103 protein-coding genes and 2 pseudogenes (2 of these 105 cut by a window edge) are annotated in these 114,283 nt (G+C 62.4%); 50 read left to right on the forward strand and 55 right to left on the reverse strand.

The genetic code is table 11. The annotated features are described in order from the left end of the window. From BUC08_RS13160 to BUC08_RS13170, 3 genes are all read left to right on the forward strand, one after another. Positions 1-486, forward strand: partial view of an invasion associated locus B family protein gene (locus tag BUC08_RS13160; protein WP_224554634.1) — the 3' portion only. The gene continues 21 nt to the left of window position 1, outside the view; 486 of the gene's 507 nt are visible here — the last part of the coding sequence; the start codon falls outside the window, past its left edge; its stop codon occupies positions 484-486. Between the two features lie 86 nt (positions 487-572). Then, positions 573-1,751 carry a dual-specificity RNA methyltransferase RlmN gene (gene rlmN / locus BUC08_RS13165; RefSeq protein ID WP_037922801.1) on the forward strand — a complete coding sequence of 393 codons (1,179 nt, stop codon included), beginning with the start codon at positions 573-575 and terminating at the stop codon, positions 1,749-1,751. Between the two features lie 125 nt (positions 1,752-1,876). Next, on the forward strand, positions 1,877-2,089 hold the full coding sequence (locus BUC08_RS13170) for a hypothetical protein (protein ID WP_037922812.1): 213 nt from the start codon (positions 1,877-1,879) through the stop codon (positions 2,087-2,089). Between the two features lie 21 nt (positions 2,090-2,110). Here BUC08_RS13170 and BUC08_RS13175 read toward each other — a convergent pair whose 3' ends face one another. The 3 genes from BUC08_RS13175 to BUC08_RS13185 are packed head-to-tail and all read right to left on the reverse strand — an operon-like array spanning position 2,111 to position 3,727. Further along, positions 2,111-2,467, reverse strand: coding sequence for a hypothetical protein (locus BUC08_RS13175; RefSeq protein WP_037922815.1), 357 nt, complete (start codon positions 2,465-2,467; stop codon positions 2,111-2,113). A 3-nt stretch (positions 2,468-2,470) separates the two neighbouring features. Beyond that, a complete protein-coding gene (locus BUC08_RS13180; protein ID WP_037922818.1) occupies positions 2,471-2,824 on the reverse strand; it encodes an ElaB/YgaM/YqjD family protein in 354 nt (117 codons plus the stop codon). Between the two features lie 60 nt (positions 2,825-2,884). Then, on the reverse strand, positions 2,885-3,727 hold the full coding sequence (locus BUC08_RS13185; RefSeq protein WP_037922820.1) for an LOG family protein: 843 nt from the start codon (positions 3,725-3,727) through the stop codon (positions 2,885-2,887). A gap of 152 nt (positions 3,728-3,879) precedes the next feature. Here BUC08_RS13185 and dapD point away from each other — a divergent pair, with 152 nt between their 5' ends. The 3 genes from dapD (at position 3,880) to BUC08_RS13200 (ending at position 5,428) form a co-directional block, all read left to right on the forward strand. Next, positions 3,880-4,707: a 2,3,4,5-tetrahydropyridine-2,6-dicarboxylate N-succinyltransferase gene (gene dapD, locus BUC08_RS13190; RefSeq protein ID WP_037922822.1), complete on the forward strand. Its 828-nt coding sequence runs from the start codon at positions 3,880-3,882 to the stop codon at positions 4,705-4,707. A 59-nt stretch (positions 4,708-4,766) separates the two neighbouring features. Beyond that, the gene (locus tag BUC08_RS13195; protein ID WP_037922824.1) at positions 4,767-5,021 is read left to right on the forward strand and encodes a GlsB/YeaQ/YmgE family stress response membrane protein; all 255 of its coding nucleotides are present in this window, start codon (positions 4,767-4,769) and stop codon (positions 5,019-5,021) included. Positions 5,022-5,083: 62 nt separating this feature from the next. Further along, complete coding sequence (locus BUC08_RS13200; protein ID WP_037922826.1) at positions 5,084-5,428, forward strand: hypothetical protein; 345 nt, start codon at positions 5,084-5,086, stop codon at positions 5,426-5,428. Here BUC08_RS13200 and BUC08_RS13205 read toward each other — a convergent pair. From BUC08_RS13205 to BUC08_RS13215, 3 genes are all read right to left on the reverse strand, one after another. Further along, positions 5,425-6,477, reverse strand: coding sequence for a transporter substrate-binding domain-containing protein (locus BUC08_RS13205; RefSeq protein ID WP_037922828.1), 1,053 nt, complete (start codon positions 6,475-6,477; stop codon positions 5,425-5,427). The genes BUC08_RS13200 and BUC08_RS13205 overlap by 4 nt on opposite strands. A 66-nt stretch (positions 6,478-6,543) precedes the next feature. Further along, the gene (locus tag BUC08_RS13210; RefSeq protein WP_037922830.1) at positions 6,544-7,638 is read right to left on the reverse strand and encodes a Hint domain-containing protein; all 1,095 of its coding nucleotides are present in this window, start codon (positions 7,636-7,638) and stop codon (positions 6,544-6,546) included. A 3-nt stretch (positions 7,639-7,641) separates the two neighbouring features. After that, positions 7,642-9,237 (reverse strand): Hint domain-containing protein, encoded by a 1,596-nt coding sequence (locus tag BUC08_RS13215; RefSeq protein ID WP_051693992.1) that lies wholly within the window; start codon positions 9,235-9,237, stop codon positions 7,642-7,644. Positions 9,238-9,503: 266 nt separating this feature from the next. On the opposite strand from BUC08_RS13215, the gene dapE reads away from it, so the two are divergent. From dapE to BUC08_RS13245, 6 genes are all read left to right on the forward strand, one after another. Then, positions 9,504-10,649: a succinyl-diaminopimelate desuccinylase gene (dapE, locus tag BUC08_RS13220; protein ID WP_037922833.1), complete on the forward strand. Its 1,146-nt coding sequence runs from the start codon at positions 9,504-9,506 to the stop codon at positions 10,647-10,649. Beyond that, positions 10,646-11,068 carry a GNAT family N-acetyltransferase gene (locus BUC08_RS13225; protein WP_037922835.1) on the forward strand — a complete coding sequence of 141 codons (423 nt, stop codon included), beginning with the start codon at positions 10,646-10,648 and terminating at the stop codon, positions 11,066-11,068. The genes dapE and BUC08_RS13225 overlap by 4 nt, the downstream gene beginning before the upstream one ends. Further along, entirely contained in the window at positions 11,065-11,652 is a 588-nt protein-coding gene (locus tag BUC08_RS13230) for a TIGR04282 family arsenosugar biosynthesis glycosyltransferase (protein ID WP_143186741.1), read from the forward strand. The genes BUC08_RS13225 and BUC08_RS13230 overlap by 4 nt, the downstream gene beginning before the upstream one ends. Positions 11,653-11,690: 38 nt before the next feature. Continuing rightward, positions 11,691-13,946, forward strand: coding sequence for a ribonuclease R (gene rnr / locus BUC08_RS13235; RefSeq protein WP_037922847.1), 2,256 nt, complete (start codon positions 11,691-11,693; stop codon positions 13,944-13,946). Between the two features lie 47 nt (positions 13,947-13,993). Next, a complete protein-coding gene (locus BUC08_RS13240) occupies positions 13,994-14,698 on the forward strand; it encodes a helix-turn-helix transcriptional regulator (protein ID WP_037922850.1) in 705 nt (234 codons plus the stop codon). Between the two features lie 75 nt (positions 14,699-14,773). Further along, entirely contained in the window at positions 14,774-16,060 is a 1,287-nt protein-coding gene (locus BUC08_RS13245; protein WP_037922853.1) for a lytic murein transglycosylase, read from the forward strand. 53 nt (positions 16,061-16,113) lie between these two features. On the opposite strand, the pseudogene BUC08_RS24930 reads toward BUC08_RS13245, so the two are convergent. The 4 genes and pseudogenes from BUC08_RS24930 to BUC08_RS13265 form a co-directional block, all read right to left on the reverse strand. Continuing rightward, a pseudogene (locus tag BUC08_RS24930) lies at positions 16,114-16,992 on the reverse strand (ABC transporter permease); the annotation flags it as partial. Between the two features lie 12 nt (positions 16,993-17,004). Beyond that, positions 17,005-18,672: an ABC transporter permease gene (locus BUC08_RS24935; protein ID WP_037922862.1), complete on the reverse strand. Its 1,668-nt coding sequence runs from the start codon at positions 18,670-18,672 to the stop codon at positions 17,005-17,007. Positions 18,673-18,753: 81 nt separating this feature from the next. Beyond that, positions 18,754-19,848, reverse strand: coding sequence for an extracellular solute-binding protein (locus BUC08_RS13260; protein WP_037922864.1), 1,095 nt, complete (start codon positions 19,846-19,848; stop codon positions 18,754-18,756). A gap of 113 nt (positions 19,849-19,961) precedes the next feature. After that, positions 19,962-21,062 (reverse strand): ABC transporter ATP-binding protein, encoded by a 1,101-nt coding sequence (locus tag BUC08_RS13265; RefSeq protein ID WP_037922867.1) that lies wholly within the window; start codon positions 21,060-21,062, stop codon positions 19,962-19,964. Positions 21,063-21,332: 270 nt separating this feature from the next. Between BUC08_RS13265 and BUC08_RS13270 the strand changes: the two genes are divergently transcribed. After that, a complete protein-coding gene (locus BUC08_RS13270) occupies positions 21,333-22,511 on the forward strand; it encodes a M24 family metallopeptidase (protein WP_037922869.1) in 1,179 nt (392 codons plus the stop codon). Then, complete coding sequence (argE, locus tag BUC08_RS13275; protein ID WP_037922871.1) at positions 22,508-23,650, forward strand: acetylornithine deacetylase; 1,143 nt, start codon at positions 22,508-22,510, stop codon at positions 23,648-23,650. Before BUC08_RS13270 ends, argE begins: the two co-directional genes overlap by 4 nt. A 4-nt stretch (positions 23,651-23,654) precedes the next feature. On the opposite strand, the gene BUC08_RS13280 is transcribed toward argE, so the two are convergent. Together BUC08_RS13280 and BUC08_RS13285 are read right to left on the reverse strand one after the other, a co-directional pair. Continuing rightward, positions 23,655-25,052: an aspartate aminotransferase family protein gene (locus BUC08_RS13280; RefSeq protein ID WP_037922873.1), complete on the reverse strand. Its 1,398-nt coding sequence runs from the start codon at positions 25,050-25,052 to the stop codon at positions 23,655-23,657. Positions 25,053-25,132: 80 nt separating this feature from the next. Then, positions 25,133-25,846, reverse strand: coding sequence for a GntR family transcriptional regulator (locus tag BUC08_RS13285; RefSeq protein WP_081855320.1), 714 nt, complete (start codon positions 25,844-25,846; stop codon positions 25,133-25,135). Positions 25,847-25,992: 146 nt separating this feature from the next. Here BUC08_RS13285 and BUC08_RS13290 point away from each other — a divergent pair, with 146 nt between their 5' ends. The 6 genes from BUC08_RS13290 to BUC08_RS13315 all read left to right on the forward strand — a co-directional run bounded on the left by BUC08_RS13290 (position 25,993) and on the right by BUC08_RS13315 (position 32,701). After that, positions 25,993-27,078, forward strand: a complete 1,086-nt coding sequence (locus BUC08_RS13290) for a polyamine ABC transporter substrate-binding protein (RefSeq protein WP_037922875.1) — start codon at positions 25,993-25,995, stop codon at positions 27,076-27,078. A gap of 69 nt (positions 27,079-27,147) precedes the next feature. Further along, positions 27,148-28,272 carry an ABC transporter ATP-binding protein gene (locus BUC08_RS13295; protein WP_028955492.1) on the forward strand — a complete coding sequence of 375 codons (1,125 nt, stop codon included), beginning with the start codon at positions 27,148-27,150 and terminating at the stop codon, positions 28,270-28,272. Continuing rightward, positions 28,269-29,144 (forward strand): ABC transporter permease subunit, encoded by an 876-nt coding sequence (locus BUC08_RS13300; protein WP_037922877.1) that lies wholly within the window; start codon positions 28,269-28,271, stop codon positions 29,142-29,144. Before BUC08_RS13295 ends, BUC08_RS13300 begins: the two co-directional genes overlap by 4 nt. Further along, positions 29,141-29,959, forward strand: a complete 819-nt coding sequence (locus BUC08_RS13305) for an ABC transporter permease subunit (RefSeq protein ID WP_037922879.1) — start codon at positions 29,141-29,143, stop codon at positions 29,957-29,959. Before BUC08_RS13300 ends, BUC08_RS13305 begins: the two co-directional genes overlap by 4 nt. Further along, positions 29,956-31,269 carry an NAD(P)/FAD-dependent oxidoreductase gene (locus BUC08_RS13310; RefSeq protein ID WP_037922881.1) on the forward strand — a complete coding sequence of 438 codons (1,314 nt, stop codon included), beginning with the start codon at positions 29,956-29,958 and terminating at the stop codon, positions 31,267-31,269. Before BUC08_RS13305 ends, BUC08_RS13310 begins: the two co-directional genes overlap by 4 nt. Before the next feature lie 106 nt (positions 31,270-31,375). After that, complete coding sequence (locus tag BUC08_RS13315; protein WP_037922884.1) at positions 31,376-32,701, forward strand: UDP-glucose dehydrogenase family protein; 1,326 nt, start codon at positions 31,376-31,378, stop codon at positions 32,699-32,701. Here BUC08_RS13315 and BUC08_RS13320 read toward each other — a convergent pair. Both BUC08_RS13320 and BUC08_RS24620 read right to left on the reverse strand, forming a co-directional pair. Next, positions 32,698-33,390, reverse strand: coding sequence for a flagellar hook capping FlgD N-terminal domain-containing protein (locus BUC08_RS13320; protein WP_037922887.1), 693 nt, complete (start codon positions 33,388-33,390; stop codon positions 32,698-32,700). The two genes, BUC08_RS13315 and BUC08_RS13320, sit on opposite strands and share 4 nt — an antisense overlap. Positions 33,391-33,401: 11 nt before the next feature. Then, entirely contained in the window at positions 33,402-33,893 is a 492-nt protein-coding gene (locus BUC08_RS24620; RefSeq protein WP_162179361.1) for a flagellar hook-length control protein FliK, read from the reverse strand. A gap of 1,299 nt (positions 33,894-35,192) precedes the next feature. Between BUC08_RS24620 and BUC08_RS13330 the strand changes: the two genes are divergently transcribed. The 3 genes from BUC08_RS13330 (at position 35,193) to BUC08_RS24795 (ending at position 36,207) form a co-directional block, all read left to right on the forward strand. Further along, a complete protein-coding gene (locus tag BUC08_RS13330) occupies positions 35,193-35,483 on the forward strand; it encodes a rod-binding protein (RefSeq protein ID WP_037922892.1) in 291 nt (96 codons plus the stop codon). Next, positions 35,473-35,832, forward strand: a complete 360-nt coding sequence (locus BUC08_RS13335; protein WP_037922895.1) for a flagellar biosynthesis protein FlgN — start codon at positions 35,473-35,475, stop codon at positions 35,830-35,832. Before BUC08_RS13330 ends, BUC08_RS13335 begins: the two co-directional genes overlap by 11 nt. A 240-nt stretch (positions 35,833-36,072) precedes the next feature. Further along, complete coding sequence (locus BUC08_RS24795) at positions 36,073-36,207, forward strand: hypothetical protein (RefSeq protein WP_229938915.1); 135 nt, start codon at positions 36,073-36,075, stop codon at positions 36,205-36,207. Here the strand turns inward: BUC08_RS24795 and BUC08_RS13345 are convergent. Together BUC08_RS13345 and BUC08_RS13350 are read right to left on the reverse strand one after the other, a co-directional pair. Then, positions 36,144-37,433, reverse strand: a pseudogene (locus BUC08_RS13345) (flagellar hook protein FlgE); the annotation flags it as partial. The gene BUC08_RS24795 and the pseudogene BUC08_RS13345 overlap by 64 nt on opposite strands. A gap of 105 nt (positions 37,434-37,538) precedes the next feature. Then, a complete protein-coding gene (locus tag BUC08_RS13350; protein ID WP_037922897.1) occupies positions 37,539-38,345 on the reverse strand; it encodes a flagellar motor protein MotB in 807 nt (268 codons plus the stop codon). Positions 38,346-38,499: 154 nt separating this feature from the next. On the opposite strand from BUC08_RS13350, the gene BUC08_RS13355 reads away from it, so the two are divergent. After that, the gene (locus BUC08_RS13355) at positions 38,500-39,720 is read left to right on the forward strand and encodes an MFS transporter (RefSeq protein WP_037923440.1); all 1,221 of its coding nucleotides are present in this window, start codon (positions 38,500-38,502) and stop codon (positions 39,718-39,720) included. On the opposite strand, the gene trhO is transcribed toward BUC08_RS13355, so the two are convergent. After that, a complete protein-coding gene (gene trhO, locus BUC08_RS13360; RefSeq protein ID WP_037923442.1) occupies positions 39,717-40,646 on the reverse strand; it encodes an oxygen-dependent tRNA uridine(34) hydroxylase TrhO in 930 nt (309 codons plus the stop codon). The two genes, BUC08_RS13355 and trhO, sit on opposite strands and share 4 nt — an antisense overlap. A gap of 176 nt (positions 40,647-40,822) precedes the next feature. Here trhO and BUC08_RS13365 point away from each other — a divergent pair, with 176 nt between their 5' ends. From BUC08_RS13365 to pncB, 3 genes are all read left to right on the forward strand, one after another. Next, positions 40,823-41,299, forward strand: a complete 477-nt coding sequence (locus tag BUC08_RS13365; protein ID WP_037922899.1) for a YciE/YciF ferroxidase family protein — start codon at positions 40,823-40,825, stop codon at positions 41,297-41,299. A gap of 136 nt (positions 41,300-41,435) precedes the next feature. Beyond that, positions 41,436-42,044 (forward strand): bifunctional nicotinamidase/pyrazinamidase, encoded by a 609-nt coding sequence (pncA, locus tag BUC08_RS13370; RefSeq protein ID WP_037922902.1) that lies wholly within the window; start codon positions 41,436-41,438, stop codon positions 42,042-42,044. A gap of 69 nt (positions 42,045-42,113) precedes the next feature. Then, positions 42,114-43,406: a nicotinate phosphoribosyltransferase gene (pncB, locus tag BUC08_RS13375; RefSeq protein ID WP_037922905.1), complete on the forward strand. Its 1,293-nt coding sequence runs from the start codon at positions 42,114-42,116 to the stop codon at positions 43,404-43,406. Here pncB and BUC08_RS13380 read toward each other — a convergent pair. Together BUC08_RS13380 and arfB are read right to left on the reverse strand one after the other, a co-directional pair. Further along, positions 43,403-44,293, reverse strand: coding sequence for a DMT family transporter (locus BUC08_RS13380; protein ID WP_037922908.1), 891 nt, complete (start codon positions 44,291-44,293; stop codon positions 43,403-43,405). The genes pncB and BUC08_RS13380 overlap by 4 nt on opposite strands. 61 nt (positions 44,294-44,354) lie before the next feature. Beyond that, on the reverse strand, positions 44,355-44,774 hold the full coding sequence (gene arfB / locus BUC08_RS13385) for an alternative ribosome rescue aminoacyl-tRNA hydrolase ArfB (RefSeq protein WP_037922911.1): 420 nt from the start codon (positions 44,772-44,774) through the stop codon (positions 44,355-44,357). 72 nt (positions 44,775-44,846) lie between these two features. On the opposite strand from arfB, the gene BUC08_RS13390 reads away from it, so the two are divergent. After that, positions 44,847-45,233 carry a SpoIIAA family protein gene (locus tag BUC08_RS13390; protein ID WP_037922913.1) on the forward strand — a complete coding sequence of 129 codons (387 nt, stop codon included), beginning with the start codon at positions 44,847-44,849 and terminating at the stop codon, positions 45,231-45,233. A 246-nt stretch (positions 45,234-45,479) separates the two neighbouring features. Here BUC08_RS13390 and BUC08_RS13395 read toward each other — a convergent pair whose 3' ends face one another. The 5 genes from BUC08_RS13395 to BUC08_RS13415 form a co-directional block, all read right to left on the reverse strand. Next, on the reverse strand, positions 45,480-46,091 hold the full coding sequence (locus BUC08_RS13395) for a queuosine precursor transporter (protein WP_037922915.1): 612 nt from the start codon (positions 46,089-46,091) through the stop codon (positions 45,480-45,482). Positions 46,092-46,182: 91 nt separating this feature from the next. Next, positions 46,183-47,019, reverse strand: a complete 837-nt coding sequence (locus BUC08_RS13400; RefSeq protein ID WP_051693994.1) for an esterase-like activity of phytase family protein — start codon at positions 47,017-47,019, stop codon at positions 46,183-46,185. After that, complete coding sequence (mepA, locus tag BUC08_RS13405) at positions 46,992-47,909, reverse strand: penicillin-insensitive murein endopeptidase (protein WP_037922916.1); 918 nt, start codon at positions 47,907-47,909, stop codon at positions 46,992-46,994. The genes BUC08_RS13400 and mepA overlap by 28 nt, the downstream gene beginning before the upstream one ends. Beyond that, complete coding sequence (locus BUC08_RS13410; RefSeq protein WP_037922918.1) at positions 47,909-49,279, reverse strand: MFS transporter; 1,371 nt, start codon at positions 49,277-49,279, stop codon at positions 47,909-47,911. The genes mepA and BUC08_RS13410 overlap by 1 nt, the downstream gene beginning before the upstream one ends. Before the next feature lie 66 nt (positions 49,280-49,345). Next, on the reverse strand, positions 49,346-49,903 hold the full coding sequence (locus BUC08_RS13415; protein ID WP_037922920.1) for an acyl-CoA thioesterase: 558 nt from the start codon (positions 49,901-49,903) through the stop codon (positions 49,346-49,348). Positions 49,904-50,027: 124 nt separating this feature from the next. Here BUC08_RS13415 and BUC08_RS13420 point away from each other — a divergent pair, with 124 nt between their 5' ends. Together BUC08_RS13420 and recQ are read left to right on the forward strand one after the other, a co-directional pair. After that, positions 50,028-50,318, forward strand: a complete 291-nt coding sequence (locus tag BUC08_RS13420; protein ID WP_037922922.1) for a YggT family protein — start codon at positions 50,028-50,030, stop codon at positions 50,316-50,318. A gap of 122 nt (positions 50,319-50,440) precedes the next feature. Next, positions 50,441-52,483 carry a DNA helicase RecQ gene (recQ, locus tag BUC08_RS13425; protein WP_037922924.1) on the forward strand — a complete coding sequence of 681 codons (2,043 nt, stop codon included), beginning with the start codon at positions 50,441-50,443 and terminating at the stop codon, positions 52,481-52,483. On the opposite strand, the gene BUC08_RS13430 is transcribed toward recQ, so the two are convergent. After that, on the reverse strand, positions 52,480-53,088 hold the full coding sequence (locus BUC08_RS13430) for a glutathione S-transferase family protein (protein ID WP_037922926.1): 609 nt from the start codon (positions 53,086-53,088) through the stop codon (positions 52,480-52,482). The two genes, recQ and BUC08_RS13430, sit on opposite strands and share 4 nt — an antisense overlap. A gap of 148 nt (positions 53,089-53,236) precedes the next feature. Here BUC08_RS13430 and yaaA point away from each other — a divergent pair, with 148 nt between their 5' ends. Further along, on the forward strand, positions 53,237-54,010 hold the full coding sequence (gene yaaA / locus BUC08_RS13435) for a peroxide stress protein YaaA (RefSeq protein WP_037922928.1): 774 nt from the start codon (positions 53,237-53,239) through the stop codon (positions 54,008-54,010). Here yaaA and BUC08_RS13440 read toward each other — a convergent pair. Next, positions 53,995-56,196, reverse strand: a complete 2,202-nt coding sequence (locus BUC08_RS13440) for a response regulator (protein ID WP_037923448.1) — start codon at positions 56,194-56,196, stop codon at positions 53,995-53,997. The genes yaaA and BUC08_RS13440 overlap by 16 nt on opposite strands. A 256-nt stretch (positions 56,197-56,452) precedes the next feature. On the opposite strand from BUC08_RS13440, the gene BUC08_RS13445 reads away from it, so the two are divergent. Next, positions 56,453-61,867 carry an alpha-2-macroglobulin family protein gene (locus tag BUC08_RS13445; RefSeq protein ID WP_037922930.1) on the forward strand — a complete coding sequence of 1,805 codons (5,415 nt, stop codon included), beginning with the start codon at positions 56,453-56,455 and terminating at the stop codon, positions 61,865-61,867. Further along, the gene (pbpC, locus tag BUC08_RS13450) at positions 61,864-63,873 is read left to right on the forward strand and encodes a penicillin-binding protein 1C (protein WP_037922933.1); all 2,010 of its coding nucleotides are present in this window, start codon (positions 61,864-61,866) and stop codon (positions 63,871-63,873) included. Before BUC08_RS13445 ends, pbpC begins: the two co-directional genes overlap by 4 nt. Positions 63,874-63,930: 57 nt before the next feature. On the opposite strand, the gene BUC08_RS13455 is transcribed toward pbpC, so the two are convergent. Genes BUC08_RS13455 through BUC08_RS13470 form a run of 4 tightly spaced genes read right to left on the reverse strand, consistent with a single transcriptional unit; the run spans position 63,931 to position 70,620 of the window. Next, complete coding sequence (locus BUC08_RS13455; RefSeq protein ID WP_037922935.1) at positions 63,931-65,976, reverse strand: membrane protein; 2,046 nt, start codon at positions 65,974-65,976, stop codon at positions 63,931-63,933. Then, the gene (locus tag BUC08_RS13460; protein WP_037922938.1) at positions 65,973-68,735 is read right to left on the reverse strand and encodes a DUF4159 domain-containing protein; all 2,763 of its coding nucleotides are present in this window, start codon (positions 68,733-68,735) and stop codon (positions 65,973-65,975) included. Before BUC08_RS13460 ends, BUC08_RS13455 begins: the two co-directional genes overlap by 4 nt. Next, entirely contained in the window at positions 68,732-69,619 is an 888-nt protein-coding gene (locus tag BUC08_RS13465) for a DUF58 domain-containing protein (protein ID WP_037922939.1), read from the reverse strand. The genes BUC08_RS13460 and BUC08_RS13465 overlap by 4 nt, the downstream gene beginning before the upstream one ends. Then, a complete protein-coding gene (locus BUC08_RS13470) occupies positions 69,616-70,620 on the reverse strand; it encodes an AAA family ATPase (protein WP_037922942.1) in 1,005 nt (334 codons plus the stop codon). The genes BUC08_RS13465 and BUC08_RS13470 overlap by 4 nt, the downstream gene beginning before the upstream one ends. Positions 70,621-70,711: 91 nt before the next feature. On the opposite strand from BUC08_RS13470, the gene BUC08_RS13475 reads away from it, so the two are divergent. The 3 genes from BUC08_RS13475 (at position 70,712) to BUC08_RS13485 (ending at position 72,432) form a co-directional block, all read left to right on the forward strand. After that, on the forward strand, positions 70,712-71,287 hold the full coding sequence (locus BUC08_RS13475; protein WP_037922944.1) for a DUF1285 domain-containing protein: 576 nt from the start codon (positions 70,712-70,714) through the stop codon (positions 71,285-71,287). A gap of 52 nt (positions 71,288-71,339) precedes the next feature. Next, positions 71,340-72,098 carry a hydroxypyruvate isomerase family protein gene (locus BUC08_RS13480; RefSeq protein ID WP_037922947.1) on the forward strand — a complete coding sequence of 253 codons (759 nt, stop codon included), beginning with the start codon at positions 71,340-71,342 and terminating at the stop codon, positions 72,096-72,098. Positions 72,099-72,204: 106 nt separating this feature from the next. Then, positions 72,205-72,432: a DUF2798 domain-containing protein gene (locus tag BUC08_RS13485; RefSeq protein WP_037922950.1), complete on the forward strand. Its 228-nt coding sequence runs from the start codon at positions 72,205-72,207 to the stop codon at positions 72,430-72,432. On the opposite strand, the gene polA is transcribed toward BUC08_RS13485, so the two are convergent. The 4 genes from polA to BUC08_RS13505 form a co-directional block, all read right to left on the reverse strand. Beyond that, positions 72,429-75,227 (reverse strand): DNA polymerase I, encoded by a 2,799-nt coding sequence (polA, locus tag BUC08_RS13490; protein WP_037922952.1) that lies wholly within the window; start codon positions 75,225-75,227, stop codon positions 72,429-72,431. The genes BUC08_RS13485 and polA overlap by 4 nt on opposite strands. 81 nt (positions 75,228-75,308) lie before the next feature. Then, positions 75,309-76,004 carry a TIGR02117 family protein gene (locus tag BUC08_RS13495; RefSeq protein ID WP_412458487.1) on the reverse strand — a complete coding sequence of 232 codons (696 nt, stop codon included), beginning with the start codon at positions 76,002-76,004 and terminating at the stop codon, positions 75,309-75,311. Next, entirely contained in the window at positions 75,971-76,150 is a 180-nt protein-coding gene (locus tag BUC08_RS13500; RefSeq protein ID WP_037922955.1) for a zinc-finger domain-containing protein, read from the reverse strand. Before BUC08_RS13500 ends, BUC08_RS13495 begins: the two co-directional genes overlap by 34 nt. Positions 76,151-76,216: 66 nt before the next feature. Beyond that, on the reverse strand, positions 76,217-76,681 hold the full coding sequence (locus BUC08_RS13505; RefSeq protein ID WP_037922957.1) for a DUF1203 domain-containing protein: 465 nt from the start codon (positions 76,679-76,681) through the stop codon (positions 76,217-76,219). A 172-nt stretch (positions 76,682-76,853) separates the two neighbouring features. Here BUC08_RS13505 and gpmI point away from each other — a divergent pair, with 172 nt between their 5' ends. Genes gpmI through BUC08_RS13520 form a run of 3 tightly spaced genes read left to right on the forward strand, consistent with a single transcriptional unit; the run spans position 76,854 to position 80,833 of the window. After that, complete coding sequence (gpmI, locus tag BUC08_RS13510) at positions 76,854-78,365, forward strand: 2,3-bisphosphoglycerate-independent phosphoglycerate mutase (RefSeq protein ID WP_037922959.1); 1,512 nt, start codon at positions 76,854-76,856, stop codon at positions 78,363-78,365. Continuing rightward, complete coding sequence (locus tag BUC08_RS13515; protein WP_037922960.1) at positions 78,362-79,492, forward strand: murein hydrolase activator EnvC family protein; 1,131 nt, start codon at positions 78,362-78,364, stop codon at positions 79,490-79,492. The genes gpmI and BUC08_RS13515 overlap by 4 nt, the downstream gene beginning before the upstream one ends. Before the next feature lie 6 nt (positions 79,493-79,498). Continuing rightward, entirely contained in the window at positions 79,499-80,833 is a 1,335-nt protein-coding gene (locus BUC08_RS13520; protein ID WP_037922961.1) for a S41 family peptidase, read from the forward strand. Positions 80,834-80,981: 148 nt separating this feature from the next. On the opposite strand, the gene BUC08_RS13525 is transcribed toward BUC08_RS13520, so the two are convergent. From BUC08_RS13525 to ilvD, 4 genes are all read right to left on the reverse strand, one after another. Then, on the reverse strand, positions 80,982-81,353 hold the full coding sequence (locus BUC08_RS13525; protein ID WP_037922963.1) for a hypothetical protein: 372 nt from the start codon (positions 81,351-81,353) through the stop codon (positions 80,982-80,984). Positions 81,354-81,368: 15 nt separating this feature from the next. Next, positions 81,369-82,127, reverse strand: coding sequence for a DUF6478 family protein (locus BUC08_RS13530; RefSeq protein WP_037923454.1), 759 nt, complete (start codon positions 82,125-82,127; stop codon positions 81,369-81,371). Positions 82,128-82,245: 118 nt separating this feature from the next. Beyond that, the gene (locus tag BUC08_RS13535; protein ID WP_051693999.1) at positions 82,246-82,842 is read right to left on the reverse strand and encodes a hypothetical protein; all 597 of its coding nucleotides are present in this window, start codon (positions 82,840-82,842) and stop codon (positions 82,246-82,248) included. Then, entirely contained in the window at positions 82,823-84,586 is a 1,764-nt protein-coding gene (gene ilvD / locus BUC08_RS13540) for a dihydroxy-acid dehydratase (RefSeq protein WP_037922964.1), read from the reverse strand. Before ilvD ends, BUC08_RS13535 begins: the two co-directional genes overlap by 20 nt. 187 nt (positions 84,587-84,773) lie before the next feature. On the opposite strand from ilvD, the gene BUC08_RS13545 reads away from it, so the two are divergent. From BUC08_RS13545 to BUC08_RS13565, 5 genes are all read left to right on the forward strand, one after another. Then, on the forward strand, positions 84,774-87,872 hold the full coding sequence (locus BUC08_RS13545) for an ABC transporter transmembrane domain-containing protein (RefSeq protein WP_051694001.1): 3,099 nt from the start codon (positions 84,774-84,776) through the stop codon (positions 87,870-87,872). Further along, positions 87,869-88,774 (forward strand): CPBP family intramembrane glutamic endopeptidase, encoded by a 906-nt coding sequence (locus BUC08_RS13550; protein WP_037922965.1) that lies wholly within the window; start codon positions 87,869-87,871, stop codon positions 88,772-88,774. Before BUC08_RS13545 ends, BUC08_RS13550 begins: the two co-directional genes overlap by 4 nt. A 60-nt stretch (positions 88,775-88,834) precedes the next feature. Next, on the forward strand, positions 88,835-89,794 hold the full coding sequence (accD, locus tag BUC08_RS13555; protein ID WP_037922966.1) for an acetyl-CoA carboxylase, carboxyltransferase subunit beta: 960 nt from the start codon (positions 88,835-88,837) through the stop codon (positions 89,792-89,794). Beyond that, entirely contained in the window at positions 89,791-91,065 is a 1,275-nt protein-coding gene (locus tag BUC08_RS13560; protein WP_037922967.1) for a bifunctional folylpolyglutamate synthase/dihydrofolate synthase, read from the forward strand. Before accD ends, BUC08_RS13560 begins: the two co-directional genes overlap by 4 nt. Before the next feature lie 150 nt (positions 91,066-91,215). Continuing rightward, positions 91,216-91,740 (forward strand): hypothetical protein, encoded by a 525-nt coding sequence (locus BUC08_RS13565; RefSeq protein WP_143186745.1) that lies wholly within the window; start codon positions 91,216-91,218, stop codon positions 91,738-91,740. On the opposite strand, the gene zapE is transcribed toward BUC08_RS13565, so the two are convergent. After that, positions 91,725-92,792, reverse strand: coding sequence for a cell division protein ZapE (zapE, locus tag BUC08_RS13570; protein ID WP_037922973.1), 1,068 nt, complete (start codon positions 92,790-92,792; stop codon positions 91,725-91,727). The genes BUC08_RS13565 and zapE overlap by 16 nt on opposite strands. 148 nt (positions 92,793-92,940) lie before the next feature. On the opposite strand from zapE, the gene BUC08_RS13575 reads away from it, so the two are divergent. Next, positions 92,941-94,191 carry an MFS transporter gene (locus BUC08_RS13575; RefSeq protein WP_037922976.1) on the forward strand — a complete coding sequence of 417 codons (1,251 nt, stop codon included), beginning with the start codon at positions 92,941-92,943 and terminating at the stop codon, positions 94,189-94,191. Here BUC08_RS13575 and BUC08_RS13580 read toward each other — a convergent pair. The 8 genes from BUC08_RS13580 to mbfA all read right to left on the reverse strand — a co-directional run bounded on the left by BUC08_RS13580 (position 94,188) and on the right by mbfA (position 101,443). Further along, on the reverse strand, positions 94,188-95,111 hold the full coding sequence (locus tag BUC08_RS13580; RefSeq protein ID WP_037922978.1) for an alpha/beta fold hydrolase: 924 nt from the start codon (positions 95,109-95,111) through the stop codon (positions 94,188-94,190). The two genes, BUC08_RS13575 and BUC08_RS13580, sit on opposite strands and share 4 nt — an antisense overlap. Then, a complete protein-coding gene (locus BUC08_RS13585) occupies positions 95,108-96,028 on the reverse strand; it encodes an ornithine cyclodeaminase family protein (protein ID WP_037922980.1) in 921 nt (306 codons plus the stop codon). Before BUC08_RS13585 ends, BUC08_RS13580 begins: the two co-directional genes overlap by 4 nt. Continuing rightward, positions 96,025-96,645 (reverse strand): HAD family hydrolase, encoded by a 621-nt coding sequence (locus tag BUC08_RS13590; RefSeq protein WP_037922983.1) that lies wholly within the window; start codon positions 96,643-96,645, stop codon positions 96,025-96,027. The genes BUC08_RS13585 and BUC08_RS13590 overlap by 4 nt, the downstream gene beginning before the upstream one ends. A 47-nt stretch (positions 96,646-96,692) precedes the next feature. Continuing rightward, positions 96,693-97,142 (reverse strand): YaiI/YqxD family protein, encoded by a 450-nt coding sequence (locus BUC08_RS13595; protein ID WP_037922985.1) that lies wholly within the window; start codon positions 97,140-97,142, stop codon positions 96,693-96,695. Beyond that, positions 97,139-98,563 carry a Si-specific NAD(P)(+) transhydrogenase gene (sthA, locus tag BUC08_RS13600; protein ID WP_037922996.1) on the reverse strand — a complete coding sequence of 475 codons (1,425 nt, stop codon included), beginning with the start codon at positions 98,561-98,563 and terminating at the stop codon, positions 97,139-97,141. The genes BUC08_RS13595 and sthA overlap by 4 nt, the downstream gene beginning before the upstream one ends. An 8-nt stretch (positions 98,564-98,571) precedes the next feature. Next, a complete protein-coding gene (fghA, locus tag BUC08_RS13605) occupies positions 98,572-99,405 on the reverse strand; it encodes an S-formylglutathione hydrolase (protein WP_037922999.1) in 834 nt (277 codons plus the stop codon). Positions 99,406-99,504: 99 nt separating this feature from the next. Continuing rightward, positions 99,505-100,434 (reverse strand): AEC family transporter, encoded by a 930-nt coding sequence (locus tag BUC08_RS13610; RefSeq protein ID WP_037923002.1) that lies wholly within the window; start codon positions 100,432-100,434, stop codon positions 99,505-99,507. Between the two features lie 34 nt (positions 100,435-100,468). Beyond that, the gene (gene mbfA / locus BUC08_RS13615) at positions 100,469-101,443 is read right to left on the reverse strand and encodes an iron exporter MbfA (protein WP_037923003.1); all 975 of its coding nucleotides are present in this window, start codon (positions 101,441-101,443) and stop codon (positions 100,469-100,471) included. Between the two features lie 144 nt (positions 101,444-101,587). Here mbfA and BUC08_RS13620 point away from each other — a divergent pair, with 144 nt between their 5' ends. Then, a complete protein-coding gene (locus tag BUC08_RS13620) occupies positions 101,588-102,205 on the forward strand; it encodes a TetR/AcrR family transcriptional regulator (RefSeq protein ID WP_037923004.1) in 618 nt (205 codons plus the stop codon). Positions 102,206-102,385: 180 nt separating this feature from the next. Continuing rightward, positions 102,386-102,805 carry a hypothetical protein gene (locus BUC08_RS13625; protein WP_051694003.1) on the forward strand — a complete coding sequence of 140 codons (420 nt, stop codon included), beginning with the start codon at positions 102,386-102,388 and terminating at the stop codon, positions 102,803-102,805. An 82-nt stretch (positions 102,806-102,887) separates the two neighbouring features. On the opposite strand, the gene paaK is transcribed toward BUC08_RS13625, so the two are convergent. Together paaK and paaI are read right to left on the reverse strand one after the other, a co-directional pair. Continuing rightward, complete coding sequence (gene paaK, locus BUC08_RS13630) at positions 102,888-104,189, reverse strand: phenylacetate--CoA ligase PaaK (protein ID WP_037923005.1); 1,302 nt, start codon at positions 104,187-104,189, stop codon at positions 102,888-102,890. Next, entirely contained in the window at positions 104,186-104,626 is a 441-nt protein-coding gene (paaI, locus tag BUC08_RS13635; protein ID WP_037923006.1) for a hydroxyphenylacetyl-CoA thioesterase PaaI, read from the reverse strand. Before paaI ends, paaK begins: the two co-directional genes overlap by 4 nt. A 113-nt stretch (positions 104,627-104,739) precedes the next feature. Here paaI and BUC08_RS13640 point away from each other — a divergent pair, with 113 nt between their 5' ends. Beyond that, positions 104,740-105,087, forward strand: coding sequence for a DUF2794 domain-containing protein (locus tag BUC08_RS13640; RefSeq protein ID WP_028955428.1), 348 nt, complete (start codon positions 104,740-104,742; stop codon positions 105,085-105,087). 72 nt (positions 105,088-105,159) lie between these two features. On the opposite strand, the gene BUC08_RS13645 is transcribed toward BUC08_RS13640, so the two are convergent. From BUC08_RS13645 to BUC08_RS13655, 3 genes are all read right to left on the reverse strand, one after another. Further along, entirely contained in the window at positions 105,160-105,939 is a 780-nt protein-coding gene (locus BUC08_RS13645) for a C40 family peptidase (protein ID WP_037923007.1), read from the reverse strand. Further along, the gene (locus BUC08_RS13650) at positions 105,936-107,327 is read right to left on the reverse strand and encodes a leucyl aminopeptidase family protein (protein WP_051694005.1); all 1,392 of its coding nucleotides are present in this window, start codon (positions 107,325-107,327) and stop codon (positions 105,936-105,938) included. The genes BUC08_RS13645 and BUC08_RS13650 overlap by 4 nt, the downstream gene beginning before the upstream one ends. 69 nt (positions 107,328-107,396) lie before the next feature. Next, positions 107,397-107,777: a hypothetical protein gene (locus tag BUC08_RS13655; protein ID WP_037923009.1), complete on the reverse strand. Its 381-nt coding sequence runs from the start codon at positions 107,775-107,777 to the stop codon at positions 107,397-107,399. A 175-nt stretch (positions 107,778-107,952) separates the two neighbouring features. Here BUC08_RS13655 and BUC08_RS13660 point away from each other — a divergent pair, with 175 nt between their 5' ends. Continuing rightward, on the forward strand, positions 107,953-108,612 hold the full coding sequence (locus BUC08_RS13660; protein ID WP_037923010.1) for a carbonic anhydrase: 660 nt from the start codon (positions 107,953-107,955) through the stop codon (positions 108,610-108,612). A gap of 623 nt (positions 108,613-109,235) precedes the next feature. On the opposite strand, the gene BUC08_RS13665 is transcribed toward BUC08_RS13660, so the two are convergent. The 3 genes from BUC08_RS13665 to BUC08_RS13675 all read right to left on the reverse strand — a co-directional run bounded on the left by BUC08_RS13665 (position 109,236) and on the right by BUC08_RS13675 (position 113,264). Beyond that, on the reverse strand, positions 109,236-110,885 hold the full coding sequence (locus tag BUC08_RS13665; RefSeq protein ID WP_037923011.1) for a DUF4139 domain-containing protein: 1,650 nt from the start codon (positions 110,883-110,885) through the stop codon (positions 109,236-109,238). Positions 110,886-110,992: 107 nt separating this feature from the next. Then, positions 110,993-112,015, reverse strand: a complete 1,023-nt coding sequence (locus tag BUC08_RS13670) for an aspartate-semialdehyde dehydrogenase (RefSeq protein WP_028955422.1) — start codon at positions 112,013-112,015, stop codon at positions 110,993-110,995. Positions 112,016-112,091: 76 nt separating this feature from the next. After that, a complete protein-coding gene (locus tag BUC08_RS13675; protein ID WP_037923013.1) occupies positions 112,092-113,264 on the reverse strand; it encodes an MFS transporter in 1,173 nt (390 codons plus the stop codon). 107 nt (positions 113,265-113,371) lie between these two features. On the opposite strand from BUC08_RS13675, the gene BUC08_RS13680 reads away from it, so the two are divergent. Beyond that, on the forward strand, positions 113,372-114,283 hold the 5' portion of the coding sequence (locus tag BUC08_RS13680) for a DUF3095 domain-containing protein (RefSeq protein ID WP_051694007.1). It continues 228 nt past the right edge of the window; only the first 912 of its 1,140 coding nucleotides appear in the window; its start codon is at positions 113,372-113,374; its stop codon lies off the right edge, out of view.

The raw sequence follows: 114,283 nt of genomic DNA on the forward strand, positions 1-114,283 counted from the left end.
CTGACCGTGAATACTGCCGCTGCACAAGACCAAAGCACCAACCGCGTCGCCGCGAAAACCGATTGGAGCGTTTTTGTAGAAGACAATCCGACCGAATGCTGGAGCGTGTCGACGCCAAAGGAAACCGTGAACACCCGTGACGGACGTGTCGTGGCCGCAACCCGCAGCCAGATCCTGTTCATGGTGTTCTACCGTCCCAGCGCCGAAGCCAAGGGGCAGGTTGCCTTTACCGGCGGATATCCCTTTGCCAGCGGCAGCACGGTCAACCTGAACATCAGCGGCACCGAATTCGAACTGTTCACCGACGGTGAATGGGCCTGGCCTGCAACCGCCGCCGACGATACCAAGATCGTGACCGCGATGAAACGCGGTGCCGATGCGATTGTCACCGGCGTGTCCGGCCGGGGCACACAGACCAAAGATACATTCTCGCTGCTGGGCTTTACCGCAGCCGTTGAAGAAGCCGAAAGCCGCTGCGGCGGTTGACCGCGTCCGGTTTGCGGGGCGAATCCTTTTGATCCTGCCCCGCATTCCTATATAGAGGCGCATCACCCGAACCCCGGAGTTGCCCGATGTCAGCCGATGCGCCGATCACCCAAGACGTTATGACGATCCCCCGCAAGCTGCCGGAGGGGCCTCAAAACCTTGTCGGTATGACACGGGACGCCATGCGTGACGCGCTGATTGCAATGGGCACGCCGGAAAAGCAGGCCAAGATGCGCGTCGGGCAGATCTGGCAGTGGATTTACCAATGGGGCGTGCGCGACTTTGACGCGATGACGAACCTCAGCAAAGCGTTCCGCGCCGAACTGGCCGACGCGTTTGTGATCGAAATTCCTGAAGTCGTGTCCAAACAGGTCAGCACCGACGGCACCCGCAAATGGCTGGTGCGGATCGCGGGCGGGCACGAGGTCGAGGTTGTCTATATCCCCGAAGAGGGGCGCGGCACGCTGTGCATCTCGTCCCAGGTCGGTTGCACGCTGACCTGTTCGTTCTGCCACACCGGCACGCAAAAGCTGGTGCGCAACCTGACGGCGGGTGAGATCATCGGGCAGGTGATGATGGCGCGCGATGATCTGGACGAATGGCCCGAACATGGCAAACGCACCGAGGACGCGCGTTTGTTGTCGAACATTGTCCTGATGGGTATGGGCGAGCCGCTGTACAACTTTGAAAACGTGCGCGACGCGATGAAAATCGCCATGGACCCCGAGGGCATCCAGCTGTCGCGCCGTCGCATCACGCTGTCGACATCCGGCGTTGTCCCCGAAATTGCCCGCACCGCCGAAGAAATCGGCTGTCAGCTGGCCGTGTCGTTCCACGCCACCACCGACGAGGTGCGCAACAAGCTGGTGCCGATCAACAAGCGCTGGAACATCGCCGAGCTTCTGGACGCCCTGCGCACCTATCCCAAGGTCAGCAATTCCGAACGAATCACCTTTGAATACGTGATGCTGGACGGAGTGAACGACAGCGACGAAGATGCGCACCGCCTGGTCGAGCTGATCAAGGGCATCCCGGCCAAGATCAACCTGATCCCGTTCAACGAATGGCCCGGTGCGCCGTACAAGCGGTCATCGAACAACCGCATCCGCGCCTTCTCCGAGATCGTATACAAGGCCGGCTATGCCAGCCCCGTCCGCAAACCACGTGGCGAGGACATCATGGCCGCCTGCGGTCAGTTGAAATCAGCCACCGAGCGCGCGCGCAAGTCGCGCCGCGAAATTGCGGCGGAAACCGGTCTGACTTAAACCTGCGGGTGAATTTGTGTCTTGATGCGACACAGTTGCCCCCAAGATTTCCTGATTGTGTACTATTTGTGCCGTCAATCATTTGCACCTTGTTCTTGCAAACAGGCATGAACAGGAGATTTGATATGTCGGTAATTGTGAAAACAGACCCTACCGTAGTGGCTCAGGTCGTTGATCTGATCACGCGTGAGCGCACCAAGGCGTTGTCCGTGCGGGAGTGGCAACATCGCATCGCAGGTTACGGGTATTGCGTGCGCGACACCCAGTACGGCCAGATCGTCGAAACCCTGCCGCACCACGTTCCTGTCTGCACGCTTCCCGTTGATCTGGCGGCGTAGTCCGCCAATCATTTCCCGATTTCAGCGGCGACGACCGGCAGCCATGCCCTGTGCAATTCCCTGCGCAAAGGCAGCCGCCACAGGTGCCATGACACTGGCCCCAGACACACCCGCCTGAACGCCCGGGGTCGCGGCCAAGGTTGCCTCGGACACCGGCACACGCGGTCTGCGGGCGGCGAACATCAGGATTAGGCCGACGCCGACAAAGGCACAGCCGATGATGGCGCAGGCGGTGATCGGATCGGTGACTGTCAGCAGCAGCATAAAGCCCGAGGCGCACAGGAAACCAAGGCCGATCAGGGCCATTAAACCACCCAAACCGCCCAACGCATAACGCTGGACGGCCTTGTGGATGCGGTATCGCAGTCCCAAAAACATGATTTACGACCGGCGCGAGGTCATCAGGCCCACAAGAAAGCCGACACCGGCGGCGATGCCAACGGCCATGACGGGCTGTTTGCGCACGGCTTCTTCGGCCTGACCATAATACTCTTCGGCCAGTTGCTGCACGTGATCGCCGGTTTCGGCTGCACGCACGCGGGCATAGGTTGCCTGCTCAGAAGCCGTGTTTTTCAGATCAGACACGGTTTGACGCACGCGCGCCGATGCCTCTTCTTTTTTCTGGGCGGTCAATTGACCCAGCAGCGTGGTCAGCTGTGCGACATCCGATTTGATCAGCTCAAGCTGAGCGGAAACGTCTGACGAATCTTTGTCTTTGGTTGCGATGTTAGCCATTTTGGCCTCCTGAATTCCAATTTCATGAGTACAACGCAGCCGCCCGTCAGCAGGTTCCACTCACCGTCCGGGAATTGAATCGCGGGCCTTGGTGGTGGACCAGTTGTCGATGACCTCGATTGCCTCATCCGCGGTTTCGACAAAGCGGAACAGGTCCAGATCCTCGGCCGAGATCGTGCCGGCGTCGGCCAGCGCGTCCCAGTTGATGATCTTTTCCCAGAACGCCCGCCCGAACAGCAGGAACGGCACGCGCTCCATGCGCCCGGTCTGGATCAGGGTCAGCGCCTCGAACATCTCGTCCAGCGTGCCAAAGCCGCCGGGAAACACGCAGATCGCGCGGGCGCGCATCAGGAAGTGCATCTTGCGGATGGCAAAATAGTGAAAGTTGAAACACAGCTCGGGCGTGACGTATTTATTCGGCGCCTGCTCGTGTGGCAGCACGATGTTCAGCCCGATCGATTTGCCGCCCGCTTCCATTGCGCCACGGTTGCCTGCTTCCATCACGCCGGGGCCACCGCCGGTGACGATGACGTTTTCCTGACCGTCACTGTCCATGGACTTTAACGTCATCTGGTGTGCGAACTCTTGCGCGACATCATAGAAATGCGACAGATCGGCCAGAGTTTGGGTGCGCGCGGTGTCTTTCCGGGCAGGCGACGGGATACGTGCGCCGCCGAACAGGACGATGGTGGATTTGACACCCTGTTCATCCAGCATCAGCGCGGGCTTCATCAGTTCAAGCTGTAAACGCACCGGGCGCAGCTCTTCGCGGCACATGAAATCGTCATCGGTAAAGGCCAGATGATAGGCGGACGAACGGGTTTGCGGTGTATCGGGTACTTCTTTCGCCTTGGAACGGTCGGCGCCTGCGTGGCGCAGCGGGTGGCGGGTGGCTTCGGTCATGAATGTCTCCGGTCTGGGGTTGGGGGCAACATGCATGGGTTTGCCAGCATTGGCCACGCGATATTGAGCGCCAAAGCGTCGCCCGCGTGCATTGCGCGAGAGGGCAGCAGACGGTAAACGGGCTGAAATGCCCTAACACTGGAATTAAAGCCATGTCCAACGCCCAACTTGAATCCGCCATCGAAGCCGCATGGGAAGAACGCGACAGCATCACCCCTGCAACCACCGGCGAAACCCGCGAGGCCATCGAGGATACGCTGAACGCCCTGGACAGCGGCAAGCTGCGCGTCGCCGAAAAACAGGCCGACGGATCGTGGCACGTGAACCAGTGGGCCAAAAAAGCGGTTCTTCTGGGCTTTCGCATCAAGGACATGGAACAGCAGGACGGCGGCATCCAAGGCAGCGGCTGGTGGGACAAGGTTGACAGCAAGTTCAAAGGCTGGGGCGACAACCAGTGGCGCTCTGCCGGTTTCCGCGCCGTGCCGAACTGTGTCGTCCGCAAATCCGCATACATCGCGCCCGGCGTGGTGCTGATGCCGTCCTTCGTGAACCTTGGCGCCTATGTGGACGAGGGCACCATGGTTGACACATGGGCAACGGTCGGCAGCTGTGCGCAGATCGGCAAGAACGTCCACCTGTCGGGCGGTGTCGGCATCGGTGGCGTCCTGGAGCCCATGCAGGCGGGTCCGACCATCATCGAGGACAACTGCTTTATCGGGGCGCGGTCCGAGGTCGTCGAAGGCTGTATCGTGCGCGAAGGCTCGGTTCTGGGCATGGGCGTGTTCATCGGCCAGTCGACCAAGATCGTGGACCGCGAAACCGGTGAAGTCACCTATGGCGAAGTGCCTGCGGGTTCGGTCGTTGTCGCAGGCACGCTGCCGTCCAAGAACAACGTCAGCCTGTATTGCGCCGTGATCGTGAAAAAGGTCGATGCGAAAACACGCTCGAAAACTTCGATCAACGAGCTGTTGCGCGACTGAGGGAACCAAATCAACCCGGTGCCCGTTGTCTTTCCAACATAACACATTGGAGAGACATCATGACAGGTCTGGGTTGGTTCGCCGCCATTATCGTAGGTGCCCTTGCGGGTTGGATTGCAGAAAAGATCATGCGTTCCGACATGGGGCTGTTGGCAAACATCGGTCTGGGGATCGTGGGTGCCATCGTTGCCAACTTTCTTCTGGTGGCCATTGTTGGTGCCACGCTGGGCGGTTGGATCGGTCAGCTGATCGTGGGCGTCATCGGTGCCTGCTTGCTGATCTGGGTCGCACGGTTGATCCGCGGCCGCGCCTGAACCCTTTTCAGGACGACAAGAACACGATAGGGCTGCCGCAACTTCATGCGGCGGCCTTTTTCATGTCTGATACCAAAAAACCCAAGAAACCCTCGCGCCAGCAGGTCTATACCCTGTTGGTTCAGATCGGTCGCAAAAAGGGCGACGGTTTGCCCGACAAGGCAACCGGTGCAGCGTTGATGTGTTTTGCCAGCGGCGTGGACGAGGCCGAGGCGGTGCGTGAAACCGTGGCGATCCTGAAACAGGCCGACACCGCACCGCTGGACGTAACCGGATACGGTACGCTGGCCGAACGTGAAGAGGACGGCCAGGAGATTGACGACGAAGAGCGCGCGCTGATGCAGCAGGCGCTGGATGACAACGCGGTGATCGTGGCGCAGGTCACGCCCTTCTACGACAAGCTTTAGGGGTTCTCGCCAAACCACTCGCGGTAGATATCGGCATAGGTGCCGTCTTCGCGCAGGCTCAGCAGGACCTGGTTGATCTCTTCGCGCAGTGCGCTGTTGGTGGGCAGGGCGATGCCGTAATTTTCGCCTTTGAACACCGACCCCGTCAGCTCGGCCAGTCCGGCCCCCGATGTGTTGACATAATAGGCCAGCACGGGCGCATCAAAGACCACCGCATCCAGCTGGTTGGTTTCGAACTTCTCGATCAGGGCCGCCAGATCGGGCGAACCTTCGGAACGCAGTTCGCGTGCGTCCATGAACACCTGTGCCGTGCTGCCTTCGATGGTGCCGACGCGTTTGCCGTATAGGTCGTTGATCGAACTGACCGATCCGTTGATCGCCTCGACTGTCATGGCGGCGGTGATGTGGGCCACGAAAAAGGACACGATGAACAGGGATGAAATCACCAGCAGCACGCCAAAGATGCGGCCAAAGATGCTGCGCGGCATCCGCTCTTCAAAGCCGCCGTTGACCACCAGATTCAGCGCCCACCAGAACGAGGGGAAAATCGCCTGACGCAGCGGCTTGTTGAAATAGTCCTGCGCACGTTTTTCAAAATGCCACATCAGCATGCCGCCCGCCAGCAGCAGGGCAAAAGCACCAAGAACCGCCAGCAACAGATCCCATGACAGAATCGCGGACCACATGGACGCGCCTCCGCCCGCCTGGGGGTGCACCATGATTTGCAGGCCCGAGGCAAAGATCGGCTGGGAAAAGTCCATCTCAAGCTCGCGCCCGGCGGTGATCGAGATGTTGGCAATCGCCACATCGGCAGTGCCGTCTTTCACACTGTCCAGCATGTCGGCAAAGCTGTCGTGGCGCACTACCTGATAGGGGCGGCCCAGTTTGGCCGCAATCTCCTGCCACAACTGAAGGGAAAAACCGGTGTCCTTGCCGTCCACGACCATCGAGAATGGTGGTCGCGTGACGGTTGCAATCGTCAGATCCTGCGCCGCCGCCTCGGACAAGAGGCAGCAGGCGAACAGGATTGCTAGAAAATTACGGATCATTCCCCAACCCCGCCGTTTTTGTGCGGGGTAAAGCAACAAGGTTGACCTCGCAAGGGCGCGGTGGCGTCAAGCGGCGCGTTGATCGGTCAAAGTGATCGCTTCGAACCATTTCAGCACCGTATAGGCCGGTTTTCCGTGCTCTGGCAGCGTGGCACGTTCCAGATTACGCAGGGCACTGTTTTCCAGAAGGTCCGCTTTGCGGCGCAACCGGCCGATGTACAGGCTTTCGGCCCACGTGCCCGCTGTCAGCAGGGTTTCGTGCCCCGGCAGCAGAAGTTGGGTATAGGTGATCACCGGACCCGCGGGTGCCGGATGCGCGGCGTGGCCGTTCATCAGGTGGCGCGCAGGAACCAGAACCGCCTCTTGGTTGAACAGATATTCCACATCTGACCCGCTGAGCATCAACCGCTGGTCGGGGGCGACCACGATATCCTGTTGCAGGTCGAAATAGGGGGCGCGCAACCGTACAGGAGAGAAACTGCCACGTGCGGGCACGGTACGGTCGATCCGGTGCAGCACGGGCACCACGCCCGATTTCTCGGTCATCACGGTATCGCCGCGTTGCAATTCGCCAACGGGGCGGTAGCCATGCGGCGTCGCCGCCATGACCGACGGGTCCAGCGAAGGCATCGGGCCAATGGGTTCGACCTGGGTCGATACAGCGGCAAAAATCACGTCCTGCGCCAGCACGCGGTCGTTCTGACCCAGGATCAGCTCTCGCAGGTCCGAGACCAGAAACGGTCTGGGGTCCTTGATCGGTACGGCCAGCACTTCGCCCTGTTCGGGTTCTTCGATCGACAGCCGCGCCCAGTTGGTTGCGGTGTCCCAGGCATAGGTCACGCGCAGCACATCGGTTCGCGCAAAAGTCTTGCGGCGGATCGCGCCATGCACGACCGTGCCGTCGTGGCTGTGCACCATCGAGATGCCGCCACCGGGAATCGCCTGAAACGTCAGGCTGCGCGGCCACGGGTGCCCTGCGGAAAAGCCGAACAGTTCCTGCGGGCGGCCATCCGGGGACATCCGCGTTTCCACCATCAGGCTGCCGCGCGTCAGCAACGCGCCGTCGGTCGTGTCGCATTGGGGTGCGTCGTGGTGATCAAGTCCCAACCCGTTGGCGCAAAAGCGGCCCTCGCGGGTGTCGAGCAGTGCAATCCAAGCCATTCTTCAGGCCACCTTTTGTGCGCGGCGCCACAGGTCCGCTTCGAAATGTTTCAGGGTCCGGCGCGCGGCGGGCGAATAACCCTCTCCGGTTGACGGGTCGAGTTCGGGGAACAGCGCGCAAATCTCGTCGAGAATGTCTTTTTCGAAACTCTTCTCGGTCTGCGGTCCCGGCAGGAAGGATTCCGTGGCCAGCCCTTCCGAAAACACCACCTGATGCTTGTCGAACATCAGATGGACATAAGTGACCTCGCCGCCCGCACGGGCGCGAACGGATCGGTCGTTTACAAGATCCTTGGCGGCGACCAGCACCTCGGCCTCGCCGAACAGCAGTTCGGCCAGACTGTCACGGATCAGGATGCGATGCTCGGGCGAGACCAGCAGCTCGCGGTGGTCGCCAAAGGTATTGGCGCGCACGCAGATCGGTGCGAACTTTCCCGCCGCCGCCACGGTGCGCCGACCGATCCAGCGCAGCGGCTGGGGCCCGTCGTCCTGGGTCATCACCAGATCACCTGCCACCAGCTCTTCCACCCGCGCCTCGCCCGTGGGGGTTGCGATCATCGTGCCGGCAACGAAACAGGGGATCGAGCTGACGTTGACGTATCCGACATCGGTGTTGTCGCCGTTGCTGACCTTGTAGGTAAAATTGAAATCTTCCGCGTCGCCATCGCCGATCAGCGTCAGCGTGCCGTCGGCGTTCAGCTGCACCTGTTGGCCGGTCGGCAGCGTGATGGTTTGCCCCGCGACCACGGCCACGTTGTTGATATGGGTGATGGTCAGCGTGCCGCTGCCGTTGTTCACGTCGTTTGCCAGAACATCGACAACCTTGCTGCCGTCTGGTGCCACATGGGCGTCGTCCGTGTTGGCCACCAGCTGTGTCTGCACCGAATCCGCCGCGATCAGCAGGTTTGAATCGTAGTTGGAATCGGACACGTCCGCGATGCCGATCCGGATCGAGTTTATCGCACCCGAGATCACCGGGATCGTCAGGGTCATGGTGATGGTCAGACCGTCCATCTCGGTGTTGTAGGTGTCGTTGGCGTTGTCCAGATACATGTTGAAATTGTTGGTCTGGTTGACGTTGCCGGGGTCGGTGTCGCCATCGCCAATCGTCATTTCAACAAACTGGCCATTGATCCAGACGCCCACAAAGTCCTGATAGACCGAGTTCTGGAATTCGGGATATTCCTCGGACGAGAATACGAACTGCATCGTCATCACGTCGCCGGTGGGGATGAAATCGACGTCAAGCCACGCGGCGTCATAGGTTTTGGTGCCTGCGGCGTCATTGAAATCACGGTTGTTGTTCACGCCCGATGTGTTGGTCGAGGTGTTTGTCGACGTGTTCGTGTTCGTGCCGCCCCACCAGCTTCCCGAGGTGTAATCCTCTGCGTTGCCGGTCGACAGAATGACGCCTGTGTCGCTGGGCGTGGCGCCCGGCGAGACACTATCGCCATTGGTATAGATCCCAGCGGAATCACGGTCCCCATGATAGGTCGCGCCTATGACCTGAACCCCATCCCCAAAAATGGTGTTTGCCATATCCGTAGCGTCAGTGCCTTCGCGCACCGTCTGGATGGGAAGTTCTCTTGCTGTTGCCATGTCTGCCTCTTGCCCTTGGACGAGACAGATCGATCAACAGCGCACAGTTGTCCTGTGCCCTTTACACCATGCGTTTTTTGCATGTCTGTGCCATACGTTGATGGCGGTACTGCTGAATGCCCTGCCTCGGGTCATGTTATTGCGGCAAGCCTAGCATGTATTTTTGGAGTTTGTTAACAAAAACTCCATGTTAAGAGCGCGGTTTCATGCCGATTTCGCCACAATCCTGTGATGGCCGCGCAGAACAATTGAGCCAAGGAAACCAAATGCCGCCAATTGATCCCGCCCGCCTGACCGCCGATCTGGTCAAATGCGCCTCTGTCACGCCTGCCGATGAGGGGGCGCTGGACGTGCTGTCCGATGCGCTAAGCCAGGCAGGCTTTGCCGTGTCCTGGGCGGATCGCGGCGGCATTCGCAACCTGTTTGCCCGCTGGGGTGCCAAGGGCCACGCGCGCACCTTTGGGTTTAACGGCCACACCGACGTGGTGCCGGTGGGTGACACCAATGCATGGACCCATCCGCCGTTTTCCGCCGAAGTCGTCGATGGCGTGATGTACGGGCGCGGCACCACGGACATGAAATCGGGCGTCGCCGCCTTTGCCGCCGCGGCCATCGACTTTGTGCAGGACACACCGCCGGATGGCGCGGTGATTCTGGCGATCACCGGAGACGAGGAAGCCGACGCCGAGGACGGGACCACGGCGATCCTTGACTATATGGACGCCAACGGCGAGGCGATGGCGATGTGCCTGGTGGGTGAACCGACCTGCCCCGAGATCATGGGCGACATGATGAAGATCGGCCGACGCGGGTCGATGACCGCCTGGTTTGAAGTGACCGGCAAACAGGGTCATTCCGCCTATCCCCACCGCGCGCTGAACCCGCTGCCCGCGATGGTGCGGCTGATGGACCGGCTGGCCAGCCATACTCTGGACGAGGGCACCGAGCATTTCGACGCCTCGACGCTGGCCGTGGTCACCGTGGACACCGGCAACCCCGCCACCAACGTGATTCCCGCGACTTGCTCGGCCTGCGTGAACATCCGGTTCAACGACACCCATTCAGGCGACAGCCTCAGCCAGTGGCTGCAAGAGAATGTGGATCAGGTTATCAAAGAATTCGGCGTGAAAATCGACATGCGCATCAAGGTTTCGGGCGACGCCTTCCTGACACCACCCGGTGAGTTGTCGACGCTGATCAGCACGGCGGTCGAGGCGGAAACCGGGGTCAAGCCGGTCCTGTCCACCACCGGCGGCACTTCGGACGCGCGCTTTGTCAAGAATCACTGCCCGGTGGTCGAGTTTGGCCTTGTCGGACAGTCGATGCACCAGGTGGACGAACACGTGCGCATCGAACATATACACCAGCTCAAGGCAATTTATGCTCGCATCCTGCGCGACTATTTCGCATGACGGTCCAGATTGCCACGACCCGTGATATCGACGCCTGCCTGGCCTTGCGGCGCACCGTGTTCATCGAAGAACAACAGGTGCCCGAGGCGGACGAGATCGACGATCTGGACGAGGACGCGCTGCACATCCTTGCCACCGATGCGGGCCGTCCGGTCGGTTCGGCGCGGATCATCCTGTTGGACGACACGGCCAAGATTGGCCGCGTCTGCGTGCTGAAGGACCAGCGCGGCACCGGTCTGGGTGCGGCGCTGATCCGCGCGGCGCTGGACGCGGCGCGGGACCATGCGGGCGTGACGCGGGCCAAGCTGGGATCGCAGGAATATGCGATTCCTTTCTATGAAAAGCTGGGCTTTGTCGCCTATGGACCTGTCTACCTGGACGCAGGCATTCGCCACCGCGACATGGAACTGACCCTGTGAAACCGACTCTGGTGGTCATGGTCAAAGAGCCGCGTGCGGGGCGGGTGAAAACCCGGCTGGGCCGCGACATCGGCATGACCGCCGCCGCATGGTGGTTCCGCCATCAGGTCCGCCGCCTGCTGCGCACCATCGACGACCCGCGCTGGACCACGGTTCTGGCCGTCGCCCCCGACCGTGCAGGAATGGCCAGCCGCGTCTGGCCCGCGCATCTGCCGCGCTGGCCGCAGGGGCAGGGTGATCTGGGCGACCGGATGGCGCGGATGATGGCACGGGCGGGCGGGCCGGTCTGTGTGATCGGGGCCGATGTGCCGGGCATCACCCGCGCCCACATCGCGCAGGCGTTCAAGGCGCTGGGCAATCACGACGCTGTCTTTGGCCCTGCCCACGATGGCGGCTATTGGCTGATCGGCCTGCGCCGCGCGCACCCCTTGCCGCGTGGGCTGTTTCACGGCGTCCGCTGGTCCACCGAACACGCGCTGGCCGACACCCGCGCCACCCTGTCCGGCCTGCGCATTGCCAAAGTTGCCAGCCTGCACGACGTGGACACCGCTGCCGATCTGCCGCATGCGGGACATGATAAATAGCCCATGACGCTGCCCCATGCCCGTGCTACCTCGGGGATATGAGCCGTATACCTTCAAAACCCGAAATCCTCGACTGGATTGCCGCCAATCCGACCCTGACCGCCAAGCGTGACATCGCCAAGGCCTTCGGGATCAAAGGCGCGGCCCGGATCGACCTGAAACGCCTGCTGCGCGAACTGGAAGACGAAGGTCATCTGGAAAAGCGCAAAAAGACCTATCAGGATCCCGACCGCCTGCCGCCCGTCAGCATCTTGCAGGTGCTGGCCCCGGACAGCAACGGCGACCTGTTCGCGCGGCCGCTTGAATGGCACGGCACAGGGGTGGAGCCCGTGGTGCTGATGATCACCCGCGCGTCCGATCCGGCGCTGGGCGAAGGTGACCGTATCCTGGCGCGGCTGACCGTGGTGACGGCCGAGGATCACAATTACGAGGCGCGGATGATCCGGCGGGTTGGCAGCAACCCCAAAAAGATCCTAGGCGTGTTCCGCAAGACAGCCGAAGGCGGGCGTATCCTGCCGGTGGACAAGGGCGCCGACAAGGAATGGCAGGTGCCGTCTGATGCCACCGGCGGTGCCAAGGACGGCGAGCTGGTCGAGGCCGAACTGGCCGGACCCGCCCGCATGGGCCTGCCGCGGGCGCGCGTTGTCGAGCGGTTGGGTGACCCCTCCGCGCCGAAAGCCGTATCGCTGATCGCCATTCGCCAGCACGGCATTCCTGACGATTTCCCCGACGAGGTGATCGCCGAGGCCGACGCGATGAAGCCGATGGGCCTGAAAGGGCGCGAGGACCTGCGCGACATGCCGCTGGTCACCATCGACCCCTGGGATGCGCGTGACCACGACGACGCCTGCTATGCCCATGCGGACGATGACCCCACGAACGAAGGCGGCCATATCATCTGGGTCGCGATTGCCGACGTGGCGGCCTATGTCACCCCCGGTTCGGCGCTGGACCGTGAGGCGCGCAAGCGCGGCAACTCGACCTATTTCCCCGACCGCGTGGTGCCGATGCTGCCCGACCGGCTGTCCGGCGACCTGTGCAGCCTGCACGAGGGCGTGCCGCGTGCCTGTATCGCCGTACGGATGCAGATCGACGCGCAGGGCGAAAAGCTGAGCCACAAGTTCGTGCGCGGCCTGATGCGGTCGCCCGCGTCGCTGAACTATGAAGAAGTGCAGGCGGCCATTGACGGCAACCCCAATGACCGCTGTGGTCCCTTGTTAGAGCCTGTTTTGCAGCCCCTTTATGACGCCTATGCCGCGCTGGTCAAAGCGCGCCACCTGCGTCAGCCGCTGGAACTGGACCTGCCCGAACGTCAGATCGTGCTGGAAGACGACGGCACTGTCAGCTCTGTCAACTTCAAGGAACGGCTGGACGCGCACCGTCTGATCGAGGAATTCATGGTGCTGGCCAACGTCGCCGCTGCCGAAACCCTGATCGCCAAGAAACAACCGCTGCTGTTCCGCGTGCACGAAGAGCCCAGCCCAGAAAAGCTGAACGCGCTGCGTGAAATCGCGCTCGAGGCCGGATTTCCGCTGGCCAAGGGGCAGGTGTTGAAAACCGCGCATCTGAACAACCTGCTGAACGCCGCTGCGGGGTCCGAGGATGCCGAGTTGATCAACATCTCGACCCTGCGATCAATGATGCAGGCCTATTACGGGCCGCAGAACTTTGGCCACTTTGGTCTGGCCTTGCGCAACTATGCGCACTTCACCTCGCCCATTCGCCGCTATGCCGACCTGATCGTGCACCGCGCGCTGGTCACGGCGCATGGCTGGGGCAAGGACGGGCTGAAGCCCGAAGACGTCGAGCGGCTGGAAGAGACCGGACAACATATTTCCGACACGGAACGGCGGTCGATGGTCGCAGAGCGAGACACGACCGACCGCTACCTGGCCTCTTATCTGTCAGAACGGGTGGGCGACGAATTCACCGGACGGATCAGCGGCGTGGCCAAGTTCGGCGCGTTCGTAAAACTGGATGACAGCGGTGCCGACGGGTTGGTGCCGATCCGCACGCTGGGGCGCGAGTTTTTCCATTTTGACCGCGAGGCAGGCACGCTGATGGGGGCGGACACCGGCCTCACGATCGGCGTCGGCCAGCGGGTGACCGCACGGCTGACCGAAGCCACGCCGGTCACGGGGGGCGTGGCGCTGGAACTGTTGACGATTGACGGGGAAAAGATGCCCCAGGGCGGCAGCCGGTCACCGGCAGGCCGCGCACCACGACGCAAGGCCGCCAAGGGCAAACGCAAAACCGACAAAATCAAACGCAAGGTCAGCCGGAAACGCAGCTAGCGACGCGCTCCTGTCAAAAACTGACAGGACGTGTGCTATAACGGGGCATGAGTCGCACCCATCGCCTGTTCCAATTGATGCAACACCTGCGTCGCCTGCCACCGCCGGTCACGGCGCAGCAGTTGGCGGATGACATGGACGTATCGCTGCGCACGGTCTACCGCGACATAGAGGCACTGCGCGGCTTGGGTGCGGTGATCGACGGCGAGGCGGGCTTTGGCTTTACCCTCATCGAGGACGCGACCCTGCCGCCGCTGGGGTTCGAGGATGACGAGCTGGAGGCGCTGGTTCTGGGGCTGCGCGATGTTGCCGTGATCGGTGATCCGGCGCTGTCCAAGGCGGCGGAATCAGCGCTGGTCAAGATTCAGGCCCGCGTCCCGCCGCGTCAGGCGCACCGGCTGAAACATGCGATCCTGGACGCCCGCCGGTTTCACCGCCCTGCCTCACCGACGATTGACGTGGGAAAATTGCGCGCCGCCACCTGGGAAGAGGTCTGTGTGCGCTTTTCCTATTCAGACGCGCAGTCCCAGCTAACCGAACGCACCGTACGCCCGCTGGGTATCGTTTATTTCGATCACAACAACATGCTGCTGGCATGGTGCCTGTTGCGGCAGGATTTCCGGACCTTTCGGCTGGACCGGATGACCGATCTGGAACGCACCGACATCAGCTTTCGCCCGCATCGGGTGTCGTTGCTGCGTCAGCATCTTGAGCGGATCAGGGCCGATCAGGAACGCCAAATCGAGCCCTGACCGCTTTCGGCAGCCGGGTTTTGCCGCTAACCTGCGGCCAATCACGCGGACCACACCAGCGAGAATCGAGGCACTATGCGGTATCTTTCCCTGACAGCAGCAGCGGCGCTGGGCGTCGGATTCGGCGGCATTGTGTTGGCTGAAACATCGATCCGGCCCGTCCTGCGTCCGCAACCGGCAGCTTCGGCCAATGACACCACCGTGGGCGAAACCCCTGTCACAGAGACTGAAACGCTGTCGAACGCGGGCTTTCAGGACTGGATCAAAGGATTCTATCCGCGCGCCATGGCCAAAGGCATCCGGCAGAGCACGCTGGACGCTGCTTTTGCCGACGTCACCTTTGACGCGGACGTGGTGCGGCGCGACCGCAACCAGTCGGAGTTTACCAAGACGATCTGGGACTATCTGGACACGGCCGTATCGGACACCCGTATCGCCAACGGTCAGGAGGCAATGCGCACGCACGGCGCCACGTTGGACAGGATCGAGGCCAAATACGGCGTCGATAAATACGTGGTGACCGCGATCTGGGGTCTGGAGAGCGCCTATGGCGGGTTTCGCGGATCGAACAACACGGTGCAAAGCCTTGCCTCGCTGGCCTATGACACGCGGCGGTCGGCGTTCTTTGAAGAACAGCTGATGGCGGCGCTGACGATTCTGGAGAATGGCGACGTGGCCGCCGCGCGCATGAACGGCAGCTGGGCGGGGGCGATGGGGCATACCCAGTTCATGCCCACATCGTTTCTGGCCCATGCGGTGGACTTCACCGGCGACGGCAAGCGTGACATCTGGTCCGACGATCCCACGGATGCGCTGGCATCAACGGCGGCCTATTTGAAACACCACGGCTGGCAGACAGGCATGCCCTGGGGCGTCGAGGTGACGCTGCCCGAGGGGTTTGATTACACGCAAGCCAACCGCGAGATCACCAAGCTGCCTTCGGTCTGGGCGGCCATGGGGGTGACGGGCGTTGGCGGGCCGGTGCCGGACCATGGGTCGGCGGCGGTTCTGCTGCCTGCGGGGGCCGAAGGGGCCGCTTTCCTGGTGTTTGATAATTTCGAGGTCATAGAGGCCTATAACACCGCCGATGCCTATGTGATCGGCGTGGGTTATCTGGCTGATCGCATCCGTGGTGGTGCTGCGCTTCGTGCCGGTTGGCCGCGCGGGGATCGGGTGCTGACCTTTGACGAGCGGATTGAATTGCAGGAACGGCTGACGGCCCAAGGCTTTGATACACAAAAGATCGACGCCAAGATCGGCCCGCTGACGGTGGATGCGGTGCGGCGGTATCAGCTGTCGAAAGGGATTGTGCCGGATGGCTATGCGTCGCTGCGCTTGCTTGAGCGTTTGCGCGGCGGGTAGGGGCAGGACCGGGGCCCTGTCGCGGACCCCGGAATATCTTCAGCCAAAAGAAATCAGCTTTCGACGATACCGCGCAGACGTTCCGAGCGGCGGCGCAGCAGTTCGACCACGGTCAGCAGGATGATCGAAATTCCGACCAGAAGCGTGGCGACCGCAAGGATCGTCGGGCTGATCTGTTCGCGCAGGCCGGTGAACATCTGCCATGGCAGCGTCTTCTGACCAGCGGAGCCGACAAAGAGAACCACGACAACCTCGTCAAAGGATGTGATAAAGGCAAACAGGCCGCCCGAGATCACGCCGGGCAGGATCAGCGGCATTTGCACGCGGAAGAATGTGGTGACGGGATTGGCGCCCATGTTCGCCGCCGCACGGGTCAGCGAGCGGTCGAAACCCACCAGCGTGGCGGTGACCGTGATGATCACGAAAGGAATGCCAAGAACCGCGTGGGCCAGGATGACCTTGACGTAGCCGACAAAGTTCTTGTCCAGCCCCAGCGTTGTTTCCAGCCAGTTGCCCAGTGTCGAGTAGAAGAAGAACATGCCCGTGGCCGAGATGATCAGCGGGACGATCATCGGCGAGATCAGGATCGCCATGATGGTGCCTTTGAACGGCACGTGGGATTGCGACAGGCCGATGGCCGCCAGCGTGCCCAGCGACACCGAAATCAACGTCGCAAAGGGCGCGATGATCAGCGAGTTCTTCAGGCTGCGCTGCCATTCGTTGTTGGTGAAAAAGTCCTGATAATGCTTCAGCGAATAACCGTCAGGGTCCAGCCGCAGCATTTCCGGCGTGAAGGTAAAGAAGTTCTCGGCGTTAAAGCTGAGCGGCATCACCACGATGATCGGCGTGATCAGAAAGATAAAGATCAGTGCACAGATGACACGGAAGGAATAGTACCAGATCCGTTGCGGCGTCGTTGCATAAGGAGGCAGGCCCATAATCAGTTATCCCAGTTTCACGTTGTCGATGCCGACGATCCGGTCGTAGCACCAGTAAAGGAGAAGAACGACGGCCAGCAGGATCGACCCCAGCGCGGCCGCGAGGCCCCAGTTCAGCGAGGACGAAATGTGGTAGGCGATCCGGTTCGAGATGAACACGCCCTTGGTGCCGCCGACGATTTCGGGGGTGATGTAGTAGCCGATGGACAGGATGAACACGAGGATCGACCCCGCGCCGATGCCCGGAATGGATTGCGGGAAGTACACCCGCCAGAAGGCCGTCCAGTTCGTCGCACCCAGTGATTTGGCCGCCCGCAGGTAGCTGGGGGGCACGGTCTGCATCACGGAATACATCGGCAGGATCATGAACGGCAGCAGGATGTGCGTCATGGCGACAATCGTGCCGAACTGGTTGTTGATCATGATCAGCCGGTTGGCGTCGTCCACCAGCCCCAGCCAGACCAGCACATCGTTGATCACACCCTGCTGTTGCAGCATGACCTTCCAGGCCGATGTCCGCACCAGAAGCGAGGTCCAGAACGGCAGCAACACAAGGATCATCAGCAGGTTGGCCTTGGAAGCGGGCAGGTTGGCCAGAAGCCAGGCCACCGGATAGCCCAACAGGATGCACGAGCAGGTGATGATCATCGACATGATCAGCGTGCGCCCGAACAGTTTCAGCAGGATTTGCTTGTCCTCGGGCTGCCATGCGTAACCTTCGGGGGTTTTCTGCGCGTCGACAGCGTTCAGGAAATAACCTGCGGTGTATTTTGACGAATGCGTCTGGATGGTTTCCCACGGCAGGATCGTGCCCCATTCGGGGTCGATGTCGGCCAGCACTTCGGAATAGGGCGGAATGTCGAAACTGACGGCCTGCGCCTGCGTCAGCAGCTCGGCGCGGGTGCCCGACAGGCCGGACAGGTCGGCGGTTTTCAGTTCCTGCAACAACGCCAGCGGCACCAGCTCCCAAGGATCGCGGGTGGCGGGATCGCGTTCTTCCTGAGTGGCCTCGTAGACCGCCCATTCGGTATAGCTGCGCGTGGTCAGCGGCAGGATGTCAGCCATCAACGCGCTGGGGGCGAATTCCATGTCGCCCGAGGCGCCGGAATCGTTCAGCCGGCCAACACGGCCACGCATGGCCGACAACAGGCCCGCGTTTGCCTCGTCATTTCCTGCGTTCATCAGGGCGTACCATGTCTCGCCATCCTTGAAGGCGGGCACGGCGCTTTCCAGGGCCTTTGTGGCATCCTTGGCCAGATCGTCGATCTTGCGGCCCGACTGGCGGAACAGCGAGGAAATCCCTGATTCTTCGTAGTTCAGGCGCGACCCAAGGCGTGTGTGACGCTTGGCTTCGTTGGCGACGAACAGGTCGTAGTACATCGCCTCATAGACGCCCTCGGCGGGCAGTTCGCCCGAGGTTGCGTCCCAGCTTGCCAGCCGCTGGACCGTGTCGGGCAGGGTATTGGCGACGATGTCGTTTTCGACCGACCGGAACAGCATCGATCCGATGGGGATGATAAATGTCACGAGAACAAAGATCAGCAACGGCGCAATCAGCAGCAGTGCGCGGCCTTTCTGGCGGCGCAAAGCGCGCGCGAGGCTGCGTTTCAGCGGTGTGCCGTCAGCGGCCATGACCGGTCCGTTTTCGGCATTTTGATTTAGTGCGTTGCTCATCATCAGTCTCGCTTTGGAGGGTGGTGAGGGGTGGTGGGGGCCGGATGTGGCCCCCACCGAAGTTATGCGGTCAAGCGGGGCTTATTGAGCCAGCCACGCTTGGAATTTTGCGTCGATATCGTCGCGGTAATCAGCCCAGAACGTGTAGTTGTACAGGAAGGTGTTCGCGGCGTTCGCGGGATCGGTCGGCATGTGCTGTTTCATGTCCTCGGGAACTTTCGGTGCGGAAGACGCACGTGCGGGACCGTAGGAGATGTACTTGGCCTGATCCGCCAGACGTTGTGTGTCTGTTGCGAATTTCAGGAAGTCTTTGACACGGGCCAGTTTGTCGTCCGGCAGGCCGGCGGGAATGATCCAGCCGTCAAGGTCGAACACCTGGGCGTCCCACATCATGCCAACGGGCTGGTCCTGCTCTTCGATGACCGAATACAGACGACCGTTGTAGGTCGAACCCATGAAGATTTCGCCATCGGCCAGCAGCTGGGGCGTGTCGGCACCAGCCGACCACCAGACAACGCTGTCTTTGATGGTGTCGAGTTTCGCCAGAGCCTGGTCCTGACCTTCGCCGGTTGCCAGCACGTCATAGACTTCGTCCTTGGCGACGCCGTCACACAGCAATGCCCATTCCATGTTGTTGATCGGGCGCTTTTCCAGCGCGCGTTTGCCGGGATATTTTTCCAGGTCGAACACGTCGCAGATGCTGCTGGGTGCATCGACACCTTCGGGCACCATGTCTGTGCGGTAGCCGAATGTTGTCGAATAAACGATCTGCGGGATATAGCAGTCGGACACGATCAGATCACCGAAGTCATCCGAAGCCGAGGAACCGTCATCGCCGGGGGCCAGCAGTTCGTCGGGATCGTATTCCATCGCCAGACCTTCGTCGCACAGGCGGATGGCGTCAGCGGCCACAACGTCGACCAGATCCCAGGTGATGTTGCCGGCTTCGTTCATGGCACGCAGTTTGGCGACCGCTTCGTTCGAGCTTTCGTCCCAAACGACGGTCACTTCGGGGTGCATCTCAACATAGGGCTCGACATATGCCTTGAGCTGGCTGTTCTGGTATGCGCCGCCCCAGGAAACGATGGTCATTTCGTTGGACATTTCTTGCGCAAAAGCAACTGTAGCAGCGGCTGTAAGTGCAGAAGACGCAAGCAGCGTTTTCATCAATTTCATTGATAGTTCTCCCGTTTGTATGCCCACTTGGGTTGGGAGGCCATGATTGGGCTTGATCACAGCCTCATAACAGGCGCGTCCCAAAGGAGGAGGCGCCAGCCGTGTCCTGAACGTCAGGCGTCCAGGGCGCGGCAATCTTCGGGCAACCAGCCGATTTCGATCTGGGTGCCGGGTGTCAGACGCTCCTGGTCCGGCGCGTTCCGGGTCTTGATGACAAAATCATCGGAACCGGCCACGCGCAGACGGGTGCGGAAAATGTCGCCCATATAGATGAACTCAAGCACTTCGGCCTTCAGCGTTTTTGCGCCGGGCTTCAGACGCTCCTTGTTCATTTCGACCCGCTCGGGGCGAATGGAAACGCGGGTGCGTTCGCCAACCTTGCTCACGTTCACCGGAACCGCGTCGATCAGATCGCCGCCGTCCAGTTGCACAATGGCGGTGCCGTTGGTGATTTCCTTGACCTCGCCCATCAGCGTGTTGTTCTCGCCGATGAACTGCGCGACAAAGCTGTTTTCGGGCTTTTTATACAGTTGGTCGGGCGGGGCCAGTTGTTGAATGCGGCCGTTTTCAAAGACGGCGACGCGGTCGGACATGGTCAATGCTTCGGTCTGGTCGTGGGTCACGTAGACCACGGTGATGCCCAGATCATGCGCCAGCTTGGTGATTTCGAACTGCAATGTTTCGCGCAGCTGTTTGTCCAGCGCGCCCAGCGGTTCGTCCATCAGGACCAGCTCGGGTTCGAACACCAGCGCCCGCGCAAGGGCGATCCGCTGTTGCTGGCCACCCGACAATTGCGTGGGGCGGCGTCCGGCGAAATCGTTCATCTGCACCATGCCAAGGGCGCGGTGGATTTTCTCTTCACGCTCGGATTTGCCGATCTTGCGGACTTCCAGCGGGAAGGCCAGGTTCTCGGCCACCGTCATATGCGGGAACAACGCATAGTTCTGGAACACCATGCCGATGCCGCGCTTGTGCGGAGGAATGTTGTTGATCGATGTCCCGCCGAGACGAATGTCGCCATGTGTTGCGGTTTCAAATCCTGCCAGCATCATCAGGCAAGTTGTCTTGCCCGAACCGGATGGGCCGAGCATTGTCAAAAACTCGCCGCGTGGCATGGAAAGGTTCAAGTCTTTGACGACGAGGTTCACGCCGTCATAGCTTTTTTGCACGCGTTCGAATTCAACGAACGCCGCATCGGTCGATGTGTTAGCCAAATCAGGCTCCCTGAATTTATGACGACGGTGAACCCGCCTTGTTGGTTCTAAGTAAAACGACCACGGTCCAGTATTGCAACCGGATTGCTGAAAAACAGTTGGTTGTGCCCTCAATGCAGGCGTTTTTTTCGTTAAATCCCGGATATCAGGACAATAGCCTGCCTAACGCGACCTGTGCGATGCCGTCTGCGACATCGGGAATCGCCCGTCACTGATATGTGTTGCGTCCTGAGGCGGCACGACGCAAGTTTCTGAAAACGGAGCACGCCCATGATCATAAAAAACTTGCCTTTCACATCCGAGGAATACGACCGGCGCATCGCTCTTGTGCGCGGTGCGATGGATGCTGCGGGCATCGACACGCTGTTTGTCACGGACCCCAGCAACCAGGCGTGGCTGACCGGATATGACGGATGGTCATTTTATGTGCATCAGGGCGTGATCTTGCGCGGCGACGGCGATCCGATCTGGTGGGGTCGGCGGCAGGACAGCGCGGGTGCGCGGCGCACGGTCTGGATGGATGATGATCACGTGCGCGGATATGACGACCATTTCGTTCAATCCACCGAACGCCACCCGATGCAGGAACTGTCAGGTATCCTGCAAGAACTGGGCGCGAAACGCATCGGCGTCGAGATGGACAACTACTACTTTTCCGCCAAGGCCTTTGCCGTGATGGAAACCTGCCTGCCCGAGGCGGAATTCGTGGATGCCACGGCGATGGTGAACTGGAAACGTGCTGTGAAATCCGAGCCAGAGCTTGAATACATGCGCAACGCCGCCCGGATTTCGGAAAAGATCATCGATGGCCTGCTGGAACGGGTCGAACCCGGTGTGCCGAAAAACGAAGTCGTGGCCGAAATCTACCGCGACGCGGTGCGCGGGGTTGATGGCGCGTGGGGCGACTATCCTGCGATTGTGCCCTTGTTGCCCTCGGGATCGGACGCCGCCGCGCCGCACCTGACATGGGATGGCCGTCCGTTTGAAACAGGCGAGGCGACATTCTTTGAAATTTCGGGCTGCTACCGCCGTTATCACGCCCCTTTCTGCCGCTCGCTGTTTCTGGGCACGCCGCCCGATTTCCTGAAACGGGCCGAGGCGGCGCTGGTCGAGGGGCTTGAGGCGGGATTGGACGCCGCCCGCGCGGGCAACCGTGCTTGTGACATCGCAAACGCACTGGCCGCTCCGCTGGAAGCGGCCGGGATCGAACGCGGTGAACGCTGTGGCTATCCCATCGGTCTGAGCTATCCGCCGGACTGGGGCGAACGCACGATTTCTCTGCGGGTCAATGACGAAACGGTGCTGGAGCCGAACATGACCTTCCACTTTATGCCCGGCCTGTGGATGGCGGATTGGGGGCTTGAGATCACCGAAAGCATCCGCATCACCGAAAACGGGGCGGCAGAGTGTTTCTGCAACCGCCCCCGCAAGATGTTCGTCAAACCATGACATTGCGCCAGACGGTCGAGTTTCTGGATCAGTTGATCGCGATGCCCACCGTGTCGGCGGACAGCAACATGGCGATGATCGCCGAGCTGGCCAACCGTCTGGAAGACGCGGGCGCGCGCACCGATGTGCTGTTGTCGCCGTGCGGTGCCAAGGCGAACCTGTGGGCCAGCATCGGTCCCGATGCGCCGGGCGGGCTGATGCTGAGCGGGCATACGGATGTTGTGCCGGTCGCGGATCAGGACTGGTCATCCGACCCCTTCGAGATGCGCGAGGGAGATGGCCGCCTGTATGGACGCGGCACCTGTGACATGAAGGGGTTCATCGCTGCCGCCGTGGTGATGGCGGGCAAGGTGACGCCGAAAAAGCCGGTGCATTTTGCCTTTACCTATGACGAGGAGGTCGGCTGTCTGGGGGCGCGCGCCCTGGTGCCTGAGTTGCAGGCGCGCGGGTTGCAGCCCGCTATGGCGGTGATCGGGGAACCCACGGGTATGCGGGTGATCGAGGGCCACAAGGGCTGTTGCGAATACACCACCCACTTTACCGGCCTTGAAGGACACGGCAGCGATCCGGGGCGCGGTGTGAACGCTGCCGAATATGCTGTGCGCTATGTCAATCGCCTGCTGGAACTGCGCGCCGACCTGATGATGCGCGCGCCTGTGACGAGCCGGTTCGAACCGCCATGGACCACGATCAACATCGGTCGTGTGTCGGGTGGCGTGGCGCACAACGTGATCGCGGGCAAGGCCGAGGTCGATTGGGAAATGCGCCCTGTTGTACAAGATGACGCCCGTTTCGTACAACAAAGCATCGCGGCCTTTGTCGAGGACGAGATGCTGCCGATGATGCGCGCGATCTATCCGCAGGCCGACATTCGCACCGAAACGATTGGCGAGGTCGCGGGGTTGGAGCCGATGGAAGTGAACACCGCCCGCGATCTGCTGGCCAGCCTTCTGGGCACCAACAGCGCCGAACTGGTCCCTTTCGGAACCGAGGCGGGGTTGTTTCAGGAAATGGGGATGGATGTGGTGGTCTGCGGACCCGGACATATTGCCCAGGCCCACAAGCCGGATGAGTTTGTCGAGATCGACCAGATGAAAGCCTGTCTGGCGATGTTGGAACCGCTGATGAGCGGCGCCTGACCCCTTACGACGCGGCTTTGAACAGCCCTTGCTCTTTCATCAGCGCATGGGATTCGTCCAGCGCGGTGCGGGCACGTTTGCCCATTTCGGTGATCTCTTCGGGCGTGATGATCAGCGGCGGCGAGATGACCATGCGGTCGTAGACGTGACGCATGATCAGGTTGTTCGCAAAGGAACGCTCGCGCGTCATGAAACCGGCGGTGCCTGCGTCGGCTGCAAACTTGGCGCGGCTCTCTTTGTCCGGTGTCAGCGCCAGAGAGGCCATCATGCCGACAATCTTGGTTTCGCCCACCATCGGATGATCGCCCAGGCTATGCCACATCTCGGCCAGCGCGGGGGCGGCGACATTGCGGACGTGGTCCAGGATGTTTTCGTCCTCCATGATCCGCAGGTTTTCCAGTGCGACCGCGCTGGCGACGGGGTGACCGGAATAGGTGTAGCCGTGGTTGAACTCGCAGGCGTTGATCACCTCCGCCACCTCGTCCGAGACGATCGAGCCGCCGATGGGTTGGTATCCCGACGACAGACCCTTGGCGATGGTCATGATGTCCGGCTTGATCCCGACGGTGGTTGACCCGAACCATTCGCTGGTGCGGCCAAAGCCACAGATGACCTCGTCGGCGATCAGCAGGATCTCGTATTTGTCACAAATGCGCTGGATTTCGGGCCAGTAGGTTGACGGCGGCACGATTACCCCGCCGGCACCTTGGATCGGTTCCGCGATAAAGGCGGCAACACGGTCCTCACCCAGTTCCAGAATCGCCTGTTCCAGTTCCTGCGCACGCTGAAGTCCGAATTCCTCGGGCGTGGATGTGCCGCCTTCGGTCCACCAGTTCGGCTGGTTGATGTGGTGAATGTCCGGGATCGGCAGGCCGCCCTGTTCGTGCATCGGGGTCATGCCGCCCAGGCTGCCCGACCCGACGGACGACCCGTGGTAGGCGTTCTTGCGGCTGATGATGATGGATTTGGTCGGCTTGCCCTTTTGCGCCCAATAGGTTCGGACCAGCCGAATGTTGGTGTCATTCGCCTCGGACCCTGAGCCGGCAAAGAACACATGGTTCAGATGCGCAGGCGCCAGTTCGGCGATCTTGGCGGCCAGTGCGATGACCGGTGCGTGCGATGTCATGAAGAAGGTGTTGTAGAACGGCAGCTCGCGCATTTGCCGTGCCGCCACATCCGCCAGTTCGCCACGGCCATAGCCGATGTTGACGCACCACAAGCCGGCCATGCCGTCCAGAATATGGTTGCCTTCGCTGTCGGTCAGGTAAACGCCATCCGCACGGGTGATGATCCGTGCACCCTTGGCCGCCAGATCGTTGTTGGTGGTAAAGGGGTGCATGTGGTGTGCAGCGTCCAGCGCCTGCAACTCGGCAGTGGGCAAGTGGTTGGTGATGGCAGCCATGACGGTGTCCTTTTCATCAGAAATGAAGTTGGGCGCAGAATATGATCAAATTTCTGACTGTCAATCAGGCTGAACCCGAATCACCTTGCGGCCGCATCCTCGGACAGGGCGGCGCGCACCTGGATCATCCCCTGAAGAATGTCTTCGGCAGTGGCGGCGCGTGCGGCCTCGGCATTGCCCTGTTTCAAGGCGTCGAGAAGCTCGGCATGTTTGTCCGGCAGGTTCGAGGTGCCGAACCGACCACAGACGACGCGCAGGGAGGGGCCAAATCGCAGCCAAAGCGCACCCGCGGATTGTGCCAGAATCGGGGCTTGGGCGATGGCGTACAAGGTCGTGTGAAAGGCGTGGTTCAGACGCAAATAACCACTGATATCACCCGCTGCGATGGCGTTGTTCAGGTTGTCATCGATCTGTGTCAGTTGGGCGATATGACCGTCGGAAATATGCGATGTTGCACGAAATGCCAGCTCGGGTTCCAAATTTAGTCGCATGAATTCAAGCTGTTCCAGCGTGTGCAGGTCCAGAACCGGCACAGAGGCGCGGCGGTTGCCCTGCATCTCGAGGGCACCCTCGGCCGTCAGCTTCCGGATGGCTTCGCGCACCGGGGTCATGCCCGCGTTCAGCATCGTCGTCAGCCCCTGAATCGTGATCGGCTGGCCGGGGGCCAGATCACCAAACAAAACGGCGTCGCGCATCTTGGTATAGACAGCCTGATGCGCAGGCGTTTTGGGCAGCAGGGATTGCCGGTCGGTCGACGTCGCGGACGCCTCTTTTTTCAGCGATGCATTCATCATGGGCATATCTTCCGAGCACCTCCATGGGGAACCGCTTGCGCGGGTCCACCTGCCGTGAAACCATAAATCATCTTGCCGCAAAGGGCAAAACTTGATCAAATTAAGCCAAGCCGGGATCAACCCGGTCTGATGAACGGGAGAATACCATGACCAAGACGATGCTTAGCACAGTCGCGGCACTGGCGGTAATTGCGTCCTCGGCAATGGCCGAAGAAGTGCGCGTTTACAACTGGTCCGACTATATCGACGAGAGTTTGCTGACCAAATTCGAGGAAGAAACAGGCATTGACCTGATCTATGACGTTTTTGACAGCAACGAAGTGTTGGAAACCAAGATGCTGGCCGGCTCGTCCGGCTATGATGTCGTTGTGCCGTCGGGCACGTTCCTACAGCGTCAGATCAGCGCCGGTGCTTTCCAGAAACTGGATAAATCCAAGCTGCCCAATCTGGAAAACATGTGGGACGTGATCAATGACCGCGTCGGCAAATACGACCCCGGCAACGAATATGCGATCAACTACATGTGGGGCACCACCGGTATCGGTGTGAACGTCGACAAGGTCAAGGAAGTGCTGGGCGAAGATGCGCCTGTCGATTCGCTGGCGTTGATTTTTGACCCTGCCAACATGGAAAAACTGTCAGCCTGTGGCGTTCATTTCCTGGATGCTCCGGCGGAAATCATTCCCGCCGCGCTGAATTACATTGGTGAAAACCCTGACGCACAAGACGCCGAAACCATCGAGAAGGCCGAGCCGGTCCTGACCGCCATCGCGCCCTATGTGCAGAAATTCCACAGCTCGGAATACATCAACGCGCTGGCCAACGGTGACATCTGCGTGGCTGTCGGCTGGTCGGGTGACATTCTGCAGGCCCGCGACCGTGCCGCCGAAGCCGATAACGGTGTGACCATCGAATATCACGCACCGAAAGAGGGGGCGCTGATGTGGTTCGACAACATGGCGATTCCGGTCGACGCGCCGAACCCTGACGGGGCGCACAAGTTCCTGAACTTTATCATGGATGCGCAGAACATGGCGGCGGCGTCGAACTATGTCTATTACGCCAACGGCAACCTCGCCAGCCAGGAGTTCCTGGTCGAGGACGTGATCGGCGATACGGCGATCTATCCTGATGCCGAGACGCTGGAAAACCTTTATACCACCTCGCCTTATGATGCGAAAACACAGCGTGTCGTGACGCGCCTGTGGACCAAGGTCAAATCGGGCACCTGAGGTCCCGATCCGGCGCGCGGCCATTAGGGTCGCGCGTCATTTCCCCTGTGATTTCTGTGAGGAAATAATTTGGCACAGACCGTTTTCGCCCCTTGGGATGACCCTCAGCAAAAGCCATTGATCCAGTTCGTGGGTGTCACCAAACGCTTTGGCGACTTTGTGGCCATTGATGACCTGACGCAGGATATCTACGAACGGGAATTTTTCGCGCTTCTTGGGCCTTCGGGCTGTGGCAAGACGACGATGATGCGGATGCTGGCGGGGTTCGAGGCGCCGACCGAGGGTTCGATCCTGTTGTCGGGGCAGGACATCGCAGGGGTGCCGCCGAACAAGCGTGCCGTGAACATGATGTTTCAATCCTACGCGCTGTTTCCGCACCTGACGGTCTGGGACAACATCGCATTTGGCCTGCGCCGGTCCGACATGCCCAAGGACGCCATCGCCGCCCGCGTCGAGGAAATGCTGAAGCTGACGCGCCTGTCCAAGTTCGGCCGTCGCAAGCCGCACCAGATTTCCGGCGGTCAGCGTCAGCGTGTGGCTTTGGCCCGGTCGCTGGCCAAGGCGCCGAAACTGTTGTTGCTGGATGAGCCGCTGGGCGCACTGGACAAAAAGCTGCGGCAGGACACGCAGTTCGAGCTGATGGACATTCAGGAAACCACCGGCACCACATTCGTCATCGTGACCCACGACCAGGAAGAGGCGATGACCGTCGCCAGCCGCGTCGCGGTGATGGACGAGGGGCGCATCATTCAGGTGGCGACGCCCGAAAAGATCTATGAGGCACCAAACAGTGTCTACGTGGCGGATTTCATCGGTGACGTGAACATTCTGGAAGGCACGGCCAAGGCCAACGGCCCCGAAAGCTATGCCATCGACTGGGGCGGTGCGGAACCTGCGACCGCCACCAGTGCCCGTCCGTTCAGCGATGGGCAAAAGGCACATCTGGCGATCCGCCCCGAGAAAATCGCGATCAGCGCCGAACGCCCTGCCGATGCGGCAAACGCGGTTCAGGGCAAGGTTCTGGACATCGCCTATCTGGGCAACCTCAGCACCTATCACGTCGAATTGCCCACCGGCCAGGTGATCAAGGCGCAGTCGGCCAACACACGCCGCGTGTCGCGCCGGGCCTACACTTGGGAAGATCCCGTCTGGCTAAGCTGGAGCGCCACCGCCGGCGTGTTGCTTGAATCGTGAGGCGCGCTGTCCTCATAGCGGTGCCGTACCTGTGGCTGCTGGCGCTGTTCCTGGTGCCCTTTGCCATCGTGTTCAAAGTGTCCCTGTCCGACACGGCGCTGGCGATCCCGCCCTATACGCCGACCCTGAAGGACGGTTTCAGCGCCCTGATTTCCGGTCTGGATTTCGAAAACTTCGTCTTTCTGACGCAGGATGACCTGTATTGGAAAGCTTACGTCAGTTCGCTGCAAATCGCCTTCGTTTCCACCATCGTGACGCTGCTGGTGGGCTATCCCATGGCCTACGGCATGGCGCGTGCGCCCGAAGAATGGCGTCCAACGCTGATGATGCTGGTGATCCTGCCATTCTGGACCTCGTTCCTGATCCGCGTTTACGCATGGGTCGGTATCCTCAGCACCGAAGGATTCCTGAACCAGTTCCTGCTGTGGACCGGCATAATCGACACGCCGCTGACCATCCTGAACACCAATTGGGCGGTCTATATCGGGATCGTCTACACCTATCTGCCCTTCATGATCCTGCCGATTTATGCGGCGCTTGAACGGCTGGACGAAAGCCTGATCGAGGCCGCCGAGGATCTGGGTTGTTCGCGGATGCAGGCGTTTTGGCTGGTGACGATCCCCCTGTCGCGCAACGGCATCGTTGCGGGGTGTTTCCTGGTGTTCATCCCCGCGCTGGGCGAATTTGTGATCCCGTCATTGCTGGGCGGTTCTGGTACGCTGATGATCGGTAAGGTTCTGTTCGAGGAATTCTTTGCCAACCGGGATTGGCCCGTGGCCAGCGCCGTGGCGGTGATCTTGCTGCTGATCCTGATCATTCCGATCATCCTGTTCCAGCGCAACGAACAGCGTCAGCAGGAGGCAGAACAATGAACCGTCTCAGCCCGTTCAACGTGGTCAGCCTGACGTTTGGCTTTGCCTTCCTCTACCTGCCGATGCTGATCCTTGTGATCTTCAGCTTCAACTCGTCCAAGCTGGTGACGGTCTGGGCCGGGTTCTCTACGAAATGGTACGGCACGCTGTTCCAGAACGAAGCGTTCCTGGATGCCGCGTGGGTCACGCTGAAGGTGGCCGTGATGTCATCCACCTTTGCCACTGTGCTGGGCACGATGGCCGCCTATGTACTGGTGCGCGGCGGGCGGTTCATGGGGCGCACGCTGTTTTCCGGCATGATCTATGCGCCGCTGGTGATGCCCGAAGTGATCACCGGCCTGTCGCTGCTGCTTTTGTTCATCGGCATTGGTCTGGATCGTGGCGTGATGACGATTGTTCTGGCACACACCACCTTTTCCATGTGCTACGTGTCAGTGGTGGTGTCGTCGCGTCTGGCGACCTTTGACCGGTCGCTGGAAGAGGCGGCGCTGGATCTGGGTGCCTCGCAGTTTGACGCTTTCCGGTTGGTGACGCTGCCAATCATCGCACCGGCGGTGATCTCGGGTTGGTTGCTGGCCTTTACGCTCAGCCTTGACGATCTGGTGATTGCCTCCTTTGCCACCGGTCCGTCGGCCACCACGCTGCCGATGAAGATTTGGTCGTCGGTGCGTCTGGGCGTCTCGCCCGAAATCAACGCGCTGTCGTCGATCCTGATCGGGATCGTGTCGGTGGGGGTGATTACCGCATCGCTGATGTCGAAACGCCATGCGGTGCGGGTGCGCCGTGAAGAGCAGGCCGCGCAGCGCACTGCATGAAACACATATATGCAGACTATGCCTATGGCAGCGGCCCGCGCGACGGGTGTTGGTGGGATGAAACCTGTGACTTGCCCGGTTTCCCCAAGTTAGAGACTGATATTGCCTGCGACGTCGCGATTGTCGGTGGCGGCTTCACCGGCCTGTCGGCGGCACTGCATCTGGCGCAGGCGGGTGTCGATGTTGTGGTGGTCGAGGCGGAATATGTCGGCTGGGGTGCATCGGGGCGCAACGGCGGTTTTTGTTGTCTGGGCGGTGCAAGGATTGACGATGCGGGGCTGGACCACCGCTTTGACCGGGTGGGACGGTTGCAATATCGCAAGGCGGAACGCGACGCGATTGCGCTGGTCGAACAGATCACCCAGGCGCACGGCATCGACGTGGATCGCCATTCGCAGGGCGAAACCGAACTGGCCCACCGGCCCAAGGATATGGACGCCCTGCGCCGCGCTGCCGATGCGGTGGCGGAAAACCACGGGGTTGATTGCCAGGTCATCGCGCGGGAGGGTCTGCCCGCGCATGGGCTGTCCGGGCCGTTCCACGGTGCGCTGACCATCCCCATCGGTTTTGCCCTGAACCCGCGCAAATACATCGCTGGCCTTGCCGCCGCTGCGCGGGATGCGGGCGCGCGTATCTTTGGCAAAACCCCGGTACAGAGCCTGAACAAGGGCCAGAAATGGACCCTGGATGCTGGCCGGAAGATCACGGCCGATCAGGTGGTGATTGCCACCAACGGCTATTCCTCGGACGATCTGCCCGACTGGCTGGCAGGGCGCTATATGCCCAGCCAGTCCAACGTGATCGTGACCCGCCCGCTGACCGAACAAGAGCAGGCAGAAGCCGGATGGACCAGCGATCAGGCCTGTTACGACACCCGCAACCTGCTGCACTATTTCCGCAAGATGCCGGACGGGCGGTTCCTGTTCGGGATGCGGGGCGGGCTGACGTCAAACCCCGCCGCCGAGGCGCGCGCGCGCCGTCGCGTGCGCCAGGATTTTGACGCGATGTTCCCCGCCTGGCGACATGTGGAACACGCGCATGGCTGGTCGGGGATGGTGTGTATTGCCCGCGATATGCTGCCTTTTGTCGGTGCGGTGCCAAACCAGCCGGGGCTGTTTGCCAGCCTGTGTTACCACGGCAATGGTGTGGCGATGGGCACCTATGCGGGCAAGCTGATCGCGGGACAGATCACCGGACAAGCCGAGGTTCCGGTCGCCATGGCGCAGCCCCTGTCGCGCTTTCCGCTGGGTCGGTACCGGCGGGCGGTGATGCCTGCCGCCTATGCGGGGTTCATGCTGGCCGACCTGTGATGCAACTGCGTCTTTCGCGGTGAAATCCGACCGTTCCGTGATGCCAGCGTTGACAGGATGGCCCTGAACTTACATCTCAGTCACAAGAAAGCGCAGAGGGACCAGCATGAAAATAGCAATGATCGGAACCGGCTATGTCGGGCTGGTGTCGGGTGTGTGCTTCTCGGACTTTGGGCACGATGTGGTTTGCGTCGACAAGGACCCCAAGAAAGTCGAGATGCTGGAACGCGGCGAAGTTCCGATCTATGAGCCCGGTCTGGACGATCTGATGGCCAAGAACGTGGCGGCAGGGCGCCTGTCGTTCACCGGCGATCTGAAAGCCGCGGTGGACGGTGCCGAGGCTGTGTTCATCGCGGTCGGCACGCCCACGCGTCGCGGCGATGGCCACGCCGATCTGACCTATGTCATGGCCGCCGCCGCCGAGATTGCCGATGCGCTGACCGGGTACGCCGTGGTTGTGACCAAATCGACCGTGCCGGTGGGCACCAACCGCCAGGTCAAGCACGCGGTGCACAAGGCCAACCCGAACGCTGATTTCGACGTGGCCAGCAACCCCGAGTTCCTGCGCGAAGGCGCGGCGATTGACGATTTCATGCGCCCCGACCGCGTCGTTGTCGGTGTACAGAACGACCGCGCGGCGGAGGTGATGAACCAGATCTACCGCCCGCTGTACCTGCGGGATTTTCCGATCATGATCACCGATCTGGAAAGTGCCGAGATGATCAAATATGCCGCCAACGCATTTCTGGCGACCAAGATTACGTTCATCAACGAAATCGCGGCATTGTGCGAACGCACCGGTGCGGATGTGAAAACCGTGTCGCAGGGCATGGGGCTGGACGGGCGTATTGGCAACAAGTTCCTGCACGCTGGCCCCGGCTATGGCGGCAGCTGCTTTCCCAAGGACACGCAGGCGCTGGCCCGTATGGGGCAGGATCATTCGATGCCCATGCAGTTGACCGAGACCGTGATCAAGGTCAACGACGAGATCAAACGCCGCATGATCGACAAGGTTGTCGACCTGTGCGGTGGCAGGGTCAACGGCAAGATTATCGCGGTGCTGGGCGTGACGTTCAAACCCAACACAGATGACATGCGCGACAGCCCGTCGCTGACCATTGTCCCCGCGTTGGTGGGGGGCGGCGCCAAGGTGCGGGTGGTCGACCCGCAGGGTCGCCGCGAAGGTGAGGCGTTGTTGCCTGGCGTCAACTGGTTCGAGGATGCCTATAAGGCGACCCAGAATGCGGATGCGGTGGTGATCCTGACCGAATGGAACGAATTCCGCGCGCTTGATCTGAAACGTATCGTCAAACGCATGGCGACACCGGTCATGGCGGATCTGCGGAATATCTATTCGCAAAAGGACGCCAAGCGCGCCGGGTTCGTGGCCTATACGTCGGTCGGGCGCGAGGACTACGGCATCGACCGCTAGACCGGGTCGCGCAGCCCGGTCACGTCGTCGGCCAGAACCGCAATCCCGCCTTCCAGGATCAGGATCGTGCGCCCCTGTTCTATCCGCGCTTCGGTGACGCGCCCGTAGGTTTGGGCGCGTTCGGCCAGCAGCAGTTCGCCCGCCTGATAGCTTTCGACTTCGAACGTGTAATTCCCGTCGGGGAAGGTTGATCCGTTCAGCCCGGCAATCCCCTGCCATTGCACTGCATCGGGCGAGACGGGAATGCTCTGGCGCTGAACTTCGTTTCCCGCGTCGTCATAAACCACCAGATAAGCCGCGTCCGCGGCGGTCAGCGGGTTCGGCGCGATGGTCACGGGCGTGCCGTCGAAATGGGCCGGGGCATAAGACAACGCCTCCATCCCGATCCAGCCAGACAGTGCGCCGACATTGGTTTGCGTCGCGTTTGCGGCTTGCAACGCGGCACTGAGCGTTTGCAACAGGTCGTTGGTCTGTACCTGCTGTTCGACCATCGAGAACTGCGCCAGCTGCGCGGCATATTCCGAGCTGTCCATGGGTTCCAGCGGGTCCTGATAGCGGGCCTGCGTGGTCATCATCCTGAGAAAGGTTTCAAAGTCGGAAGAAATGAGCGACGCCGCTTTTTCCGGGAGGGGCGTTGTGCTGGTCTGACTTTGTGCCTGGGCTTGCGCTGCGGTGGGGGCGATGTTCATGGCGGCGATCCTTATACTCTGATGTCCATGGCGGAATCGGGCGACAGCGGGGTGTCCCCTTCGAGGTCCGCTGCATCGGTGGCGATGTCTGCGATTGGCTGCGTTTTGTGCGGGGGCGTGTCGTCGCGTTGATCCTGTGCGCCATCCCCGCCGGAAAAGGCGAAATTGACGTCGCCATAGCCCATGTCCGCAAATTCACTTTCCAACTCGCCAATGTTCCGGCGCATCAGGTCCAGCGTCTCGGGGCGGTCGGCGTGAATTGTGACCGAGGCTCCCGCATCGTTGGTTGAAAGGGACATGCGTACCCGGCCCAGCTCTGCCGGATTGAGGGTCAGTTCTATCTGCCGGTCTGCGCTGGATTGTACGGCGGCCTCTGCGACCTGTCTGGCCACCGTGGCGTGCGGATGCGTCGGCGCGGCCGGTGTCGTGACACTGTGCGTCTGTGCAGGCGGCGCGCCGGAGGCGCGCATGTCGGTGAAAATCGCGTCGGGGGCGGCGTCCACGGGGATCGGATCGGTGGAAACCTGTGACGCTGGGGCGCGGATTTCGGTTGTGACGGGTGCTGGCGTTGGTTGAGGGGGCGCGGGATGATTGGCTGTCTGTCGGATGACAGGCGGGTCGACGGGATCCCGTGGCAGCACATTTTCCGTGGCCGCTGTGGGTTGAGGATCCGGCGGAATAGCATTGGCAGGCTGCGCGGGCGCTGTGATCAGCCGAACGGTGACCGACGTTGTTGCCGGTTGCATGGGCTGCGCCGGTTTTTCCGCTTTCGGCAGAGCAGCGCCCGGTGTGGCCTGAACCAGCGGCGCAGTGGGCCGTATCGGCGTCAGAAGCGGCTGCTTTGCCGATGTCACTGGCACCGCTGACACATCAATGCGGATAGGCCTGTCCGGCGCTGTGGCTGGTCGGGTAGATGCTGGCATCGGGGGGGGCGCCTTGTGAAGCGCAGCGGGGGTGTGCGTTGGCCGCGCGGGCGGCAAATCGGGCGTCTCTGTCAGCAGGGGCGGTGCGTTTTTTGGTGCCGCGGCCGCTTTTGAAAACGCGTCTTCAAGCAGTATGGTTCTAGGCTCTATCAATGGACTTTGAGCCGAACGCGAGGTTTCAACCGTGTCGGATTCGGTGGACTGCGGCGTCTTGTTAGGTGACTGACCCACATGCTGTTCTTTCGAAGCCATCTCGTGCAACGGCTCAGGAGCCGCGTGCGCTTCGACAGAGGGGCCGTGCAAAGCCGCCTTTCCCGGCATGGCTGTTGCGGCGGGTGGCAACGATTCCACCTGCGCGACGGGAGGCATCACGGACCCGGACCCTGTGGCAAAGGTGATCACCGATTCCGCGCCGCTCCGTGGGTGTTTCGAACCCTTGGCCTTGACCTCGGGCGGTGCGTCGTGCCGCGAAACCGGCGCTTCCTGCGCCAACGCAGGCAGACGGGATGGCATTTGCGAAAGCGCGGCAGCTTCGCCGCCTTCTTGCTTTTCCTCTTCAGGCGTTGCGCCCTCGATATCGGGCAGACCATCCACCTGTGTGTCCGCGTCTGGCAAGTCCTGCGCCGTGACCGTAGTCCCGTTTTCCTGCAAAGGTAGAAGCTGGTCGAAGGTCGCGGCGAAACTGACGGCGGGATCTGACGCCGCGACCGCGGTGCTGCGCGGCGCTGCGGGTGAACCGCTGTGAATCAAGGGAATAAGTTGCACACATCCTCCGGGAGTTCTTCCTCGTCCCCGTCTTATGCCTGCGCTTGGTTACCGCTTCTTTACCGGTCCTGCGGCATGATCCTGAAAATACAACGCATTTGAAAGGAACCCGGGATGCAAGTGACACCAGACACGGCGGGCGTGGCTTTGGCCCGCAAGCCAACCGCGCAGGCCGATGCAGAACTGCGCGCCGTGGCAGACCAGCTTGAGGCGGGGTTTCTGGCGGAAATGCTGAAATCCGCCGGTTTCGGACAGGCGCGCGACAGCTTTGGCGGTGGCGCGGGAGAGGATCAGTTTTCCTCGTTCCTGATACAGGCGCAGGCCGAAAAGATGGTTGCCGCAGGCGGTATCGGTCTGAGCGAAGCAGTGTTCGAAGCTTTGAAAGGCCGGTCTGATGTCGAATGAAACGGTCGAGGATACGGTCAATGCGCTGGACGATTTGCTGGATCAGGAACGCGGCGCCCTGCTTGCCGGCGACCTGGACAGAATCGCCCGGACGCTGGATTTGAAACAATCGCTGATCGACCGTCTGAACGAGCTGGATGTGGCGGACCGGTCGTCGCTGGCCGCACTGAATGCAAAGGTCATGCGCAACCAGTCGTTGTTGAATTCCGCGCTGGACGGGATACGGGCGGTCACCCGCCGGCTGGCAACCATGCGCCGTATCCGCAGTTCGCTGGATATATATGACGCACAAGGCAAGAAGAACGAGATTGCCCTGACGCCGAACCGGTCGGTCGAAAAGCGGGCTTAGCGCCGTTTGATTCAAATCCGGGGGAAGACACGAGTCGTCATTAGCTTTCCATTAGCACGTAGATGCGATGTTGACCCTGCACTCGAGAACAGAGTGGCGCAGATCAGCATCGCTGAAAAATGCATATGTCAGAATGACTTGTTTTTGTCCGTCCCACTGGGGGGCGGGACGTAACCTGACGCAAAGCGTCACGACTTAAGGAACATGTTCATGTCGAGCATCAATACAAACAACAGCGCAATGGTTGCGCTGCAAACCCTGAAATCCATCAACAGCAACCTGACGAAAACGCAGGACGAAATCTCGACCGGTAAATCGGTTTCGATGGCCAAGGACAACTCCACCGTCTGGATGACTTTTGCGTTCGACGAATAGGCCCGCTGCGTGCGGATCATCTCGGTCAGTTCGGTGGCAACATCGACTGTGGATTCCTCGCGGGCATAGGATTTCAGGTCACCCGTTGGCCCATCACCCGCGTCCCAAAGAAAGAGGGGACCGCTTTCGACCGAGGGTTTGTAGGTCTGCGAATCCAACGAGATCAGGCCACCGGGGTTGGGCATGTCGACCAGCGGGATCTGATAGAGAACACTGGTCACGCCTGTGTCAAAGATCGCCTTGACGTAGCCGTTCGGATCAACCTCGACCGAGATCATGTTGCCCACGGGGCTGCCGTCCTTGACCACCGAGATTGGCGCGAACGTATCGGACAGCTGTACAACGCCCTGATTGTCGCCGACCTCGCCGATGTCGATGGAAATCGGGCCGCTGGCCACATCGACAATCAACTCGCCCGTTGCCGGATCATAGGGTCCGCCTGTCACCGTGGTGACCGATGCGATTGTGCCGCCGTCTGCTCGGGTGTCGTTAAAGTTGATGACGTATTCGCCGATCACCGCATCGTCCTGCGCTGAATCGCGCATGATCACGGTCCATTCATTGGAACTGCCTGTGGCGGGCACCGTCGGTATGAACTCCAGCGCGATGCTCTGCGAGGTGCCGAGGTTGTCGAAATATTCCACCGACAGGTTCTGTGTCTCGCCGTCCGATCCGGCAATTGTCGAGGTGGCAGGCAGGTTCAGGCCCATCGTCACCTGTGTTGTCGGGTCGCCCTTGAGATTCAGCGAAAACTGGATGGGCTCCAGCCCGTCGCTGGTGTCGCGGGGGAAAGAGGGGAAGGACCCGTCGATATTGGCAGGCCAACCCATCAGCAACAGGCCGGATTCGCTGGCCAGATATCCGTCCTCGTCGATGCGGAATGATCCGGTGGTGGTCAGCATCATCTTGGCGTTGCCATCCCCCGCCAGCACACTGGAGCGTGAGGCGACGGGCAGCATACCGCGCCCGCGCACGGCAAGGTCGGTGGCATTCGATGTGCTGACCAGCGATCCGCTTTCGCTGATCAGCCGTTGCGACGACGCGCGCACGCCGCCCGCTGTATAGGATACGCCCGAATTCGACAGGACCAGGGAATTGAAATCCGTGACCACCCGCTTGTACCCAAAGGTGCTGGCGTTCGCGATGTTGTCCGAGATCGACCCAAGCCGCGTCGCGTTGGACTGCAACCCCGCAATACCTGCGTTGAGCGAAGAGGAAATTGTCATGGATACGCCTTTCTGCTGCATCAGAACCAAGTTGATGCAACAGATAGGCGCCGCGAACTTAACATCGCGCTAACAGATAAAATCCACCCTATTTGCCGGGCATCCCTACCGCAGGAAAATGACCTTGATGCGGTTGTTGCGGATGTCCATCGGGTCAAGCGTGGCCGGGTCCCGATCCGCATGTCCGGTCACCCGTTGCACGCGCCCGGGGGCAAGCCCCGCATCATGCAGCAACTGGCGCATGATGACCGCCTGTTCTGTTGACTGGTCCCAGACCTTGATCCTGGCCGCGACCACAGGTTGCGCCTGCACATGCGCGGCCACGGCCATGTCGTTTTTCACCGACCGGCCGGTCTGCACCAGCAGATCCGCCAACTTGCGCAACAGCCGCGTGGGCTGACCCGTGTCCGCGTCGAACAGCGGGGCATCCGGCAGCGCAAACAACTCGACCACCAGCCCCTCGTCGGTCAGCTTGGTGATCACGTGTTTCATCTCGTTTTCCAAGACGTCGGATTCGCCGCCAAATCCCAACAGTTCCGATTCAAGCATTTTCAGGGCTGAGGTTTCGGCATCATCGGTCCCTTCGGACCCGGTGTCACGTCGCGCCACAACCGCCGGACGCGCACCGCTGAAGGGCAATGCCTCGTCGGTAAAGGTGCTGTCGCCATTGAACGATCCGTTGCCGCCCCCCGAAACCCGGTTGATCGCGACCGTCGGCGTGAAATAATCCGCGATCCCCTTGCGTTGCTTTTCCGTCGTCGCGTTCAACAACCACATCAACATGAAAAAGGCCATCATCGCGGTCACGAAGTCCGCGTAAGCAACTTTCCAGGCACCACCATGGTGCCCACCGCCGCCAACGACCTTTTTACGTTTGATGATGATTGGCGCCGCATTGCTTTGCGCAGCCATGTCACTCACCCGTTTGTATTCACCCAACGACAGATCTAGCGGACAACGCTTTCCAGCGGCTTAACAAACGCAATTGTAGGTAATGGTTTCACCCTCAAGGGCAGTTGCACAGCTCCGCATGATCTGCGCTGATGCGCAAAACGGGGGGACGGGCATGGCCGAGTTGACTGTGTTGGACAGCAAATATTCGTGGACACGGCTGTTGATCACGCTGGGCGTGGCGATGGTGGCCAATGTCGGCATGTGGGCGGTGATCGTGATCATGCCCGCGGTCGAGGCTGAATTTGCCCTGACCCGCGCGCAGGCATCAATGCCCTACACCCTTACAATGGTCGGCTTTGCGCTGGGCAACTTTGCCATCGGGCGCGCGGTGGACCGGTTTGGCGTGACCGGATCGCTGATCGGGGCGGCAGTGGGGATCGCGGCGGGCTATGCGCTGGCGATGATGGCAACCTCGGTGTTCATGCTGGGGGCGGCACAATTGCTGATCGGGCTGGCGTCGGCCGTGGGCTTCGGCCCGTTGATTGCCGACATCTCGCACTGGTTCATGCGCAGACGTGGCATCGCGGTGGCCATCGTAGCCAGCGGCAATTACCTGTCCGGGGCAATATGGCCGATGGTGCTGGCGGGGCTGCTGGCCGACAGCGGTTGGCGCAGCGTCTACACCTTTCTGGCTGTCGTGACACTGGTCACTGTCATCCCGCTGGCCCTGCTGCTGCGACGGCGCATCCCCGAAGAGGCGCATAACACTGCCCAGGCGGCATCGGACAGCAATGCCAAGTCCGTGGGCCTGACCCCGCGCAATCTTGCCCTGCTGCTGGGGTTGGCGGGCATCGGTTGTTGCGTGGCGATGTCGATGCCGCAGGTGCATATCGTCAGCTATTGCGTCGATCTGGGCTATGGTCCCGCCGCGGGGGCCGAGATGCTGTCGCTGATGCTGCTGGGAGGCGTGGCCTCGCGGCTGGTGTCGGGCATGATCGCCGACCAGCTGGGCGGCGTGCGCACTTTGCTGATCGGGTCGGCGCTGCAATGTCTGGCGCTGTTCTTTTACCTGCCGTCCGACGGGTTGGCGTCGCTTTATATCGTGTCGCTGATTTTTGGCCTGTCGCAGGGCGGGATCGTACCCAGCTATGCGCTGATCGTGCGCGAATACATGCCCGCGCGGGCTGCAGGCTCGTGGGTCGGCTTCGTGCTGATGGCGACGATTGCGGGCATGGCGATTGGCGGCTGGATGTCAGGCTGGATCTACGACGTGACGGGCAGCTACCAGATGGCGTTCTGGAACGGCATCCTGTTCAACCTGCTGAACGTGGGCATCATGCTGTGGCTGCTGTCGCGGTCACGGCCCCGCAAGCCCGGTCTGGTCGCGGCCTAGGCCTCACCCTTGCCTGAAACCATCGGCGCCGACAGGTGATCCTCGCCGCGCGCGCGGGCCAGTTCGATCTGGCGCTGACGCTCGCGGAACCGGGCCTTGTCGGCATCGGACGTCTCGTCGATGCACAGATGACAGCTGACACCGGCCTCGTATTCCGGTCGGTCCTGATCGGCGGGCAACACGGGACGACGGCAGGCGTGACACAACATATGCGGCCCCACCCGCAGCCCGTGCCCAACGCTGACCCGCCCGTCAAAGACAAAGCAGTTGCCAGACCATGTGCTGTCCTGCTCGGGCACCTCTTCGAGATATTTCAGAATGCCACCTTTCAGGTGATAGACATCCTCAACCCCCTGACCCAACAGGTAGTTGGTCGATTTCTCGCAGCGGATGCCGCCCGTGCAGAACATCGCGATCTTCTTGTTGTGAAAGCGGTCCTTGTTCGCCTCCCACCAGGCGGGGAACTCGCCAAAGCTGGCTGTTTGCGGGTCAGTCGCGCCGTCAAAGGTGCCAATCGCCACTTCGTAATCGTTGCGCGTGTCAATCACCGCCACATCGTCGCGGGTGATCAGCGCATTCCAGTCGGCAGGTTCCACATAATGCCCTGTCCGCGCTGCCGGATCGACATCGGGCTGGCCCATCGTCACGATCTCGCGCTTCAGGCGTACCTTCATCTTGCCAAATGGCGGCGTGGCCGAGGTGCTTTCCTTCCACTCAAGCCCGTCACATCCGGGCAGCGCCCGAATATGTGCCAGCACCGCGTCGATGCCTGCGCGCGGTCCCGCGATGGTGCCGTTGATGCCTTCGCCCGCCAGCAGCAAGGTGCCTTTGACACCCTGGGCGACGCAGAGGTCCAGCAAGGCAGGCTTGATCGCGTCGGGCGCGTCGAAGCGGGTAAAGTGATAGAGGGCTGCGATAATATACATGCCTTGCCAGATACGCCCTTGCATCGCCCGCATCAAGATAATCGCGGCTTTCCATGCGTGCAGAGCGGCAGCGGCAAAAGCGCGCGCATTCCCGCCGATGCGAAAGGGCGCGGCAGGAACCGAATCCTGATCCGCTAGTTGAATCGCATCGCAAAGGTGAATTGGAGAATTCAGCCATGAAGACGCTAAAAGACGCTTTCCACCACACGCTCAAAGACATTTATTACGCCGAAAACGCTTTGGTCAAAGCATTGCCCAAAGCTGCGAAGGCGGCAGGCCACAAGGACCTGAAGAAGGCCTTTGAGGACCACCTTGCCGAGACAAAAGAACAGATCAAGATCCTGGACAAAGTGTTCAAGTCCATCGGCGAAAAGCCCGAAGGCGAGAAATGCGATGCCATCGAAGGTCTGATCAAAGAAACCGAAGGCCTGATCGACGAAGCCGAAGGTGTCGCGCTCGAAGTGATGCTGGTTGGCGCAGCACAGGCCATCGAACATTACGAGATCGCCCGCTACGGTACCCTGCGGGAATGGGCCAAGATTCTGGGCGAAGACCAAGCACACGATATGCTGAGTCAGATCCTGGACATGGAAAAAGCGGCCAACGCCAAACTGACAGCTCTTGCCGTGCACGAGCTGAACGAACCGGCCTGACCGATCACCCGCATGATTTTGGCCCAAGGGGGAGGCATCACGCCTTCCCCTTGGTGCCGTTCGGGGGCCATTTGTTGACCGTTGGCCCATGGGTCGTTACGCCTTGGTCCGTATGGCATAGACAAGCGAGAGACCGATGCAGCCCATCAAATCCGCCCTGATAGTGATCGACGTCCAGAACGACTTTTGCCCCGGCGGTGCGCTGGCGGTGGGCGCGGGCGATGTGATCGTGCCCGGCATCAACGCGCTGATGGAAAAGACCGACGCGGTCGTGCTGACACAGGATTGGCATCCGGCGGGGCATTCGTCCTTTGCCTCAAGCCATGAGGGCCACGATCCCTACGCCGTGATCCAGATGCCCTATGGCGCGCAAGTCCTTTGGCCGGATCATTGCATTCAGGGCAGCACGGGGGCGGCCTTTCACGCGGATCTGAACACCGACCGTGCCGATATGATTATCCGCAAAGGGTACAACCCGGCCATCGACAGCTATTCCGCCTTTTTCGAAAACGACCATCAGACCCCGACCGGGCTGGAAGGATACCTGCGCACGCGTGGGATCAAGGCGCTGACGATGGTTGGTCTTGCCACCGACTTTTGCGTGAACTTTTCTGCGTTGGATGCGGCCAAACTGGGCTTTGACGTGACGGTTCACATGGACCTGTGCCGCGCCATCGACCTGGACGGCTCGCTGGTTGCAGCCGTCGAGGGGATGAAAGCGGCAGGCGTGACCCTAACGTCCTGAGGCACCAGCACTCTTGCCACCGCCCAAGGCGCGGGGCAAAACAGGCGTAACAAACAGAAAGTGCCCGAGATGGTCGACATCGCCACCCGCGTCTGGAACCACAAGTGGAAGATCGACCCGATCATCCGCTCGCTGATCGACACGGATTTCTACAAGTTGCTGATGTGTCAGAGCATCTTTCGCAACAAGCCTGACACCGAAGTCACTTTTTCGCTGATCAACCGCACCACATCTGTGCCGTTGGCCGACCTGATCGACGAGGGCGAGCTGCGCGAACAGCTGGATCACGTGCGGTCGCTGTCCCTGTCCCGCGGCGAAAGCACTTGGCTGCGCGGCAACACTTTCTACGGCAAGCGCCAGATGTTCCGCCCTGATTTCATGGAGTGGTTCGAGGGCATGCGCCTGCCGCCCTATCATCTGGAACGCAAGGGCGACCAATACGAGCTGACCTTCGAAGGCAAATGGCACGAGGTCATGCTGTGGGAAATTCCTGCGCTGGCCATCCTGATGGAACTGCGCGGGCGCGCGGTGCTGGACCGGATGGACCGGTTCGAACTGCAAATCCTGTACGCGCGTGGCATGACCCGCGTGTGGGAAAAGATCGAAACCCTGCGCGAGGTCGACGGCTTGGGCATCGCCGATTTCGGCACCCGCCGCCGTCATTCGTTCCTCTGGCAGGACTGGTGCGTGCAGGCGATGCAGGAAGGCATGGGGAGCAAGTTCACCGGTACCTCGAACTGCCTGATTGCGATGCGCCGCGAGATGGAAGCCATCGGCACCAATGCGCACGAACTGCCGATGGTCTATGCGGCCCTGGCGGAGACCGACGAAGAACTGTTTCGCGCGCCCTATGAAGTTCTGTCCGACTGGCACGACGAACACGAGGGCAACCTGCGCATTATCCTGCCCGACACCTATGGGACCAAAGGGTTCCTCGACAATGCCCCCGACTGGCTGGCCGGCTGGACCGGCATCCGCATCGACAGCGGCGATCCGGCAGCCGCCGCCGAAGTGGCCATCGACTGGTGGAAAAGCCGTGGCGAGGACCCCAAGCAAAAGCGTGTGATCTTCTCGGACGGGCTGGACGTGGACAAGATTATCGCGCTGCACAAGCAGTTCAAAGGCCGCGTGTTGCCGTCATTCGGCTGGGGCACGCTGCTGACCAACGACTTTCGCGGACTGGTGCCGGACGACGCGCTGGCCCCGTTTTCGCTGGTGTGCAAGGCGGTGTCGGCCAACGGTCGCCCGACGGTCAAACTGTCGGACAATCCCAACAAGGCCATGGGCCCACAGTCAGAGATCGACCGCTACAAGCGGGTGTTCGGCGTGGGGGATCAGGACAGGATCGAGGTGGAGGTTTAAGCCGGCTCTTTCCGCCGCTCCCGCCAGACAATCAACAACCCGCCCGCCGCGATCAATATCGCGCCGGGGAACAGGGCGTCCCACGGGGTTTCGCCAAAGAACAGCCAGCCCAGCAGGAACGCGAACGGGATGCCAAAATAGGAAAATGGGGCAAGGTTCGCCTGTTCCGTCATCCGTTGGCTGACCACGATGATCAGCACCGCCGTGCCGCCGAACGCGCCCATCGCCATCAGCCACGGGATGTCCGCCATAGCCACGGGGCTGAACCCGCCCAAGGCCAGCGCCAGAACGACCGATCCCACCATCGCGGCCGCGTTGGAATAGAAGCTGACCAGCGGGCTGGGTACGTCCTCGTCAAACATCCGCGCGGTCACGGCGACCAGCGCGTACATGAACGCGGCCCCCAGCGGATACAGCGCGTCGGTTGAAAACGTGTCGCTGCCCGGCTGCATCACCAGCACCACACCGGCAAATCCGACCATCACCGCCCCCCAGCGGACCCAGCCGACGACCTCGCCCAGCAGGGGCACGGCCAGCGCGGTCATGAACAGCGCGTTGGCATAGGTGATGGTGGATGCGGTGGCGAAATCCATCCGTCCCAGCGACAGGTAGAAAAACAACTGGGCAAAGGTCACAATCGCCCCGCGCGACAGGGCCAGCTTCCATTGTCGTATCCTGAAGCGACGACCGGTTGCGCGCCACTTGCGCGAAGTCGACAAGGCGATCAGCGCGGGGATCAGGCCAAAGATATTGCGCCACGCGCTCAGCTCGGCGGCGGAATAGTCGGCAGACAGCAGCTTGATGATCAGCCCCATGCCGTCGAACAGCGCCAGTGCAACAAGGCTGAGTACGATGGCAAGGCCGGTTCTGTCGGTGGCACGTTTCACAAAGCGGTCCTGTCTGGGTCGCGCTCACCTTCGCCCAGATCGCCAGCCATGGCCAGCGCGGTTAATCGGGGTCGACCTTGCCGCGCAGCGCCTTGACCTCGCCGCGCACCTTTTTCTCTTTCAGACGCCGTTTTTTTGACCCCAGCGTCGGGCGCGTGGCGATGCGCCGTTTGGGGCGCACCAGTGCCGCCTTGATCAGATCGACCAGCCGGTTGCGTGCAATCTCGCGGTTGCGGGCCTGGCTGCGGGTTTCTTCGCACTGGATCACCAGCGCGCCTTCGTTGGTCCAGCGCCGTCCAGCCAGCCGTTTCAGACGCGATTTCACCGGATCGGGCAAATTGGGGCTGCGCTGCGCCTCGAACCGCAGCTCGACCGCCGAGGATACCTTGTTCACGTTCTGACCGCCCGGGCCGGAAGACCGCACGAAATTCTCGGTCAGTTCCCAGTCTTCGATGGAGATGGTGTCATTGATGCGCAGCATGTCCGCAGTATCGCATCGGAACGATCCGGCGGGAAGGGGCGTTTGTCTGCGAACCCGCACAGGAGACCCCCAATGCTGAAACTGCCATCCCTGATCCAGGTCGCCGCCAGCCGCGACGATCTGTATGTTTTCCGCATCACCGGCGAAGTCAGCGCCGAGGATATGTCCGAGCTTGCCGCTTATATGAACGATGTGTTCGACAAGCCGGGCAAGGTGGACCTGATGCTGATATTCGACCGCTACGACGGGGCTGAATCCGGCGCATCGTTCAGCTGGGAAACGCTGAAATCCCGCCTGCGCGCGTTGTCGAACCTGAACAAATATGTGGTTGTCGGTGCATCGGATCATGCCGCCGAGCTGATCGAGGCGATGGGCAGCGTGATCCCGGTCGATGCGGAAACCTTTGACGAGGAAATCAGCGCGTGGCGGTATCTTGAGGCCGAAGCGGTCGCTGCTTGATCCACGCACGAAAAAGGGCCGCGTGGCGTTTGCCTGCGGCCCTCTCGAAAGTTTCAGGAGGCGGGGTCGGTTAGACCATATGGTCCACTTGGTGGATCACGTCGCCAAGGGCTGCCTTACCGGGCATTCCTCCAAGCTGTTCCGACACCTCTCTCCAATACCTTTCTGGACACTAGAGCACCTCCTTTCAATTGTTTCAGATACTTTAAGGTTGGCACGTAAGCGCGATTTGTCAAAACACTTTTTTCATACAAAGCGACGTGTAATGGCCCGAAATGGGATAAGTGCCACCAAAGCAAGCAATAATTTTACCGACCAATCCGCAATCGCCAGGGACACCCACAGCGGGGCGACTGGACCCACACCCAGAAGCGGCAGCATTTCAGCCGCCCAGGTCACGTCGGTGGCCGGGTGGATGAACGCCAGCGACGACGCAAAGGCGATGGAAAAGAACAGGATCGTGTCAACGCTGCTGCTGACCAGCGTCGAGGCCAGCGGCGCACGCCACCACGCGCCGCTGCGCAGTGCCGAAAAGATTGCAACGTCGATCAGCTGCGCCGTCAAAAACGCCACGCCCGAGGCGATGGCAATGCGCACGGTGACCAGCGGGCCGAACTCGCCCATGATTTGCGTGCCGATCAGGCTGCAGATCACCCCCGCGACAAAACCGGCCAGCACGACCTTGCGTGCGGCAGCCGCGCCATAGACGCGGTTCATGATGTCGGTGACCAGAAAGGCCAGCGGATAGGTAAAGGCCCCCCATGTCAGCCATTGGCCGAACAGGAACTGGACAAGGATGTTCGAGGCCACGACGATGGCAGCCATGGCAATGATGCCGGGGATATGTGCGCGTTGCATTGATATGTTCCGTTTTGACAAGGGTGCGGCGACTTGGCCCGCCTTGATGACGGACGCGCGGTCCATAAGCCCAAGAAGGCCATCGTGCAAGCTATTCCGTCAGGGTGAATTCGACGATCTGGTTGCTTTGAAAGACGTTAAAGTTGTCGTCCGCGACCAGTGACAGGTGGGTGATGCCCTTGGCATCCTGCCAGACGCTCAACCCCTCAAGGTTGCCATAGGTGCCCGCGTCGGTTTTCAGCAATGTCATCTCCGACAGGTCGGGCGCGGTCAGGTCGAACCGCCGGATACGACTGGCAAAGCCCCGAAAGGACACGGCGCGTTCCAGCACATACAACAACCCGTCCGACCCGAAATCGGCCCCCGTGACCAGGAAAGACCCCTCACGCGGAAGCTCGGGGCCTTTGGTCCAGCTGCCATCCTTGTATAGGTAAACAGGAAAGGGCGTGGCGCTTGTCGCGGTCGCTTCTGGCATGGTCACCAGCGTGCCATTCGCCGAAACCGCCAATGCTTCCAGCGCACGGTTGGTGACCATCCCGGCAAAATCAGCATGATCTTTCAGCCGCTCAAAGGTGCCGTCGGCACGTTCTGCAAAAATCCCGGCTGGCCCCTCAAGTGAGATATACAGCGTGCCTTGCGCGTCCACCGCCATGCCTTCGGTGTCGCCCAGCTGGGCCGTGCGGTTGTCGGGTGTGGCGCTGGCCACTTCCATCGTGTCGCCCGTGCGGTCCATCACCAGATGAAACAACGCACCCCGATCCGACAGCACCAGCGCTTCGGCGCCGCCATCGGACATCTCGATCGCCGACAGCCCGCCAAAGCTGTCCGACAGACGCGGTAGCGGGGTGATCCCGTCCAGCGTCAGTGCCGGTTCAGCATTCGCACAGGCCGCCGCGCAGATCAGCGCGAGGACAGAACGCCGGAGCATTGCTGGGGCAGATCGGCAACGGTCAGTTCGCGGCGCGGTTTCGGCTTCGGCGCGTTGGGGTTTGGCGGTGGCGGGTTCAGGATGTTGTTCACCCATTCCTGCGCATCCGCGCACCCATCCCCGGCGGGGGGCGGTGTCTGATCAACGCAGCCACGCGCGCCCTTGGGACAGGCCAGCCGGACGTGGAAATGGTAATGGTGCCCGTACCACGGACGCACCTTGCGCAGCCACGACCGGTCGCCTTTTTCATCCTTGCACATCTGCACCTTGGCCCCAGGAAAGACAAAGATCCGCGCGGTGCGGCTGTCTTGGGCGGCGGCCTTGATGATTTCGTGATGGGCACGGGTCCATGACCCGTTGGTATAGGCCCCGTTGGCGCGGCGGGTCGAGATCGACGAGATGTTCTCGCGCTCGGCCACGCTGAGGTTCAGGTTGGCGGCGGGCAGCATCCAGATGTCGGCGTCCAGCCCGATCTGGTGGCTGGCGTGCCCTGTCAGCATCGGGCCACCGCGCGGCTGGCTCATGTCGCCCACGTAAATCCCGTTCCATCCCGGTTGCTGCGCGGCCTTGCGGCTGAGTTTCTGAATGAAATCGACCAGTTCGGGGTTGCCCCAGTTCCGGTTGCGCGACAGGCGCATCGCCTGCCATGTGGGACCGGTTTCCGCCAGTTGCACCGATCCGGCGGCACAGCCCTTGGCATAGCTGCCATAGGCGGCGGGCGATTGCTGCGATCCGACACGTTCGGCGCCAAAGGCAGCCTTGGCCGATCCGCGCAACAGCGCCGGGTCGATGTCCGGCAGCGGTGTGCCGTCAATGTTGGTGTCGGACTGGCCGCTGCACGCAGCGGTTACGACCATCAGGACAGCGATACACACACGACGCAAATACATTACTCAATCTCTCCATCCGGTTTCACCCAGATTAACATGATCAGCCCGATTGCAAAGAGCCCGATCAACGGCGTGACGCCAAAGCGCTGGCTTCCGCTTATCTGAGACGCGACAGCGATCAGCGCAGGCGCCAGAAACGTCGTGGCCTTGCCCGACAGCGCATACAGGCCAAAGGCTTCGGTCATGCGTTCGGAATTGCCCTGACGAGTCAGCATGTTGCGGCTGGCACTTTGCAACACCCCGCCCGCGGCCCCGATCAGCATACCGGCGACATAGAACAGGATGTCAGGCAGGCTGGACCCTTCGGCAAGCTGCACACCAAAGGCTGAGGTGGGCGACAGCGACACGATCAGGATGGCGGTACCCATCAGGATCAGACAGCACAGGATAATCAACGGCTTTGGCCCAAGCGCGCGGTCGGCATAGCCACCCAGCCAGCAGAACAGCGCGCCACTGGCCGCAGCGATGATGCCGAAAATGCCCACTTCGGTGATGCTCCAGTTCAGCACGCCCAGCGCATAGATACCGCCGAATGTGTACATCCCGTTCAGCGCATCGCGGTAGAACATGGACGATCCCAGATAAGCCAGCAGGCTGGGATTGCCCGGCAGGTTCACCAGCGTCTGCTTCAACTCGCGCAGGCCATTGCCGAATTTATAGCGCAGGCGCGGCGCGTCTGAAGGTGTCTCTTTGACCCACAGAAAGAACGGAATCATGAACACGGCGAACCAGATCGCGCTAAACGGACCGACAAAGCGGGTGTCGGCCTTGGTCGCCGGGTCCAGCCCGAACAGCGGGTCCAGCCCGGCCATGGTGCGGCCTGACGCTCCGGCCTGAAACAACGCCAGCATCAGCAGCAGCGCCAACACGCCGCCCGCATAGCCAAACCCCCAGCCCGAGCCGGAAATCTTGCCCAATTCGTCCTTGGGGCCAAGCGAGGGCAGATAGCTGTTGGTAAAGATCGTGGCGAATTCCATCCCGATCAGGCCGATGCCAAAGAAGAACAGCGCCCAGATCACGGAAAAGTCCTGTGGCGCGGTCCACCACAGCGCATAGGAACCAATGAAATACATCGCTGAAAACAGCCATATCCACGGCATACGGCGGCCAGTGCTGTCGGCAATGCCGCCCAGAATCGGCGCCAGAATGGCGATTGTGACGCCCGCCACGGCCAACCCGTACCCCCACAACGCCTGCGCCTGCGCCTCGGCGGCGGTCTCGGACATGCCACCCGCCATCAGCTGTGCGGCTGCAGTTTGGGCAAAGTAGGGCCCAAAGATAAACGTCAGCAGCAGCGTGTTGTACGGCTGACTGGCCCAGTCAAAGAAATACCAGCCCCAGATCCGCTTTTTCAGTGATACCTCAGCCATTTCCGTCCCCAGCCCAGTTGTTGCCGCGATTAGAAACAGGGCCAGAGGACATAGGCAAGGAAAGGTTTACGCAGGGTGCGTAATCTCGTCCTGCATGGGGGGCCATGGACGTGTTGCCTCGGCATCGATCCACGCCGCGATCCAGTCGGGAACCGGCGGGCTGACGGGACTATGCCCCAGCGCTTCGGCGGCGCGGGCGGGATTGATGGCGCGGCCATTCTCCAACAAGGCAGAGCGGTACAGCACATGGCTCGCGCATTCGCCGTTGGTTTTCCACATGGACTGTTCCAGATACATGAACCGGTCGTCCCAGCACACCAGCCGTGATTTCATCGTGAACCGTTCGAACATGGTGATCCGGCGGCGATAGCGCACCGAAGCGCCGGCCATGGTCAACGCCCACTTTTCCTTGAACAGCACCGCGACCAACCCGCCGCGCTGCGCCATCGCCAAACGTCCCAGATCATACAGCGTCAGCGTGCGCCCGTTGTTCAGCTCGCCGAACATGTCGATGTCCCATGGCCAACAGATGTGACGGCTGATGTGCACGTCGTCAAAATGTTTCAGCGGCGGCAGCCGTCGGGCAACCAGAATGTCTTTGAACAGGCGGACGAAGGGGAACATCGGCATGGCTCCTTTTTGGCCCTGTTCGCCCCGGTGCGCCCGCAGTGTCAACCATCACCTCGCGGCAGACTTGCCCTTTTGACAGGGCATGACTAGTTGGAGTGCAATCAAAGAGGTGTGCCCGATGCAATCGCTGTTCCAAATCCTGATGCTGCTGCTGAATATCGTGTGGTTCTTCATCATTGCCCATGTGGTAATGAGCTGGCTGATCAACTTCCAGGTGCTGAACCTGCGCCAACCTGTTGTCGCCCAAATCTGGTACGGGCTGAACCGCCTGCTGGAACCGGTCTACAGCCGCATCCGTCAAATCCTGCCCCCGATGGGCGGTCTGGACCTCGCACCGCTGGTGCTGCTGGTGGGCGTGGCCGTGTTGCGGATCGTGCTAATGAACAATGCGGCTGCGTTTTATTACTAGGCGGGTTCGGGGGCGCCGCCCCCCGAGTTTTTTTGAACCGAAGAAGCGGCAGACCTTGTTCATGGAATCTTAGTGTGTGATTCTGCATCAAAAGAGCAGATAAATCACATCAAGGTTTTCCAATGACAGGCGCTGCCACGCTATTGTCCGATGTATTCGGCTTTGACGCCTTCCGCCCCGGGCAGGAAGAGATCGTGCATGCCGTGGCCGACGGTGAAAACGTGTTGGCCATCATGCCGACAGGTGGCGGTAAATCCCTGTGTTTCCAACTGCCTGCGCTGATGCGCGACGGGGTCACGGTGGTGATCTCGCCGTTGATCGCGCTGATGCGCGACCAGGTGCGCGCGCTGCAAGAGGCAGGGGTGTCGGCGGGTGCGCTGACCTCGGGCAACACACCCGAGGAAACCGATGCCGTCTGGGAGGCGCTGGAACGCGGCGAGCTGAAGCTGCTGTATATGGCGCCCGAACGGCTGGCCGCAGGGTCGGCCATTGGCATGTTGCGCCGCATCGGCGTGTCGATGATTGCCGTGGACGAGGCACATTGCGTCAGTCAGTGGGGCCATGATTTCCGCCCCGACTATCTGCGCATCGGTGAATTGCGCCGCACCCTGAACGTGCCGCTGGCGGCGTTTACGGCGACCGCCGACATCGAAACCCAGGCCGAGATCGTGCAAAAGCTGTTCGACGGGGAACCGCCGCGCGCCTTTTTGCGTGGGTTCGACCGGCCCAACATCCATCTGGCCTTTGCCGCCAAGGACGGGCCGCGGGCGCAGATCCTGAACTTTGCCGCCGCGCGCAAGGGACAGTCGGGCATCGTCTATTGCGGCACGCGGGCCAAGACCGAAACGCTGGCGCAGGCGCTGCGTGACGCGGGTCATGGCGCGATCCATTATCATGGCGGCATGGATGCCGACGACCGCCGCATTGCCGAACGCCGGTTCCAGCAAGAGGACGGGCTGATCGTTGTCGCCACTGTCGCCTTTGGCATGGGCATCGACAAGCCCGACATTCGCTGGGTCGCCCACGCCGACCTGCCCAAAAGCATCGAGGCCTATTATCAGGAAATCGGCCGTGCGGGCCGTGACGGTGCCCCTGCCGAAACCCTGACCCTGTTCGGTCCCGATGACATCAAACTGCGCCGGTCGCAAATTGACGAGGGGCTGGCCCCGCCCGAACGCCGTGCCGCCGACCACGGTCGGCTGAACGCGCTGCTGGGTCTGGCCGAGGCGCTGGAGTGCCGCCGCAAAACGCTGCTGGGGTATTTTGGCGAAACCGACGTGACCTGTGGCAGTTGTGATCTGTGCGACAAGCCGGCCGAGGTGTTTGACGGCACGACGGCGGTGCGCAAGGCGCTGTCCGCGATGCTGCGCACCGACGAATGGTTTGGCGCAGGCCATCTGATCGACATCCTGCTGGGCAACCGCACCGACAAGATCGCGCAGCGCGGGCACGACAGCCTGCCGACCTATGGCGTGGGCAAGGAATACGACAAACGCCAATGGCAGGCGGTGTTCCGGCAGATGATGGGCCATGACCTGATCCGTCCCGATCCCACCCGCCATGGCGCGTTGCGGATGACCGACGCGGCGCTGCCGATCCTGCGGGACGAGGCCACGATCAACCTGCGCCGTGACAGCATCCGCAGCGCGGGAACCAACCGCCGGCCAGCGGTCAAGGAGATGGTGTCGGAAGAGGACGCGCCACTGCTGAGCGCGCTCAAGGCGCAGCGCCGCGCGCTGGCCGAGGCGGCGCGGGTGCCGGCCTATGTCATCTCTACCGACCGCACGCTGATCGAAATGGCTGAAAACCGGCCTGCCAACCTGGACGCAATGGCCGGGATCAGCGGCGTGGGTGCCAAGAAACTGGAACGCTATGGCGATACGTTCTTGCAGGTGATCAACGGGGCCGCGGACGACGTGCACCCGACGCGGCGCAAGCTGGCGGGGCGGGCTGCGGGAACGGTCTATGATCAGCTGATGGACGCGCAGGCCCAGTTGGCGCGCGGCTCTGGCGGCACCGACAAACCGCTGAGCTGTTCGGCCGCCCAATTGGCCAAAGTGGCGCAGATGCGCAGCGCCGATCCGGCAGCGCTGGAGCGGCTTTTGGGCGAACGCCGCGCCGAAAGATTTGGCGCGGCATTCCTGGCTGTGTTGTCCGAGACCTAGGCGGCGTCCAGCATCGCGGCATCCCGCTCTTGCATCTCTTTTATCGACGGGCGGCTGCCGCAGCGTTCGATCCACGCCTTGATGTTGGGCATGTCGGGGATGAAATCCGGCATGAACTGGAACGGCGAGGCCATCAGCAGATCGGCAGCGGTATAGCTGTCGCCCAGCAAATAGGGTTGTTGCGACAGCGTCTGGTCCAGATGGGCGTAGAACTCTTTCGGTCCGCGAAACGTGGTGTAGAACGCGGGATGGTCCACGCCCGCTGCCAGCCCGATCATCACCGGTTCGACCACATTGCCGTAATAGGCCAGCCAACTGAGATATGCCCCCCGACGGCTGTCACCGATCGGCACACCCATATCACTGGCGAAATGGTCGGTCAGATACAGGATGATCGCGTTGCTCTCGCGGATCAGCGTGCCGTCATGGTCCAGCAGTGGCACCTTGCCCTCGGGGTGCGGGTTCGCCGGATCGGGCGCGCCGATGTTGCCCCGACGGACCAGACCGACGACGCGAATGTCGACCTTGTCGAGGGCATCCATTTCGATCAGCAATTGCACGATACGGGACGAGCGGGTGTTGGGGCCGTGATACAGCGTAAGCATGGGTTGGATCCTTTGGCTTGGGTTTCTCTGCCTATGGGATAGCCCACAGTGCTGTCAGTTTTTGGCAGTACGCCCGCCGCGGTGATCGCTGGCTGGACCTTCGCCGCCCCGCACATTAGGTCAGGTGCAAACCAAAGGAGACGAACAGATGCTGGTTGTGATTTCGCCCGCCAAGCGGCTGGACTGGGCCACGCGTGACATGGATGTTACCGCCCCCGCGATGCAGGACGACGCGGTGCGGCTGGCGAAAACCGCGCGCAATCTGACGTTGGGCGATCTCAAGGCGTTGATGCATCTGTCGGATGATCTGGCGCGTCTGAACCGCGACCGGTTCCGGGATTTCGCCGCCGAGCCCGAAGCCGAAGCCGTGCGCCCCGCTGCACTGGCCTTTGCGGGCGACACCTATCAGGGGCTGGATGCCGCATCGCTGGACGCGGATGAAATGGACTGGGCGCAGGATCATCTGCGCATTCTGTCGGGGCTGTATGGTCTGCTGCGCCCACGCGATGCGATCCAGCCTTACCGACTGGAAATGGGCAGCCGGTTGAAAACGCGGCGCGGCAAGACCCTGTATGATTACTGGGGCGATGACCTGTCCAAGGCGCTGAATGCGCAGGCCGCGACGGTGGACAGCGATGTGCTGGTGAATTGCGCCAGCCAGGAATATTTTGGCGCCGTGAACCCAAAGGCGCTGAAGCTGCGGGTGATCACACCGCAGTTCATGGAGGACAAGGGGCAGGGGCCAAAGATCGTCAGTTTCTTCGCCAAGAAAGCGCGCGGCGCGATGGCGCGGTTCGTGGTGCAGAACCGGTTGACGGACCCTGCGGCGTTGACCGATTTCGACAGCGGCGGCTATGCCTATCAGCCCGATTTGTCCAAGCCCGATGCGCCGGTGTTCGTCCGCCCCTATCCCGAAACCTGAAGCGGCGCAGCCTTTTGTGGCAGGGGCGGCTGCAAACCCTCTGACCATGCGGCCAGAACCTGTTGTTCCAGGGCGTCCTTGCACAGCGGCTTGGTCAAAAAGTGGTTCAACCCTGCGGCCATGATTGCGGCCTCTTCGTCGTCCATCGCATGGGCGGTCAGGGCGACGATGGGCACCGACGTGCCGCTGTCCGCCTCAAGGGCGCGAATGGCGCGCGTGGCCTCCTTGCCGTCCAGCTTGGGCATCGAGATGTCCATAAAGATCAGGTCGGGCGCAAAGCTTTGGAACAGCGTCACCGCCTCTTCGCCGTTGCTGGCGAATTGCAGGTCAATGTTCATATGGGCCAGCATCTTGCGCAGCACCAGCTGGTTGGTCTTGTTGTCCTCGGCGGCCATCACACGCATCGAGCGCAGCCCCGGCGCGACCGGTGGCAGGGGGCGAACGATTTCCATGGGCGGTGCCACGGGACCGAGCGATTCCAGCATGTTGAACAGCTCGTGCCGCGGGACCGGCTTTTGCAACAAGGCGTGCAAATGTTTGCGACCGGGCTCGCGGTCGGCATAGCCTATGTTGGTGCTCAGCAGGATCACCGGCATCTGGTGTCCGGCATCGCGGATCGCCTCGGCCAGTTCAAGCCCGTCCATACCCGGCATATTGTGATCGGTCAGCACCAGGTCAATCGTGTCGTCCAGATGTTGCAACGCCGTTGGGCCGTCCTTGCACGACACCACGCTCAAGCCCAGCATCTCCATCTGTCGTTCCACGATCAGCCGGTCGGCGGCCACGTCGTCCACCACCATGACGCGGCGCACGCCCTTGGGAATGGCAGGATGGCGCGGCATTTCCTGTTCCGCGGTTTCCAGTTGCAGGCCGAAGCCAAAACACGATCCCTCGTCCTCTTCGCTGGTCACCCAGACCTTTCCGCCCATCAGCGCCACCAACCGTGTCGAGATGGCCAGCCCCAGCCCGGTGCCGTCGAATTGCCGGTTGCGGGCGTTTTCGACCTGGTTGAATTCGCCAAAGATGTGGTCGATCTTGTCCGCCGGAATGCCGATGCCGGTGTCCTCGATGGCGATGTTCACCTGGCTGACCCGTCCCTGATCCGCGGGCACGCCGGTGACCCGGACCAACACGTGACCGACCGAGGTGAATTTTACCGCGTTGCCGATCAGATTGGTCAGCACCTGGCGGATGCGCCCCGGATCGCCGACGAAACGGGTGGGCATGAACAGGTCGTAATCCAGCAACAGCTTGACCTCTTTTTCACGTGCGGCGTGCTGCAACAGCATGATGACCTCGTGAATGCACCGCTCAAGGTCAAAGGGTTCGGGGTACAGGGTCAGCTTTTCCGCCTCGATCTTGGAATAATCCAGAACGTCGTTGATGATGGTCAGCAACGCCTCGCCCGAGTTGCGGATGGTGTCGACATACAGGCGCTGTTCCGCGTTCAGGCCGGTGTCGGTCAACAGTTCGGCCATGCCGACCACACCGTTCATGGGCGTGCGGATCTCGTGGCTCATGTTGGCGAGAAAGGCGGATTTGGCACGGTTGGCCGATTCAGCGACCTCGCGCGCCTCTTTCAGACGCGCCTCGTAGACCACGGTCGAGGTGATGTTCAGCCCCAGCGAGACAATGTCGCCACCGGGGCCGCGCCGGTCGATCAGCTTGACGTATTGGTCGTTCCACAACCGGATTGTGGTGGGTTCGGGATAGGGCGCCATCCAGCGGTCCGTCATCATGGCCCGCCAATCGTCGTGGGACATGTCACCGGTGTTCACGATGCCCTCGTCGGTCAGCACTTGCAGGATGGTGATGTAATTCACACCCGGACGGATCAGCTCCATGCCGTCGAAAATCGCCAGGTAGGCGCGGTTGGCGGCCAGCATCTTGTTCGTGTCGTCGAAAAAGGCAAAGCCGTCGGTCACCGTTTCAATCGAATGCCACAGCCGCCGTTCCGCGACCTCGACCTTGTGGTGGGCCACGCTGAGGTCGGATTTGACGCGCAGGTTCTCGTCGCGCACCGTCGCCACCTCGGCGCGGGTCTCGTTGATCTCGTCGCTCAGTTCCTGCGCGTGGCGGTCCAGCTTGCGCCGCGCGGCAGCCAGTTCGGATTGCTTGAGCTCAAGCAGACGTTCGGCCGCCAGCCGCCCGCGCCGTTCTTCCGCCAGTTTGTTGGCCAGCGACATGGCGCCCCCGTGTAGACCCGCAAAGATTTCGTTCGCCAACAGGTTTCGCGCATCAGGGTAAAGGACCCCTTAAAATCAGGGCAATCCGCAGCGATCAAGGCCCGAATCGGCGTAATTCGGGCGGTTTTCCGGGCGCTCGGGACATCATCAAAATGTGAACGGAATGGGCGACTTCTAGCCGGGGGGCATTCTATGAATCGTTGCCAAGAGGGCCGACGGCGTGGCACGGTTTGGGCCTATTGACCTGGAGACTATTATGACGCCGCGCATTTTGATCGCATCCGTAATTTCAATCCTGTCATGGGTTTCAGTTGCCCTTGCCCAGGACATTATTCCCGATCACCGGTACGTATATTCGCGCGACGTTGACTTTTACGGCGCGGACCTGACGCCGCTTTTCGACACCACGCAATCTGCCTGCACCCGGGCCTGTGACGCCGACGACGCCTGTGTCGGTTTTACCTTCAACAGCCGCTCGAACGCGTGCTTTCCCAAATCCGCCCTGACCGACCGCAAGCCCTACGAGGGGGCCTTCTCCGCCGAGCGGGTCGCCACCGATCCGCGCGTGCTGGCCCAACAGGCCGAGCGTGTGGGCGATCTGGCGTTTCTTGATTCCGGCGATCTACAGGCTGCACGCAAGCTGGCCGATGAATTTTCCATCCGCTTTGCCGTCAATGGCCGCTCGGCTGAACAGCTTCTGGATGCCGCGACGAAGGCCTTTGGCCAGAACAACCGTGTCACCGGGATGCGCTGGATGGGCGCCGCGCTGGCTTTGACCGACCGGGGTGATCTGTGGGAAAACTGGGCCTATCACGGCTTGCGCCTGAACAGTTCGGACCCGTCGGATTTTCGCCGCCAGTCCCGCCGCGAGGCGCTGCCTGCGACGATCAACGCCTACTTGCGTGCCGACGGCGCAGGTGCCAAAGCCGCCGCGCTGCAAGGCATGGCCGAAGCATTGGAAGCCTTAGACCGTGGCCGCGACATGATCCCGGCGTTGCGTCTGGCCTATGACATCCAGCCGCGTGACGACATTGACAGGGACCTTGAGGATGCGATCCGCAAATACGGGTTCCGCGTGGTCGAACACCGCGTCGACAACGATGCCGCCAACCCGCGCATCTGCGCCGAATTCTCCGAGGATCTGGCCGCTTCGGGTGTTGATTACGAACCTTTCGTGCGCGTGGCCGTGGACGGGTTGGTGGTGCAGGCCGAAGATCGCCAGCTGTGTCTGGACGGTGTCGAGCACGGCGCACGCTACGAGGTGACGTTCCGCACCGGTCTGCCCGCCGCCAGCGGTGAAACGCTGGCCCGTGATGTCACGCTGAACCTTTATGTACGAGATCGTGCGCCTCTTGTACGTTTTCCGGGCCGCGCCTATGTGCTGCCGCGCAGCGCCGACGCGGCCCTGCCGATTGAAACCGTCAACATGCCAAAGGTCGACCTGGCCCTGCGCCGCGTGTCCGACCGCAACCTGCTGCGCGCCATTCAGGAAAGCTATTTCGGCGCGCCGATGTCCTATTACGAAGACCGCCAGTTCGCCGATGAAATCGCCCAAGAGGTCTGGACCGGCACCGCCGAGGTCAAGAATGATCTGAACATCGACACCACCACCCGCCTGCCGCTGGGCGAGGCGCTGGCAGGACAGCCGACGGGTATTTACGTCCTGACCGCCAGCCAGCCGGATGTCGAGGATTACGATGCGGCGACGGCAAGCCAGTGGTTCGTGCTGACCGATCTGGGGCTGTCCACATGGCAGGGCATCGACGGGCTGACCGTATCGACCCGTTCGCTGGGCACGGCACAGGCGCAGGCGGGTGTGACCCTGACACTGGTGTCACGGGCCAACGTGGTGCTGGGTCAGGTGACCTCGGGCGCTGACGGCTTTGCCACCTTTGATGCCGGTCTGGTGCGTGGCACCGGCGCATCCGCGCCCGCGCTTCTGGTGGCGCAGATCGGCAATGATGAGAACCCCGAGGATATGGCGTTCCTGCCGCTGACCGATCCGGCGTTCGACCTGTCCGACCGTGGCGTCGAGGGCCGTCCGCCCGCGCCGCCCATCGACACGTTCATGGCGACGGACCGTGGTGCTTACCGCGTGGGCGATGTGATCAACGTCACCGCGCTGACCCGCGACGGCACGGCGGATGCCATTCAGGGCCTGCCGCTGACCGCAATCTTGACGCGCCCCGATGGCGTGGAATACAGCCGCACGCTGTCCACAAACGCACAGGCAGGTGGCCATGTGTTCAACCTGCCGCTGGGCACGGACGTGCCGCGCGGTGCGTGGCGGCTGGACTTGAAATCTGATCTGGAGGCCGCCCCATTGGCCACCCAGACCGTTCTGGTCGAGGACTTCCTGCCTGAACGTATCGACTTTGACCTGTCCCTGCCCGACGCGCCGCTGCGTCTGACGGACACGCCGCCCCTGAAAATCGACGCGCGCTATCTGTTTGGCGCAGCAGGGGCCAATCTGGCCATCGAGGGCGACGTGCGTGTGCTGCGCCGTGACGGTCTGGACGACTGGCCCGGCTACAGCTTTGGCCGTTACGACACCCGCTTTTCCGCACGCACCCGCTTTCTGGACGCCGCCCGTACCGACGCGCAGGGCCATGCGACCCTGCCGCTGGAGATGCCGGAGGTGGACCCCGAGGGGCAGCTGTTGCAGGCCCGCGTGACTGTGCGTGTCGCGGAAGGATCGGGTCGTCCGGTCGAACGCCAGATCACCGCACCCATCGCCCCCGAAGGCGTGATGATCGGGATCAACCCCTCTTTTGACGATGTGCTGCCCGAGATGTCATCGGCCAGCTTTGACCTGATCGCGACCGAAGGATCGCTGCCAGTCAAATGGACCGTGAACCGTGTCGAGACGCGGTACCAGTGGTATCAGATGTACGGCAACTGGAACTGGGAACCGACCACCCGCCGCATCCGCGTGGCATCCGGCACCGCGACGCTGGGCCAGGACCCGGTGCAAGTGCAGGCCGCGACCGAATGGGGTGAATACGAGCTGGTGGTGGAATCCGCAGGCGCGCCCTATGTCGCCTCGTCGGTCAATTTCTACGCAGGCTGGTACGGCGCAGGCGAAGGCACCGACACGCCCGACCGTCTGGACCTGTCGCTGAACGCCGACAGCTTCGACGTGGGCGACACTGCGCAATTGCGTCTGGTGCCGCGTTACGACGGCACGGCACTGATCACCGTGGCGTCGAACCGCGTGATCGAACGCCGCGTGGTCGAGGTGACGGCGGGCGAAAACATCGTGCCGCTGACCGTGGGCGCGGAATGGGGCACAGGGGCTTATGTCACCGCCTCGGTGATCCGCCCGATGGACGTGCAGGCCGGACAGAACCCGGCGCGCGCGCTGGGCGTGGCCCATGCCGCCGTGAACCCCGCGGCGCGGCAGTTGGCGGTCAACCTGACCGCACCCGAGGCGGTGGACGGGCAAAAAGGCAGCTTTGACGCGACGGTGCAGGTTGATGGCATCACCGCAGGCGAAACCGCCTTTGTCACGCTGGCGGCGGTTGATGTGGGCATCTTGAACCTGACGAACTATCAGGCCCCCGACCCGTCGGACCACTACTTTGGCCAGCGTCGTCTGGGTGTTGAAATGCGCGACGTCTACGGCCGTTTGATCGACGGCATGAACGGTGCGCTGGGCGTTGTCCGTTCGGGTGGTGATGCTGCCGGATTGGACGGGCTGCAATCGCCGCCGCCGACAGAGGAACTGATGTCGTGGTTTAGCGGCCCCGTGACGGTGAGTGCCGATGGCACCGCAACCGTCACCATCCCGCGCCCTGCGTTCAACGGCACGATCAAGTTGATGGCGGTGGCGTGGTCCGCGTCGTCGGTTGGGCAGGCGCAAACCGACGTGCTGGCCCGCGATCCTGTGGTTGTCACAGCCGCCTTGCCCAAGTTCCTGGCGCCCGGTGACACCAGCCGGTTGTTGTTGGACGTGGTCCACGCAGACGGCCCGGCCGGCACCGTGCAACTGGCGCTGGCGTCGGACGGATTGCAACTGGGCAACGCACCTGCATCTTTCGATCTGGCAGAGGGGGCAACGCAACGCATCAATGTGCCATTGACCGCGTCGCAAGCGGGTGACTACGACGTGACCGTCACCCTGACAACGCCGGAAGGCAAAGTGCTGACCAAAACGCTGGCGCTGGGTGTGCGGGTGACCGACCCCGAAACCGCCACCACGCGACGGTTCAGCCTTGGCGCGGGCGAGGTCTTTACCTTTGACGACAACGTGCTGGCAGGTCTGCAACCGGCCTCGGCACGGGCGACGCTGGCGGCGGGTCCGCTGGCGCGGTTTGATGTGCCGGGGCTGCTGACGCAGCTTGACCGCTATCCCTATGGCTGCACCGAACAGGTCACTTCGGCGGCGCTGCCGTTGCTGTACCTCAGTGACTTTGCCCCTGCTGCGGGCATCACCGACCTGCCCAAGCGCATCAACGACGCGGTAAGTCGCGTTCTGGCGCGGCAGGACAGCAACGGGGCCTTTGGCCTGTGGCGTGCGCAGTCGGGTGAATTCTGGCTGGATGTCTACGTGACCGATTTCCTGACCCAGGCGCGGGCCAAGGGGTTTGCCGTGCCGGACCTGGCCTATGACCTGGGCATCGACAACCTGAAAAACCGCGTGAACTACGCCCCTGACTTTGACGAGGGCGGCGAAGACATCGCCTATGCGCTGTTGGTTCTGGCGCGCAACGGGGCGGCGGCGATGGGCGATCTGCGATATTACGCAGACACCAAGGGCGACGATTTCGGCACGCCGCTGGCCACCGCCCAACTGGGCGCGGCGCTGGCGATGTACGGCGACCAGTTGCGCGCGGACCAGTTGTTCGCCAAGGCCAGCGCGCAGATGGACCAAAGCGCGCGGGAAACGACCGGCTGGCGTTCGGATTTTGGCACGCCGCTGCGTGATGCCGCCGGTGTGCTGAAACTGGCGGCCCTGTCCGGCAGCAACGCTATTGACCGCGCTGCGGTGGCCGCACGCATCGGCAACACCAGCCGCAGCCTGTCCACCCAAGAGGCGGCACAGGTGCTGATGGCGGCGCAGGCGTTGAACGAGGATACGTCTAATCCCGGCCTGACCGTCGACGACCAGCCCGCCAGCGGCCCGGTGATCCAGACGCTGGAAACCGGCGGCACCGCGCACAGCATCCGCAACGTGTCGGGTGCGCCGACGGATGTCACGCTGACCACCTACGGTGTGCCGCTGGTGGCGCCGGAGGCGGGTGGCTATGGCTATGCGATCAAGCGTGACTACTACACGTTGCAGGGGGAACCGGCGGACGGACCCTTTGCCGCGGGCGAACGGCGGGTGGTGGTGCTGACCATCCAGCCCTTTGAGGAAGTGGGCGCGCGCCTGATCGTGGATGATGCGCTGCCTGCGGGGCTGGAGATCGACAACCCCAACCTGTTGCGGTCGGGTGACATTGGCGCGCTGGACTGGCTGAAGCTGGCCGATACGGAAACCGCCCAGTTCCGCGCCGAACGCTTTGTCGCGGCGGTGGATCACCGTGGCGACGAGGCGTTCCAGCTGGCCTATGTGGTGCGGGCGATCAGCCCGGGCGACTATCACCATCCGGCGGCGCTGGTGCAGGATATGTATCGCCCCGAGTACCGCGCCGTGACCGCAACGGGCCGCGTGACCGTTACGCCATGACCGGCGGGCGCTGCCTGATTGCGCTGGCGGTTGCGCTGGCCCTGACGGCGGGCCTGCGCGATGCGTGGGACGATTGGGTTGCGGCCACCGTGCTGCCGCCGGTGTTGGCGGAAACCTCTGTCGAGGTGCGGGCGCGCGACGGCACGCTGTTGCGCGCCTATCCGGTCGAGGACGGGCGGCAGCGGCTTGCGGTGGCGCTGGCGGATGTCGATCCGACCTTTGTGCAGATGCTGATCGCCTACGAGGACAAACGCTTTGCCAGCCACAACGGCGTTGACCTGATGGCGCTGGTGCGGGCCGTGGGGCAGGCGGCATGGAACGGCGATGTGGTGTCCGGCGGGTCGACCCTGACGATGCAGGTGGCGCGGTTGCTGGAGAATTCCGGCACCGGACGCTGGGCCGGCAAGCTGCGCCAAATGCGCGTGGCCTGGGCGCTGGAGCGGCGGCTGGACAAGGACCAGATCCTGACGCTGTACCTGCAACACGCGCCCTATGGCGGCGCGGTCGAGGGGATTCAGTCGGGCACCCGTGCATGGTTCGCCAAGCCACCCAAACGTCTGACCCCGGCGGAATCGGCGCTGCTGATCGCCTTGCCCCAAGCGCCCGAAGGCCGTCGCCCCGACCGCAATCCGGCAGCGGCCCTTGCTGCCCGCGACCGCGTTCTGGCGCGTCTGGACCTGTCCGCAACCCACGCGCCGGTGCCCTTGCGCATGTCCGACATGCCGCGCCTTGCGCCGCATGTGGGGGATCACCTGGTTGCGCGCGATCCGCTGACGGTGCGCCATGACACGACCCTGAACGCGCGCCTGCAAAGCGCGCTTGAGACGCTGGCTGCGCGTGTGGTGCGCGACCAGCCGCGCGGGGTTTCGACGGCGATACTGGTGGCGGATCATCAGACCGGAGAGATACTCGCCTCAATCGGGTCGGCGGATTATGCGGATGGCGACGGGGCACAGGGGTTTGTCGACATGACCCGCGCCCTGCGCTCGCCGGGATCAACGCTCAAGCCATTGATCTATGCGCTGGCCTTTGATCGCGGGCTGGCGCATCCCGAAACCATCATGCCCGACCGCCCGACCGCCTTCGGCACCTACGCGCCGCAGAACTTTGACGGCATGTTTCGCGGTGACGTCACCGCACGGCACGCCTTGCAACTGTCGCTGAACATTCCGCCCGTGGCGCTGACCGAAGCGCTGGGCTCCGCGCGCCTGATGGCGGCCCTGCGCCGCAGCGGGGCGACGCCGGTGGTGCAGGGCCAGCCGGGGCTGGCTGTGGCGCTGGGCGGTGTCGGGCTGACGCTGGGCGATCTGGTGCAGCTTTACGCAGCACTGGCCGAAGGCGGCGCTGGGCCGCGCCTGCATCTTGAGGCCGAAGCGCCGCGAGCCCCCTTGGCCCGCCTCGTGGGGCGTGCAGCGGCGTGGCAGGTGGGCGACATCCTGTCCGACATCCCGCCGCCTGCGGGCGCGGGTGTGACCGGGCTGGCCTATAAAACCGGCACGTCCTACGGGCACCGTGACGCATGGGCCATAGGCTATGACGGGCGGCACGTGATCGGGGTGTGGATGGGGCGACCGGACGGCACGCCGGTGCCCGGTGCCTTTGGCGGCGGGCTGGCGGCACCTGTGCTGTTCGAGGCGTTCGGCCGCCTGAAATCGGCCCGCGACCCGCTGCCGCCACCCCCGCCCGAAACGCTGATCGTGCCCACCGCGCGGCTGCCGCAGCCGCTGCAACGCTTTGACGCACGCTTTGGTGCCGTGCGCTCTGCCGATACGCTGACCGTGGCCTTTCCCCCCAGCGGCGCGGTGCTGGCGGGCGGTGACGGGCTGACGGTAAAGATGCGGGGCGGGCAATTGCCGCTGACCGTTCTGCTGAACGGCGCACCCGTGGCGGCGGGGTTGCGACAGCGCGAAGTGGCGCTGGCGCTGGACGGGGCCGGGTTCAGCCGGATTTCGGTGGTGGATGCGGCAGGGCAATCAGCCTCGGTCGAGGTTGAGGTGGCAAATTAGGGGCGCTACCCCTCGGCCTGCGGCCTCACCCCGGAGTTTATCCGGCAAGATGAAGTGTCAGCGGCGACGCCCCTCGCGCAGCCATGCGGCGACGATGAACAGCGCGCTGAGCATCAGGACCAGCCAGCCCGGCAACAGTGCAGTGGCGCGCACGTCGCGGGTTTCAAAAGCGTTGCGGGGCGTCAGCCCGATCCAGCCGCGTCCCGCGGCAGGGCGGCCTTCGCGGACGTTTCGGATGTCGGGCAGGCCATCCTCCAGCAGCAGCGCGCCGCCGCGTGTGCTGTCTATGGCCGGTTGCAGCAATTCGGCGGTGCCGACGGTGTTGATAAACTCGCGCGGGGCGGCAGGCCCAAGGCCGATGACGGCGCTTTGGTCACCGTTTTCCAGACGGTAGAGGCCGATCTCGGGGCCCTGGTAATCCGCGATGAACTGGCCGGGGGCCACGTTGCGCAGGGTCAGTTCGGTGGTGGTGCCATCGGGGGCCGTGACGGTCACTGGCGGCACGGTATCGCTGAGCGTGCGGCGTTCGATCTGCATCGACTGGCCGCTGGCCGTGGCGGTCAGCGCCTCTTCTTCCAGTTCGGGTTCTTTCATCATCCAGTGTGCCAGACGGCGCAGCAGTTCCAGTTGCGGTCCGCCGCCTTCGTAGCCGCGCGACCACAGCCATGCGTGATCCGAGGCCAGCAGCGCCACACGTCCCTCGCCGACGCGGTCCAGCACCAGAAGCGGGCTGTCGTCGATGCCGGACATCACCACGTTGCCCGAATTCGGCCTGACGTCGATCTGGCGCAGCCAGCGGCCCCAGTCGCCGCGCGACGGCAGGTTGGTGGTGACGGGGTGGCGTTCGCCCAGCTCGGTGACCTTGGGGCGGTAGGCCTCTTCGCGCACGCGCGCGGTGGGCACCGCCGGCATCACGGCGCCCAGAGGCGAGCGGAACAGGCTGTCAGCCGTGGCAAAGTCCGGTCCCGCGGCAACCAGCACAGCCCCACCGTTGCGCACATAGTTGGCGACATTCTCCAGATAGAGCGCAGGCAGGATGCCGCGCCGCTTGTAGCGGTCAAAGATGATCAGGTCGAAGTCTTCGATCTTTTCCATGAACAATTCCCGTGTCGGGAAGGCGATCAGGCTCAGTTCGCCCACCGGCACGCCGTCTTGTTTGTCGGGCGGGCGCAGGATCGTGAAGTGGACCAGATCGACAGAGCTGTCCGATTTCAACAGGTTGCGCCATGTGCGCCCGCCTGCGTGCGGCTCGCCCGACACCAGCAGAACGCGCAGCCGGTCGCGCACGCCGTTCATCTGGATCAGCGCGGTGTTGTTGCGCGCGGTCAATTCGTCCTCTTGCGTGGGCGTGGTGAACTGGATCACGTTGCGCCCGCCATGGGGCAGGGTGACGGGCAGGTCAATGTCCTGGCCCACCGGCACGCGGAACCGCTGGGGGGCTTCGCCGTCCACAGAAATATCCAGCTCGGCAAAGGGCTCAGAGGTCGGCGCGGCGCCCATGTCCTCGACACGCAGGGTCAGGGTGACCGGCTCGCCGATGATGGCAAAGGCAGGTGCGCCCACCACGGTCAGGCGGCGGTCCCAGTCATCAGCAAAGCCTGATTGCAGCAGGTGCAGCGGCGCGGGCAGGGCCAGCGCCATATCGGCATCATGGACCTGTCCGTCGCTGAGCGCGATGAGGCCCGCGACCCGCGCCTGCGGCTCCTCGGCCAGCGCGTCGGACAGGGCAGCCATCAGATTGGTGCCGCCATCGCCCTCGGCGTCCGGCACGGTGATGCGGCGCACTTCGGTGTTGGGGCGCGCGGCCAGTTGCGCCTCAAGCGCGTCAGCCGCCTGTGCGGTCTGTTCGCTGCGCCCCGGCAAGCTTTGCGAGGCGCTGGTGTCTTCGGCCAGGATCACGATGTCGCTCAGCGGCGCGCGGTCCTCGACCTGATAGGAAGGTTGCGCCAATGCGGCCAACACCACCAGCGCCGCCGCCCCGCGCAAGGCCCAGCCGCGCAGGCCCCGCACCAGTGCCAGCACCACGCCAGCCAGTGCGATCACTGCCAGTATGGCCAGCCATGTCCACGGCAACAGCGGGTCAAAGATCACGGTTCCGGTCATTGGCCCAGCCGATCCAGCAAGGCAGGCACATGGACCTGATCGCTTTTGTAATTGCCGGTCAGCACATGCATGACCAGATTGACGCCAAAGCGGTAGGCCAGCTCTCGCTGGCGTTCGCCGCCAAAGCCACGCCCCACCGGCAGCATCGGATTGCCCGAGGCGTCAACCGCCCAGGCCCCCGCCCAGTCGTTGCCACCGATCACCACCGGAGTCACGCCATCGTTGAGGTTGCGGAATGGCATGCCCTCGACCTGTTCGGCACCGGGCGGCGAGGCTTCGGCCCAGACCTCGCGGCTGGTGTAGCGACCGGGAAAGTCCTGGAGCAGGTAAAAGGTGCGGGTCAGCACGTGGTCGGCGGGCACAGGTTCCAGCGCCGGAATGTCCAGCGGTGCGGCCAGATCCTGCAATTTGCGGCCATTGGGGCTGGCGGTGCCGAAACCTGCGACATTGGCGTCGCGGGTGTCGAACAGGATCAGCCCGCCCGAGCGCAGGTAGTCGTTCAGCCGCGCATAGGCTTCGGCAGAGGGGCGCGGCTGGTCGGGGGTGATCGGCCAGTAGAGCAGGGGGAAGAACGCCAGATCGTCGGTTTCAAGGTTCACGCCCATCGGCAGTGCAGGTTCGACCGAGGTGCGGAAGTACAAAGTATCGGACAGGCCGCGCAGGCCGGCTTGGGCGATCTCGTCCACATCGGCGTTGCCGGTCAGCACGTGGGCCAGCACGACCTCGGAGGTGGCCTCGATGGCGCGCTGGATGTCGTCGTCCTGTGCATCTGCGCCCTGCGGCACCATCAAGAGCAGCGCCAGTGCCGCCACCGCGCCACGGGTCGGACCCAGCCGTCCGGACAACGCAAGCGACGCCACCACATCCAGCGCCAACAGCAACAGCGCCAGACCCATCAGCAGGCCTCCCAGCGCCTCGGGCGGGGCGCTGCGAAAGCCGGTGACGGGAATGCGCGCGGGCCATGTGGCGGGGGTCAGAACCGCATCCGCCGTCAGCACGTTACGCGCCAGGAACCGGTCCTCCGAGGCATAAATCCCCGGCAGCATCTGCGGTCCCAGCGGGGCATCGACCAGAGTCGGCCCCTCGATGCCGGGGAGGGTGCCCGCATCGCGCAGCACGCCATAGCCGTCCATCACCTGTTCGGGTTGCCACACGGTGCCTTGCAGGTCGGCGGCCTCGGGGACCGTGGTGGCGGAGGACACGGCCAGACGCTCCAGCATCTCCACGAACAAACCTGACAGCGGCAGGGTGGACCATTCGGCGTTGGCGGTCACGTGGAACAGCACCACCTGCCCCTGCCCCAGGCGTTTGCGGGTGACCAGCGGCGTGCCGTCGGACAGGTCGGCGATGACCGCCTCGGCCAGATCGGGGCCGGGTTGCGCCATAACCTGCGCGCTGACGCGGACGTCATCGGGGATGTTCAGGCCGAAAAACGGCGAGCTGTCGCGGAAGGGGGCCAGCGATTTCGGTTCGCCCCAGCTCATCGCGCCGCCGACCGACCGGCCACCGCTGCGCAGGCGCACGGGCATCAGCGGATCGATCGCATCACGGCTGATGTCGCTGGCGGCCACATGCGGTCCGGCAAAACGCAAGAGCAGCCCGCCCTCTTCGACCCAATCGGCCAGCTTGGCGGTTTCGTCGTCGGTGAGCGTTGCCACATCGGCCAGCACGATCACATCGGGGTTGGCAGGCAGCACATCATCCAGCGCACCGTCCAGCAGGTCGGCGGTGGGGGCCAGCGCCTGTTGCAGGTAATGCAGCGGCGACAGCAGCTCCAGCCCTTCGCGGTCGGTGCGCCCTGCGACCAGCGCAACCTCGCGGCGGCGCAGGCTGTCATCGGTCAGGGTCAGCGCACCGGCGCTGCGCCCGCCCTGGATTTCGAAACGGGTGATGCGGGCGCGCAGTTCGGCAGGCAGGGCCAGTTCCGTCAGTGCCTTGGTCGCGCCATCGGCAAATTCGGCCTGTGCGGTGGCCAGTGTGGTCGGGTTGCCAGCGGGATCGCGCCCCTGCGCCAGCACGGTCACCGCTCGGGCCGGACCCGCCGCGGCACGCAGGGCAGACAGTTGCACAGCGCCATCCGCATAGGTTGCGGGCGTCATGCCCAATGTGGTCTGGCCGGACTGGACCACGGACACGGGGCCAAGCGTTTCAAGCGCCGCAAGCACGCGGTCCTGACCGTCATAGGCCAGGCTGTCACCCATCCAAAGAGCGCTGGACGCGCCGCTTTGCGCGATCAACTCAACGGCTGTATCGATTTGCGCGCTGTCCGGCTGCCAAGGCTCAGGCTGTAACCCGGCCAGCCGCGTGGACCATGTGTTCGCGGCCTGAAACGCCGGTGCTTCGGGACGGGTCAGTTGCAATATGCCGACAGTGCGGTCGTCTGCGGCGGCGCGGTTCAGTTCGCCCTGCAATGTTTCGATCATTTGTGGCCAATGCGCGGCACCGGCCCAGGTGCCATCCAGCACCACCAGCAGCGGGCCGCTTTCGCGGGCACGCTCGGTCTGCGGGTTCATCACGGGACCGGACAGGCCAAGGATCACTAGCGCCACCGCCAGCATCCGCAGCAGCATCAGCCACCACGGCGTGCGGTCCGACACGGCATCGGCGTCGGTCAGCCCGAGCAAGAGCGCCACGCCGGGAAAGCGGCGGCGGATCGGCGCGGGCGGGACCGCGCGAAGGATCAGCCACAGGATCGGCAGCGCCGCCAGCGCCACCAGCAACCACGGCGCGGTAAATCCGATGCCCCCCAGAACCGTCATCCGCGCACCACCACCGAGCGGTCCATCGCCCGGTACAGCCACAACAGCGCGGATTGCGCGCTGCTGTCGGTGTGATGCACGCCATAGTGCCAGCCGGTCAGCGCGCACAGGCGCTGAAGCTCGGCCTTGCGGGCGGCCAGACGCTCCAGATAGCGGTCGCGCAGGTCGTTCGCTTTCAGCGTTTCGTGGCGCAGGGTGCCGCCGACGCTTTCAAAGATCGTGCGCCCGCGAAACGGAAATGCCTCTTCTGACGGGTCCAGAACGTGCATCAACACGCCTCGCACGCCACGGTCGGCGGCCTTGGTCAGGGCCAGTTGCACGTCGGCGATGTCGCCCATGAAATCCGACGCGAACAGCGCCTGCGCATGGGGGATCATCGCGCGGTGTTCGGGCGGGCTGTAATCGTCGTCAGAATCCTCGGACAGCATTTGGGCCAATCGCACCACCTGCATCCGTCCACGCCGTGGCGGCAGACGGGTGCCGGTCAGGCCCACACGTTCACCGCCACGCACCAGCAGGATCGCCAGCGCCAGTGTCAGGACGCGTGCGCGCTCGGCCTTGGTCGGCAAAGCGTCAGAGCTGTTGAATCGCATCGATGCCCCTTGGTCGCACCACAGCATGACCGATTGCGCGATCTGCCATTCCCGTTCGCGCACGAATTGCGTGTCGCCCCGCGCGCTGCGGCGGTGGTCGATCATGCGGCGGCTGTCGCCCGCCTGTGCCGGGCGGTATTGCCAGAAATCATCACCCGTCCCCGCACGCCTGCGGCCATGGTCGCCCAACAGGACGGCACCGGCCAATTGCTCGGCACGGGCCAGCAGCGCGGGCAGGCGGGCGGCCTGATCCTCGGCTGACTGGCGCAGGGTGATCGGGTCTGGTGTCACGCGGCAGCCCGGCGGGACAGGCCCGCTGCGGTGGTTTCGATCAGGTTCACAAGGCTGTCGCCCCGCGCCCGCGCGGCAAAGTTCAACGCCATACGGTGCGTCAGCACAGGCCGCGCCATATCCACCACATCCTCGGCCGAAGGGGCCAGACGGCCATCCAGCAACGCCTTGGCCCGCACGGCCAGCATCAGCGCCTGCGAGGCACGCGGGCCGGGGCCCCATGCCACCGTGTCACGCACCTGTTGCGACGCGTCAGGCGCATCGGGACGGAAGGCACGCACAAGGTCCAGGATCATCTCGACCACGCTGTCGCCCACGGGCATCCGCCGCAGCAACCGCTGGGCCGCCAGCAATTCACCGCCCGAGAACACCGGCACGGCCTGTGCCTCGGCCTCGCCCGTGGTGGCGATCAGGATATCACGTTCGGTCTCGCGGTCGGGGTAGGCCACGTCGATCTGGACCAGAAAGCGGTCAAGCTGTGCCTCGGGCAGGGGGTAGGTGCCCTCTTGTTCGATGGGGTTCTGCGTGGCCAGTACGTGGAAGGGCGTGCCCAAGGGGCGATCCTCGCCTGCGACGGTTACGGTTTTTTCCTGCATCGCCTGCAACAGCGCCGATTGCGTGCGTGGCGAGGCGCGGTTGATCTCGTCGGCCATCAGCAACTGGCAAAAGATCGGGCCGGGCAAAAAGCGGAACACGCGGCTGCCGTCGGCGGCGGTGTCCAGAACCTCGGAGCCCAGAATATCGGCGGGCATCAGGTCGGGGGTGAACTGCACGCGGTTGCCGTCCAGCCCCATGACCGTGCTGAGCGTTTCCACCAGCCGCGTCTTGCCCAGACCGGGCAGGCCGATCAGCAACCCGTGACCACCGCACAAGAGCGCCGTCAGCGTCAGTTCGACCACGCGCGGTTGGCCGATGAACCGCCGTGTGATCGACGCCTTGGCCTGACCCAGTTTCTCGCCCAGGGCTTCGATCTCGGCCACCATGTTTTCGGCGTCACTCATGACTTTTCACTCTCGCAGGTTATATTACTCTTTCAGACAACGTATCGTGCAAACGCGAAATAGCAAAAGCCGGAAGGGGCAATTTTCAGTCATGAGCGGACAAAAAACCGTGACGCCCAACGCAGACAGCCTTGTTGCGTCGATTAAAGCAGCAAAAACGCGCGGACTGCCGCCGGTGGACAAGTGGAACCCCGCTTTTTGCGGCGATCTGGACATGCAGATCAAACGCGACGGCACGTGGTTCTATCAGGGCACGCCCATCGGTCGGCCCGGATTGGTCAAATTGTTCGCATCGATTCTCAAGCGCGAAGGCGATGACTATTTTCTGGTCACTCCGGTGGAAAAGGTTGGCATCACCGTCGAAGACGCGCCGTTCCTGGCCATCGACTTTGAGGCTGAAGGCGAAGGCACCGATCAGGTGCTGACGTTCGTGACCAAGACCGACGATGTCACCGTCGCAGGCCCCGACGCCCCGATCCGTGTGGAGCGCGATCCCGAGACCGGCGAGCCGTCACCCTATGTCCTGGTGCGCCGCAATCTCGAGGCGCTGATCGACCGCAAAAGCTTTTACCGGCTTGTGGACGTCGGCACCCATCACGAGGGTTGGTTCGGGGTGTGGTCCAGGGGGGAATTCTTTGGCATCATTCCATCGGATGAATTGCCCTGAACGGTTACGATTAGACCTTGGCGCGCCGCGCGCGGTGCGGCAGGTTGCGACCATGCCCAGATTTGCCGCCAATCTTACACACCTATGGCCCGACCTGCCCTTTCTCGACCGCTTTGATGCGGCAGCCGATGCGGGGTTCAAGGCGGTCGAAGTGCTGTTTCCCTATGATTTTCCCGCCGGAGATATCCAGAAAGCCCTGCGCCGCAACGGGCTTGAGATGATCCTGATCAATGCGCCGCCGCCGAATTACACAGGCGGGGAACGCGGCTTTGCTGCGATTGCAGGTCGCGAGGACCGCTTTGCCCACGACATGCGCCGCGCCACGCGGTTTGCACAGGCGCTGGGCGTGTCGTTCATTCACGTGATGGCCGGTGTGGCGCAGGGCGACGGGGCGCGGGCGGTGATGGTGGAGAACCTGAAACGCGCCTGCGATCTGGCACCCGAGGGGCTGACGCTGACGTTGGAGCCGTTGTGCCCGGCCTCGGCCCCCGGTTATTTCCTGAACGATTTCGATCTGGCGGCGGGGATCATCGCCGACGTGGGTGCGGACAACCTGGCGCTGCAATGGGACAGCTATCATGCGCAGGAAATCACCGGCGATGCTCTGTCCTCCTTTGCCGCGCTGCGCCCATTGATCCGCCACATTCAGATCGGGGACGCGCCGGACCGTGGTCCGCCGGGGAAAGGGACAGTGGATTTTGCCGCCCTGTTCCGCGCGATTGACGACAGCGGTTACGACGGCTGGGTGTCGGCGGAATACACGCCGGGTGGGTCGACGGAAAAGACCCTGGGCTGGATGAAGCGGGCCTAGGGGACGCTGAACGCTGGCCTCACGACGGGTTTTTGAACTCTGGGAGGCTGGACCGTGTCGGCCTGTTATGGGAAATCTTCGGCACCCAGTCCGGAAAGGTTCGCCGATGATTCCCGCGCGTTACGCTCACATTGCCTTTGGCTTTTTCCTCAGCGGGATGATGTCGCTGATTGTGTCGGGTATCAGCATGCTGCGTGCCACCGACGTGTGGGACGGTTTCCTTGGCGTCTGGATGGGCGCGTGGCTGACCAGTTGGGCCGTGGCCTTTCCGGTTGTGTTGTTCGTGGCGCCGCTGGCGCGGCGGATGGTGATGCGGCTGACCGTTCAGGGTTAGTGCGCTTCGGCCCAGTTCGCACCTTTGCCGGCGTCCACGGTCAGTTTCACGTCCAGTTTCACCACCGGATCGGCGGCGTTTTCCATCACATTGCGCGCGGCGTCGATCAGCGCGTCTTCTGACCCGTTGTCGACCTCGAACAACAGTTCATCGTGGACCTGCAACAGCATCGTTGCGGGCAACTCAGCGATGGCGGTGGGCATACGGATCATCGCGCGGCGGATCACATCGGCGGCGGTGCCCTGAATCGGCGCGTTGATCGCGGCACGGGCGGCGAAACCGGCGCGGGGGCCTTTGCTGGCGATCTCGGGCGTGTGGATCTTGCGGCCGAACAGGGTCTGGACAAAGCCGTGCTCTTTGGCGAACGCCTTGGTGTCGTCCATATAGGTGCGGATGCCGGGGAAACGTTCAAAATAGCGGTCGATGAACCCCTGCGCCTCGGCCCGCGGAATGCGCAGGTTGCGGGCCAGGCCAAAGCCAGAGATGCCGTAGATGACGCCAAAGTTGATCGCTTTGGCCTGACGGCGGATGTCGGGTGTCATCTCGTCCAGCGGTACGTTGAACATCTCGGACGCGGTCAGGGCGTGAATGTCGATGCCGTCAGCAAAGGCCTGTTTCAGTTCGGGAATATCCGCGATATGCGCCAGAATGCGCAGTTCGATCTGGGAATAGTCCAGCGCCACCAGCGTCTTGCCCTGCTCGGCCACGAAAGCCTCGCGGATGCGGCGGCCTTCTTCGCTGCGGATCGGGATGTTTTGCAGGTTCGGATCGGTCGAGGCCAGACGCCCGGTGGATGCCCCCGCGATGGAATAGGACGTGTGCACGCGGCCCGTGTCAGGGTTGATGTGATCCTGAAGCGCGTCGGTGTAGGTCGATTTCAGCTTGCTGAGCTGCCGCCAGTCCAGAATGCGGCGGGGGAAATCGTGTTCGGTTGCCAGGTCTTCGAGAATGTCGGCACCGGTGGAATATTTGCCATTCGCACCCTTCTTGCCACCCTCAAGGCCCATGTCCTCGAACAGCACCTCGCCCACTTGCGCGGGGGAGCCGACGTTGAATTTGCGGCCTGCCAGCTCGTAAATCTCGTCCTCAAGCCCGGCCATCTTTTGCGCAAAGGCATTGGACATGCGGCTGAGCGTGTCGCGGTCAACCTTGATGCCGGACCGTTCCATCGCGGCCAGCACCGGCACCAGCGGGCGTTCCAGCGTCTCGTAAACCTTGGTCACGCCAACGCGGTGCAATTGCGGTTTCAGGGTCTGCCACAGCCGCAGGGTGATGTCGGCATCCTCGGCGGCATAGGCCACGGCCTTGTCCAGCGGCACGCGGTCAAAGGTGATCGCGGATTTACCGGAGCCCAGCAGCGGTTTGATCGGGATCGGCGTGTGGCCGAGATAGCGTTCCGACAGCGTGTCCATGCCATGATTGTGCAGGCCCGCATGCTGCGCATAGGACAGCAGCATCGTGTCGTCGATGGGCGCGACGGTGATGCCAAGCTGGGCGAAAATCTTGGCGTCGTATTTCATGTTCTGCCCGATTTTCAGGACCGAAGGGTCCTCAAGCACCGGCGTCAGCATCTCAAGACACTGTTCCAGCGGCATCTGCCCCTCGGCCAGTTCGTCCGAGCCGAACAGATCGTCGGTGCCGCTGTCCTTGTGGATCAGCGGGATATAGCAGGCCTGACCCGGATCGACGCACAGCGAAATGCCCACCAGATCGGCGGTCATTTCGTTCAGGCCGGTGGTTTCGGTGTCGATGGCAACCCAGCCGCGTTCGCGGATGCGGTCGATCCAGACCTGCAGACCGGCTGCGTCGCGGACGTGTTCGTAGGCGTCCGGGTTGAACGGTACGGTTTCGGTCTCGGGCATGTCGGCGGGCGCGGGGGCCTTGTCCTCGATCACCGGCGCTTCGACGTGCAGTGCCTCGGCAATGCGTTTGGACAGGGTGCGGAATTCCATTTCGGCCAGGAAATTCATCAGCCGTTCGGGATCGGGGTCGCGCACTTCCAGATCGTCGAGCGTGAAGTCCAGCGGCGTGTTCTCGTCCAGCCGTACCAGATCACGGCTCAGACGGATCTGGTCGGCATGGTCGATCAATGTTTGGCGGCGTTTCGGTTGCTTGATCTCTTCGGCGCGGGCCAGAAGCGTGTCCAGATCGCCGAATTCGTTGATCAGCAGGGCGGCGGTCTTGATGCCGATGCCGGGCGCGCCGGGCACGTTGTCCACGCTGTCGCCGGCCAGCGCCTGCACATCGACCACGCGGTCGGGATAGACGCCGAATTTCTCAAACACGCCGTCGCGGTCGATGCTGCGGTTCTTCATCGCGTCCAGCATTTCAACGCCGTCACCCACCAGTTGCATCAGGTCCTTGTCGCTGCTGATGATGGTGCAGCGGCCCCCGGCGGCGCGGGCCTGAACGGCCAGCGTGGCGATGATGTCGTCAGCCTCGAAGCCTTCCTTTTCCTTGCAGGCGATGTTGAACGCCTCGGTCGCGGTGCGGGTCAGGGGGATCTGCGGGCGCAGGTCCTCGGGCATAGCTTCGCGGTTGGCCTTGTACTGGTCGTACATCTCGTTGCGGAAGGTGTGGCTGCCCTTGTCAAAGATCACCGCCACGTGGGTCACGTCGCTGCCGGTGTTGCCCTCGACATAGCGCTGCAGCATGTTGCAAAAGCCCGCGACCGCGCCAATCGGTAACCCGTCCGACTTGCGCGTCAGCGGCGGCAGGGCGTGGTAGGCGCGAAAGATAAAGGCCGAGCCGTCGATCAGGTGCAGGTGGCACCCTTTTCCGAATTTTGATGACATCACACCCTCGCTGCAAATTTTGACCTTCTTGTGCCACAGGCGGGCCAAGGCTTCCAGATGGCGTGCCGGTGGCAGGCGGAATTAGTTCGCGGTTCTGCCTGTGGATTGATACAGCCAGTGCGACAGGCTGACCGACAGCGGCAACGGCGTCCAAAGGCCAAAGCGCAGGCCCGCGGCGCGGATCATTTCGCCGACCCAGACGTTGCAGGTGCGAAAGCCGTTAAAGCGGCCCTTGGCCGGATAGAAAAGGTCCGTGTCGGTAAAGCCCGGAGTGGCCAGCGGCCTCTCGTCGCCAAAGGTGGCGCGCAGGGCGGTCAGGAAACGCGCATATTGCGCATCGGTCATGGCAAGGCTGCGCAATTCCAGTTCGGGCGGTACGGCACCCACCACATCCAGACGGATGACGGAACTGTCGCCGGTCAACCCGCGCCACGCCGCCTGCGCTGTCACGTCGCCATAGGCGCCGACGGTGGTATAGAAATCATGCGCGCCCCAGCCGACCAGCAGGTTTTGCGCGCCGTCCAGATCCATCAGCAGTGCCGCATCGGGCAGGTCGGCAAAAGCCGTGCGCGTCGCGTCGTCCAGCGGTAGGATGAAATCATAGTGGATCGGCCCTGCGATCAGCAGCACCTGATGTTCAGGCCTGCCATCATCCGCAATGTGCGCTGAAGGCACCAGCGCACCGACAATTGCAGCGCAAGGATAGCAAAGGATCAGGACAAGCAGGCAAACGGCAAGCCGTTTCAGCTTTCGGCCTTGTGGTCGGCGTGGACGAATTTGCAATCGCAATAGGGGCATTCGACCCAACCCGTGTCCTGCGGGATCTGCAACCAGACGCGCGGGTGGCCCAAGGCACCTTCCGAGCCGTCACAGGCCACGCGGTATTGTTCGACGATTTTGGTCTCGGGGGCTTGCAGGGTCATGGGCGTCCTCATCGGTCCGATAGTCGGGCCTTTATGGGCCACAAGGACGCCCCCATGCAAGGGGGATCAGTCCCTGTCGATCCGCAACTGATAGCAGTTGTTGCGCGCGCTGCGGGCGTGGATATAGGCGACCGTGGGGTCGGCAAAGATCGCGGCGATGCGCTGGTGCAGCTCGGCCACGGGGGCCACGACGCCGGTGCCATAGACGATGCGGTCGTCGGTGCCATAGCCCTTGATCAGATAGTCGGGAGACGAGGTCAAGATCGCGGGCAGGTCCGTGCCGCCACCCCGTTCGCAGGGATCGGCGCACAGGAATATCGGGCCGGTTTCCGCATAGGGATGCGTTCCTTCGAAAGGCTTGTGCGCGAGGATCAACATATCCGCGCCCTTGTGCACGTGGTTCAGGCAATGGCGGCAAGGGTTGCCCGCGCCGTTCGAGATGTGACGCTCGGGCGGGTTGCCATAGGCATCAGGCGCGCCCGCGCGCCAGGCTTCGACGGTTTCTGTGGGCAGGGCTGTGAACGTTGGCATCGGGCGTCTCCTTGTGCTGTGTCCAGCTAGGCCTACAGGGTGCGGCCCATCGACCCGTTTCCTGCGCAAACCGTCGATGTACAGTTCAATTCCGCCAATCCTGTTCAAAACGGTTCACCCCGGCGGTGCGCTGCGTTAGAACGCCACACAATAGTCACAAAGGTCGCGCCGCATCATGTCCCCAAAACCCGTTGTTCTGTGCATTCTTGATGGCTGGGGTCTGCGCGAGGAGACCACGGGAAACGCGCCCGCTCTGGCGAAAACGCCGACCTTTGACCGCATCATGGCGACGTGCCCCAATGCGACGCTGATCACCCACGGGCCGGATGTGGGCCTGCCGACGGGGCAGATGGGCAATTCCGAGGTCGGGCACACCAATATCGGTGCGGGCCGGGTGGTGGCGATGGACCTGGGCCAGATTGATCTGGCGATCGAGGATGGCTCGTTCTTTGAAAACAGCGCCTTGCAGGCGTTTATCGCAGGTTTGAAAGACACGGGCGGCACCGCGCATCTGATGGGGGTCGTGTCGGATGGCGGGGTGCATGGACACCTGAACCATATGATCGCGGCGGCCAGGGCTTGTGTCGACGCAGGCGTGCCGGTGAAAATCCACGCGCTGACCGATGGCCGCGATGTGGCGCCCAAGTCGGCGCAGGGGTATTTTCACACGCTGACCGATGCGCTGCCCGATGGCGTCACAATCGCAACTGTCACGGGGCGTTATTTCGCCATGGACCGCGACAACCGCTGGGACCGCGTGCAAAAAGCGTTTGACGCCATTGTGCATGGCAAAGGTGCGCGGGCCGACGATGCGCAGGATGCGGTGACACAGGCCTATTCCGCTGATACCACGGATGAATTCATCCCCGCCACGGTGATCGGCAGCTATGCAGGCGCGCAGGATGGCGACGGCGTGTTCTGTCTGAACTTTCGCGCCGACCGCGCCCGCGAGATCATGGCAGCCGTCGGCGCGCCTGACTTTGCGGCTTTTGATGTGGGCACACGCCCCCGATGGGCGGGGTTGCTGGGGATGGCCGAATATTCGGACCAGCATAACGCCTATATGCAGACCGCCTATCCCAAGCCTGCCATCGTCAACACGCTGGGTGCATGGGTCGCACAGCACGGGCTGCGCCAGTACCGCATCGCGGAGACCGAAAAATACCCCCATGTCACCTTCTTCCTGAACGGCGGCGTAGAGGTGCCGGCCGAAGGCGAAGACCGCTACATGCCCAAAAGTCCCGACGTGCCCACCTATGACGTGCAGCCCGAGATGTCGTCCGAAGAGGTCACGGCGCATCTGGTGCAGGCCATCGGCGACGGCTACGACCTGATCGTGGTCAACTATGCCAACCCCGACATGGTGGGTCACACCGGTGATCTGGACGCCGCGATTGCGGCCTGCGAGGCCGTGGACCGTGGTCTGACACAGGTCGTGGCGGCGCTGGAGGCGGCGGGAGGTGCGATGATCGTGACGGCGGATCATGGCAATTGCGAAGTGATGATCGACCCCGAAACCGGCGGGCCGCATACGGCGCACACGCTGAACCTTGTGCCGGTGGCCGTGGTCGGGGCCCAAGGCACGTTGCGGGCTGGGCGTCTGGCCGACCTTGCACCGACGCTGTTGCATCTGATGGGGTTGGAAAAACCCGACGAGATGACCGGGAGCAACCTGCTGACATGATCCGCGCGCTTGCCCTTCTGGTTTGCCTGTGGCCTGCGACCCTGTTCGCACAGGATGCGACCGCGCTGGCCCGTGATGCGGGTGCGCAGTTGCAAGAGGCCGCCGCGCAACTGGAAGAAGCCGACAGCGCCCGCGACCGCGTCAAGGCGTTGACCGCGACGATCAAGGCATATGAGGCGGGGCTGGCCGCCATGCGTGACGGGCTGCGACGCGCGTCCCTGCGAGAGACCCAGCTGACGCGGCAACTGGCGGCGCGGGACAGCGAAATCGCGGGCTTTCTGGGCACATTGCAAACCATCGGCAGCACGCCGTCGCCCACGTCCTTTCTGCATCCCGACGGACCGACCGGCACCGCACGGGCGGGGATGCTTCTGGCCGAACTGACACCGGCGCTGAACGCCCGCGCGTCCACCCTGCGCCGTGATCTGGAAGATGTGAAGAACCTGCGCGCGATCCAGACCCAAGCGACGGCGCAGATGCAAAAGGGCCTGACCGAAGTGCAGACCGCCCGCACCGCCCTGTCCAAGGCGCTGGCCGAACGCACCGACCTGCCGCGCCGTTTTACCGAAGATCCGGTGAACACGGCCATTCTGATCGAATCGTCGGAAACGCTGGATGCATTTGCCTCGGGCGTGTCGAATATTGCGCAGAATGAACAGTCGATCAGCCTGCCGGATCTGGCGGCACGCATCGGTGACCTGCCCTTGCCCGCGCAGGGGATCGTTCTGCGTGGCGCGAACGAGGCCGACGCTGCAGGCATCCGGCGCCCCGGTATCCTGTTGGGCACCCGCCCCGGCGCGCTGGTCACCTCGCCCACAGCTGCGACCGTGCGCTACCAGGGGCCGCTGCTGGATCTGGGGCAGGTGGTGATTCTCGAACCGCAGCCCGATACGTTGTTCATCCTCGCCGGTCTGGGGGCTGTTTATGTCGAAACCGGCGAAGTGGTGGCGACAGATGCACCGATTGGGCTGATGGGTGGGCTTTCTGCAGGCTCGGCGACAACTGAAATGTCACAGGAAGGTGAAGGCGCTGGCACTGCCCGTTCCGAAACGCTCTATATAGAAGTAAGACAAGACAACGTTCCGCAGGACCCGGCATCGTGGTTCCGCCAAGGTAAGGATGGATAAAGTCTGATGAGAAAATTCGTTATGGCCGCATTGGGTGGCACATTGGCGGGTGCGATCGCCACGACGCAGATCGCAGGCCCCCTGCTGGCACAAGAGGCAACACGCAATTCCAGCGTCTACGAGCAGCTCGACCTGTTTGGGGACATCTTCGAGCGCATCCGCTCGCAATATGTCGAGGAAGTCGAGCCGTCAGAGCTGATCGAGGCGGCCATCGACGGAATGCTGACATCGCTGGACCCGCATTCGTCCTATCTGTCCCCGGCGGACGCGGACGCCATGCGCGTGCAGACCAGCGGCGAATTTGGCGGTCTGGGCATCGAGGTCACGCAGGAAGAAGGCTTTGTCAAAGTCGTCTCGCCCATCGACGGCACGCCTGCTGCCGAAGCGGGCATCGAAGCAGGTGATTTCATCACGCACGTCGATGGCGAAAGCGTGCTGGGCCTGACCCTTGACGCGGCTGTCGAAAAGATGCGCGGGCCGGTCGGTTCGGAAATCGTCATCACCGTGGTGCGCGAGGGTGAAACGGAACCTTTCGACGTGTCGATCATCCGCGACACCATCGAATTGCAAGCCGTGCGTGCCCGCGTTCAGGGCGAAACCGTTGTGCTGCGGGTGACCACGTTCAACGAAAAAACCTTCCCCAACCTCGAGGCGAAGCTGGCCGAAGAAGTTGAAAAACTGGGTGGTATGGACAACGTGAACGGCTTTGTTGTTGATCTGCGCAACAACCCTGGCGGACTGCTGACCCAGGCGATCAAAGTGTCCGATGCTTTCCTCGAAGAGGGTGAAATCGTTTCGACCCGTGGCCGCGAAGCCGCCGATGGCGACCGTTTCAACGCCACGCCGGGTGATCTGGCACAGGGCAAGCCGATTGTCGTGCTGATCAACGGTGGTTCGGCCTCGGCTTCGGAAATCGTGGCCGGTGCGCTGAAAGATCACCGTCGTGCGATCATCGTGGGCACCAAGTCGTTTGGTAAAGGGTCGGTTCAGACGGTGATGCCGTTGCAGAACGGCGGCGGGATGCGCCTGACCACGGCGCGCTATTACACCCCATCGGGCCGGTCGATCCAATCGCTCGGCGTCAGCCCCGACATCGTCGTGCAACAGCCGCGCCGCGAGCCGGATACCACCGAGGAAGACGACGGCCCCGCATTGCTGCGTTCCGAAGCGGACCTGCGTGGGGCGATCTCGAACGACAGTCTGAGCGAGGACGAGATCGAGCAGATCAAGGAAGACCGCGCCAAGGCAGAAGCCGCCGCAGAACTGCGCGAAGAGGATTACCAGCTGGCCTATGCCATCGACATCCTCAAGGGGCTGTCGGCACTGGGCCCCAAGAACTGATCAAGGAAAACGGGCGGCGCAAATGCGTCGCCCTTTTTCTATCCGGCGATCACATCAGCGAAATCTGAATTTTTGCACAGGTGGCCCGTCATCCGATGCGGATGACAGCAGGAATTCAAAACGAATTCCCCTTTCTACAGCGACAGGATCAGGCGGTTTCGACGCAATGACGGCGGAACGCGCGTTTCAGCATGTCCAGCTCGGCCCGCAAAAGGTCCATCTCGGCGCGGATATCATCGCCCAGCACTTCGCCCGCGATCAGGTGAAAATGCGCCAGCCTGGTGCCGTCGTCCGCGTCGCTGATCACAAAGGTCTGAACCCCTTCGGTAATCGCGTCAGAGGGGATCGGCACCTGCAACAGCCAGTGACCTTGCGCGGGATCTTCAGTCAGCTGCACATTGGCCACAGGTTTGTCCAGCAGGCGCACGTCCAGTTTCGGAACCTCCTTGCTGTCCGAACTGACGATGCCCTGCCAGATGCCGTTGGTGATCTTGGTGCCTGTGACAGTCAGATTGCTCATGATATGGGCCTTTCGTTACAGGGCGGCGCGGGGGCGGCGCGAGAATGTCAGATCACGCAGGATCACCTGGTTCATCTCTGGCCCCTCAAAGATCAGATCGACCCAGACCTTTTCGACCCGCTTTTCATTCAGGTTGGAATAGGCCAGGTCAAACTCGACCACGATATCCTCTTCGTGCAGGGGCAGTTCGCGCACGATTTGTTCGGTGTTGGGGCCATGCTTGATGTTCAGGCGGGCAAAGATTTCCAGCGGTTTTTCCATCTCGACAATGCAGGACATGCGCACCAGATGGGTGCGGCGCAAGCCCTCTGCCGCCCCGCCAGGCAGGTCGACGACCAGTGACAGGAACGAACCGTCAAACCGGAAAACATCCATGCGCAGACCGTAAGGGGCGATGTCCTCCTCGCGGGTGTTGCGGATCTGGCGCAGGGTCAGTTCGCTGAGCTTGCAGTCGTGAAACAAGGTGACTTCGCTGCCCAGCATCGACTTGGTCTGGACCGACGACATGCCGGGGCGGTGCAGCGGGCCACGCCACAGTTCCGGGCGCCAGGCCCAGTCCGAATTGTGGGGTTTGGCAAAGCTGGTGGACCCGATCACCGGCAGGGCCAGACGTTCGTCGGCTGTATGGATCAGGCGGTCGATATGGGCGCGCATCAGGCGGGCACTGTTGCGCAGCTGGCGCAGGGTGTGCAGGTTCACATTGCGCGCATTGCGCGCGGCACGCGCCCAGCGGCGCATTGTCCGTTTGTGCGACAAACGCTCTAGCAGACTGATCTTGTTTTCTGGCACGGGCCGCTTCGCCTCTGGTCTTGCGCGTGGGGGTATCTAACGAAATGCTTTCGGTCAAATAAACCGGCAATCGCCCATGCGAGGCGATTTTCTGTCTCTGAATCTATTCTGTCGCAGTCGATGTCTGGCCTGCCGCGACCACTTGTGCCGCCGCCTGCGCGCGGGTGCGTTGCATCAACCGGTCCAGCAGCTGGCCGCCCTCTGCTCCGGTGGCACCGCTGTCATCGGCACCGTACATCGCAAGCCCCACCAGATGCGACCCGACCTGACCCGTGCCACGCCAGTGGGTCGCCGAAAGTCCCTCGCGGGCAGGGGCCGTGCCCCGCACACGCAGCAACACGGCGTCCTTGGTTTCGCGTCGGTCCAGAACCGTGCCGTCCGACAGGGCCGCTTCCATCGACTGGGCGGTGATCGACGGCGCACCCGCCGGTGCGGTGGACAGGCTGACGGTGATCAGCCCCAGCGGCGCACCAAAGGCGCCATCGGGGTCCCCCAAGGTGTCGCACCGCGCCAGCAGGGCAAAGCTGGACTTTAGGCTGCGTTTGTCGATGCAGAATCCTTCGGGCGCAACCAGGGTCAGCGCGCCATTGGCCATCACGGCGTGGCGCGGCGGCGCAGAGGTTGCGCCGCCGCCCACATCACATCCCGCAAGGGCCATCAGCCCCGCAAGGATGGCACCTTTACAGGTCCCAATATTCATGCCGCTCAAGCTTGGCGCCGGGGTGGGTGACCGCCCCTTTGTACGTCGCGCCAACCAGTTGCGCATACTTCCAAAGCGCGCCTGCGCCATAGATTGTCTCGCGCGGGCCTTTCCATTCGGCCTTGCGCGCGGCCAGTTCGTCATCGCTCAGCGCCACGTTGATGGTGCCCTCGATGGCGTTGATGGTGATCACGTCACCGTCTTTCAACAGTGCGATCGGTCCACCATGTGCGGCTTCTGGCCCGACGTGACCCACGCAGAACCCGCGTGTTGCGCCCGAGAAACGGCCGTCTGTGATCAGCGCCACCTTCTTGCCCATGCCCTGACCGGACAGCGCAGCCGTGGTTGCCAGCATTTCGCGCATACCCGGACCGCCCGAGGGGCCCTCGTTGCGGATCACGAACACGTCGCCTTCTTCGTAGGTGCGTTGTTGTACAGATTCGAACGCATCTTGTTCACATTCGAAGACGCGCGCGGGGCCGGTAAAGATCTGGTGCTGGGCTTCCATGCCCGCAACCTTCACGATGGCACCTTCGGGCGCGATGTTGCCTTTCAGGCCCACAACGCCGCCGGTTTTGGTCAGCGGTGTTTCGATCGGGTAGATCACCTTGCCGTCGGCTTCCAGCGCGACCTTGTCCAGTTCTTCGCCGATGGAATAGCCCGTGGCGGTCATGCAATCTTCGTGGATCAGGCCCGCCTTGCGCAGCTCCTTCATCACGACAAAGATGCCGCCCGCCTCGTAAAGATCCTTGGCCACGTATTGGCCGCCGGGTTTCAGGTCGACGAAATAGGGTGTCTCGCGGAAGATGTCGCAGACGTCCTCCAGGAAAAAGTCGATGCCGGCCTCGTGTGCCATGGCGGGCAGGTGCAGGCCGGCGTTGGTCGAACCACCGGTGCAGGCCACGACGCGTGCCGCGTTTTCCAGCGACTGGCGGGTGACGATGTCACGCGCGCGGATGTTTTTCTCGATCAGGTTCATCACCGCAGCGCCCGACGCCTTGGCGTATTCATCGCGCGACTCGTATGGGGCGGGCATGCCCGACGAGTTGGGAAGTGCCAGACCAATTGCCTCGGACACGCAGGCCATCGTATTGGCGGTGAACTGGCCACCGCAGGCACCGGCAGAGGGGCAGGCGACGCGTTCGAGAATGTCCAGCTCGGCCTCGGTCATGGTTCCGTTTTGCTGGTGGCCAACCGCTTCGAACATGTCTTGCACGGTCAGGTCGCGGTCCAGGTATTCCGCAGGCACCGAAGCGCCCTTGGCCACGCGACCCGGCAGGATCGACCCGCCGTACAGGAACACCGAGGGCACGTTCAGACGGATCATCGCCATCATCATGCCCGGAAGCGATTTGTCACAACCGGCCAGACCCACAAGCGCGTCATAGCAATGGCCGCGCATGGTCAGCTCGACCGTGTCGGCAATCGCCTCGCGCGAAGCCAGCGACGACCGCATGCCTTCGTGGCCCATGGCGATCCCGTCGGTGACGGTGATCGTGGTGAATTCGCGCGGCGTGCCGTAAGCGGATTTTACGCCCATCTTGACCGCTTGAGCCTGACGGTTCAGCGAAATGTTGCACGGGGCCGCTTCGTTCCAGCAGGTGGCAACGCCGACCAGAGGCTGGTGAATTTCCTCTTCGGTCATGCCCATCGCATAGTAATATGACCGGTGCGGCGCGCGTGCGGGCCCTTCGGTCACATGACGGCTTGGCAATTTGGATTTGTCGAACTTGCCCTTGAGCATTTTGGCCTCCCGATGATGCGTTGTCCTTGCAATAACGGCCAGAACTATGGGGCACAAGATGCAAGGCATCTCGCGCACAGGGCACAGGCCGCAGATGCACAGGTCGGCAGCTTGATTTCACCCAGAGCGGGACATAACTTGGCTTACCGAACGTCCCACAGGCCCGCGTGGCAAATCAGGCGGGTTCATGGAACGCACACTGTTCAGTTTTATCTGGAAATATTCGAAACGCGATCAGGTGCTGTTGCTGCTGGTCACGTTGATCACCTTCCCCTTTCTTTACGCCACGCTGGAACTGCCCAAGCGGATCATCAACGATGCCATCGGTGCGGATTCCGACACGGTCACCCTGTGGGGAGTGAACATGGGGCAGGTGCAGTTCCTGATGCTGCTCTGTGGCATCTATCTGGCGGCGGTTCTGGCGCATGGTTTGCTGAAAATGCGCCTGAACACGATGAAGGGCATCGTGTCCGAGCGGATGCTGCGCCGCCTGCGCTATACGCTGATCGCGCGGATGATGCGGTTTCCGCGCAGCTATTTCCGCACCACTTCGCAGGGCGAATTGGTCAGCATGGTCACCTCCGAGGCCGAGCCGATGGGCGGGTTGATGGGCGACGCGCTGGCGCAACCCATCTTTCAGGCAGGGCAGATGGCGATCATCGTGGTGTTCCTGTTTGCCCAGAGCATCTGGTTCGGGCTGGCTGGCGTCGCGCTGATCCCGTTGCAGGCCTGGTTGATCCCCATGTTGCAACGGCAGATCAACGTGCTGAACAAGGCGCGGATCGTGCAGGTGCGCGCCTTGTCCGCCGAGATTGGCGAAAGTGCGGCCGGCGTGACCGACCTGCGGACCAACGGCGGCTGGCGTTACCGGCTGGCGCAGTTCACGGACCGTCTGGGGGTGCTGTTCGAGCTGCGCTACAAGATCTACCAGAAGAAATTCTTCATGAAGTTCCTCAACAACTTCATCACGCAGCTTACGCCGTTCTTTTTCTATTCGGTGGGCGGATATCTTGCGATCAACGGGCAGATCTCTGTCGGTGCGCTGGTTGCGGCGCTGGCGGCCTACAAAGACCTGTCCAGCCCGTGGAAGGAACTGCTGACCTATTACAACCAGGTGCAGGACATGTCGGTGCGCTGGGATGTTGTGACCGAGAGGTTCAACCCCAAGGGCATGATCGAGGCCGACAAGTTCGAAGGCAGCCCCAAGACCATCCCGCATTTGGACGGCAACATCGTACTGGACAACGTGTCGGTGCGCGATGCGGACGGCAATTCGGTTCTGGAAAATATCAAGCTGACAATTCCGGCAAAGGCGCGTGTCGCCATACAGGTCGCCAACCAGACCGAACGGACGGCGCTGGCCGAATTGTTGACCCGCGAAGTGACGCCATCGCGGGGGCATGTGATCATGTCCGATCATGATCTGGCCGACCTGCATCAGGCGGTGATCGCCGCGCGGATCGGCTATGCCCATTCCCGGCCCTATCTGTTCGACGGCAGCCTGGGCAGCAACCTGTTGATGCCGTTGATGACCAGCCCGCGCACTGTCCTTTGGGACCCCGGTCACAAGGACAAGAAAGCCATTGAATCCCAGCGTGCAGGCAACAGCACCGACAGCCTGATAGCCGACTGGGTTGATCCCGGTCTGGCAGGTCTGAACGACGCGGAAGACATTCGCGCCTGGTGGTTCAAATTGATCAATGCGATCGGGATCGAAGACCAGATGGTGCGGCGTATGTTGGGCACCAGCATAGATGCCGCCTTGCACCCCGACCTGGCCACGGCCATCGTTGCGCTGCGCCCCGAAGTCGAGCGCCGGTTGAATGCGTCCGGCCTGAGCGATGCGGTCCACCGGTTTTCCCCGGACAAATTCAACCCGACGGTGCCCTTGGGCGGCAACCTGTTGTTTGGCGCGCCGCGGTACAGCATCAGCCAGCAGGCGCTGGTGGACGAAGGCCGGTTTTTGCGGCTTGTCTCGGAGCAGGGTTTGGCCGAGCAGGGTATCGCCATCTCGCAGACCCTGATGGAAACGCTGTTGCAGACCTTTGGTCGCGACGGCACCAACCACCCGTTGTTCATGGCGCTGGGCATCGAGGAAGAGATGTACGACCGGCTCGCCGATATTGCCGAGCGGCGCCGTGAAAAAGGGGACGCAGCGCTGAGCGACGAGGAATTCGCGCTGTTCCTGACAGTGCCTTTCGCGCTGACCGCGGAACAGTTCGGCCCGGCCTTTCCCGAGAGTTTCAAAGGCGAGATCCTGAAGATCCGCCACGAGCATGGGGCGACCTTGCTGGCCCTGATGGACGATATGTTCATCCCCATCGCGCCGGAAAACTACCTGCCGCGCATGACGATACTGGAAAATGCCCTGTACGGGCGGATCTCGGGGATGGCAGGCGCGCGCGCCAAGGAGATTGAGAGCCTGGTCATGGATCTGCTGCTTGAACAGGATCTGCAACAACTGGTGGCCGAAACGATCTTTGATATTCCCACAGGGTTGGCCGGGGTGAAGATTCCAACCATGTTCCAGGAGCGGGCAGCCTTCAGCCGTGCCGCGATCAAGCGGCCGGACATCCTGGTGCTGGACCGGGCGCTGGCCAGCCACAACAGCGCGCAACGCAGCGCTGCGCGCGCCGGTCTGCGCGATCTCTTGCCTGATTCAACACTGATCTTCATGGAAGAATCCTTTGAAAATCCGGATGCTTATGACCTGTTCGTCGAGATCAAGAACGGACGCATTGACGGTATTCTAAGCCACGATGCCGAAGACGAAGACGGCGAAGGCGCCGATGATCTGCGGCGCAAGCTTCGCATGATCGGGCGCACCGAATTGTTCGGCAAAATGGACGGTCGGAACCAGCGTCTGCTGGCTTTTGCCGCGCAGTGGTATCCTGTGGCTGCGGGTCAACGGGTGTTTTCCGCAGGCGACCCTGCCGATGCGGCCTATTTGTGCGTCACGGGGCAGGCTGTCATGAGTTACCAGGACAACGAAGGCGGAAGCCATCCCATCACAATCGTGAACCCGGGTCGGGTGATTGGCGATTTGTCGATCATCATGAATGAACCGCGCCAGATGGACCTGACCGCCACAACCGATTGCAAGTTCCTGCGACTGGGGGCCGAGGAATTCCGCGCGGTGTACGAAAACGATCCGAAAGTTCTGTTGCACCTGCTGCAGACCGTGGGCACCCATTTGACCGGCGCGGCAGAGCTTTTGCGGGATGCGCGGGTGAACATGCCGACGCCCACCGGTCCGGTCGCCCCGTCGCTTGAGGATGAAGAATGATCCGTCCGCCCGCCGCTTATGCCGCGCATCAGGCCTTTGTTGCGCCTGCGCGCGCTCATCCTGCGCTGTGGCGGCTGGTTGTCGGCTTGCTGCTGGGCGGCGTCGGCTATGTGGTGCTGAGCCAGATCTATGTCACCCTGCTGCTGTCGATCTTGCCGCCCGAAACGGCGCTGAGCTTTGCCGAAGATCTGCAAGCCGGCAGCACGCCCGCCGGGATGTTCGCGCTGTTGTTCAGCTTTGGCCTGATGTTGGGGGTCGTGGGCTGCGTGGTGGTCGTCTTGCATCATCGGTCGCCGCTGACCCTGCTGGGGCCGATGCGCGATTTTGCGGCGCAGGTGCGGCTGGCTGTTGTGGCGGTGGTGCTGCTGAACGTGGCGCTGTGGGTGCTGCCGCCCTGGGGCATGGACCCGCCGATGCAGCCGCAATTGCCCCTTGGACAATGGCTCACGCTGCTGCCGCTGTCTCTGCTGGCGATCCTTGTGCAGGTCAGCGCCGAAGAACTGCTGTTTCGCGGCTACCTTCAACAGCAACTGGCGGCGCGGTTCGCGTCGCCGCTGGTGTGGATGGTGGTGCCGTCTGCGCTGTTTGCACTGGGGCATTATTCCCCCGAAACATCGGGCGACAACGCAATCTGGTTTGTCCTCTGGGCGGGCATATTCGGCCTGTTGATGGCTGACCTCACCGCGCGCGCGGGAACGCTTGGCCCTGCCATCGCCGTGCATTTCGTCAACAACGCGATTGCCATGCTGTTCACCGCCATGCCTGACAACCTGTCCGGCCTTGCCCTGTATGTGCTGCCCTTTGGAATGTCTGACCCTACGGCGGTGGCGCAATGGCTGCCGGTCGACTTTGCCATCATGCTGACCAGTTGGCTGGCCGTGCGCCTTGCCTTGCGCCGTTGATTGCAATTGTCGGGCATGGGCATTATCTGAGGGACCAACAGGCCAGCAGAAAGTGTACTCATGAACTGGATTAACAATTACGTCCGGCCCCGGATCAATTCGATTTTTTCGCGCCGCGAGACCCCGGACAATTTGTGGACCAAATGCGACGAGTGCGGCACCATGCTGTTCCACCGCGAGGTCAGCGACAATCTGAACGTCTGCACCAATTGCGGCCATCACATGAACATCACCCCGCGCGACCGCTTCAAGGCGTTGTTCGACGGGGGCATCTTTACGCAGGTCACAGTGCCGGTGCCCAATGCGGACCCGCTGCATTTTCGCGATCAGAAGAAATACCCCGACCGGATGAAAGCCGCCCAAAAGGCAACAGGCGAGGCCGAGGCGATGCTGGTCGCCACCGGCGAGATCGGGCGCACGCCCATCGTCGCCTGCGCGCAGGACTTTACCTTCATGGCCGGGTCCATGGGCATGTATGTGGGCAATGCGATCATCGCTGCCGCTGAAGAAGCGGTAAAGCTTAAACGCCCGCTGATTCTGTTCTCTGCCGCGGGCGGCGCCCGTATGCAGGAAGGCATCCTGTCGCTGATGCAGATGCCGCGCACCACGGTCGCCGTGCAGATGCTGAAAGAGGCGAACCTGCCCTATATCGTCGTGCTGACCCACCCCACCACGGGCGGCGTGACCGCGTCCTATGCGATGCTGGGCGATGTGCATATTGCGGAACCCAACGCGTTGATCTGTTTTGCCGGGCCGCGCGTGATTGAACAGACCATCCGTGAAAAACTGCCCGAAGGGTTCCAGCGCGCCGAATACCTGCTGGACCACGGCATGCTGGACCGCGTGACCCCACGCACCGAAATGCGCGAGGAATTGATCAACATCACCCGCATGTTGTTGGGGCTGTCCCCCGCCGTCAAAGGCGACCTGCCCGCGCCTGACCCGGTCTCAGAAGAGCCCAAACCGGCCCCCGCCCCCGAGAAAGCGGCAAAGCCCGCGCCGGCACCGTCCAAGAAATGACCGCCAACGGTTCGGATGTCATCCTGCAACGGATGATGGCGCTGCATCCCAAGATCATCGACCTGACGCTGGACCGTGTCTGGCGGTTGCTGGATGCCCTGGGCAATCCGCAGAACGACTTGCCGCCGGTGATCCACATCGCGGGCACCAATGGCAAGGGGTCGACCCAGGCGATGATCCGCGCGGGGCTTGAGGCCGCGGGCAAACGTGTGCATGCCTATACCTCGCCGCATCTGGCGCGGTTTCACGAACGTATCCGGCTGGCGGGCGAATTGATCACCGAGGACGCGCTGAGTGCGGTTCTGGATGAATGCTATGCCGCCAACAACGGCGAAACGATCACCTATTTCGAGATCACCACCGTTGCCGCGATCCTGGCCTTTGCGCGGACCCCTGCGGATTATACCCTGTTGGAGGTCGGTCTGGGCGGGCGTCTGGACGCCACCAATGTGATTGCGAAACCGGCGGTCACGGTGATCACCCCGGTCAGCATCGACCACCAGCAGTTCCTGGGCGACACGTTGACCCAGATCGCGGGGGAAAAGGCCGGGATCATCAAGCGTGGCGTGCCCTGCGTGGTCGGCCCGCAGGAAGACGACGCACTGGAGGTGATCGAAGGCGTTGCCACCCGTCTGGGCGCGCCGCTGATGGTCTATGGCCAGCACTGGCAGATCGGACCGGATCACGGTCGGATGGCGTTTCAGGACGACAGCGGCCTGCTGGATTTGCCGTTGCCAAACCTGATCGGGGCGCATCAGGTGCAGAATGCCGGTGCCGCGCTGATGGTGCTGCGCACCCTTGGACTGGACGAGGCCGCCTGCACGGCCGCTGTCACCAACGCGCAATGGCCCGCCCGGATGCAGCGTTTGCGCACCGGCCCGCTGGCCGACCGCGCAGGCAAGGCCGAGCTGTGGCTGGACGGCGGCCACAACCCCGCAGCGGGCGAGGCGCTGGCACAGGTTCTGGCAAACCTGCCGGACCGGCCCACACATCTGATTTGCGGGATGCTGAACACCAAGGACATCGGCGGCTATCTGCGTCCGCTGGCGGCCCACACGGCCAGCCTCACGGCTGTGTCGATCCCTGGCGAGGCGAACACCTTGCCCGCGGAAACCACGGCCCAGGCCGCAGCCAAGGCCGGGATGCAGGCCAGCACGGCACAGGATGTGGCGCAGGCGCTGGACGCGATTCTCACAACCGATCCCGACGCGCGCGTGCTGATCTGCGGGTCGCTGTATCTGGCCGGAAATATACTGCGCGAAAACGGCTGAAACCGCTGCTTCCTTGCCACAGGCCGAGGGCATTCGCATGCGCCTATATTGACGTTATCTCGGCATCGGCCCTAGATGTGGTGCAGAAAAGGTCGGAGGGCGCTGCGCCCGAAACCGCCAGATTCTGAGAGCAGATTTATGGACCGCCGCATGTCACAGGCGTCCGCCACGGATACGCGGTTTGCGCCGCGCCACGAAGAACGGACCCCCACTGTCACCGTTTTTGCCCTTGGCAGCGCCATCTTTGCGCTGATCGCAGGGATGAGCTTTTTATTGATGTCGCAAGGTTCGGTGGACGACGTGTCCCCGGTCGCGGCGCAGGACTGGGCCCACGACGTCAGCCGTGCGGACACGTCCATGCTGGACCCGGCCCCCGTCTCGACCGCGCAGGTTCTGGGCGGGATGTCCGACGCCGAAGGCCGCCCCGTGGATCTCAAGCGGGTGACCGACCGCGTGCTGGACTGGTACGGGTATTCGCCCAGGTCCGGCCAAAAGCTGCAATCGCTGCTGGTGTCCGCGCTGTCGCAAGAGCAATCGGACGCCTATATCGACACGCTGCTGAACATTGCCGCGCGACGCGGGGACTTCGTGGTCTCGGCGCATATGCGCAAGGCCAACGGGCGCGTCGACACCGAGGGGCTGCTGGCCGCCATCGTGCGTTACGCCTCGGGCTGACCCCAGTCCGCGGCCATCATCTCGCGCAGGCGCGACGCGGTGCGTTCGAATTCAAACGTGCCTTCGCCTTCGACATAGAGCATTTCGGGCACGGCAGCGGCCGAGGCGATCAGCTTGACCTTGGCCTCGTACAGCGCGTCGATCAGGGTCACGAACCGCTTGGCCTCGTTGAAGTTGCTGCGCGACAGGCGCGGGATGTTGTCGATCATCAGCACCCGCACGGTATCCGCGATCACCAGATAATCGCCCGGCCCCAAGGGTTTGCCACACAGGTCGTAAAACGGCGCGCGGGCGATGCCGCTGCGATAGGCGGGCAGTTCGACTTCGCGGCCCTTGATCTTCAGAACCAGCGGTTCGGCCTCGCCCCCTGTCAGGTCGCGCCATACTGCGTCCATGGTGGCGCGGGTTTCCTCGGATATCGGGGTAAAGAACCGCTCTTCACCGGCCAGACGGTCCTGCCGATAGTCACGCGGGCTGACCATTTCGTGGACCACCATCTTGTCCTTGATCAGGTCGATGGCGGGCAGGAACAGCTGGCGGTTCAACCCGTTCTTGTACAGCTCGTCCGGGTGGCGGTTCGATGTGGTGATCACGCATGTGCCCGCCTCGAACAGGGCGCGGAACAGCCGCCCGACGATCATCGCGTCGGTGATGTCGGTGATCTGCATTTCGTCAAAGGCCAGCAATCGCACGCTTTCGGCCACCTTTTTCGCCACGGGGGCCACCGCATCCTCGACGCCGTTCTGATGCGCCTCGTGCAGGGCTGCGTGGATTTCCTGCATGAAAGCATGAAAATGCACACGGCGCGCAGGCACATCGTCCAGATGCTGGACAAACAGGTCCATCAGCATCGACTTGCCCCGCCCGACGCCACCCCACAGGTACAACCCCTTGGGGGCTTCGGGGGCTTTGCGGAACCAGCCGGTCTTTGCCGGCGTGTTCAGCGCCTGCTGGATGCGGTCGAATTCGTCCATCACCGCCAACTGGGCGGGATCGGATTGCAATGTGCCGTCTTCGGTCAATTGCGCGTAAATGGTGCTGAACTTGGTCATGCCCTGCCTTAGCCGAGCGTCAACGCGTTGAAAAGCAGGGGGCGCGGGGTTCTCATCAAATTTTGTGACGTGACGAATTGAAATGCTGATTTGACCAAGGCCCGCATTTCCCTAAGAGTTTCCGTATTCCAATGCCGGAGCTTGCACGATGCCCCCCCGTACTCCTCTTTTCACGCCCGTCTTGCTGGTCGGATGCTTTATCATCATGGTCAGCTTTGCCGTGCGGGCGTCCTTTGGCGTGTTCCAGATTCCGATTGCTGCCGAATTCGGCTGGCTGAGGACGGAATTTTCGCTGGCCATCGCGATCCAGAACCTTGCGTGGGGCGTGGGCCAGCCGATTTTTGGGGCCATCGCGGAAAAGATCGGTGATCGCAAGGCCATCGTGATCGGTGCGTTGCTTTATGCCGTCGGGCTGGTGCTGTCCGCAGGATCGACCACCCCGTTGGAACATCAGGCCTATGCCTGGCTGGTGGGTTTTGGCATTGCAGGCACCGGCTTTGGCGTGATCCTGGCCGTGGTGGGCCGGGCCGCCAGTGACGACAACCGGTCGATGTCGCTGGCCATTGCCACGGCGGCGGGCAGTGCGGGCCAGGTCTTTGGCGCGCCGGTGGCCGAATGGCTGCTGACAATGATGAGCTGGCAGATGGTGTTCATGACCTTTGCCGCCGCGATCATGGCGATGCTGCTGACGCTGCCGCTGATGCGTGCGCCGGTCTCGGCGACCAAGGCCGAGCTTGAGGAAAGCATGGGGCAGATATTGGTCAAAGCGTTTCGCGATCCGTCCTTTACGCTGATTTTCCTGGGGTTCTTTAGCTGTGGCTATCAATTGGGGTTCATCACCGCGCATTTTCCGGCCTTTGTGACCGAGCTGTGCGGCCCGATCCTGCCGGGTGGCGTGCTGCACAACATTGGTATCACCAGCACCTCGGCGCTGGGGGCGGTGGCGATTTCGTTGATCGGGCTAGCCAATATCGTGGGGACGCTGGCGGCCGGCTGGGCGGGCAAGCGGTTTTCCAAGAAATACCTGCTGGCGGGCATCTATGTCGGGCGCACCGTGATTGCGGCGCTGTTCATCCTGATGCCGATCACGCCATTGTCGGTGATCCTGTTTTCGGTCGGGATGGGGGCGCTGTGGCTGGCCACCGTGCCGCTGACCTCGGGGCTGGTCGCGCATATTTACGGGTTGCGGTATATGGGCACGCTGTATGGCATCGTGTTTTTCAGCCACCAGTTGGGCAGCTTTCTGGGCGTCTGGCTGGGCGGGCGCATGTACGACATCACCGGCAACTATACGATGGTCTGGTGGGTTGGCGTCGGTGTGGGCGCATTCAGCGCCATCGTCCATCTGCCGATCCGCGAGCGGGTTCTGGGCCGTGGCCCGATGGCAAAACCGGCCTAGAGCTTTGGCGGGTTGTCGCGGATGATCTGCAACACCTGATCCGCGTGCGTGTAGGTCAGCGCATGGGTCGCGCCGTCGATCACTTCCTGATGTGCGTTGCGGCTCCATTCGGCCAGAACGCCGACGGATGACATCGAAATCACCGTGTCCTCGCGCCCCCAGATCGCCAGCACGGGAATGCCCGCGCGGTGGATGATCTGGTGTTCGGCCTTCAGGTTATGCCCCAATACGCCGCGCAGGCTGGACAGAACCGCGGGCACGAACCCGCGCCAGTTCAGTTCGGCCTGCTGCTTGTCACCGATGTTTTCCACCTGCGTCTTGAAGGCAGCTTCGGACCTGATCCCCTTGCGCAGCTGGCGCGGGAAAAAGGCCAGCATGAGCCAGTCGCCGATCAGCGGGGTCTGCGTGATGAACCGGTTCAGTCGTGACCGCACAAGGCCCATGCCGGCAGGGGCCAGCAGGATCAGCTGGCGCACGCGGTCGGGGTGGTTTGCGGCAAACAGCGTGGCGATGGCTCCGCCCATCGAATAGCCAATCAGGGTAATGTCGCCGCCGACGTTTTCATGGGCCAGCAGCTCCTCAAGCTCGGTCAGGTAGAAGGCATCGTCATGCGCCGCCTTGGGCCGGTCCGAATAGCCGCGCCCGTAGTGGTCGAAAATCAGGATGCGAAAGCCCATCAACGCCAGCCCACGCGCCAAGCCGCCCCAGACATAGGACGACGTGGTCAGCCCGTGGATGCACACACAGACCGGCCCGCGCGTGGGACCAAGCCAGTCATAATGCACCACGCCTTGGGACAGGGTGGCAAACTTGCCCAGCGCATCGCGGCGGGTGTCCTGTGTCATGCGCTTGCGGGTGAGTTCGATCACCAGTGGAATGGCGATAACGACAGCCAGCAAAAGCAGCACCCAGCCTATCATTTGCCCGCTTTCCAACGGTCCAGGATATAGCGGCTGGTCATCAGGTCCAGATGCGCGCCGCCGCCGTTCTTGAACAGCGTAATCTCGTCGTCCGACCTGCGTTTGAACGCGGCGATGTCATAGTAATCGGCCAGCAGGTGATCGCGGGTGATCGCGCCGCTTTCCAGCGGAATGTTGATCTCGCCGATATGGCCGATGGTGGTGTCGAAGCTGTCGACAAAGACCCGTGCTTTTTGCAGGGCTGCGTCGTCAACCTCGCGCATGTCGGGGCGATAGGCGCCGATCAGATCGACGTGCTGGCCCGGTTGCAACCAGTCGCCCTTGATCAGCGGTTCGGTGGACATGGTGGCGCTGGTAATGATGTCGGCGGCCCGCACGGCTGTCTCCAGATCGTCCGCCACCTGCAAGCCGTCCACCTCTTGCGCCATCTTGTCGGCATTGGTGCGGGTGCGGTTCCAGACGGTGAAGCGTGCATTGGGGAAAGCGGCGGAATAGGCCGCGTGCAGGCTGTGTCCCACGGTGCCCGCGCCCACGATCAAGATGTTTTCGCTGTCCGGGCGCGCCAGCCGACGGGCGGCGGTCAGGCTGTCGCCTGCGGTTTTCCACTTGGTCACAAGGTGGAAATCCACAATCGCCTCAAGCGTGCCATCGGTGTCGGCATACAGCGTCACACCCCCGTTCACCATCGGCTTGCTGTGCGCCGGATTGCCCGGAAAGATCGTTGCCGATTTCACCGCGATGCCCAGACCGTCAATCCACGCCGAGCGGCTCAACAGCGTGTCGGGATCACGGTAAAGAAACGTGTCGCCAATTTCGGCACGGGGCAGGTCGTGGCCCGCCGCCAGCGCATCGGTCAGGCCGATCCAGTCCAGCAGCGCCTCGCCTTCGGCAAAGGGGATGATGGGGATATGGCTCATTTGGCTTCGTCCTCGGTCAAAAGCCCTTCGGACACCAGACGGGCGGCCCAGCCTTCGGGATTTCTGAAAAGATGCGTCTTCCACCCCCGCGCTGCGGCGGCGGCGATGTTGTCGTCGCGGTCGTCGGCAAAGATCAACGCATCCCCGGACAGGCCGCTTTCATCCTCCAGCATTTGGAAAATCTGCGGGTTGGGTTTGATCACCCCCATGTGCCCCGAGATGAAGTCGCGGTCGAATTCACGCAGGAACGGATAAACCTCGGCTGCGATGTCATAGGTCTGGATGCCGAAGTTGGTCAGCGAAAACACCGGCGTGCCTTTGGCTTGCAGCGCTTTCATCAGCCGGACCGAGTGGTCGATGGCGGGCGCTGCCATGTCGATCCAGCGGTCGTGCCACATGCGGATTTCCGTTGCCCAGTCGGGGTTGGCATCGGCGGTTGCCATAACAGTGTCGGTAAAGTTCTTGCCCAGGTCGACGCGGTCGTTCATGCCGTGCAGGTCCACGTTGGCGAACATTTCGCGGCGACGTTGACCGCCGATGACGCTGTCAAAGAAACGCTCCGGCTGCCACTCGATCAACACGTTTCCGATGTCGAATACGACGGCTTTGATGGTCATATATCTTGCCTTTCCCGCGCCGGTCTCCGCTGCGGGAAAGGGGCGCTTTATGTCTTTGCTGCGGCGCGGATTGCCCGCTCCAGTGCGTCCAGAAAACGTGAGCGGTCGGCCTTTGTAAAGCCTTTGCCGCCGCCCATGCGAAAGGGATCGGCGCTGCGCAGATCGGTCATCAGATCGCGGGTGGCCAGCACGTTGCCGATGTTGGCCTGCGTCAGCGGTTCGCCGTTGTGTTTCAACACCTGCGCACCCGCCTCGACGCATTTGGCGGCCAGGGGAATATCACCCGTCACCACGACATCGCCGGGGCCAGCGCGGTCGGCAATCCACATGTCGGCGACATCCGGCCCCTCGGGCACGATAACGGTTTCCACCAGCGGGTTCTGCGACGGACGCAGCCCGCCGTTCGACACCACATACATCTTCAGCCTGTGCCGCGTGGCAACCCGTTCAGCCTCGGCTTTGACCGGGCAGGCGTCGGCGTCGATATACAGGCTCATTCGGTGCCCTTGCGCGGTGTTTTATACTGTTCAGGGATCGGCATGCGGTTAAAGGCATCCAGCCCCGCAATCTTGTAAGCCTCTGCCAGCGTTGGATAATTGAACGTGTTCTGCACGAAATAATCCACCGTCCCCTTCAGGTTCAGCACCGCCTGCGCGATGTGGATCAGCTCGGTCGCCCCTTCGCCGACGATCTGCACACCCAGAACCCGGCGGGTTTTCAGGCTGACCAGCATTTTCAGCATGCCATGTTCCAGCCCCATGATATGCCCGCGTGACGTCTCACGCATACGGGCAATTCCAACCTCGTAGGCGATGCCGCGCTCCTGCATCTCTTCCTCGGACATGCCGCAGGTGCTGATTTCGGGAACGGAGTAGATGCCATAGGGAAACCACGGACTTTCTTCCAGCGTCGGGGTGTCCAGCGCGTGACAGGCCGCAACGCGCCCCTGTTGCAACGAGGTCGAGGCCAGCGAAGGGTGGCCGATCACATCACCGGCTGCATAAATATGCGGCACATTGGTCTGATAGGTCTTGCGATCCACACTCAGCCGCCCCCGATGGTCGGTCTCAAGCCCGGCCGCCGCCGTGTTCAGCTGGTCGGTGGCCCCCATGCGTCCGGCGGCGAACAACAACATCTCGCCGCGCACATGGCGACCGTTGGACAGGCTGACCTCGATATGGGGGCCTGCATCCTCGATCTTGTCCACCGCGGAACCCAGCCGCAGATCAACGCCGTTTTCTCGGATTTCATGCATGAATTCCTGAATGGTGGCGGTGTCGATGAAGTCCAGGAAGCTGTCGCGTGGTTCGATCAGGGTGACGCGCACATCCAGCGCGGCGAACATGGTGGCATATTCCACGCCGATCACACCCGCGCCAATGACAATCAGGCTGCGCGGAATTTCCTGCATGTCGAGAAAATCGTCGCTGTCCACCACCGTGCGCCCGTTGAACGGCACATTGTCAGGACGGTAGGTACGGGTGCCTGTGGAAATCAGGAACTTGTCGGCGGTGATCTGGGTCTTTTCCCCGGCTTCGGTGTCCACCTCGATGGTATGCGGGTCAAGAAAACGGGCCGCACCATGCAGGGTATCGACGTGGTTGCGGGCGAACTGGTGTTCCAGCACGTCCACCTCGTAATCCAGTGTCATGTGCAGCCGCGCACGCAGGTCTTCGGCCCCGATATCCTGACGCGCGCGATAGGACCGCCCGTAAAAGCTGCGCTCGCGCCAGCCGCTGAGGTTCAGCACGGTTTCGCGCAGGGTCTTGGACGGGATCGTGCCGGTGTGCACCGAGACTCCGCCCAGACGGTCGCGCCGGTCGATGACCAGCACGCGGCGTTTCAGCTTGCCCGCCTGAATAGCGGCGGACCGGCCTGCGGGGCCGGACCCGATAATGACAAGATCATAGTGCGACATGGGCGTCCTTAATCTGCGTAAAGCGCCTCTGCGTGGAAGGCCACGTGATCCTCCATGAAGGTCGAGACGAAAAAGTAGCTGTGATCATAGCCTGGTTGCAGCCGCAGCGTGGCCTGTTGGCGACGCTTTGTAACCGCGTTGGCCAAAGCTTCGGGTTTCAAAAGGTCGATGAACTGGTCATTGGTGCCGGTGTCGACCAGAATGGGGCCGTCAAAGCCTTTTTCAGTCATCATCAGGCTGGCGTCATGGCGCGCCCATGTGGATTCGTCATCCCCCAGATAGCCCTGAAGCTGCTTGCGGCCCCAATCGCTGCCCGCGGGATTGCAGATCGGCGCAAAGGCCGAGACCGAGCGGTAGCGCCCGGGCAGGCCCATCGCCAGCGTCAGCGCACCGTGTCCGCCCATCGAATGGCCGGTGATCGCCTGCCGGTTCATGTCCACCGCAAAATTCTCCCCGATCAGATTGGGCAGTTCTTCTGCAATATAGGTCCACATGTTGAAATTCGGTTTCCAAGGGTCTTGCGTCGCATCCACGTAAAAACCTGCACCTTTGCCCATGTCATAGGCATCGTCGTCGGCCACATCCTCGCCGCGCGGCGAAGTGTCGGGGAAAACCAGCGCGATGCCATGTTCGGCGGCCCAGGCCTGAGCGCCCGCCTTGGTCATGGCGTTTTCGTGGGTGCAGGTCAGCCCCGAAAGATACCACAGCACCGGCACCGGCCCGTCGCGCGCTTCTTCGGGCAGGAACAGGCCAAAGGTCATGTCGCAACTGCAGGCGTCGGAGGCGTGGGAATAGACACCCTGGGTGCCGCCAAAACAGGTGTTTTCGGAAACGGTTTTCATATCGGTGCTCCTTTGAAGGTTAGCGCATGGCTAGCGGGTGGCGGCGCGGGCGGCAAGGACGGGTGCCTCCGGCGGGGACATTTCCGGCCAAAAGACGCGTCAGGCTGCCGTCAGCCAGCCGATGATCAGCGATACGGTGACAATGCTGATGGCGGTCGAGACGAGAATGGCCGCCGACACCCGCTGGGGCGCCACGCCATAGTGCTGCGCCAGCATAAAGATGTTGCCCGCCACCGGCAGCGCTGCGGCCGAGATGATGACGGTGGCCGAGAATGTATCGACCGAGAACAGGAAGATCGCGCCAAAGGCGACAAAGGCCGGGTGCAGCACCAGCTTGCAAAAGCTCAGCCAGCCTGCGACCGACAGCCGTTCGGCGGATTTGCTGGCCAGCGACGCGCCGATGGCGAACAGCGCGCAGGGCGTGGCGGCCGCACCCAGAATGCTGAGGAATTCGTTCATGGGTGCAGGGATCGGGATATGCAACGCGGACCAGACAAAGCCCAGCGTGATCGCCACGATCATCGGGTTTTTCAGCAGTCCGATGGCAACGGCCTTGAAGATGCCAAGACGGATTTCGCCCTCGCGTGCGGCGGTGATCAGGATCACGATCAGCGAGGAGAACACGATCAGGTCAACAGCCAGCGCCAGCACCACGGGGCCGATGGCCGCCTCGCCCAGCAACAGGGTCAGCATCGGCACGCCCAGAAAACCGGTGTTGCCGATGACCGCACATTGCGCCTCGATGGCGGTGACCTCGGTGCTTTGGTGGCGCAGGTAGCCGACGATCGTGGCAATCCCGTAGACAAAGAGCGTGCCCCAAAGATAGGCCGCCACGAGCCGCCCGTTCCAGACTTCGGCCAGTCCAAGGTTGGCGGAAAACCGGAACAGCATGGCCGACAGGGCAAAGTAGAACACGAATTTGGTCAGATAGGCGGTCGCCTCCTGACTGAAAAAACGCGCGCGTCCGGCCCAGTAACCCAGGCCGATCAGCGCGAAAAACGGCAACGTCTTGAGGAAGATGGCCAACATTGGGCACAGGGATAACGTGCCATTTGCAGGCTGTCTATCCGCTGCCGATCAAAACCCCCGCCGCAAAGACCAGCGCGCCGCCCAGAACCACCTGTAAGGTCGCGCGCCAGAAAGGCGTGTCCATGTAGGTTTTCTGAATCCAGGCGATGGCCCACAGTTCGATGAACACCACGACAAAGGCGACCGTCGTTGCAGTCCAGAAGTCGGTGATCAGGTAGGGCAGCGCGTGACCCAGCCCGCCCAGCGTGGTCATGACCCCGGCAGCCAGCCCGCGTTTGATCGGCGAACCGCGCCCCGACAACGCACCATCGTCCGATGCCGCCTCGGTAAAGCCCATCGAGATGCCCGCACCGATGGATGCGGCAAGGCCCACCAGGAATGTGGTCCATGTGTTGTGCGTGGCAAAGGCGGTGGCAAAGATCGGCGCCAGCGTAGACACCGACCCGTCCATCAACCCCGCGAGCCCCGGTTGCACCCATGTCAGGATGAACTGACGGCGCTCGACGGCATCTTCGGTCGCGCGCGCCTGTTCGGTCAGGTGCTGGTCGTGCAGATCCTCGGCGGCCGTCTGGTGGCCTGCTTCGGCGGCGGCCAGATCGCCGAGCAGTTTGCGCGTGTCGGCATCCTGCGTGCGCGCAGCAGCGGCCAGATAGAACCGTTCGGCATCATGCTCCATCGCGGCGGCTTCGGCGCGGATGCGCTCCAGACCCAGGTTATGTGTCAGCCAGACCGGGCGGCGGGCATAGAAACCCGAGACATGCTCGCGCCGGATCAGCGGGATCACCGAGCCAAAGCGGGCGCTGTGCAGGTCAATCAGGCGTTGGCGGTGGGTATCTTCCTCGGCGGCCATGCCATCGAATACAGCCGCGCTTGCCGGGTAATCGGCGCGCAGGCTCTCGGCATAACCGCGATAAATCTGCGCGTCGTCTTCCTCGGAGGAAATCGCCAGCGCCAGAATTTCCTGTTCGTCCAGATCGCGAAACCGTTTGCGGGCAAGGTTGAAGCGCATGGGAGATCTTTCTGCATCTTTATTAGAATGATTCTAATATACGCGACGCCATCCGCTTCACAAGCAAAAGTGAAGTCTTGCGGGAATGTGCTGTGCGAACTGAACCAAGCAGTTTATATCTGGTGCACCCAAGGTAAGAGTCTCATGAACACATACAGTTCCACCATCCGCAAAGGCCGCAAGTTCGATCAGGTTCTTGAAGGCGCGCGGTCGGTGTTCCTGGTGGACGGGTTCGAGGGCGCCAGCGTTGACCAGATCGCCAAGGTGGCGGGCGTGTCCAAGGCGACGCTGTACAGCTATTTCCCCGACAAACGGCTTTTGTTCATGGAGGTCGCCGCAGGCGAATGTCGGCGTCAGTCGCAAGCCGCGGTGGACATGATCAACAGTTGCGGCCATCCGCGCGAGGTTCTGGACCAGGCGGCGCGGCATTTGCTGGCTTTTCTCACCTCGACCTTTGGCCGACAGATGTTCCGCATCTGTGTCGCAGAAAGCGAACGATTCCCCGATCTGGGCCGACAGTTCTATGCCTCGGGTCCGATGGTGATGAAGGGTGAATTGATTCGCTACTTTGAATCCGCCGTGGCGCGGGGCGAGTTGGTGATCGATGATATGCAACTGGCCGCCGATCAGTTCGGCGAGCTGTGCAAGGCCGATTTGTGGCCACGTCTGATCTTTGGCGTCATGGACGGCGTGACCCAACAGGACATCGACCGCGTCGTGACCGGCGCCGTCGAGATGTTCATGGCGCGCTATGGTGCGTGACGGGGTTGGACAATCCTGTTGTATCTGAATCACGTCCCCGCGGCATGATTGGTCGCGGCAAGCGGAACCTGGCGGATGCCACATTTGCAGCAATCCCTGTCAGGTCGTAGAATTCAGGCACAGAACCTTTCGGATCACCGGATTCGCAAATCCGTCCTTCAACCGCAAAGAACGCACAAAATGCCGTCCACCTGCTTTCCGGCAATCATCGGGGTCCTGGCGCTATTGGCGTCGCCTGTCCTGGCTGACGACACGCCACTTTTTGATGAAGAGGGACCGTTTCGACAGGGCGAGGGCTTTGGGACGCCAGCAACCTGCGAAACCATTGCGAATTGGATTGATCGCGTGCCGGACTACAACGGCAGGATCACAATGAACATCACGGGCGCGATCATCGAAAACCATTGGGACGGAGCGCTGGCCTATCTGATCATGTGCGCGCCCGAGGGCATACAGGTCATGTGCGTCACCTATGCCCCGCAGGAAATCACGGGCAAGGAGATCATGTTCGCGGGCGGCTATAACCGCTATTCCGACACGCAGATCCTTCTTGATCCCTGTCTGGTGTATCCGGTGGGCACGGTCTCGGACCTGCGCTGACGGCGCACGCGCAAGATACCTTTCGGTCCATACCCAGCCGGCAGGTTCAGGGGCACAGCGCAGGACCACGCCCCCAAACCATTCACCGTTTGTCGATGATCCGCGCGGCCTTGCCTTCGGAGCGGGCCACGCCGCCCACGTCGGACACCTGCACCTTGACCGAAATGCCGATGATCTGCTTGATCCGGTCCGACAGCGCCTTGGCCGCCGCGTCCCGTGCGTCACCCAGCACCGATGCGTCCGCCACTTCGGCCAGAACGCAAAGCTGGTCCATCCGTCCCGGCTTGGTCAGCTCGATCTGGAAGTGGGGCGCAAGTCCGGCGGTGGCCATCAGGCATTCCTCGATCTGGGTCGGGAAGACGTTGACGCCGCGCAGGATGATCATGTCGTCAGAGCGGCCTGTGATCTTTTCCATCCGCCGCATGCTGCGGGCGGTTCCCGGCAAAAGGCGCGTCAGATCGCGGGTGCGGTAGCGGATGATCGGGAAGGCTTCCTTTGTCAGCGAGGTAAAGACCAGCTCGCCCTGTTCGCCGTCGGCGACCAGTTCGCCGGTCTCCGGGTTGATGACCTCGGGATAAAAATGATCCTCCCAGATGTGCAGCCCGTCCTTGGTCTCGACGCATTCGTTGGCGACACCCGGCCCCATAATTTCGGACAGGCCGTAAATGTCGACCGCGTGCATATCAAAGGCATCCTCGATTTCGCGGCGCATGGCGTTGGTCCAGGGTTCGGCGCCGAAAATGCCGACCTTCATCGAGCAATCGCGGGGGTCCAGCCCCTGGGCGTTGAATTCGTCCAGGATCGACAACGTATAGGATGGCGTGACGGTGATGCCGTCGGGTTTGAAATCCTCGATCAGACGCACCTGGCGCGGTGTCATGCCGCCCGAGATCGGGACGGTGGACAGGCCCAGTTTGTCAGCACCCAGATGGATGCCCAGACCGCCGGTGAACAGCCCGTAACCATAGGCGTTGTGCAAAAGATCGCCGGGGCGCAGGCCCGAGGCGCGCAGGCTGCGGGCGACAACGCTGCCCCAGACATCCAGATCGTTGCGGGTATAGCCGACAACAGTGGGCTGGCCCGTGGTGCCCGACGAGGCGTGAATGCGCGAGACCTGTTCGCGCGGCACGGCAAACATGCCAAACGGGTAGTTGTCACGCAAATCCTGTTTCACGGTAAACGGAAACTTGGACAGGTCCGACAGGCTGTGCAGATCGTCGGGGTGTACGCCCGCAGCGTTAAAAGCCTGTTTGTAATGCGGAACGTTCGTATAGGCGTGGTTCAGCGACCATTTCAGCCGCGTAAGCTGCAAGGCCGAGATTTCATCGCGCGAGGCAAGCTCGATCGGATCAAGGCTTGCCTTGTCCGGTGTCAGGTCTTTCATGTGTTGCCCTCCTCCTCAGGGAAAATCTGGCCTTTGATCGTGCGCGACAGGCCGCGAAACAGCGCCAGCGTGGTGCCGTCGCTTGCGGTCACAGTCACGTCATAGATGCCCGACCGTCCGGTACGCGACACCTCGACCGCGCGGGCGGTCAGGGTGTCGTTCGGCTGGCCGGGGGCCAGGTAGGTGATCTGGTTCTGCTGCGCGACGGTGCGCTGGTTGTAGGTGTTGCAGGCAAAGGCAAAGGCGCTGTCAGCCAGCGTGAAGATATAGCCACCGTGGCAAATGCCGTGCCCGTTCAACATGGTGTCGTTGACCGGCATGGTCAAAGTGGCCTGCCCCGGTGCGATTTCGGTGATCGTCATGCCCAGCGTCTGGCTGGCGGTATCGCCTTGCAGCATCTCGCGGGCACTGCGTTCGGCGCGGTCTTGCGGGGTCATGGATCACCTCATGTTTCCAAGTTTAGTCAAGTTGCCTGCAAACTGTAACGCTTTCAAGTCTCATGCCGTTGAAGGGGCTTGATTTGCGCGGTTTTCAACGCAACTGTTATAGCATGACATTGCACACGCCACCCCCCGTCAATCTGCGCGAGATGCCCAGCCCACAGGTGGCGTTCCAGCGCCCCGAATTGGCGCTGATCCTGTCGCTCTATGGCCGGATGGTGGCGGCAGGCGAATGGCGTGACTACGGGATTTCCTGTCTGCGCGACGTTGCCGTGTTTTCCGTGTTCCGCCGCACCGCCGAACATCCGATGTACCGCATCGAAAAGCGCCCCAAACTGCGGGGCAAACAGGGCATGTATGCGGTAATCGGCATGGACGGGCAGATCTTGCGACGCGGTGCGGACCTGAAAACCGTGCTGCGTGTGCTGGAGCGCAAACTGATCCGCGCGGTCGAGTGAGATCGCACGCGTGTTTGGGGGCTCTGCCCCCGGCGCTGCGCGCCTCCCCCGGAGTTTTCTGGCAAGATGAAATCAGAGGCGTTTGTGCGCTGTGCGTCCGCTATCTGATTGTTCGATACGGGCCAGCGCGTCGCTGATCGGTTCGAAGGTTGTGGACATATGGTGCGCATTGGCATGGATCAGGGTATTGGCGTCATAGACCAGCGCGACGTGACCTTTCCAGAAGAACAGATCGTTGCGCTGGGGCGGGGTGCCTTCGGGCAGGGTGGTGCCCAGGTTGCGCGCCTGTTGGTCGCTGTCGCCGTCGCAGGGGATGTTGCAGGCCAGGCAGGCGGCCTGAACAAGGCCTGAACAATCGATGCCGGTGCCCGAGTTGCCGCCCCACAGGTAGGGCGTGCCAATGAATAGCGCGGCGATGGCGGCGGGATCGTCGTGCCATTGCCCTTCGGGCGCAATGTGCTGCTTGGGAATGAATCCTGCGGTGGTTTCGATGAACTTCGGCGTTTCGGACAGCGCCGTCAGGCGGCTGCCAAAGCTGAGCGCCACCCGGTCTGGCGACTTCATGTCAGCGCGCGCATAGGCGTGGCTGGCGCGGGCGATGATGCGGTGGGTGTGTGGCGTGGCCTCGGCCAGCGCCGCGGTGGGCACAAAGCCTATGTAGCCGTCCCGGTCAGCACGGACATAGCTGTGCCCGTCCTGTGCGCCCAAAACAGTGACCGGATCGCCGTAGACCAGCTGCCGGTCGCGGATGCCATTCGGGGCGTCCAGCAGGTCGGTCAGCGCCACACCGATCTGCGCAGGTGCGCTGCTGTCGACCCACGCGGGATTGGGCGTGCTGCGACGGTCGGTCATAGTTTGAGCACCGCAGGCAGTGCCGCAAGCAGTGCCCGCGTACCTTGGCCCAAGCCGCCCTTGGGACGGGCGGGCGCTTCGGACGGTTGCCAGCCGTAGATGTCGAAATGCATGTAGCGGGGCGTGTCGGTGACAAAGCGGCGCAGGAACAGGGCAGCGGTGATCGACCCGGCAAAGCCGCCCTTGGGCGCGTTGTCCAGATCGGCGATGCCGGGTTCGATCATCGCCTCGTAGGGGGCGTGGAACGGCATCCGCCAGACCGGATCGCTGACCGCCTCAGCGGCTTGTTCCAAGGCCGTGACCAGCGACAGATCGTCGACATAGTAGGGCGCCAGATCCGGCCCCACGGCGACACGGGCGGCACCGGTCAACGTGGCCATCGACACGATTAGGTCGGGCTTGCCCTCATCCGCCAGCGCCAGCGCGTCGGCCAGAACCAGACGGCCCTCGGCGTCGGTGTTGTTGATCTCGACCGTCAGCCCCTTGCGCGAGGTCAGGATATCCTGCGGGCGGAAGGCATTGCCTGCGACCGAATTTTCCACCGCAGGGATCAGCACGCGCAATTGCAACGGCAGTTCAAGCGCCATGATCATGCGGGCCAGGCCCAGCACCGCGGCCGCCCCGCCCATGTCCTTTTTCATCAGGCCCATCGACGCACCCGGCTTCAGGTTCAGCCCGCCGGTGTCGAAACACACGCCCTTGCCCACCAGCGTCAGCTTTGGACCCGCCGTGCCCCAGGTCATGTCGATCAGGCGCGGCGCGCGGTCGGCGGCGCGGCCAACAGCGTGGATCATGGGAAAGTTGTCGGTCAGCAGGTCGTCGCCAACGGTCACTGTCATATCCGCGCCAAAGTCTTCGGCCAGTTGCTTGGCCGCTGCCTCAAGGTCCGGCGGCCCCATGTCGGAGGCGGGCGTGTTGATCAGATCGCGGGTCAGCGCCTCGCCCGCAGCGATGGCCTCGATACGGGTTGAATCGACGCCCTCGGGTGCGATCAGCAACGCGCGGGCCGGGCTCTGGGCGCAGTAGCGGTCAAACCGATAGGAGGCCAGCAGCCAGCCCAGGGCCTCGGCCTCTAGCGCGCTGGCGGACAAATCACCGCGCAGATCATAGGTGCCGGCGGGCAATTTGGGCAGCGCGGCCGCCACATGGAACCGCCCGCGCCCGCGATCCGTGGCAGAGCCATAGCCGACAGCGGCCAGTTGCACCGCCCCGTCCATGTCAGGGATCACCAGCGCCTGCCCGATCTTGCCGGCAAAGCCCGTGGTTTCGGCCCAGGCCTGTGCAGGCGCGTCCAGCGACGCCAGCCAGTCGGCACAGGTGTCTTCGGGAACGACGATCAGCGGAATGGCGGTGTCGGTGCGTGTGAATGTGGACTGGGTCAGGGGCATGTGCGCAACCTTGTTAGGAGATTGCGCACAACCTAACGGGCCTGCGGCGGCCCGCAAGCCCTGCCTGACCTAAAGCGTGATGTCCTGCAGGTCCCAGACCGCCGTCAGCGACCCTTCGCCGGTGCGCATCAGCCGGTTCACCGTGGCGGCCAGCGCCACCGTGTCCTTGCGATCGATGCAATAGGTTACGTCGCCCGCCACCCGGGCCAGCACATCCATGCCGATCTGTTCGGCGATGGCGATCAGTGACCGCGCGCTTTTGCGCAGGCCCGCATGATCGTCCGTGCGAAACAGCCGCTCGCAATGCGACATGCGCAGCGCCAGCTCTTCCATGGCGCGACACAGGATATCTTCGGCAGACACCTCGCCCATTTCGGCATACAGCGCACCCAGTCTGGCGTTGTTGACGGCCACAGGTTCGGATGGATTGATTTTAGTCACATAGCTCATGTCTCGGTCACCCCTTGATGGACCCCCACGGCCCTTTGCGCACCTTAGGGCTTTACGGGTTTGCATTTGGTTGACATGCGGTGGGGCAGGCGACGATTTTCTCTCGAAATTCAGAACAATTCGCTGTATCGCGGGCCTCACCCGCCCCGAGGCTCAAGTGAGAGGACCGTTACAGATGCATAATGTGAAGCCACTGCCCAGCTATCTGCTGCAACGCTATAATGGGTGGAAAGCCACCGGATATGCCGACAATCAGGCCTGGTATCGCCGCTTGGCCAACGAAGGGCAGCGCCCGCGTGCAATGATGATCTCGTGCTGTGACAGCCGCGTGCACGTCACGTCGATCTTTGGCGCGGACCAGGGCGAATTCTTTATCCACCGCAATATCGCCAACCTTGTCCCGCCCTACGAGCCGGACGGCGACCATCACGGCACATCTGCCGCGGTCGAATACGCGGTGACAGTTCTGAAAGTGGCGCATCTGATCGTGATGGGTCATTCGAACTGTGGCGGCGTCAAAGGATGCATCGACATGTGTCAGGGCAAAGCGCCCGAGCTGGAAGAAAAAACCAGCTTTGTGGGCCGCTGGATGGATATCCTGCGTCCGAAATACGATCTGGTCGCGGATGAGACGGACCCGCAGGTGCAAATCCAGCAGCTTGAGAAACACGCGGTTGTTGCGTCGCTCGAAAACCTGCTGACCTTCCCCTTTGTGGCCGATCGCCTGAAATCGGGTGAGTTGACGATGCACGGGCTGTGGATGGACATCGGCGAGGGCGGGTTGGAGTATTACAACCATCAGGACAAGAAGTTCCTGCCGGTCTCGACAATCTGAACCCCAAGAAAAAAGCGGCGATGCCTCCCACAGCATCGCCGCTTTTGAATTTATGTTCCATGCGCGTCCGGCCTGTCTGGGGACTGCACCCGGCGGAGCGCAAAGCAACCGCCGCAGTACCCTGGGCCTGACCTTGAACAGCCGACGCCGGTCCACCCCTGAACCGATATGGCAGCTGACAATCATCGTTTTTGATTGAAGGCATGTGAACTATGGTTCGAAAGCGCGTCCGCTTGCGGCGGCTTTCGCCAAGTGCGCTTTTGCGGCACTGGCTGGTCGGCTCCCCCCGGAGCCGCATCGAAATCAGACTCCCCCCGGAGCCGTAGTTACCTGTGGCCGTTGTCCCATGTCCCCACACGGGCGGCCGATGTCAGCGGGATGCTGTCGCGTCGCAATGCGTTACATCCGTCGACAGAAACACCATAGCCCGACAGGTGTTAAGGATTGTTTGCGCCAATCGTTAAACAGCGCGGTTAGTTTGTGAGAATTTCAAATAGTTAATTGGAATCAACATCTTACCGTATATATGCCGGACAAAACAAATCCTCCGGCCTTGTGTTTTCTCGGCTGCTCAGGCCGACTGTGGTTAACAGCGGGGTAAGCTTTGCAACGCGCACATCCGGTCAGCGCAGGATTTTCCCCTCGGGCCAGCTCATATCCACCTCCAGCGTCACATTCGATTCGTCACCGGGGGCCACTGTCAAGTCCCACATCAGGACCCCTTTGCGGTCCTCGTGGTCGGTGACGGTGGGGGCAGGTTGCGCGCTCCAGTCGATCTCAAGGTCTTCCTGCTCGGACACCGGCACACGGTCGAACAATTCGACCCGCCACGGTTTCGCGCCCGTGTTCTCGATGTCGATGCGCGTCGCTTCGGTGATCTCGTTGGACCGCGAGATGATGCCCCGGTCGCCTTCGTTGCGGTTCAGGCGCACACGGTTCAGGCGCAGGGTTTCGATGGGGCCAAAGGCGATATCGACCTCTTGACCGGGTGCTACGGGGGCAAAGTTGAATTGCCCGACCATCTGCCCATCCACAAAGGCGGTGGCAAGGTCGGTGCCCAGCAGCTGTTCCTGCGTGGTGTTGGTCATACGCGCCATGCGGTAGGCAACGCTGTCGCTCAGCGGCACCGCGCGGGCGTAGACGTCGGCGTCAAAACCGACCTTGTCCAGCGCGATACGGACGTCGTCGGCACCGTTGGCCACGCTGACGGGCAGGGGAAAGGCATATTGAACGCTGGGACCATCCAACATTGCGACGGCCATGGCCGGTTCCTGTATGGTCTCGGGCACTGGCGACGGTGGCGCCATGTCAGCGGCTGCCCCCAACGCCGCTTCCGCGTTCATGCGGGCCTTGGGTTTGGCCGGGTCCTCGATACGTCGTAGGTCCGAATAGATCGTTCCGGGCCACGTCTGGCCACTGGGTTGGACCGTCGCAAGTGTCATCGACACGTCGCCCCAATCCTCGCCGCTGTACTGCCGCACGGCCGCGCCGCGTTCCAGTTCCACAGATGACGTGTCGCCCGTTGTCAGGCGCAGGTTATAGACCGGGGCCCAGGCGGCATCATCCACATGATAGCTGACCTCGACCGTCGCCTCGCCCGCGGCCTGCGCGGTTGCGGTCAGGGTCAGGCGGGTGCGGTCCTGATCGGCCGTCAGCAACGCATCCAGCGCGGCCTGTGCGTCAGCCACATCCTCGGTGCGGTCCTTGCGTTCTTCCATCAGGATGCGGATCGACGTTTGCGCCTGTCCGGCGACCTGACCTGCCACAAGGGTCTGATCCCCGATCATCTGTGCCAGTTCGCGCAGGGTCGCCACATCCATCGGCAGCGCCTCGGAGGTGCCAAGCGCGGTCAGGAAATCGGTCTGGGCCTTGGCCGCCTGCACGGCCACCTGCGCCAGCGCAATACGGTCATCCAGCGCGCCCAACGCGGTTTCCGCCGCCTTCAACGCATCCCGCGCGGCGGTCACTTCGGGTGTGTCCTGATCGGGGCCGGGGGGCTGGTTGCGGTCGCGGAACGACACCGACTGCAATTGCGCACCCGCCAGCTTGACCGAAATGCGGCCCGGATCGACGTTTTGCGGCAGGTCGGGCAGCACCAGGTCATGGGTGCCCTGCGGCAACGTCACCGTGGCCGTGCGTGTCACTTGCGCGCCATAGGGATAGACCGTCACGGCGCTGGGCGCGCTGTCGACGGTCAGCGTGTCAGCCCACAGCGCCAGCGGGGCCAGTAGGGCAGAAAGGGAAACGACGGGGGCTAAAATGGCAAAGCGCATATCGGGGACCTTTTGAAAATCAATGGGTCCAGCGTGCAAAAGCAGCGCCCAAAAGAAAAGGGGCGCCGTGCAGCGCCCCTTGAAATCTGTACATATTTCGGCGGAATTCAGCCCTTTTTCAAAATCCGCTGGCCCAGCACTTCGGCGATCTGAACCGCGTTCAGGGCGGCGCCCTTGCGCAGGTTGTCGCTGACGCACCACAGGTTCAGACCGTTGTCGATGGTGCTGTCCTGACGGATGCGGCTGATGAACGTGGCAAAGTCGCCAACGCATTCAACCGGCGTGACATAACCACCGTCTTCGCGCTTGTCGATCACCATGACACCGGGTGCCTCACGCAGGATATCGCGGGCTTCGTCCTCGTCCAGGAACTCTTCGAACTCGATGTTAATCGCTTCCGAGTGGCCGACAAAGACCGGAACCCGCACGCAGGTTGCCGTGACCTTGATGGACGGGTCGACGATTTTCTTCGTCTCCGCGACCATCTTCCACTCTTCCTTGGTCTCGCCCGAGTCCATGAACACGTCGATGTGCGGGATCACGTTGAACGCAATCTGCTTGGTGAACTTGCGCGCAGGCTTGTCATCGGTGGGGTTGTACATCGACTTGGTCTGGTCCCACAGCTCGTCAATGCCTTCTTTGCCCGCACCGGATACCGACTGGTAAGTGCTGACAACAACGCGCTTGATGCGTGCACGGTCGTGCAACGGCTTCAGCGCCACGACCATCTGTGCAGTCGAACAGTTGGGGTTGGCGATGATCTTGCGCTTGACGGCCAGTTCGATGGCCTCGGGGTTCACCTCGGGCACGATCAGCGGAATGTCAGCGTCGTAGCGATAGAGCGACGAGTTATCAATGACATAGCAGCCCGCCTTGGCGGCAATGGGCGCGTATTTCTTGGTCGCTTCCGATCCTACCGCGAACAACGCAATGTCCCAGCCCGTGAAATCGAACGTATCGAGATCCTTCGTCTTGAGTGTCTTGTCGCCAAAGCTGACCTCCGTGCCCAACGACTTGCGGCTGGCCAGAGCGGTGATTTCATCCACCGGGAACTGGCGTTCTGCCAGGATGTTCAGCATTTCGTGGCCCACGTTTCCGGTGGCGCCAACGACGACGACGCGATAACCCATTGCGATTCTCCATTATTGGGTGCTTGGCGTCCATATACCGCTTGGTCCCCCGTTGAAAGGGGCACGCGCCCGCCTTTCAGGCGGTGTTGTCGCGGGAAAACAGGTAGACGGCCAGACCGGCGACCAAAGCCAGCCCGAAGAACCCGAAAATCGCCGCATAGGGTGCCGCCACATCGCCGCCCTGCGCGCCTGCGTGCAGCCGTCCAGAGGCGAATTGCATCAGCCCGACACCGCCGATGCCAAAGAGGTTCAGCAGGGTCACGCCACGCCCGGTCAGATGGGGCGGCACAAAGCTGCGACCGTGGGCGATCATGACCGGGAAGGACGCTCCGAACAGGCCTACGGCACACATCAGTGCCACGGCAGTCCACATGCCGGGCTGTGGCAACGCCCACAGGGTCAGCACCACGGCGGCGGTCAGCGCATTGCCGGTAAAGTTCACCCATTTGCGGCTGCCCACCAGCCGGTCGAGCGGGCCATACATGACCACGCCCGCGATCATCGCCAGGCCCATCATAAGTGTCGCCATGCCGATCTGGGACTGGCTGGCGTCAAAGACATCGCGCAGATAGGGGCCGATCCACAGCCCGCGGATGGCTCCGGCGGGGGCATAGTGGACGAAGGTCAGCGGCAGGATCAGCCACAGCACCGGCATTTTCAGCAGGTCGAACACCGATCCACGCAGATCGCTCTCGGGCTTGGCGGGGTCGCGCACGGTCAGCGCCACGCCTATGGCCACTGCTGCCGACAATGAAGCCAGCCCGCCCATGGACGCGCGCCAGCCGATCATCTCTGCGGACATGGCCATGGGGTAGGATGCGATCAGATTGCCCACGGTTCCAACGCCGACCATCAACGCCGCCAGCGTGGCAAATTGCAGGGGCGGAAATTCGCGGGCGAAAATGTAATAGGATGCCATCAGCACCGGCGAACAGCCGATCCCGATCAGCACCATGGCAATGTCGATGTGCACCGCGTTTGTCGCCATCGCGAACAGCGCTGCCCCGCCACCGCCGCCCACAAGCAGCAAAGTGGCTGCAGTGCGCCGCGGGCCGATGGTGTCCAGCGCCCAACCGACAGGAAGCTGCATGGCAGCAAAAGACAGGAACCAAAGGCCCGAAGCAAAGGCCAGATCATCCGGTGTCAGGCCCAGATCGCTTTCAAGCGGACCGGCCAACACCGCAAGAAAGGCGCGAAAAAATTGGCTCAGCACATAGGCCAGCGCCAGAAGAAACAGTCCGGAACGCATGGTACGGCCTTTCAAGCTTTGGTGAAGCTTGGTTACACGGACACCACGCCCGTGCAAGAGTGGGTATAAGGGCAAGCATGCCGCGAGAGCAGAAAGCGAGAGACCGGATGAGCGACTTCTATGATCAGCTGCCCCTGCAGGACGCCTTTGCCAAGCTGTCAGATCAGTCGCTTTATACGCCGTTGCCCGATGACTGGGTGGTGGGTGCATCAGATATCGTGGGGTCCACGCAGGCGATTGCCGAAGGGCGTTACAAGACGGTCAACATGATCGGCGCCGCGGTGATCTCGGCGCAGATCAACCTGGCAAAAGGACGTGCGTTTCCTTTCATCTTTGGCGGCGACGGGGCGGCCTTTGCCTGTCCGGCCGAACATGCCGACGCAGCGGCGCAGGCATTGTCCGAGGTGCGTGTCTGGGCCGCCGAGGAATTCGGCCTGACCCTGCGCGTGGCAATGGTGCCGGTGGCCGCGATCCGCAGCGCGGGACGCGACGTCGCTGTGGCACGGTATCAGGCCGCACAGGGTGTGGATTACGCCATGTTCACCGGTGGCGGGATCAGCTGGGCCGAGGCCGAGATGAAGCGCGGTCAGTTCGACCTGCCCCATGCACCTGCAGGCACCCAGCCTGACCTGACCGGCCTGTCCTGCCGCTGGAGCCAGATGAAGGCGCGCAACGGGCAGATCCTGTCAATCTTGATCCAGCCGGAAGAAGGCGCGGATGACACAGCCGTCGCGGCCTTGATCCGGGATGTGTTGAAAGTGGTCGGCGATCTGGAGCGCAACGGTCACCCCGCACCCGTCGACGGACCCGGTGCAGGCTGGCCACCCGCAGGCGCCGAGATCGAGGCCCGCGCCACCCATGGCAAAATGACCGTGGCCAAACGCAAGCGGCAGATCCTGTTCGAGAGCTTCCTGGCCTGGGTGCTGATCAGGACCGGCCTGAAAATCGGCGGCTTCGATGCGCGCAGCTATGCCCGGTCCGTCGGGGAGAATGCGGACTTTCGCAAGTTCGACGACGGG

This window comes from Pseudosulfitobacter pseudonitzschiae, from assembly GCF_900129395.1.
Lineage (GTDB): Bacteria > Pseudomonadota > Alphaproteobacteria > Rhodobacterales > Rhodobacteraceae > Pseudosulfitobacter > Pseudosulfitobacter pseudonitzschiae.

Coding starts and splice junctions, on each gene's coding strand:
- BUC08_RS24795 (WP_229938915.1), top strand. CDS start 36,073: ATGGTTGCGCTGCAAACCCTGAAATCCATCAACAGCAACCTGACGAAA.
- BUC08_RS13350 (WP_037922897.1), bottom strand. CDS start 38,345: ATGGCTGCGCAAAGCAATGCGGCGCCAATCATCATCAAACGTAAAAAG.
- mepA (WP_037922916.1), bottom strand. CDS start 47,909: ATGTATTTGCGTCGTGTGTGTATCGCTGTCCTGATGGTCGTAACCGCT.
- BUC08_RS13180 (WP_037922818.1), bottom strand. CDS start 2,824: ATGGCTAACATCGCAACCAAAGACAAAGATTCGTCAGACGTTTCCGCT.
- ilvD (WP_037922964.1), bottom strand. CDS start 84,586: ATGCTCAAGGGCAAGTTCGACAAATCCAAATTGCCAAGCCGTCATGTG.
- BUC08_RS13535 (WP_051693999.1), bottom strand. CDS start 82,842: ATGAATATTGGGACCTGTAAAGGTGCCATCCTTGCGGGGCTGATGGCC.
- arfB (WP_037922911.1), bottom strand. CDS start 44,774: ATGCTGCGCATCAATGACACCATCTCCATCGAAGACTGGGAACTGACC.
- BUC08_RS13590 (WP_037922983.1), bottom strand. CDS start 96,645: ATGACCATCAAAGCCGTCGTATTCGACATCGGAAACGTGTTGATCGAG.
- BUC08_RS13470 (WP_037922942.1), bottom strand. CDS start 70,620: ATGAGTGACGCCGAAAACATGGTGGCCGAGATCGAAGCCCTGGGCGAG.
- BUC08_RS13335 (WP_037922895.1), top strand. CDS start 35,473: ATGTCGAATGAAACGGTCGAGGATACGGTCAATGCGCTGGACGATTTG.
- BUC08_RS13260 (WP_037922864.1), bottom strand. CDS start 19,848: ATGAAATTGATGAAAACGCTGCTTGCGTCTTCTGCACTTACAGCCGCT.
- pncA (WP_037922902.1), top strand. CDS start 41,436: ATGCAGCCCATCAAATCCGCCCTGATAGTGATCGACGTCCAGAACGAC.
- BUC08_RS13400 (WP_051693994.1), bottom strand. CDS start 47,019: ATGCTCCGGCGTTCTGTCCTCGCGCTGATCTGCGCGGCGGCCTGTGCG.
- BUC08_RS13245 (WP_037922853.1), top strand. CDS start 14,774: ATGCGGTATCTTTCCCTGACAGCAGCAGCGGCGCTGGGCGTCGGATTC.
- BUC08_RS13285 (WP_081855320.1), bottom strand. CDS start 25,846: ATGATGAATGCATCGCTGAAAAAAGAGGCGTCCGCGACGTCGACCGAC.
- BUC08_RS13640 (WP_028955428.1), top strand. CDS start 104,740: ATGACATTGCACACGCCACCCCCCGTCAATCTGCGCGAGATGCCCAGC.
- BUC08_RS13355 (WP_037923440.1), top strand. CDS start 38,500: ATGGCCGAGTTGACTGTGTTGGACAGCAAATATTCGTGGACACGGCTG.
- BUC08_RS13210 (WP_037922830.1), bottom strand. CDS start 7,638: ATGGCTTGGATTGCACTGCTCGACACCCGCGAGGGCCGCTTTTGCGCC.
- BUC08_RS13520 (WP_037922961.1), top strand. CDS start 79,499: ATGAGAAAATTCGTTATGGCCGCATTGGGTGGCACATTGGCGGGTGCG.
- BUC08_RS13170 (WP_037922812.1), top strand. CDS start 1,877: ATGTCGGTAATTGTGAAAACAGACCCTACCGTAGTGGCTCAGGTCGTT.
- paaK (WP_037923005.1), bottom strand. CDS start 104,189: ATGAAAGACCTGACACCGGACAAGGCAAGCCTTGATCCGATCGAGCTT.
- trhO (WP_037923442.1), bottom strand. CDS start 40,646: ATGTATATTATCGCAGCCCTCTATCACTTTACCCGCTTCGACGCGCCC.
- BUC08_RS13280 (WP_037922873.1), bottom strand. CDS start 25,052: ATGGCTGCCATCACCAACCACTTGCCCACTGCCGAGTTGCAGGCGCTG.
- dapD (WP_037922822.1), top strand. CDS start 3,880: ATGTCCAACGCCCAACTTGAATCCGCCATCGAAGCCGCATGGGAAGAA.
- BUC08_RS13185 (WP_037922820.1), bottom strand. CDS start 3,727: ATGACCGAAGCCACCCGCCACCCGCTGCGCCACGCAGGCGCCGACCGT.
- BUC08_RS13665 (WP_037923011.1), bottom strand. CDS start 110,885: ATGCGCTTTGCCATTTTAGCCCCCGTCGTTTCCCTTTCTGCCCTACTG.
- yaaA (WP_037922928.1), top strand. CDS start 53,237: ATGCTGGTTGTGATTTCGCCCGCCAAGCGGCTGGACTGGGCCACGCGT.
- sthA (WP_037922996.1), bottom strand. CDS start 98,563: ATGTCGCACTATGATCTTGTCATTATCGGGTCCGGCCCCGCAGGCCGG.
- zapE (WP_037922973.1), bottom strand. CDS start 92,792: ATGACCAAGTTCAGCACCATTTACGCGCAATTGACCGAAGACGGCACA.
- BUC08_RS13455 (WP_037922935.1), bottom strand. CDS start 65,976: ATGACCGGAACCGTGATCTTTGACCCGCTGTTGCCGTGGACATGGCTG.
- BUC08_RS13395 (WP_037922915.1), bottom strand. CDS start 46,091: ATGCAACGCGCACATATCCCCGGCATCATTGCCATGGCTGCCATCGTC.
- BUC08_RS13440 (WP_037923448.1), bottom strand. CDS start 56,196: ATGTCGCTGGCCAACAAACTGGCGGAAGAACGGCGCGGGCGGCTGGCG.
- BUC08_RS13575 (WP_037922976.1), top strand. CDS start 92,941: ATGCCCCCCCGTACTCCTCTTTTCACGCCCGTCTTGCTGGTCGGATGC.
- rlmN (WP_037922801.1), top strand. CDS start 573: ATGTCAGCCGATGCGCCGATCACCCAAGACGTTATGACGATCCCCCGC.
- BUC08_RS13420 (WP_037922922.1), top strand. CDS start 50,028: ATGCAATCGCTGTTCCAAATCCTGATGCTGCTGCTGAATATCGTGTGG.
- BUC08_RS13550 (WP_037922965.1), top strand. CDS start 87,869: ATGATCCGTCCGCCCGCCGCTTATGCCGCGCATCAGGCCTTTGTTGCG.
- BUC08_RS13330 (WP_037922892.1), top strand. CDS start 35,193: ATGCAAGTGACACCAGACACGGCGGGCGTGGCTTTGGCCCGCAAGCCA.
- BUC08_RS13645 (WP_037923007.1), bottom strand. CDS start 105,939: ATGACCGACCGTCGCAGCACGCCCAATCCCGCGTGGGTCGACAGCAGC.
- BUC08_RS13320 (WP_037922887.1), bottom strand. CDS start 33,390: ATGAACATCGCCCCCACCGCAGCGCAAGCCCAGGCACAAAGTCAGACC.
- BUC08_RS13305 (WP_037922879.1), top strand. CDS start 29,141: ATGAACCGTCTCAGCCCGTTCAACGTGGTCAGCCTGACGTTTGGCTTT.
- pbpC (WP_037922933.1), top strand. CDS start 61,864: ATGACCGGCGGGCGCTGCCTGATTGCGCTGGCGGTTGCGCTGGCCCTG.
- fghA (WP_037922999.1), bottom strand. CDS start 99,405: ATGAAAACCGTTTCCGAAAACACCTGTTTTGGCGGCACCCAGGGTGTC.
- BUC08_RS13195 (WP_037922824.1), top strand. CDS start 4,767: ATGACAGGTCTGGGTTGGTTCGCCGCCATTATCGTAGGTGCCCTTGCG.
- BUC08_RS13430 (WP_037922926.1), bottom strand. CDS start 53,088: ATGCTTACGCTGTATCACGGCCCCAACACCCGCTCGTCCCGTATCGTG.
- BUC08_RS13485 (WP_037922950.1), top strand. CDS start 72,205: ATGATTCCCGCGCGTTACGCTCACATTGCCTTTGGCTTTTTCCTCAGC.
- BUC08_RS13205 (WP_037922828.1), bottom strand. CDS start 6,477: ATGATCCGTAATTTTCTAGCAATCCTGTTCGCCTGCTGCCTCTTGTCC.
- BUC08_RS13315 (WP_037922884.1), top strand. CDS start 31,376: ATGAAAATAGCAATGATCGGAACCGGCTATGTCGGGCTGGTGTCGGGT.
- BUC08_RS13410 (WP_037922918.1), bottom strand. CDS start 49,279: ATGGCTGAGGTATCACTGAAAAAGCGGATCTGGGGCTGGTATTTCTTT.
- BUC08_RS13525 (WP_037922963.1), bottom strand. CDS start 81,353: ATGAGCAATCTGACTGTCACAGGCACCAAGATCACCAACGGCATCTGG.
- rnr (WP_037922847.1), top strand. CDS start 11,691: ATGAGCCGTATACCTTCAAAACCCGAAATCCTCGACTGGATTGCCGCC.
- recQ (WP_037922924.1), top strand. CDS start 50,441: ATGACAGGCGCTGCCACGCTATTGTCCGATGTATTCGGCTTTGACGCC.
- BUC08_RS13175 (WP_037922815.1), bottom strand. CDS start 2,467: ATGTTTTTGGGACTGCGATACCGCATCCACAAGGCCGTCCAGCGTTAT.
- BUC08_RS13505 (WP_037922957.1), bottom strand. CDS start 76,681: ATGCCAACGTTCACAGCCCTGCCCACAGAAACCGTCGAAGCCTGGCGC.
- BUC08_RS13445 (WP_037922930.1), top strand. CDS start 56,453: ATGACGCCGCGCATTTTGATCGCATCCGTAATTTCAATCCTGTCATGG.
- BUC08_RS13580 (WP_037922978.1), bottom strand. CDS start 95,111: ATGATAGGCTGGGTGCTGCTTTTGCTGGCTGTCGTTATCGCCATTCCA.
- BUC08_RS13650 (WP_051694005.1), bottom strand. CDS start 107,327: ATGCCCCTGACCCAGTCCACATTCACACGCACCGACACCGCCATTCCG.
- BUC08_RS13270 (WP_037922869.1), top strand. CDS start 21,333: ATGATCATAAAAAACTTGCCTTTCACATCCGAGGAATACGACCGGCGC.
- BUC08_RS13625 (WP_051694003.1), top strand. CDS start 102,386: ATGCCGTCCACCTGCTTTCCGGCAATCATCGGGGTCCTGGCGCTATTG.
- accD (WP_037922966.1), top strand. CDS start 88,835: ATGAACTGGATTAACAATTACGTCCGGCCCCGGATCAATTCGATTTTT.
- paaI (WP_037923006.1), bottom strand. CDS start 104,626: ATGACCCCGCAAGACCGCGCCGAACGCAGTGCCCGCGAGATGCTGCAA.
- BUC08_RS13390 (WP_037922913.1), top strand. CDS start 44,847: ATGCTGAAACTGCCATCCCTGATCCAGGTCGCCGCCAGCCGCGACGAT.
- BUC08_RS13610 (WP_037923002.1), bottom strand. CDS start 100,434: ATGTTGGCCATCTTCCTCAAGACGTTGCCGTTTTTCGCGCTGATCGGC.
- BUC08_RS13460 (WP_037922938.1), bottom strand. CDS start 68,735: ATGACGGTTCTGGGGGGCATCGGATTTACCGCGCCGTGGTTGCTGGTG.
- BUC08_RS13500 (WP_037922955.1), bottom strand. CDS start 76,150: ATGACCCTGCAAGCCCCCGAGACCAAAATCGTCGAACAATACCGCGTG.
- BUC08_RS24935 (WP_037922862.1), bottom strand. CDS start 18,672: ATGAGCAACGCACTAAATCAAAATGCCGAAAACGGACCGGTCATGGCC.
- BUC08_RS13595 (WP_037922985.1), bottom strand. CDS start 97,142: ATGAGCCTGTATATCGACGCCGACGCCTGCCCGGTCAAAGCCGAGGCT.
- pncB (WP_037922905.1), top strand. CDS start 42,114: ATGGTCGACATCGCCACCCGCGTCTGGAACCACAAGTGGAAGATCGAC.
- BUC08_RS13560 (WP_037922967.1), top strand. CDS start 89,791: ATGACCGCCAACGGTTCGGATGTCATCCTGCAACGGATGATGGCGCTG.
- BUC08_RS13225 (WP_037922835.1), top strand. CDS start 10,646: ATGACGGTCCAGATTGCCACGACCCGTGATATCGACGCCTGCCTGGCC.
- BUC08_RS13475 (WP_037922944.1), top strand. CDS start 70,712: ATGAGCGGACAAAAAACCGTGACGCCCAACGCAGACAGCCTTGTTGCG.
- BUC08_RS13655 (WP_037923009.1), bottom strand. CDS start 107,777: ATGAGCTATGTGACTAAAATCAATCCATCCGAACCTGTGGCCGTCAAC.
- BUC08_RS13365 (WP_037922899.1), top strand. CDS start 40,823: ATGAAGACGCTAAAAGACGCTTTCCACCACACGCTCAAAGACATTTAT.
- BUC08_RS13200 (WP_037922826.1), top strand. CDS start 5,084: ATGTCTGATACCAAAAAACCCAAGAAACCCTCGCGCCAGCAGGTCTAT.
- dapE (WP_037922833.1), top strand. CDS start 9,504: ATGCCGCCAATTGATCCCGCCCGCCTGACCGCCGATCTGGTCAAATGC.
- BUC08_RS13415 (WP_037922920.1), bottom strand. CDS start 49,903: ATGTTCCCCTTCGTCCGCCTGTTCAAAGACATTCTGGTTGCCCGACGG.
- BUC08_RS13310 (WP_037922881.1), top strand. CDS start 29,956: ATGAAACACATATATGCAGACTATGCCTATGGCAGCGGCCCGCGCGAC.
- BUC08_RS13585 (WP_037922980.1), bottom strand. CDS start 96,028: ATGAGCCATATCCCCATCATCCCCTTTGCCGAAGGCGAGGCGCTGCTG.
- BUC08_RS13515 (WP_037922960.1), top strand. CDS start 78,362: ATGATCCGCGCGCTTGCCCTTCTGGTTTGCCTGTGGCCTGCGACCCTG.
- argE (WP_037922871.1), top strand. CDS start 22,508: ATGACATTGCGCCAGACGGTCGAGTTTCTGGATCAGTTGATCGCGATG.
- BUC08_RS13480 (WP_037922947.1), top strand. CDS start 71,340: ATGCCCAGATTTGCCGCCAATCTTACACACCTATGGCCCGACCTGCCC.
- BUC08_RS13620 (WP_037923004.1), top strand. CDS start 101,588: ATGAACACATACAGTTCCACCATCCGCAAAGGCCGCAAGTTCGATCAG.
- BUC08_RS13675 (WP_037923013.1), bottom strand. CDS start 113,264: ATGCGTTCCGGACTGTTTCTTCTGGCGCTGGCCTATGTGCTGAGCCAA.
- BUC08_RS13565 (WP_143186745.1), top strand. CDS start 91,216: ATGTCACAGGCGTCCGCCACGGATACGCGGTTTGCGCCGCGCCACGAA.
- BUC08_RS13240 (WP_037922850.1), top strand. CDS start 13,994: ATGAGTCGCACCCATCGCCTGTTCCAATTGATGCAACACCTGCGTCGC.
- polA (WP_037922952.1), bottom strand. CDS start 75,227: ATGTCATCAAAATTCGGAAAAGGGTGCCACCTGCACCTGATCGACGGC.
- BUC08_RS13670 (WP_028955422.1), bottom strand. CDS start 112,015: ATGGGTTATCGCGTCGTCGTCGTTGGCGCCACCGGAAACGTGGGCCAC.
- BUC08_RS13290 (WP_037922875.1), top strand. CDS start 25,993: ATGACCAAGACGATGCTTAGCACAGTCGCGGCACTGGCGGTAATTGCG.
- BUC08_RS13215 (WP_051693992.1), bottom strand. CDS start 9,237: ATGGCAACAGCAAGAGAACTTCCCATCCAGACGGTGCGCGAAGGCACT.
- mbfA (WP_037923003.1), bottom strand. CDS start 101,443: ATGCGCTTCAACCTTGCCCGCAAACGGTTTCGCGATCTGGACGAACAG.
- BUC08_RS13545 (WP_051694001.1), top strand. CDS start 84,774: ATGGAACGCACACTGTTCAGTTTTATCTGGAAATATTCGAAACGCGAT.
- BUC08_RS13660 (WP_037923010.1), top strand. CDS start 107,953: ATGCATAATGTGAAGCCACTGCCCAGCTATCTGCTGCAACGCTATAAT.